Genomic DNA, 113,853 nt, shown 5'->3' with positions numbered 1-113,853 from the left:
TCACTGCTAACTCCGACTTTCAGATCACTAGCAGAATTTTCATTGTTCACATTGTTATCTTGGTCACCAACTGCACCTGAAATAGGAACAGCCGCCAGAACCAAACATAACATACATAGTACTGCATAAGTAGAATTTCGCTTCACACGCTTAATTATACCGCCTCCGTGTCCCATAAAATTCGTTTCATAGGACCCTCTTGGACTACTTTATGATGGAACCTACTTAGCTTATAAAGGTTTCGAAATAATTTTCGAAAAAAGGACCAAAGAGGGCTTCTTTAAACAATTAAGACACACTGACAAGTTATTTATATTAACAATCTCGGATAAGCACCTTCCTTTATTATTTTTAATAAATCAGCTTAATTTAAAGCCTATTTCCCTAAAATAAGGATATCCAATTCAATAATATATTAGTGATTTACGCCCTTATAAGGCATAAAACGGAATTAATCTAACTTTAAATGATTAAAGACCACCAAATCAAGACTTTTTATAAAAAGAAGTTAATATGGATCTTAATCCCATTTAAGAGATTATAAAGCCTTTTTAGACAATAGAGGTCTGATTCTTTTCTATTAATAACATTAAGTCATTAAAACCATTATAATTAATAATTTTTTTTAATCAAAATATTTTGAGTTTGAAGAAATGGTAGGCGTGAAAAAATTCTATGTGGGATAAAATTCCAATTCCAAACATATTTAACAATCATTGAATTGACATCTACACTAAGTAATTGATCCTCAAAAATCCACTTTTTGCCATGTCATATAATAAATCATACACATCATAATTACTTATTATAAATGTCATGTTAATATGTTAAATTAGTTGGTAATTTATTGTAGACTAATGAAAATTCATACTAGGTGGAAGTAGACATGCCACTATCAGATCAAGCTTTAGAATCATTAGAAAAAAAAGGATATCGTTTTGTTGGGACAAAAAGGCATGCTGCTGCTAAAGTATGTCACTGGACCAAAAAAAGCCTTCTGGATGAGGGTGTTTGCTATAAAGAAAAGTTTTATGGTATCAAAAGCCATAGGTGTCTCCAGATGTCACCCAGCATCCCATTCTGCCATCATAAATGCCTGTTCTGTTGGAGAGATGTTTCCATTACCAACACTACTTGGGATGAAGAATTCGATGAACCCGGTGAAATAATCGATGAATGTATACAAGCCCAGCGAAAACTGCTGGTGGGTTATTTTGGCAATCCGCGTGCAAATCAAAAGAAACTGAAAGAAGCCCAGAACCCCACCAATGCGGCCATATCACTGGCCGGTGAACCTTTACTCTACCCTGCCATTGATGAATTACTGGAAGAGTACAAAAAAAGGCATTTCACCACTTTCCTGGTCAGTAATGGTGTGAGTCCTGAAAAATTAGCAAACATGAAGATGGAACCAACACAATTATATCTGTCCCTTGATGCTCCTAATCTTGAGATATATCAAAATATTTGTGATCCACAAATAAAAGATGGATGGGAAAAGTTAAATCAGTCCCTGGAACTTTTGTCCAGTTTCAAATGTAGGACTGTCATCAGGATAACTTGTGTATCTGGATATAATATGAACAACCCTGAAGATTATGCCAAGATCATCAGTGAGAGTAATCCTGATTTTGTGGAGATCAAAGCATACATGTACGTTGGAAGTTCTCGAGAACGATTAAAATTAGACAATATGCCAAAAAATGACGAAGTTTACCGATTTGCCCAATCAATTGCTGTTTTATGTGGGCGGAAGATCGTTGACCACTCCCCTGAGAGCAGGGTGGTTTTACTGGCCTGAATTAATTACCACTAATTTGCTATTACCATGAACTCTATTTAAGACAAAAACTCTGAAGAATTTTCACAACTTCATCATAATACTTCTTATAGGTATCATCTAAAAGTCAGAGAGTGTTATGGAACCTAATCACTTCTTTGAATCATTTTCCCATAAATTTAATTAGGTGTTACTCATAAAAACACTATTAATTAATTTAGAAATCTGTTCCCAACAATAAAATGCTAGAGAAGTGGTAAGATGAAAAGATTGTTACTGGCTTTAATAATAATGGTTGTTGTTTTAAGTCCCATATACAGTGCAAGTACAAATACGGATAATTCTGGTTTTGCAATCACCTACGGGGAGACAACATACAGTAATCCATCATATAAAAATACGGTGCTAAATTATTTTGAATCTCACACCAGTAGAAATGTGAATGAAGCTAATAGTAAAGTGGTTACCGCTGCAGAAGTTAATGAAATCTCCAAGGACATCACCGGCCGGACGTACCCGTCTAGCCAGATATTTTCATGTGCCATGGTAGACTTGAGCTACAGTCAGGGGATCAAAGTTGTTGTGGATAACAGCAAAATTACCGTAGTAACATCGAAAATGTACGCCACTGCCCTGAAATCAACTGGAATAGAAAATGGTTATGTAGTGGTAACTTCACCAGTTAGTGCTACCGGTGAATCAGCATTAACCGGTGTGTTAAAATCATATGAAATTGCTGTTGGTACTCCTATACCTGAAGAAGCCAAACAAGCAGCCACTGAATCATTATACACCGAAAGCCAGATAGCTGACCAAACCGGCCATGACCCTGATAAAATCGCAGAATTGTTTGATCAGGCACAACAGGAAGCAAAAAACCAGAATTTGCAGGACCCCGCCCAAATAAAGGCTATCGTGATTAACATTGCCGCCAACCTGAACATCAATTTGACAGATGCCCAGGCACAACAAATAGCTGATGCTATAGCTAACTCTCAAAAAGCTCAGGATAGTCTTACTGACTTCAAAAATCAACTTGAACTTGCAACACAACAGGCATCCCAATCCCAGGGAATAATCCAACAAATAATAAACTACTTACAGAGCTTTGTAGATTATATAATGAGTTTTATCTAATTTAAAAACACAAAATAAGTTTAATATAATACTATCCAAATTAAGAACATCCTTACAAATCATACCTACAACTGAATACTAAAAAAATATAAGACATGCCTCTGAATTATCAAGATCAGAAATTATTTCCAACCCACATAATATACAAGTGTAAACATTAAAAAAAATGACACCTGCGCAGGAGATCTATCCAAAACATAATACCATTGTGATAACATGTTAATTGCTCAAAATCATCTACAATTCATAATAGAAGTTGCCGCAATAATACAGATGGGTGTTATACTCCTTTTAAACATTATCCCATTTACCCTGAGCATGGTTTTGTTTTTATCCCTTATTCTAACCATGTTCTTGGCAGGACTTTTCAGTGTGGATACTGCCCTCCTCTTCCTGCCCTATGTTTCTCATCAGGAATTCACCCACCCATTTGGTCCGCTGGCAGTTTTTGCATGGACCACCCTTTCAGCATCAGCCAGTCTGTTAAGTGAAGTTGACATCAAATCAACATCTATCACTGCCATTTCGCTAATCCTCTTTGCTGTAATAGCCATTGCAGGAGGTTTGATGCACAGATCATTTTTGATACTATGGTTCCTAGGATGGTTCCTTGCCTACTTTATCACATCCAAAAGCTTCCGTAGAAGCGTGAAAATAACCCGAAAGAGGATATTTACGGCAGTTGGAGCAGTTATTGGTGGTTTCGCCGTTTTGGAATTATTAGCCAAACTTTTTAATGCTGAAGTTCTAAGTCCCATGCTCCGTTTGAGTCGATTAGAGGAATATGCTCTTCCCAGTATTAAAATGGTGATAAAAAACACGACTTTGTGGGGACACGTCCAGGGTTCATGTTATTGGGGGGCAAACTGCCTAGGTGGATCCGACGGATATATCACACTCCCCATGACACTTATAAGTAAACTTACACTACCTTTCCCACTATTTTTCGGAGTTTTAGTTGTTAAAAAAGATATAATTGATTACATGCTCCCTGGAATCTTTGGGATTGCCTTTGACTTCGGATATGGTGGTCTCTTAGCACTGCTTGGTTGGTGTGTCATTGTTATGTGCTGTGGATTTTATGTGCTCCGTAAGTACCGAAGCAAAAGGAGAGTGGGAAGCAGGGTTTATCTTGGAAGAGAAGCTCTTTTAATAGGTGCATTAACTGCTTTCATAGCTCAAACCATTGTCGGACTCTTCTTATTTAACAGAACAATAAACGGAGCTGCTATGGTAACCTACATGTTCTTATCGGCCATGGTAATAGCTCATGTGGTGGTTGTCAAAAAAAGTTTAAGATAGGATGTTGAAATTAATATTATAAACTGGGATGCACATGACAAAAGGATAATAAAAAAAGAGATTATTCCAAACTATTACATATTTCAACTGCTTTTTTAGCTGCGGCCCCCATGGAAGTTTCATAACTAATCCCTGCTGCTTTTAGGATGCGTTGCCCTTCTTGTTCATTGGTACCGGTAAGTCTGATGACCAGGGGTACCTCTCTTTCTGAACCTTTCAAAACAGTGATAACACCGTTTGCAACATCATCCGCCCTTGTAATACCTCCTAAAACGTTTAAAAACACTACTTTAACATTGGGGTTAGAAATAACCAGGTTCAATGCCCTGGCAATGTTGTCCTGTGAGGCTCCTCCCCCAATGTCCAGGAATGTTGCTGGTTTTCCACCGTATAATTTGAGCATGTCCATACCAGTAAGAGTTAAACCAGCACCGTTACCAATGACTGCTATGTTTCCATCCAGTTTCACATAAGCAAATTCATCACGAGGTTCTGTCTGTAGTTGTGCCAGATCCTGGTGACGGTATAAAGAATCATCATCAATATCCAGCTTAGCATCAGCAGCAACCAAACCATCACTGGTTAAAACCAGGGGGTTGATCTCGACAATGTTAGCATCATAATTCTGGAATATTTGATGGAGTTTCCAGATGATCCCACCCACCGATGATATCAACTTAGAGTTAACCCCCATTTTACGAGCTATTTCACGGGCCTGGTATGGTAAAAACTGATCCAGCGGATCTAAATGGTATTTAACAATTTTTTCAGGTGTTTGCCTGGCTACTTCTTCGATATCCACCCCACCAGCCATGCTAGCCATTATAAGGGGTTTTCGGGCGGATCGATCCACTGCCACGCTCATGTAAATCTCATCGTGAATATCCAGCATCGCCTCAACCATAACTTTTTGGACAGTTTCTCCACGGATTTGTGTTCCTAAAAGTTTTTCTGTTAGTTGATAGGCCATTTCAGGGTTTTGAGCAAATTTAATGCCTCCAGCTTTACCTCTTCCCCCAACAAGAACCTGAGATTTTATGACCACTGGTTTACCAATCTTAATAGCGGCTTTTTCTGCTTCTTCAGGAGTTTCAGCCACTATACTTTGGGGGGTGGATATTCCGGCATTGTGGAAGATCTCTTTAGCCTGATATTCATGGATCTTCATTAACTATGCCTCCTCACGGGAAAGTTCTATTCCTGCTTCGAATGCAGAAAGGTTTTTGTCCTCTGTTCCCGGAGGAACACTTGCTGCTATGGCTTTACGGGCAGCTTCTTCAGATATTATTCCAGTAAAGCCGGTTATGGCTCCGATCATTACTATGTTAGCCACGATCCGTAGTCCTACTTTTTCATCGGCAGTGCGGGTGGCAGGAGCATGATGAACTTGAATGTTATGTTCGGTTATAAAGGAACTGATCTCATCCTCCATCACCAAGTCCGGATCTATTATCAGGATCCCTCCTGGTTTAAGCCCTTTCAGGTAGGCAAGGAGGGCTTCGTGAGACATGGCCACGAATATGTCTGGATGTTGTACCTTAGGATAATCTATTTCCTCATCACTGATAACCACTTCAGTTCTGGATGCACCACCCCGTGCTTCCGGCCCATAAGATTGGGTTTGAACTGCCTGTAGACCATCATATAAAGCTGCGGCCTTGCCTATCACAATTCCCGCCAGTATAATCCCCTGACCTCCAAAACCAGCTATTCTAACTTCTTTTCGCATGTTTTAGTCCCCCCCATATGCTGATCTTGTTGATGATGGTTTTCCAGTTGTACATTGGGCTTCTAATAACTGGCAGACCTTTTCTGAGAATTCAGGTTCCTTTTTATTCTGGAATTCTCCCACTATGATCTTTCCTTCCAGTTCTTCTGCCGAAAGTTTGTCTGCTCTTCTTTTAACAATGCTCTCTTCCTTCATCCATTTCAACATTTCAATGGGTGATCGCATTTTGTTCTTACGACCAAAGTAGGTGGGACATTGAGACATTACCTCTATGAATGAGAATCCCTTATTTTTAAGGGCTTTTTTAATGGCGTTGGAAAGTTGTACTGGTTGTGCAGTTGTCCATCTGGCAACATAGGTTGCTCCTGCAGCTTTAACCATTTCAGAAAGTTTAAATGGTCTTTCAAGTGCCCCGTAGGGTGCTGTGGATCCATAACTCCCTTTAGGGCTGGTGGGACTGATCTGACCCCCAGTCATGCCGTAGATACTGTTGTTGATGCATATGACTGTGATGTTGATGTTACGTCTGGCACCGTGGATAAGGTGGTTTCCTCCTATGGCTGCTGCATCACCATCTCCAGTGAATACCACCACTTCATTTTCTGGATTGGCTAGTTTGATACCTGTGGCAAATGATATGGGGCGGCCGTGGGTGGTGTGAAGGGAGTCACATTTCACATATCCTGGTATTCGGGAGGAGCATCCTATCCCTGATACCATCACCACCTTTTCAAAATTCACCCCTGCCATTTCCATACCATTGAAGAATGTGTTCATTACAATACCATTACCGCATCCTGCGCAGAATATATGAGGAAGTCTATCCTTCCTTAAGTACTTCATAAAGCGATTTTCCCTGTTTTCGTCCATCTTCTCCATCTCCATGGGATGAAAATCAATAATATTTGTCTATTGATACTAAATCTCAGTTGATCTAAACAATACTTGGTTTATAGCTTAATTCAATCTTTCTTTGAATTGATCTGTTTCAAGATCTCTTCAGGAAGGTGCATTTCTCCACCTATTTTAGGAGCTAATTCTACTTTTACTTCGGGAAGAACCCTTTGAACCTCATAAAATATCTGTCCAAGGTTCATCTCCACTACAATCACCCGCTGGGCATTACCCACTGCTTTTTGTATCATTTCTTCAGGGAAGGGCCATACCACATCAATTTTGATAAAACCAACCTTCAAACCCTGATCACGAGCTGTTCTTACTGCTTTAAGTGCTGATCTAGATGGAGCACCGTAAGAAATAATTATTATCTCCGCATCTTCCACGTTTTCCGTTTTTATTCTTGATATTTCATTGGTGTGCAGTCTGATCTTGTTACATAAACGTTTAACCAGTTTTGAGTGTGCTTGTGGATTTGATGCATCCGGATATCCCTTTTCATTGTGGGTTAATCCAGTAACGTGTATTTTGTATCCATCCCCTAAAGCAGGCATGGGACTGGTTTCATCCGGCTCGGCACGATAAGGGAGGTATGTATCTGGACCTTCTTCAGGCATGCTTCGCGTTTTTACCTCTACTTTTTCTGGGATGGTGATTTTTTCTCGCATGTGTCCCACGTTTTCATCACTCATTACCATGACTGGTACCCTGTACTTTTCAGCCAGATTAAAGGCTTCCACTGTGAAATCAAAACATTCCTGTACTGATGAGGGAGATAAAGCTATAATTTCATAGTCTCCCTGGGATCCCCAGCGGGCCTGCATCATATCTCCCTGGCTGGCCATGGTGGGCTGTCCTGTGGATGGAGAACCCCTCTGCATGTTCACTATTACCAGGGGTGTTTCTGTCATTACTGCATAGCCTATGTGTTCCTGCATCAGGGAAAACCCTGGCCCTGATGTGGCGGTCATTCCCTTCATACCTGCCCATACTGCCCCTATGACTGCACCCAGGGTAGATATTTCATCTTCCATCTGAACAAATGTTCCTCCTTTCCGGGGAAGGAACACAGCCATGTCTTCAGCGATTTCTGTAGAGGGGGTTATGGGGTAACCAGCAAAAAATCGGCAATTTGCTTTAATTGCCCCTCTGGCACAGGCTTCATTACCTTGTATGAAATAATCTTCACTTGTCATCCTTCTCATCCACTTTCTCATCTACTTTTATTGCCTGATCCGGACACATCAATGCACATAACTGACATTGGGTGCATTTATCCTCATTTTCAGGTACTGGAACATGCACGCCCTTCTTGTTAAGTACTCCAGATTTCTGGTAAACCTTACGCGGGCAAAACTCGGTGCAGATGTTGCAGCCTTTACACAGATTCTCATCAACAGTTATCATGAAATCTACCATTTTTTATATAATTTTTACTGTGATATTTCTATTAATGTCTACGATATTATTAAATAATTGTTATTGAGTAAAATACAATAATAAACCAAAAACGCCCTTGTCAATACTTTTAATGAAGCTTAACACTTTTTTTATGTTTTCAATCTATTTCTTCCACGTACATCAAGGGATAGTGTAGTTCTTCTATGTAGTGCATGCGTACCACAACTTTCACTCCCTCATACTGGGAAACAACTCTAACATCCAACATTTCCCCAGTTAAAGAGAGGTATTGGTATTCATTTTCTTCTTCTTCCATCAGCTGATGGTTAATCTTCACGTTAACAGATTCAATGCAGGGTTGTAACTCTAAAGATTCCTCTATGGCTTTTTCAAGAGAATTGGTACTCTTGGGACTTACTGGAGTTCCCACAAACTGATGAAAAAGGGCACCCATAGTAATGGCACCTTCAAATATGGCTCGTTCCCGTGAGCTGATGTTCTGAAAATATTTTTCATCACTCATAATAATCACTATATTATTTGATTGCCTATAAATTCGATTATTTCTAGTTATAGAAGATTCATTGAAGAAAATTCATTGAACATAATATTTATCCCCTTGTGAAAATTATCATTATTATCCCTGTTAAACGATTTTTAAAATCCAAAACTTAAAAAATCACTTGCACGGGACATGTTTGATTCCAAAGTATCTGGCGGTACGGGGAAAAAATAACCAAGTATCAAAAAGAGAGTCAAAGCCACAACCACCAGGAATATTATGGCCCTATCATCTTTTACAGGATATAAAAAGCTTAAAACAGAACCGATGGCCATGAATGCTATGATAATGTAAATGGCATAATTTTTCTGAGGGTTGACCGCTCTGACATTCTTAATAGGATATATATCCACCTGTTTAGCCTTGATCATCAACCGTTCCTTAGTTGATCCCAGAGGATAACAGGTGATAAGAAATAATACATTACCCTGCTCGACTGATAACCGATAATCTGCAGGTACAATAGTGCTGTTTTCTATAACATATTCAACATAACCAATGCCAGGCCATTCTAAAGTTACATTATCTCCAGGTTTTAGCTGATCAAGTTTGAGAAAGGGAGACCCGTGTAGTGTGCGATGCCCAAATAGAACAACTGTTCCATTACCTGGTTTGGCGGATTCCGGCTCATGGTAAATGCCATAATCAACTGATTTGTTATTTATGGGATCATCTACCCCGACTTCAGGAATTATAATATAGGGAGTGTCTCCAGGTTTTTGATTAATGGTCTGAGTGGCAGAGTAATAATTAACCTCTATCAATGCGTAAAAAGAGATGATCACTATTCCAACTATTATGAAAAAAGTGGATATTTTCATTAGATTCACTGCACCATGTACTGATTCATGACTAGGTTACCTTAGTGTGTAATATGGAAGTTGGAATTCAAAAGTTATTAAATGACTATTATCATGATAACCCAAATCTCACTCATTAACGATGATAATATTTCACCAATATTAATGATGTATTTACTAAATTAATGATGACCATGACTATGGGGATATCATCAATATAAAAATTTCGTAAACCTCTGAAGCCAACTTAATGTACTTGATTTTGTTAACCCACCCCAAATTCATCGGAAGAACTTGGCGTAGACTACACCACCAGCTATTATAATGGCACCAACCACGAAGAGAGCAAATGGAACTCCTGTTTCTGATGTAGTGGGTACAGAAGCATTGGTTGACGCAGCAGCAGTGGTGGGAACATCATAAGATGCTGAACCAGCACTTCCACTATAGCTTGAACTAGATGTTGACGGCCACTGATAAGTGTAGGAGAAATGTTTACTCTGACCAGGGTATAAAAGTACATCCCATGCGGCAGTGTTAGCCCATGGAACCTCTTTATCTATATAGGTTACTTTAGGATTACTGTAAGTAAGTTTTGAGTCAATTGGGACTATTGGTGCTCTTACTATACCTGATACTTTGGGTCTTGTGTAGTCAAAGTTTTTTATCCAGAAGCAGAAATGACCCTTCCAGGAGACAAGATCTAAACTTGGGTTCAGATACTCAATTTCATTAGGAAGGAACCAAGAAGCCTGTAAACCAGGTTCATTTACAAGTGGCCAAAAGGTATTGTTTATTCCAGGTTGTCTTATATAATTCGGATAAGAGGAAGTAGGTGTGGGATATGCTCGTAGTTTGAATGAAACAGTTTTAGTTTCACCAGGTTGTATCTTCCAACCAAGATCATCACTGTCAACATCAGACATATACTTAATCATCTTTAATGCACATGGATTGGTCCACAGTATTTCCCAAGTTATAGCTGAACCAGCACCAGTATCTAATGTCCCAGTATATGTTTGACTTATCTTGAAATATTCCACATGATCATTGTTATTTTTGATTTTGGCAGTGATGGTAGCCTCAAGATAAGTGAACTGTGCTTCTGCACCCTGTTCCTCAATCCATGCTTGTTGATCATCGTAAGATGAATCCCATGAAACTGCTGAAGAACTTAAAGAAAAACTAAATATCACTAGTAATAAGATTAAAGCTGTGAATAATCTGTTGATGTTCATCTTAACCACTATCCAACTTTTTATTACCTGATTCCTTTAGACCATCCCTAATAATGGATGTGAATGGATGTGGATTTGATTTATCCAGATCCATATATGCTTTTTAGTTCTTTCACCATCCATGTTGGAGCATTCTGGGTTGGAACTGTTAGTTGTAAGTTTTGGCTGTTCTGCATCAGGAACAGTGCATTTTCACGTGGAACTTCCAGCACCACCATGTATCTTACATCAAGCTCACCCAAATTAGAGGCTCTTTCGAAGTCGGATAACTTCCAACCATAAGCTTTGAGTAGAGTAGTTACTTGTGATTCATCCCATGTGTTTGAAGCTGCTGCCCTGAGAAGTTGTTCAACATCAGTGCTTGCACTCTGACTTCTACTGTTGGTCATGGTTAAAGTATTAACTGCAATCTCCTGGGATTGTTGCAGATTTGCATCGACAGTTCCACTGTCTTTAGCCCTTAAAATCGCCAGGACAGTGGCTCCACTAATTTTAGGTGTTGCTGTAGACTCAGTTGTAGTTGTCTGGTTGGATGCATTTGATGTTGTTGTACTAGAAGCATTTGTTGTAGTCAGATAAACATCAACACTATCTCCAACATTCACCAACCCTCCAGCTGCTTGCAATCGGGATATGATTATGGGTACTGCAACAGTGTCTGGGGTTTCAATCTTCAGGTTCACTAAAACCGCAGCATCGGCTTCGTTAACTATTTTCTTAGCAGCTGAAGTTTTCATTATCAGGTTTTTTTGTCCGCCAGCATCGTAAGTGATCATGACTCTACCGTAAGGATCTTTTTCAGATGATATCTGTTGAAGTTGATACTCTCTCCATGCAGAAGTTGCTGGGCCTGTCACATCCACCGCCAACACCATTTCGGGTGTTGTTCCACCATCAATCTCAGCTAAAATAGATGTTTTTCTGGGATCCGTTGCAAGAGGTCCTGTAAAGTAAGTATTAACCTCTGAAATCTTGGTTTCCTTAGCCGCAGTCATGGATTCCTGGTAAGGTGCATAAACCAAAAAGTAGTAACCAGCACCAACAAGAACTATGAGAATAATCCCAAAAACAGCTGCACCAACCAGTGTTCTCTGATCATCATCAGAACCTCCACCTCCAAAGCCAGCTCCACCAGTTATACTGCCTAGCGGACCCCTCTTTTTTGGAGGCTGTTTTCTAAGGGGGGGTTTTAAAGTAGGCTTGTCTTTTGATGTAGGGCGCGGTTTTGGGCGCGGTTTTGGCATTGGCCGAGGAGCCTTCCCCCCAGATGGGCGCTTACCCCCATCTTTATCACCATTAACCTTTTCTTTGGATTTTTCGGTTGCCTTGGACACCATACCCTTAAGACGGCCCCCAATGTCCGAGTCCGATTTTTTCCCGTCTTTTCGCAGATCAGGGACATCTTTATCTTTATCCTTCTTTCCTAAGATCTTATCTAACATGTGGACCACTTCTCAAGAAGCCTGCCGTATAATTCCATAAGAGGCACAATTAATACATATAGTATGGTGAAGATGAATAAAAGCTTTGCGGGAAGAAATGCAATTGATGATGAAATGTTGTAGGGCAAAATTGTTCCAATGATTAATATGCTACCACCTGCCATCAATATTATACCCTTAAATTTAGGATACTTAATTGTACTTATCATTAACACCGCAACCACTGTCATGATGATTAGTGCAAGGTCCATTCGGAACATGCCTGAGATGTAGAATGATCCTAGGATCAAGGCAGTGGTAGGTATGGGTAGTCCCACGAATTTATCTCCACCTGAAACATCACTTGAATCTGCAAGTACATTAAACCTGGAGAGTCGTAATATTCCACATATAACTATTAGGAGTGATACTAGTATATTAATGTATTGGATCGAAAACGACTGGCACGCGTAAAACAAAAGCATTCCGGGTGCAACACCAAATGAGATCACATCCGAAAGTGAGTCCATGTTCTTGCCGAAACCATGTTCATCAACTCGTTTAGTTCGACGGGCCACCCAACCATCCACAGAGTCAAAGATCACCGCCAGGAGCATGAACTGGGATGCCAGTATTAAGTTTCCAATGGACAGCATTACCAAAGCCAAGAAACCTGAACAGGCATTAGCCAGGGAAACAAAATCAGGCAGCGCTATATAATGCTTGATATTCATATTTGTACTCCAATACAAATTATAATAATATTTTTAAGTTTTTTTGTGCATGCGGGCGATAACAGTCTCTCCTGCAGTTGGTTTTTCACCCTCAGAAACCATCAATTTTGTGTTTTCATAAGGGATGATTAGATCAACTCTGGAACCAAATCTTATCATTCCAAGACGGTCCCCTGTTTGCACCTGGTCACCTACTTCCACATACTGAACTATGCGTCTGGCCACGAAACCAGCTATCTGTATGACCCCCACTTTTCCATACTCTGAATCTATAACTATTAAATTCTTTTCATTTTCAGTAAGTACATTTCGCATAGCGATCTTAAATTTACCTGGGTAATGTTTGGTCTTCACAATGGTACCAGAAATGGGAGCCCTGTTAACATGAACATCAAAAGGAGACATAAAAGTACTTACCAAAATACCTTTTTTTCCAGGTCTTAATATGTATTCCATCATTGGGTCTTCATAGTGAACTGTTTTCACACAATCGATTTTTCCTTTAAGTACCCTACCATCTGCCGGAGCAATAATCAAACCATTATCAAGAGGAGTAATCCGGTTAGGATCCCTGAAAAACTGCATTAGAAAAGCTATCGCTGAAAATAGTAAAAAAGTTATAATTACATACCCAAAAAGGAAAGGTAAAACCGCTATGGTTAACAATATTCCAACTTTTTTAAAAGTTCCCTTGACAAACATGTGTTATCCCTTTAGAAAAATATAGTTTATTCTTGAATCTGATCTGCCAAAATGGCAAACTTATGAAAATTTATATATTAAAGTTAGTATGTGCATTAATTGTAGTACATGTCCATGATGATAGTAGCTTTATCACTTACTATATATATTTTAGAAATCTAATAGTAGCTCTAATAATCGTGCACTTTAACAACATTAAAAATTTTCCATAAATTCAATAATTCGCATCTTCCCATAATTTACTTTAATTATATATATTATTATGGAAATTAAATTGATATGAACTTTTACTGTACTATATCAAAATAGTTAGAATTCAATTTTAATAAAGTGGTAATTGATGATCGAGGATAAAATAAAAATCTTAAGAAAAGCAGCCGAAGTTTCTACGGTGCAAGATTCAGATTATATATGGTGTGTTATTGCAGGTAATGAGGATATGGTTAATAATGTTGCCTACTCTGCAATAATGGATAAAGAACGGGTTAAAGTACTTTGCAGAGAACACGTAACTACCAGAGAATCATTTGTAACAAAAAAATTTGATTTTATCATGCTTTACGGTGAAACAAGCAAAATAAGAGAGTTAAGCATGATATGTAAAGAAAATGGCGGTGCATACCTAAAAATTGCACCTTATTATGTTAAAGATGAAGCGAATCTACTGTTAACAGTTGGCCCTGAAAATTCCATAAAAAAGTTTATTGGTGACTGTGAAAAAAGTGGCACCCCACTTTCATTCCTAATTGAAGATCAAACTACAGGATTCATTGAAACTGATGTTTATATCACCAACATGTTACCACGCTTTATTAGAAACACCATAGATCCACTATTTAAAATGGCAGATGTAGCATTATCCACAGTTTTATTATCAACAGAAGATGATCAGGTTGCTAAAATTAAGGAACTAGCCAGATCTAACAAGATATTCTTAATCGAATTTAAGAAAATATTAAAGGAGGATTAACTAAAATGTTCAGTTTTTTAGGTAAAAAAGATGAAGTAGAAGATGATAAGAAAAAGGCTTTGTCCCACACTTTGGGTATCGACCTTGGAACCCTTAACACCGTGGTAGCCAAGCCATCAGGTGACAAGTTCGACTTATTTAAGATACCATCAGTAGTAGCTGTTAAAAAAGAAGATCCAGGTTACGTGCTGGCCGTGGGAGAAGAAGCCAAATCCATGTTAGGAAGAACTCCTGAGGACATCATAGCAGTCAGACCACTCAGACAGGGAGTTATTGAAAGTATAGCCCAGGCAGAAGCCCTGCTAATATACTCCATGGACCTTGGTTCAGGAGAAGAAAAAGAACTCATAGACCGCATAGTAGTTGGTATTCCTGGAGATGCTTCTGAAGTGGAAAAAAAAGCTGTTGAAGACATAGGTAAAAAAGCAGGTGCCAATTACGTTTTGGTGATTAGTGAAGGGCTGGCTGCAGCCATCGGAGCAGGACTGCCAATAGCAGAAGCATCCGGTACCATGGTTGTTGATATAGGAGCTGGATCAAGTGATGTGGTGGTTATTTCATTAGGAGGAATAACTGATATTGAAACCATCCGTAGTGGTGGAGACGATATCGATTCTAACATCGTGGAAAAAGTTAAAGAAATCTACAACGTGGAAATAGGAATTCACGAAGCTGAAAAGGCCAAAATTGAAGTAGGAATGGTTCACTCCCAAAGTGACAGTGAAGGCGGTAAAACCATTGTCATTGGTAAATCACTTGAAACCAACAAACCAAAAAAGGTTGAAATAGATTCCAATCTAGTGGCAGATGCTGCTGAACCAATCATTATTAAGTTAGTTAAAGCCTTAGCCCATGTACTAGAAAGAATGTCCCCCGAATTAATTTCCGGTGTCTACAACAAGACTGTGGTAGTAGGAGGAACTTCACAACTTAGAGGACTTAAAGAACGGATCTTTGAGGAAGTCGGTGTGCCTGTAGAGATATCTGACGATCCAATGACCGTGGTGGCCAAAGGAACTGCCATCGTAGCTGCTGAACCTCGGGCACTAGAACCAGAAGTCCGTTTAAAAGCCATGAAATAAATTCATAAACACAATCAATCCCATAAACTAAATCCATTGGAGTAATCAATCAACTCATGAAAATAATGGGAATAGACGAAGCAGGAAGGGGATCTGTTTTAGGACCCCTAGTTGTTTGCGGTGTGGCACTGGAAGAGGAAAGAATTAAATATTTAGAAAGACTTGGTTTAAAAGATTCCAAGAAGGTTTCACCCAAAAGAAGAATAGCCTTATACCGTAAGATAAACAGAATCGCTGAATGTCACACCGTACATATCACTGCCAAAGATATAGACATGCTACGATCAAGGGATGTTAACCTAAACGAGATTGAAAAAATTGCCATCAATCGTATCATCGGCAAATCCAGTCCTTCAACCTGTTTCATCGATTCCATGGATGTCAAACCAGAACGTTTAACTGGTGAACTGGAAGCAATACACCCTGAAGTAAAGGTGGTGGCTGAACACAAAGCAGATGATCGTTACCCCATAGTTTCTGCAGCCTCCATCATTGCCAAGGTAGAACGTGACAGGGCAATTCAGGACATCCGAAAAGAATGTAAAGCAGATATTGGTTCCGGTTATCCCAGTGATCCTAAAACAATTAAATTCCTGAAAACACTTTCTCCAGGAGAACTACCAGATTTTGTACGCAGATCTTGGGCTACCGTTGAAAAAATAATAAAATAATTGTCTAAAAAAATTACATTCCCTTAACATCAATGAAATTTAATAAGAGGATAAGATGATCTACGAATTCTTCGCCAACTCCATCAACACCATAATGGAAATGTTTAAAAGTGGAGGGGTAATCACCTACATCATTACCATAATTGGTATCTATGGTGTATTCTATTCTGTGGAGAAAATTTATTATCTACGTAAGATATCTCAGGTAGGTTTACCCGAAATTATGGGAGAAGTGAACAAAGCAATGGAAAGAGGCGGTTCTTTGGAGGCTTTACGTTCCATTGGACGTTATCAAAACCCCATTTCTAAAATTGTCGCCGAAGCCTTGAAAATTGGTTTTAGAAACAATAGAGAAGTGGAAGATGCGATGGAACGGGTCTTCATTGTCGAAATTAGACATATGACCAAAGGAATGGACACCATCCGAACTATTATCGAAGTTGCCCCTCTTTTAGGATTGATAGGGACTGTTCTTGGAATGTGGTACACTTTCAAAGCACTGGGCGTGAATGCCAGCCCTACCGCCATGGCTGAAGGAATATATGTTGCTCTTATAACTACTATTGCTGGTTTAGCCGTTGCTATCATAATCCTGCCCCTTTACTCTCATATCAACAGTAAAATAGAAGGAGAACTGGATAAAATAGAGATTGCCAAAAAAATGACTAACTGGCGAAGTGCAGAGATGCGCATAAAAACCGATGCAGATATTGAAAAAGCAATCGTAGCTTTAAAAGAATCTAATGGCGTTTTAGAAGTTAAAAAACTGAAAAACGACAAAGATGCAAATATTTGGATTTCAATTAACCCCCACATGCTGGAAAAGAGTATCGGAAATATTATTAAGGAAAAATGTAATGCAGAAGCTAGGATAATTGAAAGCAAACTCAAACAATAAAATAAATAATGAAAATCATTACTTAACTAAAATATATTAATTGATTATTAATTGACTAAATAATTAATCAAACAGAATGATAAAGAGTTTAAGGGGAAAAAACATGGCCATTAATACCCAGAGTTATCGGCGGAAATTACGTAGTAAACAGGCTAGAGTTAATTTAGTCCCTTTAATTGATGTGATTTTTACTATTCTCATATTTTTAATGGTTACCAGCACTTTCCAGGCTGCTTCCGATAATGGGAGTAGTGGGAAACCAGAGGTAACTGATTCCAGTGGCAGCTCAGAATATTATCTTATACCAGTTGCAGGACTTGAAAAAGTAATGGTTGATGGAGTGGACATGTCCAGTTACATTCGTGACAGTGCCATTGCAGTGCACACCAGAGTGATTGATGAAGGAGAGATCATTATTCAACCCAAGAAGGGAACCATTATCATCACCACCCCTGCAGGTATGAGTCCAGAGGATGCTGTCAGTATTCCCCAAAATTAACATCACATACCCTATACTTCCTAAGAACGTTACTAAAGAAGTATTTGCAGTTACTAAAGAATTATTTTACTGAAACTATCGTATTCATTACAAAAAAGGTGATTTAATGTATCTTGGAAGAATGTTAGCAGTTGGAAGTAATAAAACAGGCAATTTTGTTGCTTATCGTGTTTCCAGTCGTTCTTTTCCCAACCGAATTACCCGTACATTCCCTGAAAGAGTGGCTGTAGTTCCTAAGGAAGGACATGAAAAAGATGTTTTTGAAAATCCATACATAGCCTACAACTGCATACAAATAGTAGGGGATGTGGCGGTGGTTTCCAACGGATCACACACTGATGTTATAGCTGAAAAAATCGCATCAGGTATGAGCATCAGAGATTCTATAACACTTTCTCTCCTGACTATGGACTATGAAAAAGATGATTTTAACACCCCCAGAATTGCAGGGGCAACCACTCTTGATGGAGAATCATACATAGGCATCATTACCCATGAAAAAGTTACGGTAGAGAAGGTACCTGCTGGTGAATCATGTTACATTGCTGTTTATGAACATGTTCAACCCGAAACAGTGGAATTTACTGCTAGCAGTGCATCTGAAGCTGCTCAATTCATAATGGACGGAGGAAAATTCGCTGAATTTGCCAATCCTGTTACTTCTGCCGCAGGATTTGGAAAAGAAAAATGGGAATTAGTTTCAATCTAATCCACAAAATAACTAATTCATATTTCAATTTTTTTTAAACCTAGGATCCGGTACAACCATGGAAATTAAAATCATCGGCATAAAAGGTATCCCCCTTATACGAAAGGGAGATGACCTATCAGAACTTATTCTTCATGCATCAAGAAATCATGATATTCTGCTGGATGACGAAGATATCCTGGTCATTGCCGAAACCGCAGTGGCCAAGGCTGAAGGCAACGTAATTCATCTGAAGACTATGGAACCTGGAAAACAAGCCCATCAACTGGCCAAACAGACTGGAAAAGATGTTGAAATTGTTGAAGCCATAATTGATGAATCTAATGAAATCATTAAGGTGGGTCCTGACTTCATTATTTCTGAAACAAAACATGGTTTTGTTTGCGCCAATGCGGGTATTGATGAATCTAATGTGGATGATGGAATGGCAACCCCTATTCCTGTGAATCCAGATTACAGTGCCCAACAGATAAGGGAAAAAATAGAAAAAAAGATTGGGAAAAGAATTGCAGTCATAATATCTGATACTCAGGGAAGGGCATTCCGTGAAGGTGCCATTGGTACCGCCATAGGTATTTCTGGAATGGAACCACTTTGGGATCGTTGCGGTGAACATGATCTATACGGAAGAGAACTTAAAACTACTAGCATAGCAGTGGCTGATGAGTTATCTTCAGCTGCATCCCTGGTAATGGGGCAAGCAGATGAAGGAATGCCTGTAGTCATCATCAGAGGCATCCAATACTTCCAAAAGCTTATAAACGATTCTGCCACGATTAAACCATTGATCAGACCAAAAAAGTATGATGTTTTCCGTGATTGAATTGTTATAGCTGTGATAATGGCTAAATTCTTGGCCAGGATATAAACTTGAATGAAATCTTTAAAAATAAAAAAAAGATTAAAAGATTATTTGCTTGATTATATAATAGTTGTTTAATGAGTTGATCTATATGCCTGTCAATCAGATGGAAACCCAGTTAGAAGCTATAACCACCACAATTGCATATCTTGAAAAGAAGGAATCATGTGATCCTGTTGTGCTGGAAAAATTAAAAATTGAAAGAGATCGTCTGTTGAGAGAACTCAACGTACACCAGATCTGATAATCAATACATCCTGAACTGATAAAATGATAAGCGTCCTTTCTGGTGGAACTGGTACTCCCAAACTCCTGCAAGGCATGGTGCAGGTGATGGATCCGGAAGATATCACGGTAATTGTGAACACTGTTGAAAATGATTACTTTTCTGGAGTTTACGTTGCCCCTGATGTGGATACTGTGATGTACACTCTGGCTGGAATCATCAATGAAGACACCTGGTATGGGGTCAAGAATGATAGTTTTATTACCCATGACCGGTTAAAGGAGATCGGATGTCCAGAAACACTCCGGATTGGGGATCGTGACCGTGCCCTGAAAATACAAAAAACCCTTCTTATGGAGAAGGAACCCCTATCAAAAGCTATAGATATTCAGAGAAAAGAATTAGGTATCAAATCAAGAATAATTCCCATGAGTGACCAGGAATCCCATATAACCATAACTACCGAAGCTGGTGAAATGGAATTTCATGAATTTCTGGTGGAAAATCAGGGAAAGCCAGAAGTGCAGGACATAAGTTACCAGAATGTAGATCCAGCCCCGGGCATAATAGAGTCCATCAAAAATTCAGATATGGTGATTATTGGACCATCAAATCCCATAACATCCATAGGACCAATAATATCAGACAAAAATGTTAGAAAAGCACTTCAAAATGTTTATGTTGCTGCTATCTCCCCAATAGTTGGATATCAACCTGTTAGTGGACCTGCAGCTAAATTCATGGACGCTATGGGTCATGAAATTTCATCTTTAGGAGTTGCCAGTATTTATAAGGATTTTCTGGATAAATTCATAATTGACTTGGAAGATGTGGATTCTCAGGAAGAAATAGAAAAACTAATATCTAAGGTCATGATAACTCAGACCATCATGAGGAACATGACTGATAAAATAAATTTAGCCAGATGTATTTTGGGTGAAAATGTATGATACAAATGACTTTAATCCAGATTGACAACTATGGACCTTGGACCGTTACCCCCGCTCCCAGGGCCGAAGCCGACCTGCAAATCCTGCAGGCAGAGCTATACGCAGACCTGCAAAGGCAATTCGCAGCCAAAGGGGGACTGGTCTTCTTCACCCGCTTTGACAACATGCTAGCGGTGACCAATGGAGTGGATATGGATCACCATCTGCGAATTCAAAAATCCATCAGCAACCGCTACCCCATCACAGTGAGTATGGGTGTGGGAACTGCTGAAACCCCATACGAGGCTCAGAGAAGTGCTACCAGTGCCTTACAGAAATATGGCGGAGCTCAATCAGAAGAACGCAGCGAAATTTTGGCAATTGAAGGCATGGTTAACCCAGATGACAGTTTCGTGCAAATTGCCCATATTGACATAAACGGCATCACCGACTCACTTACCGACATCATCCCGGCATATGATACTTCTTTTATTGTGAACCGAGTTCAACACTTCTTGATGAAAAAATTAATTGAAAAAGGTTCACTGCTCTTTTTCATTGGTGGAGATAACTTCATGTCACCATGTAATGGCATGAACCCCGAGGGAATACTTAAAGTCATTGAGGAAATTGAAGAAGAAATCAACATCGCCCTGAAAGCAGGTGTTGGAAAGGCACCTACCGCGGAAAAGGCAGCTAATCTTGCTGATCTTGCACTGGAAGAAATTAGGGACGGTAACACCTACAACCTGGTTCATGTGATGAAATAATTAGCTTTAAATCCTTGAAAACTTTTAAATTGATTATTAGTTAGCATTGCCACCTAATTAATTGATCAACGTCGGGTTGTATCAATGGATTTAATGCTAGCTATTATATCAAATAATATTGAACTAGATAATACTGAATTATATTTTAAATTGAAATACAAATTGATTGATTTGATTTAATAAGTGGAGTGTATCTACATTGAAGTCCTAGCTCCCATGGCAGGCATTACTGATGGCACATTTTGCCGGGGTCTTCTAACTTACGGGTTTGACATGGTAACCTTAGGAGGTTACAATGTTGATGCAGCCACCATAAATGCCGGACAGAAAATTCTAGCCCGTGGAAGGCCTGAATTCGATGTTGCTGAAGAAGAATTCATTAACCACATCCAAGAACAGACGGTTCTAATTAATGATCAAGATTTCTGGAATGGCATGATCTCAGTTAACCTTCGTTCAATTATGCCTGAACCAATTATAGAAATATCTAAGCTTAAAACTGTGGATGTGGTGGAAATTAATGCTCACTGTCGACAGCCAGAGATAACTGATCTTGGTTGTGGCCAGGAACTGTTAAATAATCCTTCTCATCTAGAAAAATTTGTCAGAGAAGTTACAAAAAAGGCAAAAAGTCAGGTTTCGGTGAAAATAAGAGCCAACGTGCCTGATGTTGACATTTCTAAGATAATAACTGCCATAGAACATGCAAAATCAGATTATGTTCATGTTGATGCCATGAAACCTGGTTTTGACCATGCTGACTATGATCTAATAAAAAAAATCCGCCAGGAAACTTCCCTGTTCATTATAGGCAACAATTCCATCAAAAATCTCGAATCTGCAAGAAAAATGTTGGCTTCTGGAGCTGATGGAATATCAATTGCCAGGGCAGCCATTGGAGGAACATTGTCCTTTGATCTAACCCAAATTTAGCAGTTGATAATTTCAATATAAAATTTTTAATATAAAATCATATAAAATAAAAACTATTGATCAAAAATAATCTAATAACCGTAATGATCAAATAAAAAAGAGATAAAGTTCATCTATGAAGTTAACTCATCAATGTTAGTTATCTGCGGAACAGGTGGTTAAATGTCTTTTATAGAAATAGAAAACGTCACTAAGACTTTTGACGGAGTAGAAGTCCTAAAAAACCTGAATATAACCATAGAGGAAGGAGCCGTCCTGGGTGTCCTGGGAAGAAGTGGCTGTGGAAAATCCGTTCTGCTTAACATGCTTAGGGGTATGAAGGATTATCGTCCCACTGAGGGTCGAATAATTTACAATCTTTCGATTTGCCCTAATTGTTTAAGAGTGGAACCGCCTTCCATGGCAGGAAAAGTTTGCGTATGTGGTGTTAATTTCGAACCTCAGAAAGTAGACTTCTGGAATGCTGATCGTAAACTCTTTGCCGCTGTTAAGCGTCGAATATCAATTATGTTGCAGAGGACTTTCGCTCTGTATGAAGATGATACTGTTATTGATAATGTTATAAAGTCCATCACTGGACACGATGAAGAAGAAAGTACTTATATGGCAATCGACCTGCTGGATATGGCTCAAATGACCCACCGGATCACCCATATTGCCCGTGATCTTTCAGGAGGGGAAAAACAGAGGGTGGTTTTAGCCAGGCAGATTGCCAAGGAACCCATGTTATTTTTAGCTGACGAACCCACCGGTACTCTTGACCCCCAAACCGCGGAATTAATACACCAAGCCCTTATTGAAGGAGTCAAGAACAGGGGAACCACCATGGTCATCACTTCCCACTGGCCAGAAGTTATGCGTCAGATCTCCGATTATGTGATCTGGCTGGAAAAAGGAGAAATAGTGGAAGAAGGGAACCCAGAAAAAGTAGTGAAAAGTTTCCTAGACCAAGTACCTCTCCCTGAAAAGAAAGAGGAATTCAAAACTGGTGGCCCCATCATCAAAATGGAACAAGTTAAAAAACACTATTACTCCATTGAGAGAGGAGTTATTAAAGCCGTGGATGGCATAGACCTCACAGTAGATGAAGGAGAGATATATGGAGTGGTAGGGCTCTCAGGTGCCGGTAAAACTACACTTTCCCGTATTCTTTACGGCCTCACCGATCCCAGTAGTGGTAAAATTGAAGTTAAATTAGGTGATAATTGGATTGATATGACTGAAAAGGGTATTTTTGGCAGAGGTCGAGTTAAACCATATTTAGGAATACTTCACCAGGAATATAGCCTTTATCCCCACAGAAACGTCCTAGGAAACCTTACCGAAGCAATCAGCCTGGAATTGCCCGCAGAATTTGCGAAAATGAAGGCACTTTACGTTCTTCACGCCGTTGGCTTCGATGAAGAATATGCTGAAAAAATTATCAGGAAGTATCCCGATGAACTGAGTGGAGGAGAACGCCACCGGGTTGCCCTGGCCCAGGTGCTCATCAAAGAACCTCGAATTGTTATACTGGATGAACCTACCGGTACCATGGACCCCATTACCAGGGTACAGGTCACTGATTCTATTCACAAAGCCCGGGACGAGTTAAACCAAACTTTCCTCATCATCAGCCATGATATGGACTTTGTGTTAGATGTTTGCGACCGCGCCTCCCTAATGAGAGGTGGAAAAATCCTTAAAACCGGCCTACCTGAAGAAATTGTGGAAGACTTAACCCCCTCAGAAAAAGAGAAAATGTTAAAGGAGGAATAAAATGGCATGGGAAGATGCACCATCACACGTATGTAGAGGGGGAGATAAAAGAGCAATGGCATTTTGTTGTCCACCTGTTAAACCCTGTCCCATTGCATTTGCCCTTGAAGATGCAGGGATCAGTGCTCAGGAGTATGTTGAAATTAAAGAGAATTTTGGAAAAAAAACCCGACTTGGAGAAGGTGAAGGAACCTGTTTTGGCTCCCTGGTCTGGTGTTGTAAACCTTCCAAACCATGTCCACTACGAGATATGGTGTTACGCCGGATTGGAATGAGCACTGATGAATACATGGACTTAAAACACCAGCTATCTGAAGAACTGGTAGGCCATGAACCAGCAGACAACGAAACCAACATAAAAGCCCTTTCTGAGACCTTTAATGTGTCCACTGATGAAGCATCCCAGGTCCTTTCTGAATGCGGTAATGATATTAAAACTGCTATTAAGGTTCTTAGAATGAAAAATCTAGAATTATAGGGCGGAGGCATAGTATGGGATGGACTCCCCTCTACTTAGATATGCAGGATAAAAATGTGCTTGTGGTGGGGTCAGGAGAAGTTGGTGAAAGAAGAGCACGTCGTTTTCTTCAATCAGGCGCCAACGTAGTAATCAGCTCTGGCCATGTTTCAAACCAGCTTGAAGAATTAGGAGCTATCTATAAACCACGCAAAGAACTTTCAAAGTGGGCAGATTGGGCTGACCTGGTGGTGGTGGCCAGTGGCGATACACAACTAAACCAGGAAGTAAGTTCTCTATCCAAGGACAAACTTATAAACAGAGCCGACCATCCTGAAGAGGGAAATTTAATTGTTCCATCATCATTTTTTATTGGAGATGTTCAGTTTTCCATATTCACCCAGGGAAAAAGTCCTCTCATGGCCAAAGAATTAAGAAAACGTATTCAATCAGTAGTTAATAAAAAAGATATTCTTCAACTGGAGTTGCAGCATTTCACCCGTCAGTTACTGAAAGAAAAAGTGGAAGATCAGAAGAAACGTCGTGATTATTTATACCAAATATTAAATGATAAAAAAATAAATGAACTTTTAGATAACGGTAAAGTGGAACAAGCTCAATCCTACATTACTCAAGTTCTGGAAAACCTGCATTAACCTAATTAAAAAAAATCACCCCCAAGAAATATAAATTCCATTAACCTAAATAATATTAATTAGAATAATAATATTAACCCATGTATCCAAGATCTGGAGGATTACAGTATTATGATTCTTAACATCCGAATCGACCATAAAACCGCGGATATTAATAAAATAGAAGAGTCCACCCGGAATATGGATGAAATATTCGCGAATATTCAACACGATCATCAAGTGCAGGAGTATGTTCAGGTAAAAACTTGCAACCGTGCTGAGATTTACATGGTCCTGGATGAAGCCCCCCTACATTATCAGTGGGGAGGATTAGTTGTTGAAAAGGATGAAAAAGCCCTTGAACACGTTTTGAAACTTTCGTGCGGATTGGAATCCATGATCATCGGAGAAGATCAAATACTCGGCCAACTCAAGGATGCTCACAAAGTTAGCGTTAAGAAAGGCCATTGTGGCCCTGTTTTAGATAATGTTTTCACCAAAGCCACACACGTGGGGCAGGTAGTACGTAAAAAGACACAGATTAATCAGGGTTCAGTTTCCATTGGTTCTGCAGCAGTGAATCTCGCTGAATCAGTTCTTGGTGATCTTAAATGTAAAAAAGTGCTGATTATCGGTGCTGGTAAAATGGGGACACTGGTAGCCAAAGCCCTGGTAGAAAAACATCTTAAAGCAATTGTGGTAGCTAACCGAACCTATGATCGTGCGGTTTGCCTGGCTAAAGAACTGGGAGGCGATGCAATCCGTTTTGACCGCCTGGCCAGAGCAATATCAGATGCGGACGTAGTTATAAGTGCAACTGGAGCACCACACGCTATACTCACCCGCGAAAAGGTAAATGTAGCTGTTCCACCTGAAAATCTGGAAAAGATGGTTATGGTGGATATAGCCAATCCTCGAGACATTGAAGAGGACGTTGAAGATTTGGGAGTTAAACTTTATAACATAGATGATTTAAGAGGAATAGCCGATAATAACAAAAAAAAGCGGCAATCTGAGGCTAAAAAAGCTGAAAAAATTGTTGCTGAAGAGTTAGACCTTCTGGAGAAATCCCTTCAACACTTGGAAGTAGAACCTATCATTGCCAATATAAGAAGCCAGGCTGAGATCATCCGATTACGAGAAACAGAGAAAGCTTACCACATGTTGGGAGATATGAATGGTAAGGAGAAGGTTGTAGATCATCTTACCAAAGTAGTGGTGGATCGTGTGTTTTATAACATCATACATAATCTAAAGGAAGCCGCAGAAAATGATGATACAGAGGTTATAAACTCTGCTAAGTACCTTTTTAAAAACAAAACTTAATTATCTGTTGAACTTTTTACTGAAACTGATTTTTTCCATAAATATATTGGATTAGTTTAAATTATCCTCCACATCAATGAGCCCTAATTTAAATTATCTTCCACATCAATCAGCCCTAATAAACGGGCGGTGAATATCGTCAGGAATGGAGCTACAATAACTGTGGAAACAACATCCCCCACAGAAATATTAATATAGGGCAACATATAGGGTAAGGCATGTAGAGTGTCGAAAATGGCCTGTTTAACTATATAAAGAGTTATTATGGTTATAAATGAAATAAAAAGCATGTTTTTCAACTTAACCATTCTAATCTTTCTAAAAATACTGGGAATATCAAACCCTGAAGCTATACTACCCCCATGATGGGCCATGTTTAAAACCGCACCCTGAAACATTACATTAAAAAACAAGAAAAATATTATTCCAATTACTAAATAGCATCCCATGGTCAAAAAACTGAAATCAAGACCAAAAAATAGTTCAAACTCATAAATTCCCATTACAACTAGGATTAACGGTATAACAAAATATATCAATAATATAATGCTCTCTTTGACTCCATGCCAGAACAAATCCCAAGGATGGTGGAAACTAGGTGGTTTATGTGATCCCTTCACTGTTTCCTCCACTATACGAAAACCATAACCCACCTCAACCAGGGATAAAAATATTACCACTGCGAGTATTACAAGATAAGGAAATTCTTCAATAATTGATGGAGTATTTAAATCCACAATATAATCAGTTAAGAATAATATCACACCTAAAAAAAGAACATTACGCCAGTCTGAAGTAGTGTAGAGTATGGCATCTTTAAAAAAAGAATTTATTCCCATTATAACACCTTTAGTGTAATGTGAAACATTTTAAAAAAATATTCACTTTTTTAAAATTAAAAAATTAAGGAATAATCAGGCAAACATGTCCTTCGGTTCATTCTTCTCTTTTTCATGATGTTTTAAGGCATAAAGGAAGTTATCCCAGGTTACAACATCCTGGTCCTCTGATATGGCTTTGTGCAATGCCACTTTCAGCAAACGGTCTTTGATATCTCTGCCTGACATTCCCTTGGATAACGAGACCAGTTTTTTAACATCTGCAGCAACAGGAAGTGGCATGGATTTAACGTACATTTCTAGTATTGCTCTTCTTTCTTCTTCATCAGGGAGAACAAATTCGATTTCCTCTTCGAATCTGCTCCTTAGAGCGTAATCGAGTAATTGAGGATTGTTAGTAGCTCCGATAGTCACTACACCAAGATTAGAGTTGATACCATCCATCTCAGTTAATAGGGCGTTCACCACCTCTGAAACATCCCCTCTAAGGGACTGGTACCGCCGGTCAAGGCCAATTGCATCTATCTCATCAATGAAAATAACTGCCGGGGCACAAGCTGCTGCAGCATCGAACAGATCATGTATCTGACGCGCTCCATCCCCTACATGTTCCCCTATGAGGCTGGTGGCCTTAACCAGGAAAAGAGGGACCTGAAGTTCATTAGATAATGATTTGGCCAACATTGTCTTCCCAGTACCTGGAGTACCATGGAATAAAACGTTTTTGGGTGCCCATTCCTGGAAACTCTCTGGTTCCTGCAGGTAACGGGTTATGATCTTGCACTTGGTCTTGGCTCTTTCCTGACCAATGACATCGGTCATTTTCAGGTTACTTTCAATCTTTTTAACTTCACGAACTTCTTCTACTTCCATAAGAAGTATGGAAGTATTTTTAGTTATTCTAGAGTTGTCTGGATGAGTTTTAATTACTTTAAATGCAAAATCAGGCAGTAACTTCTGGTCAAAAAGGAAAGATCCTTCCTCCACCTTGTAACCTATCCATTGCTCACGGGCATACAACTCAAAAAGTTCGTTGTCGAATATTTCTATTTTAGGATTTTCCACCAGATTGCACAGAAAAGGATATCCAATTGATTGAAGTACAACCATTTTAGCTTCTTTTCCCGTGTCTTCTATACCTGTGGAAGTCTTTTTTTCAGATACTATTGGATCAGGAGTTATGTTGTTCTGTTTCAATATATCACTTGTTATTTTGATAAAGATATTTGCATGTGGGTTAATTTTGAAATAAATAAAACGAATTTTCTATTAAGGATATATGTAATGTAGGCTATTTAAGAGTTTTTTTGTTCAAGACCATTCTCAAGTTCAAATAGCCAATTTATAAATTTGGTTCTTTTCCACGTACAAAAAAATCTGTTGATGTTAAATCATTTATCCTATCCAAACAGTTGTTTTATTGGGCATGATTTTTTTGCATTCCTTTTTTAAGATTTAATGGTTTTTAACTGGTTTTTAAAGTTTTTACATATTCAAGTTTTCCCCCACATTCACATTCATCAGTAAAATCATCTGGAGACTCTCCAGGTTGTAATTCATAGTAACCCCCACACTTTTCACAAATTAAATAACCAGGATTTTCGTGTTTAAGGTCTTTTTGTTTCTCTCTTTGTTTCCTGAATTTATCCTTGAGTTCTTCACTTGAAAGCGTCCTATCTGCAGCTAAATTTTCACTGCTTGGACTCTTTTTAACGCCTGGATTCCGTTTTTCAGCTAGTTTTCTTTTTATTTCATCATTAGAAACCATTAAACCCACCATTAATCTCTTATAATTGAATTAAGTATATTTTAGAAATTAAGGCTATGTGAATATTTATCAATTAATGAATAAAACTTTTTTTTCTTTGGCAGTAACCACAAGTTTTATATATTTTGTTCCATAAGTATAGAACATTCGATAAATATAGAACTATTCGATATTAGTAAAACAATATTTTGGATTTATGGAGGAAATAAAAATGGAAAAAAAAGAAGCATTGGACATGTTCTGCTACCAATGTTCACAAACTGCCCGTGAAACTGGTTGCACCGTTAAAGGAGTATGTGGAAAAGAACCCACCGTAGCCCGGCTACAGGACAACCTTTTATTCGCCATAAAGGGAATAGCCGCCTACCTCTACCATGCACGTGAGTTAGGTTACACTGATGAAGAAGTGGACGCTTTCTTGGAAAGAGGTTTCTACTCCACCTTAACCAACGTGAACTTCGACCCCCAGAAGTTTGTGAATTTGGCTCTGGAAGCAGGACAGATGAACTTAAAAACCATGCAACTACTGAAAAAAGCACACATCGAAACCTATGGTGAACCCATCCCAACCAAAGTACCTGTGGGATCAGTTAAAGGACCAGGAATCGTTGTTACCGGACACAGCCTGAGAACACTGGAAGAACTCCTGAAACAGACTGAAGGTAAAGGGATCAATGTCTACACCCATTCAGAGTTATTACCTGCCCATGGTTACCCCGGACTTAAAAAATACAAACACTTGGTGGGACAACTGGGAGGTCCCTGGTTTGACCAGAAAGCTACCTTCTCCAAATACCCTGTTGCCATACTGGGAACCTCAAACTGTGTACTGCTACCTAAAGATGAATACAAACAGAGGATGTTCACCAGTGGCGTGGCCCAGCTTCCAGGAATTAAACATATAGAAGATTACGATTTCGCCCCAGTAATTGAAAAGGCATTGGAATTACCTGAACTTGAAGATGAACCTCGTGAAACTGTTTTAACCACTGGATTCGGAGCTTCCACAGTATTATCCCTTGCTCCCAAAATTAAAAAACTGGTGGAAGCAGGTAAAATTAAACAGTTCGTCCTGGTGGGTGGATGTGACTCTCCTAAACCACAGGCCCAATATTACACAGAACTGGTTTCCAAACTGCCCCCAGAATCAGTTATCCTGACTTTAGCCTGTGGTAAGTATAGATTCAACGACTTGGACTTGGGAGATATTGAGGGAGTGCCCAGATTAATAGATTTAGGCCAGTGCAACGATGCCATTGTAGCAGTGGACATTGCAATAGCCCTGACTGAACTATTTGGAGTTGAACTCAATGAACTTCCATTAACTCTAGTCTTAAGCTGGATGGAACAAAAAGCTGCAGCCATCCTCTGGAGTTTACTGGCCCTTGACATGAAAGGAATCTACATTGGTCCTATCCTACCAGGCTGGGTTAACCAGGAAATATTGAACATACTGGTTGAAAACTACGATCTCAAACCAATTGGGGATCCAGAAGAAGATATAAGAGCCATAATGGGGTAATATTACCCCAATTTCCCATATTTTTAGATTTTTGTTCTATTTCAGTTGGTGACTGATTCAATATGTGTTGATTAATGGTGTAATGATTGAACATGCACAAATTTGTGAGAGGGTGAAAATGAAAGTGATTGAAATGGAAAAAAGTCCAGTTGCGGATAATCCCCATCAGGTGGATGTCCGGAAATTATATGATACAGAAAATGCCATAGCCGTACATATAACACTCAAACCCAGGTGAATCTCTAAAAAAACATATAACTCCAGTGGATGTATTTTTCTATGTTTTAGAGGGCAAAGGCATAGTTGAGATAGGCGATGAAAAACAAGAAATTACAAAAGACTCACTCATTGACAGCCCAGCTCGCATTCCACATTGTTGGTATAATGAAAGTGATGAAATACTCCGTTTTTTAGTGGTTAAAGTTCCCAGACCAACCACAGAAACTAAATTGTTATAAAAAATGAGGCAAAGAGGATTAAAAATGCCTAAAAAAGATTTTGATGAGGATAAAGCATTCGAACAGGAATTGAAGGGTAAAATGGGATGGAAATGCTCATGTTCCCTGGAAATTGTTGATAAAAAATCATCACTACGAGATGTTACTTGTAAAAAATGTGGGAAAACATTCAAGACTGATCGAGACACAGATATGTGCATCCACTGTGAAAGAGGCCAATGAACAACAACACTCACACTTTAATACATTCAAAAGTTAATTAATTTTAAAACTTCATTAAACATATCCCCCATGAAAAGAATGAAAAAAAAATCAAATGAAAAGGAAACTGAAGTTTCCGATGATGTTCAGATAGAACTTTTCTCCACCCCTAATGGTGTAAAAGCCATTAAAAGCCCGGTTAGGGTTAAAATTTTGTCTATGTTAAGGAAGGGTGATCTCAGCTTTGACGAGATTGTGAAACATTCCGGCCGTGCTAAATCCACTGTTTCCAGCCATCTTAAACTTATGAGCAAAGAAGGTATAATCAGCTCCCGTGTGGATCCTGATGATGCTCGAAAGAAGATTTTTTTTATTCAATCAGAATACATAGGTAAATTACATCGTCAGCAGCTTCAGGAAGACATTTCTGCTTATATCCAGAGGTACATTGCAAGTGAAAATGATCCATTTGAGTTCTTTCGTCTGATATTTCACACTTTAAGAATTTCTCTCTTAAGTCAGGGAGTTGATATAGATCCTATACTCTACGAAGCTGGTTTAAAAGTGGGAAAAGCTTTATATGAAAAGGTTAAGGATCCGGATATGACTAACTTCCTGGGAAACATTGCTGCTTTTTGGGAAACTCACAGTCTTGGTTCTGTGGAAGTTAAAGATCTCCAACCTTTAACCATTGGTGTGCAGGATTGTTTTGAATGCAGTGGACTTCCTTATCTGGGTCGGCCTGCCTGTGCATTTGATAGTGGAATATTGGAATCATTGTTCAGTTCATACAACCAAGAAGAAGTAAAAGTTACTGAAACTGAATGTTATGCCCTGGGAGATAAACAATGTAGTTTTGTGATTGAATAAAATTTAAATAATGATATTCAGTATGTTGTCCGACCGTTAGTAGAAAAAAACGCAAATTCATTGAAATATGATTTATTAAATATTAAAAATTTTGACAACATGAAAAATTACTAATATTCTATGGCCCTAAACCTCACTTTAGCAGCTAACCATCGAATTTCACGGTTTTTAGCCTTTAGATATTCCGTATCCTCATCAAGGAATTTGTTAATAATATTTATTAAAACATTTTCTTCGATGACCTCATTGACTAGTTTTAATAATTCATCTTCCTCCAAATCATTATTAAAATTTTTAACCATGACCGGATCTTCCATTAGCCCACCCACTTAATTAGAACAATATTAATTCCAAGAAGAGATCTTATTTTTTTAATTGAATATACCTTAATAAATATTTATAAACATATTCATCTGTTAGTCTCAGCTAACAGGACATTTTTGCTATCGAAATCTTTTAAAATATAATGTAAAGGTTTATCCAGGTTCAAATAGTTTAAAAACTAGCCCCGCAATCCCATATCAATGAGAAATATTATTCAGTCATTTTATTATTTTACCATATTTTTGTAGGTTTTTTGCATTAAAAGAGCATCCTGCTCAAGTAAAGGAGTTTCACATATGATGGTGGCATTCCAACCACATTCAATCAATGCTTCCAGTAATGGTTCCATAGGTGGTCCGTATTCTTTTTCTGTGAGTATGTGATGTTTTCTTTCACCAGCATCGGTGTATTCAATTCTGGTGAAGTGACAGTGGAGAAATTCATGTTCATGACATCCGCCACCCAATTCTTCCTCTAATTTTGCTAATATTTTATGGTAATCATCAATATCTTTAATAGATCCCCTTCCCCGGGCATGTAGATGTGCAAAGTCAATTGTTGGGGCGAAATGATCAAATGACTGACAGATATCTATAATTTCCTCTAAACTACCCAGTTGTGATCTTTTCCCGGTAGTTTCCGGGGCAAATATGAAATTTTCCATTCTTCTGGAATTTAAATCTTCCATCAAGTTAGTTATCGAATTTTTACACCGTTTAAGTGCATCCTGAGGACTGTATTTAGTGTAAAATCCCGGGTGGAAAACAATACGATACGCTCCTATCCATTCGGCAGCCCGGGCTGATTGAATTAACCTATCAATGGAACGTTTTAAAACATCTTCTTTTTGGGCTGCGAGATTGATATAATATGGGGCATGCATTGAAACCCTAACATCATTTTTTTGAGAATTTTCAGCTAGTTTTAATCCCGATTGTTTCTGAATACGCACACCGTAGGTAGCCTGGTACTCATATGCATCTAATCCCAATTCACGTATATAGTCACAGACATCAACTGTTTGACCTTTAAAGCCTATGGGATTACCTGCAGGGCCGAATCTAATATTTTGTTTCATTTTAATCTTCAATGGTTTATTCAAAAATAATTATCATGAAAAAGGATCCTACTCCATAACATCTTCAAAGGCTGATAATGATGCTACTGCTCCTTCAGCACAGGCTACTACCCACTGTTTAATTCCACCGGTTATGTCACCTGCAGCATAGATATCCGGAATGTTGGTTCGCTGGTATTTATCAGTTACAATGTATTTTGCTTTATCTACTTCAACTCCTGCATCCTGAGCAACTTTACTGAGGGGTTCTTCTCCTACTGCAATGAATACTCCATCAATGGGCAATTCCGATTTTTCATCTGTTTTTCTGTTGTAGAGTAACACACTGCCTACCATCACATCTCCCTTTATCTCTTCTACCACAGAATCCCAGATTACAGGTATTTCCTTTTCTTTTAACTTTTCCTGGAGGTATTTTTCTGCTCTCAACTGGTTTCTGCGGTGTATGATGGTTACATGGCATCCCAGACTTTCTAGATAGATTGCTTCTTGAAGAGCTGCGTTTCCTCCGCCCACTACTACAACATTTTTATTTTGGTATAATGGTCCGTCACAGGTGGCACAATAACAAACTCCACGGCCAATAAAATCAATCTCACCCGGTACTTTCAGTCTTCTGTGACGACTTCCCGTGGATATTATGATGGCCTTGGCATTATATTCCCCTTTAGATGTGGTGACAGAAATACTGGTCGAGTCATTTTTAACAATTTTCTTAACTTCCTCCATGTTCCTCACGGTAACATGTTTTTCTACCTGTTTTCTCATCTTCTCCAGGAGATCCTTCCCAGAAATAGATTCAAATCCAGGATAGTTTTCCATGCTGGGCACCATGTACCCGGAACCTGCTCCAGTCATCATCTCCAGAATGACAGCTTTCATTCCCTGTCTTCCAGCATAGATTCCTGCTGTTAATCCTGCTGGTCCTCCTCCAATAATAATCAGATCATATTCTTCCACAGAGCTTTCCATAGGAAACACCTTCACCCTATCCACTTATTCTCACAATGCAAACATTTATCCCATATATTTCTGTAGTTCTTCCTTCAAAAGTTTATTTACCAGTTTTCCATCGGCTTTTCCCTTAAGTTCCTTCATTATCATTCCCATCAGAGGCCCCATGGCCCCCATGTTTCTTTCTTTGACCATTTTTTCCTGGGAAGATACAATGTCCTGAATAATTTCAGCCACCCTTTCATCAGAAAGCATTATAAGATTCAATTTTTTTGCTGCTTCTTCTGGAGATGATTTTTCCTTTAACACTCCCACTAAAACATCTGATACCGCATCTTTGGAAATTTTACCTGCAGAAAGTAACTGGAATGTTCCAAGAAGATGACTGTCAGTTAAATTACCAACTTCCAAACCTTCTCTTCTGAGTTCTTTAAGAGTGTAAGCCAGTAAAGATGCCACAGTGGTTGGTTCAACCTCACACTTTACCACGATTTTTTCAAACTGACTAACTTTATCCTGACGTACTAGTTGACTGGCCAGATCCTCACTTAACTTATACTCAGCTATGATACGGACCTTTTTTTCTTCAGGTAACTCGGGTAGATTAGCCTTAACATGTTCAAGGTGTTCCTGGGATATTACCTGAACTGGTATGTCGGTTTCCACATACATCCGACTGGCGGTTGGTAGGGGTCGGAGATATTCTGTATTTGCATCTTCCAAAGCCTTCCTGGTCTCTTCAGGCACGCCTTCCATGGCCAGTTTTGCCCGGCTCTGAACTTCTTCCAAGGCATTGTGGGCCTTACCACCATCATCAGCCACCAATATGAAAGCATCATCTTCACCAATCCCCAGAAACTCATTAACCTTTTCCACCTCTTCCTGGGTTATTCCATAAGCTGGCAGCTCATCAGTGTGGAAAATACCTGCCACACCCATCTTTTTAGCATACCCTGCTAGTTCAGTTCCGAACCTACGATTAGGTTGTAATTCTTTACCTATCAATCCTCTGAACCCGGCCAGTTTTATTGATAATACTTTACCACCATTTTTCAGGGCTTTAGCCATTATTTTAGATTTTGTTTCACTTAACAACTCACTTAAGTCATAAATGTCATTTTCAACCTCAGCTTTCCGGTTATGGAGTTCTTCACGTATTTTTAAAAGATTAAGTTGACGTTTAACCTCATTTTCCACCAGTAATGGCATGGAATCCAGATCTTGAACTCCTTTAATCTCCACCCGAGCACCTTCCCTGATGGAAATATTTAAATCTTGACGTATTGTTCCTAAACCACGTTTGACCTTGGTGCTGCGCAGTACCTGGCCAATCTGGTAGGCTACTTCACGAACCTGTTCCGGGAGTTTGATGGAAGGATCAGTGGTTATCTCCAGTAATGGTATTCCTAACCTATCCAGACGGAATCCCATGGTCCCCTTCCTTTGACCCATACGACGTGCAGCATCCTCTTCTAAACAGAGGTTTTCTATTACTACCCTCCCATAGGGAGTGTCCATGTGTCCGTTGGTAGCTACCAATCCGGTTCTCTGAAACCCTCCAGTGTTACTTCCATCAATTACCTGTTTTCGCATGGTGTGGAACTCATCCACCACTTGCATGTTGAGTAATGATGCGATTATGAGACCGATCTCCAGGGCTTCTGGATTTAGAGGGTGTGGAGGTTCATCATCTGCTTCCACCAGACAGGTGTGCTCCGAGTAAGCATCATAAAGGAACGTGAGTTTTCTACGAGATTCTTCAAAAGCAGCCCGGTCAATTTTACCCAGCTCACTTTGAGTAGGCCTTAAATATCTTAAAACTCTGTAATCAGGTTTATTATCTGTTAATTCACATTTACAGGGACAGAAGAGTTTTTTGCTTGTGTTGAGTTGCTGGTGTATTTCCAGACCCATCATCAGGCCCAGTTCTTCGTAATCTGTTTTTTCAACCATGTGTATCACCAATTTTATCTCCTGTTATCTCCCGTAATCTTTTATGAAATATTTTGAGGATGATTTTTCCACCAGTTCACCCTTAAGGTTGGTTTGCATTATTTTTTTAACTTCTTCATGCTCGGTGGTCTGTCCTAGAGTCCATACCAGTTTCACATAAGCTACTTCTGGTAGCATGTCACCCACCGGGATCACACCTGCAGATAAAAGTTTACGACCAGTACTGTATACATTCAGATTAGTCCTACCGTACAGACACTGGGAAGACATGGCTACTGGTATTCCTTCATTGATTGCTCTTTTTATGGGAGGAATGAGATAGTCAGGACAGTGCCCCAATCCAGTTCCCTCTATTACCATGCCTTTATAACCTTTATCTATATGGTAATCAATCAATTCTCCTGAAATTCCAGGATAACTTTTAATGAATGCTACTTTCGGTTCTAATGAGTCATTAACTTCCAGTTGGATCTCCTTTCGTTTGGTGTATGGATAATTTTTATCAATGATCTTCACCTTTCCATCCTTAACCTGGGCCATAGGGAGGGTGTTGATACTGGAGAAAGTGTCCCTGCGGCTGGTGTGCATCTTACGCACCTTGGCGCCCCTGTGCAGATAGGTCTGACTATCATTTTCAGTGGCATGCATGCACACCATAACCTCGGCAATGTCTGATTTGGCAGCAGCTACTGAGCTCATAAGGTTAATGTAGGCATCAGATGATGGTCGGTCCGAACTCCGCTGCGCACCAGTTAAAATTATGGGAACCGGTGTTTGGAGGATGAAACTTAAGGCAGCAGAAGTGTAATGCATGGTATCGGTTCCATGGGCCACTACTACCCCCTCAGCACCTTCGGTTATCTCATCAGCCACTGATCTGGCGGCTTGGATCCAGTAGTCCGGTTTCATGTTCTCGCTTAAGATGTTCATTATGGCCTTTCCTGTGATGTTGGCCTCATCCAGGAGTTCTGGAGTGGCCCTCAACAGGTCATCAGCAGTAAAAGCAGGGTGAACAGCCCCGGTTTTGTAATCGATTATGGAAGCCACAGTCCCTCCTGTGGATATGATGGAGATGTCCATTTTTTCCGGGTCTTCCTTAATATCTAATGGTGGAAGATCGATTTTGGGTTTTTCTCCTTTCTCCAGGAGCTTGGCCTCAGCTTCAACTATGTTCACTCCTATATTGTAACCGTTAGCCAGTTTCAACACCACATGCCACTCATCAGCATCTTCAGCCCGGTCCAATAGCATTCCCTGATATTCTATACCATCTTTTTTTATTGAAATTTGATCCCCAACGGATATTTCCTGTGAATCTAAAAATTTTTTGGCTGTTTTACGATAACTCATAGGATTCCTCTTATTCAGTTGATAATATTAATCGTTATAAGATAAAATTTGATAGCAGTATTTTGACATTTTCAAATGAATCATAATTATATTTCTTTTACAATCCCATTTTAGGTTGGTTCTTTATCTGTTAAAAATTTTATAAAATATGTAACATGTATGTAAGTTCTCCAGTTAAAATCTAATATATTCTAAAAAAGTGAATTCGTTGTATAATAATAAAATAAAAATGAAAAAGGAATATTTTATGAATTACACAGGATAGAACCGACAAAAAAATGAAAAAAACTTATAATAAGAATAAGACTATAAAAAATGGTATTAAACCTCCGTAAAACTAAATTAAGCACCTCTCAATTCCTTTTCAGATCCTTTGATACAGAAAAGATCGTATTTAAGATCTAAATCCTCGAATACATCACAATCCGGACAGATACAATCATCTTCCTCCAGGTTACATTCTGATTTACCCAGGAGGCAGTAGATGCCTTCATATTTTTCCTGGGCGCACTGGTTATACATGGGACAATCCGGACAGATACAATCATCTCCCCATTCATCTAAAAACCTTTTATTGATTTCATCTTCTGATAGGTCTTCTTTTGCAATTTTTCCCATTTTTTCCTCAAATTTGTCCATTTTTAACCCTCCAAATCAAGATTTTTATTACCCTACTCCTTTATTCTACACTGATCTTGATTTTTCAATTACTGATCTTTGAATCCCTTTTGTTTCTGCTGGTTAACATAACAAAAGACATGCCTAATAGCAATCCAAGTGCAGATATAACTGAAAACCATTCCAACAGTGGTTTTGGCAACCAAATAGGTATTATGTTAATGGTAATGAAATACAAATCCACAATAATTACAAAAAATCCGTAGTAAACCAGAGATCTGGGAAATAAAGGATGACTCCACATGAAAATGGTTACCAGAACCAGGAAGATCAGTAAGGTTATGAAAAACAGGGCTGACCACATCCAATGCCAAGGTGGATAGTTTTCAGGGAAAATACCCACCATAATCAGGAATATAGCTGCAATGAAGCCCAATATCTGGGTTGTTATAAGTAATTTATTATCATCTTCTCTTTTCAACCATGATAACGAAACAAAAAAAGGTATAAGGATAAATCCAGCTATAATACAACCAAAATTGAAGAACACTGCCCCTTGAGGATTTAGTTCCATGTTTCCAAGGTCACTCATCCAATTTTCAAGAGGAGTGTATTGTCCAGGAAACATCAAATAGGCAGTAAACAGTAAAATTAGAAAAATAAAAACTGCTAAAATCCCTGTCCAAGCCCATTTATTATTTTTATCAATGAATAACATGATATCCCGTCAGTTTAACTTGAAGCATGTTTTTTCTTTATTACTGAAGAATAACTCACCTCGGGGCATATTATCAAGTGGTTGGATAAAAGTCACCCTGAAGTTACGGATTTAATTGAGGATAAAGATTCATTAACCATCCAATTTTATGTTTAAATCTTTATTTCTACACCCACTGGACAGTGGTCAGACCCCATAACATCGGAAAGAATGTAAGATGACTGAACATTGTCTATGAATTCTTGGTTAACAAAGAAGTAATCCAGTCTCCAGCCCACATTTCGTTCTCTGGCACGGGTACGGTAACTCCACCAGGTGTACTGGTCATTTTCCTGGTTGAACTCACGGAAGGTGTCCACATAACCATGGCTCAGGAAACGATCCATCCATTCCCTTTCAATAGGCAAAAAACCCGAAATTTTCTCATTTTCTTTGGGTCTTGCCAGGTCTATCTCATTATGGGCAGTGTTGACATCCCCACAAACTATGATATTCCTTCCTTCTTCTTTAAGGGCGTCAGCATAGTCCAAAAAGGAGTCATAGAAGTCTAATTTGTACTTTAGTCTTTCCTGGGACATTTTACCATTGGGGAAGTATATGTTGAAGAGTACAAAATCCCCATAATCAGTTATGAGTGTACGACCTTCACTGTCGAATTTGGGAATTCCAAAACCCTGTTTAACATTTTCCGGTTTCATACTGGTGTAGGTGGCCACTCCACTGTATCCTTTGCGTTCTGCTTCAGAAAGGTACAGATGGTAGCCATTAATATTTCTGATGTCTGCTGGGAATTGTTTACGAATGGCTTTGGTTTCTTGAATACATAGTATATCTGGTTTATCCTTACTAAACCAGTCAAGGAATCCTTTACGGTGCACTGCCCTGATTCCATTGACGTTCCAGGATAATATTCTAATTTTCTTCATTTTCCACCTCAAAGTGACATTGACATGATTTTACCTTTATTTTTACCATTATTTTACGAGAAAATTTATTTTATAGTATTTTTATGTTATTTTATCTAATTCTTAGATTAAACAATAACTAATTTATCTTTTAGTCTCCACAAGATTTCTAATCTTCTGCATATCAACTTTCCTCTGGAACAATGGAGTTTTTTTATCATAATACACGCTGAGGTTCTCTTCAAAGGTTCTCTTGTTGCAGTTGGTGTAAAAGATTCCCAGTGGATATTCTCCAGTTTCAATGGCTCTCTGGAAGGCAAGGTTCCTGTTGCTGGGATCATGGTCATCTTCCAGATAGTATGTGTGTTCTTTGAACCAGTTTCTAGTGTTTACCTTATTGAAAGACACACAGGGTTGAAAAATATCAACCAATGAGTATCCTTTATGTTTTATGGCTGCTTTTAAGATTTCAATGGTTTGTTTACGATCTCCACTAAATGCTCTGGCCACAAAGGATGCGTCAAGAGCAATTGCCACCGTTAATGGGTTGAATGGTTCTAAAAATACTCCGTCAACTTGTAAAGGTGTGTTGAAATCTATCTGACTGGTGGGTGATGCCTGTCCCTTGGTTAGGCCGTAAACCATGTTGTTATGCACCAGGTTGGTAAGGTCCGGATTACGTCTGATGGTGTGAATGAAGTGGTTGCCCCCCTCACCGTACATACAACCATCTCCACTCACATCGATAACTGTTAACTCAGGGTTAACTGCTTTTATACCTGTTGCCGGGGATAGAGACCTTCCATGCAGGCCGTTGAACACATTGCCCTTGATGTAGTGAGGTAGTTTTCCTGCCTGTCCTATTCCTGATACAAAAACCAGGTCTTTTGGTGGGATTTCCAGTTCAGCCAGGGCGGTTTTGAGACTGCGCAGGATTGATAAATTACCACATCCCGGACACCATGCCACATCTACCTCTGGCATGTCAAAATCTCTAGGTTTCATTGAGACCCCTCCTTGCCACCGGAAGTATCAAGGTTTTCAATACCCATAAATCTTTTAAGATTCCTTTCCACTTCTTCCACCGAAAATGGCATTCCATTGTACTTTAAAACTTTTTCCTGTATTTCAAAACCAGTTTCAAGTTTTATAAGGTTAGCAAGTTGTCCCTGGGCATTGTTCTCAAATATTATAACATCTTCCGCATTTTCCAGATATTTAACCACTGATCTATGGAATGGATAGGCCTGTTTCATATGGAGGAAACTTATTTTCTTTTCCTTATCACTTTCAAGAATATTTTCTAGGGCCTCTCTGATGGGCCAGTAGGTGGAACCCCATCCCAACACCAGTTCCCTGTAATCATCTGGACCCACAAGTTCAGGGGGAACAGCATCCTCCTTGATTTGTTCAATTTTTTTTAACCTTTTATCAACCATCTGGGTCCTTAAATCCAGGTTTTCAGTGATGTGTCCCTCTTCATCATGCTCATCTGAGTCAACAACCACCAATCCATCGCCATATCCTGGTATTCCCCGTGGAGTGACACCATCATGGGTGATGAGATAGCGCTGATATTCTGGAACGGTTTTAACCAGATAATCTTCATTTTCATCATCTTCCAGTGGGAGGGATGGAATGTTATAATAACAATCTACAAAGTACTGGTCTGATAAAATGAAAACCGGGATCTGGTATTTTTCAGCCAGATTAAATGCTTTTTGAGTTAATGTGAATGCATCTTCCAGTTTTCCTGGTGCAAATATAATTCGGGGAAATTCGCCAGGCCCAGAATAGAGTGCCAGGTTCAGGTCTTCCTGACTGGTTCGGGTGGGAAGTCCTACAGCCGGACCAGGCCTTTGGGCAATGTAAATAACTAGGGGAGTTTCTATCATTCCAGCCAAACCTACGGCTTCACCCATTAGGGCAAATCCACTGCCTGATGTGGCCACAATGCTCCGTGCCCCTGCATAAGATGCTCCCAGAGCCATGTTTATGGCTGCTATCTCATCTTCTGCCTGTTCATATACTATTTCAAATTCATGGGCATTACTGGCCAGGAAATTCTGAAGTGGAGTGGATGGAGTCATGGGATATGAAGACATGAATCTGCAGTTTCCAACCAAACAACCAAATCCCACAGCATCAGTCCCATTCATTAAAAGTTCATCACGAACTTCTGACTGACCAGAGAGCGAAACTTGAATCAACTCTGATTTAGATTCCATTAACTCTCTACCCATCTGGTAACCTGCTTCCCCTGCTTTCAAATCATTTTCCAGTATTTTAGCACCTTTTCGAGTGAACATGTCACTGATAAGCCCGTCAAATATCTCTTTAGGAATGTTCAAGATGCTTGATATAAATCCTGCTGCTATTACATTGGCAAATATGAGTCCTCCGATTTCCTGAGCAGTTTCCATTAGAGGGATCTCAATAAAATTATCAGTATTCTCACCATGTTCCAGGAAAATGAACTCTTCTTTTACATTTTTAAGATGTTCTGGATCACCTATTATTAAAGTATCACCAGATATTCTGTTTTTAAGATGTTTTATGGCTCCAGAGCTAAGTGCTAGTAAAATATCAATCTGGTTAACATATGAAGCAACTCGGTGGGATGATACTCTTATTTCTGTAGAGTTCTGTCCTCCCCTGACCCGTGACATGTATTCTTTGGTGGAAAAAATATGGTAACCACTCTGTTTAATAGCCTGAGCCAGTATCGCTTCCACAGTCTGAATTCCCTGCCCTGCTTCACCACACAAAACCAGGGAAATATCTTCCTTTTCTGATAAAAAAACCATTAATTCACCCCCATCTCACATAATTCTACAGTTATAAGTCCATTCAAACCCCTAAACCATTATATCTCTTTACATAATTTGATCTTAATTTTACTTAAAATTTGAGTTATAAACTTAAGTTTTGGATTAATTAACTAAACTGGTTAAGAGGTAAATGATGGATTGATATTAAAAATGAACATTAAACAATATAGAAAAATTAAAAAATAAGAAAAAAATAATGAAAAGCGGATAAAAATGGAAAAAAAGAGATGAAAAAAGATTTTTTTATGTTTTAAAAGTTTCCCGTGCCCATTTTGCACCGGCTTCCAGTATTTCCAGGTTGGCTGGTACCAGTTTAGGTTTTCTGCGGAAGGTGTGCTCAACTGCCTCGGTGAAAACGTGTTCAGGAAGTCCTGTTAATCCCAATTCCATTATAACCCCTAACATGGCTGTGTTGGCTGCTCTTTTCACACCGTGTTCCTTGGCAATTTTACGAGCAGGTATAGCCAGAGTTCTGAGACCTTCAGGAGATTCAAACTCACCTATACTGCTTTCATAGATGATAATTCCACCTTCCCTAACTTTGGAGGCGAATTTTTCCAGTGAAGGCTGGTTCATTGCCACCAAACCATCGGAGGTTTCCAGGACAGGGGATCCTATGATTTCACCAGAAATAACCACAGTACAGTCTGATGTGCCTCCTCTCTGTTCTGGTCCATAAGATGGATACCAAGATACATGTCGCTGGTCATTACATGCTGCCTGGGCCAGTGTGAGGCCCATGCTTAAAACTCCCTGACCTCCAAATCCTGCAATACGCACTACCTTCCTCTGGAAGGAAGGATCATCCTTTGCCTCCCATGAATTACCTTCCTGGACTTCAAAGATTTCGTTTAATGATTCCTGTGAAAAATCACTGCTTGCCCTGCACAGGGGTTCTGTTTCTTTTCTCTTGTCTCGGAAGTTTTTTAAGGGGAATTCTTTGGTCATTTCATTGTTAACAAAATTTTCAGCTCCCTGAGCATCCATTCTCAGGTTGGTGGGGCAAGGGGAAAGTACTTCAACAAAAGCATAACCTTTACCATCCCTCTGAACTTCCAGGGCTTTTCGAACCGCTATTTTGGCTTTACGGATGTGTTTTGGGTCTGAAACAGAGACACGTTCAATGAATACAGGCGCATCCAGATTGTCCAGTAATTCTGACATGTGCAGAGGGTATCCCATGTAATGAGGGTCTCTACCTGTTGGGCAGGTTACGGTAACTTCTCCCACCAGGGTGGTGGGTGCCATCTGCCCTCCGGTCATTCCATAAACCGTGTTGTTCACAAAGAAAACAGCCATTTTTTCTCCACGGTTGGCAGCCTGGATAGTTTCATTCAGTCCTATGGATGCCAGGTCTCCATCTCCCTGATATAACATTACTACAGCATCTTCTTCTGCACGGGATAGTCCAGTTCCTACTGCTGGTGCTCGGCCGTGTGCGACTTGTACATGTCCACAGTCAAAATAGTAGTATGCAAATACTGCACATCCCACTGGGCTGGTCATAACTGCACGGTCCTGTATTCCCAGATCATCCATGGCCTCACCTATGAGTTTGTGCAGTATCCCATGACCACACCCTGGACAGTAATGAGTGGCAGTGGGAGCACTTCCCCCTTTACGATAATATTTATCCAGCATGGATTCCGGTTTTTTGATGATTTTCTCATCCAGGGTGATCTGTTCCCTCTGTTTATCATCCATGGTGTTTTCTCTAGTCATCAGTTGTCACCTGCCATTTCATGGATCTTGTCTGTGATACTTTTCTGGTCAATGAGGTTTCCCCCCATACGGTTCACCAGTTCCACCGGGCGTTTACAACCTATTGCCAGAGTTATATCCTCTTTCATCTGCCCGTTGCTCATTTCTACTGATAAAAACTGGCAATTTTCATTGGTGGCAATTTCCCGGAGTTTTTCTTCAGGGAATGGGAATAATGTTTTGGGACGGAACAGTCCTGCTTTTATCCCATCCAGGCGGGCCTGGTCCACTGCTGAACGGGCAACACGGCTGCTTATTCCATAGGCCACCAGGATGATCTCAGCATCTTCCATCTGGTATTCCTCGTAATCCACCTCATTCTCCCTGATATCCTGGTATTTATCCTGAATACGATAGTTAAAGTCCTCTAACTGATTAAAATCAAGGAATATGCTGGTTACTAGGTTTTCACGGGTTTCATGGTTGCCTCGGACTGCCCATGATTCATCGTAAACTGGTTTTAGAGTTTCCTGTGGAAATTGTAGGCGTTCCACCATTTGCCCCAGTACTCCATCCGCCAGAACCACTGCTGGGTTACGGTACTTTTCTGCCAGTTGGAATGCTTTTATGGTAAGATCACACATTTCCTGCACTGAGTTGGGAGCCAGGACAATGTTATAATAATTCCCATGGCCTCCTCCCTTCACCACCTGATTGTAATCTCCCTGTTCCGGCCCTATGTTTCCCAAACCAGGTCCTGCTCTCATGATATCCACAATAACACAGGGCAGTTCTGCTCCTGCTAGGAAAGAGAATCCTTCCTGCATAAGACTGATTCCGGGTCCTGAAGAGGCTGTCATGACTCTATGGCCAGCTGCGGCTGCTCCGTAAACCATGTTTATAGAGGCTTCTTCTGATTCTGCCTGCACGAATTTCCTTCCAACTTGCGGGAAGTATAATGAAGCTTCGTGGAGGATTTCCGAAGCTGGTGTAATAGGATAACCGAAGAAACAGTCACAACCAGCGTACATTGCCCCAATTATAACGGCGGTGTTTCCTTTAATTAGCTGGATAGTCATTTTTCTTCCTCCTTATCCCTTTTATCATTTTTAAACTTGTTTTTATGGTTGTTTTGAGATTTTCGTGGTATGTGAACTTCTACAGCCAGGGGTTCAGGACATGTATAATAACAGTCTCCACATCCAGTGCATCCTTTCCCTTTATAAACTACATAATGATAACCACGTTCATTAATGTCTTCACTCATTTCGAGCACGCCTTCACGACAGGCAATTATGCAACGCTCACAGGCCTTGCATTCCAGTTCATTGAAAACTGGATATGGTTCTTTTTTATGGTTGGTCATAATTCATATCATCCTGTAAACTTTCATATCTAATATTAACTTTTCAAATTATCATCTTTTTCAATATAATAGTAATACACTTAAAAATCATGACATTTTCAATGAATGAAAAAGTGCATTTGGTTTATCCTGTTAAGAATGGAAGAGATATTGAAATCCAGATTTTAAACTGTTTCTGCAGCCATATCCGATTTTACTCTTTTTTATCCTTTTCTCGGATTTCTATCCTTCTGATTTTACCACTAATGGTTTTAGGCAGTTCATCCACAAATTCCACCACCCTCGGGTACTTATAAGGAGCAGTGACCTGTTTAACATGGTTTTGAATTTCTTTAGCCAATTCAGGAGATGCTTCATAACCACTTGTTAACACTATGGTGGCTTTTACCACTTGTCCCCTTACTGGATGTGGAACTCCAGTTATGGCACATTCTAATACTGCTGGATGAGATATTACTGCACTTTCTACTTCAAATGGTCCGATACGATATCCTGAACTTTTTATCATGTCATCGTTACGTCCCACGAACCAGAGGTAGCCATCTTCATCTTTCCAAGCGGTGTCTCCAGTGTGGTAAATTCCATCGTGCCAGACAGCCTTTGTTTTCTCTTTTTCCCTGTAATATCCACAGAATAATCCTGGTGGCCTGCCATCATCAGTTTTTATCACGATCTCTCCTTCTTCACCCACATCGCATTCTTTACCTTCTGGAGTCATAATTTGGATGTCATATCCTGGAGAGGGTTTCCCCATGGACCCTGGACGGGGTTTCATCCAGGGGAAGTTGGCAATACAGACCACAATTTCTGTCTGTCCGAATCCTTCCATTAACCTTAGTCCTGTGAATTCGTAAAGTTTATTGTAAACTTCAGGGTTTAGGGGTTCTCCTGCGGTAACTGCATATTTAAGGGTTGAAAAGTCGTACTCTGAGAGATCTTCTTTTATAAGGAAGCGGTAAATGGTAGGGGGTGCACAGAACGTGGTAACTCCATGGTGTGATGATTTTTCCAGCATTTGGGCTGCATCAAACCGTTCATAGTCATACACAAATACTGCGGTGCCTGCAATCCACTGGCCATATATTTGACCCCACATTGCCTTGGCCCAGCCAGTGTCCGCTACAGTGTAGTGCAATCCGTCTTCTACAACATTTTGCCAGTACTTTGCAGTTATTATATGGCCCAGGGGGTAGGTATGCTGGTGCATGACCATCTTGGGCAGGCCAGTGGTCCCTGATGAAAAGTAGATCAAAGCTAAATCTTCATTTTCGGTACCCTCATCACCGGTTAAACGCTGGAATTCAGGGGATGCCTTTTTGATTTCTTTTCGGAAGTTTAACCATCCTTCTCTATCTTCATTGCCCACCATTACCTTCACTAACTCGGTGTTTGCCAATTTTTGGTTGGCCTGGTCAAAGTAATCTGGCACTCCATCTTCAGCTATGCACACCACCATTTTGATACCAGCATTTTTTACACGGTACACGATATCTCTGGTTTTGAGCATGTGAGTGGCAGGGATGGTTATGGCCCCTAATTTGTGCAGGCCCAAAATACAGAACCAGAACTCGTAACGGCTTTTTAAGGTGAGCATAACTTTGTCACCTTTTTTTATCCCGTTTTGGGCAAAAAAATTTGCTGCCCGGTTTGAATATTCTTTCATGTCTTTGAAGGTGAATATTTGGTCCGTATCATCGTTGCACCATACCATGGCAACTTTTTCAGGGTACAGACGAGCGTATTCATCCACCACATCATAGGCAAAGTTGAAGTTTTCAGGTGTTTTTATACGGAAATTATCCTTAAAATCCTGATAAGAGTCAAAATTGGCCTTTGAAACAAATTTTTCAAGTAAAGATGACATTTTATCACCGTTCGTTAAATAAATTTTGATTTTATCCTTATTTTTAGATTTTTATGATTATTATGGAGTTCATAAAAGTTTTTTCCCATAAAAATGAGTTTTACATTACAACGGCCAGGAATTTTGCTGGTTTGTTTTCCAAGGCTTCCATGGCATGTTCATATGATGAATCAAAGAAGATTGAATCTCCTTCTTTGAGTATGATCTCATTGTCGTGAATATAAATTCTAAGCACACCTTCTAGAACGTAGTCGAACTCTTGTCCTGGATGTGAATTGGTGTCTGGTTTTGTATTTCCATTTTTAGGTTCTGCAGTGACTATGAATGGTTCGGCTTTTTTATGTATGAATTTTTCAGCTAGATTTTCGTATTTGTATTGTTTTCTACGCCCTACTTCTACTCCTTTTCCCTTTCGAGTTACGCTAAATATGTGCATCCTGGTTTCTTCTCCAGTTAAAAGTAACCCCATATCCACTTGCAGTTTATGAGCGATTTCATATAGAATACTGGCGGGGATGTCTTTTTTCCCTTCTTCGTATTCCTGGTAAGTTTCTCTGGATATTTCAAGGTGATCTGCCATATCCTGAACTTCCAGGTCCGATAACTTTCGAAGTTCAGTTATTCGCAGCCCAATTTCCTTCATCTTCTCTTTCATAATTAAAACCTCTCATTCAATATGATTGAACATCTTTGGATTAAGCCCTTGGCTAATCAGCCAGGGTTTTAATAAAACTAAATAGGATCATCCATAAGATTATCTAGATCTAATCTCTGATCTAAAGTTACTCTTTTATAATATATTTATGAATTTTCACAACAAATAATTTTTCACAGGGAATAATTTTGTAATGATCATTAATGATAATTTATTTACAATATAAATAAATTTATCGATCCAAAGAAATCTCTCTAAAAAGGTTAAAGGTTAAACTAACATACATTTTATCTGATTAATAAGTAGGGGATTGACATGGAACTTGATATTAAAATGGTTAAATTAGAAGTACCAGAAGATTGCAATCTAATTTTAGGTCAAAGTCACTTTATAAAAACTGTTGAAGACCTCTATGAAGCCATAGTAAATACTGTACCACAGGCAGAGTTCGGACTATCATTTGGAGAGGCTTCAGGAGACTGTAAAGTAAGAACTGCGGGGAACAACGAAGAATTGAAGAACTTAGCCGGGAAAAAAATGTTAGAAATGGCCTGTGGCCACAGTTTCCTAATTTTCCTCCGTAATGCTTTCCCAATTAACCTCACCCAAAGAATTAAAGATGTTCCTGAGGTGGTAAACCTTTTTTGTGCCACGGCCAACCCAGTTCAGGTGTTGATTGTGGAAAGTAAACAGGGAAGAGGGATAATCGGAGTTATCGATGGTTTTAAACCTAGTACTCTGGAGACAGAAGAAGACATAGCCTGGAGACAGAAGTTTCTCCGAGACATTGGATATAAATTATGATTAATTGCCCACATCCAATAATATTTCGTCATCAATCTCCAATCAACGCTTATTTTGATTTTAAAGCACAAATATTTCTTTTTAATGGAAAATTCTACTTTATGTGCTAAATTTTATATTCAATAAAAATCAAATTAATATCCAAATATTAAAACATACCTAAAATAATTGGGGGTTAAAAATGTCAAATATCGTGTTTCACCGAGTTAGTGGCAGTAAAAAGAAAGATAAATCCATGGATGTGGATGATAAATACATATCGCTCCAGAACAGAAGAGAAGGGGCTATGATTGTAAATTTTAAAGGTCCAGAAGAAAAAATAATGGAAATATACCATTTTTTTCGATGCCCTGGAGGATATGGAAACTGTACCTGTGGACATAGATAGTACTGGTGCAGTTGAACATTATTTCCGGGGAATTTCACCAATTAACGATGATAATGATGAAGGATTCCCTATAAAGAAGTTCAGTGTTACTCTTCAACTTAGAAGGGAACTTATTTAAGTTGATTGGCGTGTTTTTCAAATATGGCCGGTATTTCTTCAGGAGATTCAAAGGCAGTGGTACTTTCCATTGTTGCCAATCTTTCCACGTGTTCTGCATCCTCCCTAGTTATGGTTAACTCTAAATCTTTTCCATTAGGAAGTTTAGTGGTAACTATACCCTCTCTAAAGTCTGTGGGCATGATATATAGTGGTGTGTTTGTTTTCTGGCCCATAATGGATGCGTTGGTAAGTAAAGTGTCGGCAATACGAAGAGAAATCTTGGCAACTGTGTTAGATGTTGCTGGAGCAACCAGGAGAAACTCATATTTTCCCAGTTGAATCTGTCCGGCTAGAAAAGGGGCGTTTGAATTTATTTCAGTCCATGTTTTGTCAAATTTCGTCTCTAATGTGTTAGAAAGATTGTAATATTTTAAAACTTGATCTCCCGCCTTGGAAATGAATACACGTATATCGAAAAGTTTATGGTACTCATCCCGCATCTGTTGCATGATTTCCACAGTTTCCACCAGTTTTTCACCGCTTCCAGTAATCCCCCAGGCAATTTTTCTTTTTTTATTCATGATCATAAATCTGTGTAGATATCTATAATTTATTTTTCGCTTGAAATAAGGATTCCAACTAACCCGCCATTAAATCAATATCATCGACAATGAATAAATATTAGAATTAAAGTTAGTATAAAATTAAACACCCCAATTCAAATAATCACAGACAAACTTTTTAAAAGGCAGGATGGTGTTAAAATAGACAAAAATAACGCTACAAACAACAAACTACATAAAAAATCTAACAAAAACTCCCTAAAAACAGGCAAAATCAAAGAAAATGAGAAAACAGAAAAAATTGAAACTTGCTACACTTGTGGTAAGAAGTTTGACATGAACAAAGATGATGGTAGTCGCTACCGTTATGGTGAATTCCCCCTGTGTGCATTCTGTGCAGAGTTTTACGGCTTTTATTTTGACGACCCCGGACAAAAAAAGAGAGAAAAAAAATAGCTCTCCACAAATAATATCAAATTATTTGATTTCAGCAAAAATTCCCACTTTAGTCAGCTATGCTTGAATGTAAAAAATAAAAAAATTAGTTTAATTGAAAATAAATAGAATATGAAAATAAATTGAAAAAAATTAGTTTTCTAAATGCTTTTTAACCAGAGATATACCCCATTCTGCCATTTTTGTGGCATCATTCTTATTTTTAGCTTCAGCAAAGCATCGAAAGATTGGTTCGGTTCCTGATGGACGTATTATAATCCATCCTTCTTTTCGGAAGATTTTGACCCCATCTGTAGTGTCAACCTCATATTCCTGGGTGTCTGCAGCGATTTTATCCATGACATCCTGTTTACGGTCATCAGGACACTCCACCTTCATCTTCACCGACTGGTAGGCTGGGAGTTCTGCCACCAAATGGGAGAGTGGTTTTTTAGTTAAAGCCATGATCTCAACTATTTTTGCAGTTGAAAGGGCTGCATCCCTACCATAAACAAAATCAGGGAAAATTAATCCCCCATTCTCTTCTCCACCAAATAAACCGTCACTTTCCTTCAGTTCCCTTGCTACCAAGAGGTCACCTACCCTGGTTGCCGTTACTTTTCCCCCGAATTCTTCAGCTATGTCATAAATGGCAGTTGATGTGGCCACCGTGGTTACAATAATTCCTCCCTGGTTTTCCTGGAGTAACTGTTTTTCCACCAGGGCGAAGGTTTTATCTCCCATCACAAAGCTTCCCTTCTCATCTATGCAGATGGTTCGGTCTGCATCACCATCATGAGCAATCCCCAAGTCAGCACCGGTGGCTTTCACAGTTTTTATGAGCTCCTGAAGGTTGTCTTCAGTTGGTTCTGGGTTTCTTCCTGGGAAAAATCCATCAGGCTGGCAGTTTAGGGTGGTTACTTCACATCCCAGTTTTCGCAGTATGTATGGCGTGGTGAAACAGGCAGCTCCGCTTCCACAATCCACAATAACCTTCAGTTTTGCCTTTCTTATGGCATCATGATCCACTCGCTGTATCACTTCGTCTATATATTCATCAATTAGACCCTCGTTAGTGGTGACTTCTCCAATTGCATCATAGGAAACCCGTTCAGGGTTTTCTTCAAAGAACATGTCCTCTATCTCCAGTTCCATGTCTTCAGCTATTCCAATTCCATCTTCATCAACGAATTTGATCCCATTGTACTGTGGTGGGTTGTGGGAAGCAGTGATGATCACCCCACCATCATAATAGTTCCTCACTGCGTATTGTACTGCAGGGGTGGGTAGAATTCCCAGATCAACCACATTACATCCTGATGAAAGGAGTCCTGCTACCACTGCATGTTTAATGAGGGGAGTTGATGTACGGGGATCTCCACCTACAGCTACCCATCCTTTCACCAGCGTACCGTAAGCTGCAGCCAATTTTGATGCAAATTCTGGTGTTAATTCTTTATTGGCAATTCTCCTAACCCCAAAGGTTCCGAATAATTTTTTCATAACTACATCACCTAATGTTCTAATCCATTGCACGTTTATGAACTTTTTACGATCTTAAGACCATGTTGATGATCTTAAGATTTTTATGATCTTAAGTTTATTGTATATCCTACTTGTTAATCCTACCAAACCACATTTTTGTATCCTAATCTACTATACCAGTTAGCATGTTTGTATCTAATTGTTTTTTATACGGAATATTTTATAGTCTTGGTTCTGGTATACCAACTCGGAATAGGGAGGGCTTTTCTGATGATGATTCAAAATAAGATAACCCACTCGATCCTTTTTCAGATCTTCCCAAGTGTATTGGAATTTCATGTATTTCTGCCTATCCAGTTCTTTGATTTTTGCTGCCCCGTAACCTCCACCTGCGACTGGTTGTCCTGAAAAAGCTAGGATAACCGGTTCCAGTGCTGAATCATTTGCCATTATCACACTGGTACCATCACCATTGTTTTCAAACCAATGACTCATCTCTATTTGAGAAGGTGAAGGGTAGGGTTTAGAGTTGTCTGCAGCTAAAAACCCAAATAAAACAGCCAAGACAATTATAAACAAAGTCAAAACATTGAAAACCAGCCGATTTTTCTTTTTGAAATAATTTATACCCAGTGATGCTGTTAAAACCATTGGCAAAACTGCAAAATTTAAAATACGATCATTTAATATATTAATTCCAAGTAGATAAATCTGACTCAATGCCAGAAGAGATATTAACCAGATTAAAACAAGTAGATCGCCTTTGTTTCTCCTTTTGATTAAAATATACACCCCCCACAATGCAAATATTAAAGATATTATTCCAAAAAGCCTCGGATAATCAGAAATAGGTGTTATAACAGTGGGGAAATTTGCAATATATCCATAATTCAATAAAAGGGGCGCCCACCATGGAGCAGCGATCAATAAAGCAGATAAAATAAAATACCAGAAATTAGTAAGGTTGTAATCCTTTTCTGCGTTTCTTGAAAGTTTGAGCAGTAGGCTATATGCTGAAACAACCATTATTAGGATAAGCGCAGAAGAAGGATGAGTTAGAAGAGCCATTCCTGCTAATATTCCGGCAGTGACTCCATACTTAACCCCTACACTTTGTAAAGATAAATAGTAACAGCATAGGGATAATGAAAAGAATATCAAAGCAAGTGATTCTGGAATCGGAAGCATGAACCGATGAAAAGCTAGTGACATGATAATTAGAAACCCGGATACGAAACTAACAGACAATCCATATACTCTGTATGCCAGGTAGGTAAATGAAAAAACCACACTAAACGCTAATAAAGGTTGTATCACCCTAGCTGCAAATAAAAAGTCTCCATTAAAGACCTGTCCCAACAAAACAAGTAAAACATGGAACAAAGGAGGATAGTAAATTGGTCTTCCAAAAGGTGCATATGTTACAGCATCCCAAAAGGTGAAGCCTTGGTAAAAATACAGTTTAGCCATGTGAATATGATAATAAACATCCCAGCTAAGTGGGAGCTGATACTTCAAGGTAGGTAAAAGTGCAATACACAGAGCCACAATAGCTGGTGTCAAAACTAAAATTCTATTAATCTTATTTGAATTAATTGAAACATCCATAGTATCATTTTAATATATAAATTCAACCCGATTATCTATATTGATTTTAACTGATTAACATTTGCCCTATTAAACAATTTAAATTTCATAGTGCCCCCTTTTGGATATAAAACTGACTTTAATATATCAAATCTTAGAATTTTAGAACAATTATCTTTTTAATTCCCACTTTCCGTTTAATATTTTATATGCACTATACTGATTTAATACTCTGTTAATTCAAATAAACATTTAAAATAAGCGGTATTTACATCAATTGCACCATCATTTATATTTAATGTGCAGTTCAAATTTATCCATATTAACTATATTTGTGGATAAAGAATTTAAATGAGAACCATAACCATAATTCCCGCTTATAATGAAGAAAAAACCATTGAAGAAGTGGTTAAGAGAGCTAAAAAATACACTGATGTATTGGTGGTTGATGACGGATCCACTGATGAGACCTCATCTTTGGCGAAAAATGTAGGGGCTGAAATTATGAACCATCAGCAAAACCTTGGGAAAGGCGCTGCCATGAAAACAGGGCTCAAATATGCCATTGAAGAAGATTATGATCTGATGGTTTTTTTGGATGGTGATGGTCAACATGACCCCCACTGTATACCACTCCTATTAGAAGGGCTTTATGATACTGACATGATCATTGGCTCCCGTTTCCTTAAAGCTAACCCCCAGAACATACCCCTGCACCGTAAGCTTTCCAATGAAATCACCACCCGACTGATAAGATATGTAACTGGTTACCATATTACCGACAGTCAGTGTGGTTTTAGAGCTATTTCAAAGAAAGCTGCTGGCATTTTTGTTACAATACCCTACAATGATTATGTATACGAGTCAGAAGTCCTATGTAAAGCCTCTCAAAAGAGTCTTACCCTGGATGAAAAGCCTATCAAGTGTATTTATGGTAATGAAAAGTCTTACGTTCGATTCCGGCACGTTATCCATTTTATAATGTTCACTTTACGTCTCTTGCTACGTAAATTTCTCAGGAGGATCCCCACTTGAAAAGACATTATGTTTTCCTGGTGAGTGTCCTGCTACTGGTACTCCTTGTTATCTGGATTGGCCCTCAAAAAATGTGGGATGTTATAAAAACTGCGAATATATGGTTAATACTCCTAGCAGTCTTTATACACCTTTTTGTGGTGTGGATACGTTCTTTAAGATGGGGTTTCATCATTAACCAACCCTGGGAATTTAAGAAGAATTTTATTGTTAAAACCATAGGACTTTTTGCTGGTAACATCACCCCTGTGCGAACAGGGGGCGAGGTTTTAACTGCTGTTGCCGGTAAAAAAATCAATCAAATAACTTTATCCGAGGGTTTATCTGCTGGATTAACAGAAAGGTTCTTCGACGGAGTTATAGTATCATCTTTATTAGTTATATGCGCATTTTTACTTCCCAAAGTAAGATTAATAGCTATTTTAGGAGGTTTAGTATCCTTCGGACTTTTAATAATTGTATATCTGATCAATTGGAGAGAAGACACTAGTTTATGGATTTATAACCGTGTCCACTCCATACTCAGATTCCTGCCCATCTCTGAAGAATTGGTGGAAAACTTTTATCACAAGTTCACCCAGGGATTAAAGGGTATGGTAGAATACACTAAATCATTCAGTAGCTTCACCAACCTATTAATAGTATTTTTATTGAGTGCAGGATCTTGGATTTTTGAATGTGTGCGCCTTTATGTGGTATTCATGGCTTTCGATGTTCAAATTAACTTTGTGGCGATTATCATTATCTTCCTACTGGCCAATATAATAGGAATGGTATCTGCTTTACCGGGAGGCATTGGTTCCATCGAACTATCCCTCACCGGACTTTTCTTACTCTTCGGAGTTCCCAGCATAGTGGGAGGAAGTATTGCAATGGTCGATCGGTTAGCCTCTTTCTGGGTGGTAACCGCCCTGGGACTAATTTTTTCGACCTATTACGCAAGGGACATCCTGGAAGAGATCAAAAGATATGCCATTGGACTGAAAAATCCAGAAAAATGAGATTTTTATCACCGGACAATGAAAATTAAATCATTACTACTGATTACACAAGTACTTTCAGGGAACTGGCATCTTTCAGTATCACCTCCAGACTACCCTTGTATTCTGTAACTGTGCCAACAGCCCTTATACGCTTTTTAGAAAAGTTTTCAATGTTAACACTAGTTTTTTGTATTTCAGACGCTGCACTATCGAAGATTACCAGCTTAATTTTCCCAGTTCCATCCATCAACTCCAAAAAATATGTTTCACCATTCCGGGATTTGCTTACATCTGTCACTAACCCCTCAACTGAAACCTCTTTATCAAGCATGCCGCGATTTATATCCTTAATTTCAACTTTTTGAGGAGTAATATAACCTGCAGATAACATCATCCCCACTAAACCAAAAATAGTAGTAAATAAAGCCAATCTAAATATCTTCTCATCTTCCATAATAACCACAATATTACTAGTATAAATAATACTATTAATATATATTGTATTAACTGATTTGGTCTATATCAGAAAAAAAGGAAAAAATATATTGCCAATTCAGCTTTTCTGAGAGTTTTTAAATATAGATTGAATTCTTTCCAGAGTATCGATTTCATCCAGTCCTCGATCGCTCCTAATCCTTTTAACAACTGGGAAACGTAGAGAATATCCGGTTTCAGATTCAGGACTTTCCACTATCTCACTGAAAGCTATCTCCAGAACTACTGAAGGTTCAATTTTAACTTCTCTCCCTTTTTTACTTATGATAAGAGGTTCTACCATCTCAGAAAGTTCCAGTAGTGTTTGATCATCCAGCCCGGTAGCAGCATAAGCCAGGGTTAGGAGTTGGCCATTTTCATCCTGGAGAGCCATTAAGTAAGAACCAATTAGATGGGCCCGTTTACCCTTTCCGTAGGTTCCACCCACCACTACCAGATCCAGAGTTTCCGGTTCTGCTTTCAGTTTAAGCATTTTTTTACCCCTTATACCTGGCATGTAAGGAGCATGTGGGTCCTTGATCATGATTCCCTCATGACCACCTGTAATGGATGCTTCAAAAAGGTCAGTGGCCATCTCAATTTCCTCAGGAGTAACTTTAACCTGTCTTGAAAGTTCCAATTTGCCAGGGTAAGGTTTAACTATTGATTCTAATATTTTTCTCCTTTTTTTAAGCGGTTCATCCAGAACTGGCCTCTTATAGTAAAGTACGTCAAAGAGATAAAGAGTTAAAGGGACTTTTGAAATCATCTGTTCAACATCATACTTTCTTCTAACTCTTTGCAACATGTACTGGAAAGATATGGGTTTTCCATCACGACTGGCAATTATTTCCCCTTCTACAATGAAATCTTCATGTGGAAGTGATTTTTCAACATAATCAGCAATTTCTGGAAGTGCTTCAGAAACGTTTTCCAGTCTTCGAGTGAAAACATCAATCTTCTCACCATGTCGATGTATTTGGACCCGTATTCCATCATATTTGGTTTCACAAATAGCCCATCCCATTTCCTCCACACTTGTCTTTATTCCTGGGGAAAGTTGAGCCAACATGGGTTTTACGGGTTTTCCCGGTTTTAAGGTTAATTTACGCAACCCCTCTTCTCCTTGCATTCGGGCAACCTCTGCCACCAGACCCATGTCGTTGGTGAGCATGTGGGCCCTTTCAGTTACTTCCTGTGGTATTTTAAAGGCTTGGGAAATTGCATCTCTAATGGTTCCTTCTCCTACTCCCACCCTGAGTTCTTCTAAAACTGTTCTGGTGAGATATTTTGCTTCAGTGGGAGATGCGGAAGATAAAAGCTCCATTAAAAAATCTATTTTTTTGAATTGAGCACGGTTTCCTGAAATAGTTGCCATTTTCATTAGATTTTGATATACCTTCTCTATGGTGATGGGTCGAGAAAACAGGGTCACCTGGCTTTTTTTCTGGTAAAGTTCTTCTGCAGCCAAACCAACATCCCCGGTTTCCCTCATTTGATTCTCCACATCTTCAGGAGAAACTCCAACTGCCATGGAAATGGCTTTCATGAGAAGTTTAGCCCCTATTCCCAGTTCTTCTTCACTCCAAGTAGGGAAAATTCGGCCCATGCAAAGTAAAGTAACTACCGATAAAAGTTCTGGTTCTTCATCCCCAACTTTACCTAAAAAATCGGCCAAAATAGCAGTTTTTTCTAAACGTTTGGTTGTAGAATCCAGATCTTGATAAACTCTTACTAATTCATGGTAAAGCATTGGAATATCACCTTTACAGTCATCCCAGTTTTATAAACATTTTTAAAAGCTTTTTATCCTTAACTTTTTAACACTAAAAATTTACAATCCACCTAATATTAAATTTATTAAATTCGCTTACTTACTAAAACTTACCTACTAAACCTATACAAAAGGAAAAGGATTCAGAATTTGATAGTAGCACTGCAGATTGAAAATATGGAAGTTAAAGTTAAAATAGATAAATGAAAGGAAAATTAGAAATGAAAAGGAAATTTAGTCCTTTTGAAAACTTAATATCCTGATTCAGACCATATAATCTGGAAAGTAGTTCCTTTACCTCTAGACAGGATTACACTACCATTCAACTGATTTACCAGAGTATTCACCAGTTGAAATCCCATTGTTCCACTTTCTTTAAAGTTAATATCATCAGGAATGCCTACCCCATTATCCTTAACTATTAAAACATTGTTTTCCTGATTATCAAGCCCGAATTCCACCAAAACTTCCCCTTTTTTATTTCCAGGGAAAGCGTGTTTTACTGCATTTGTTAACAGTTCATTGATAATAAGCCCACAGGGAATGGCAGCATCAATGTCAAGTATTAAACCTTCGGTATTAGACTTAACTTTAATTCTTTCAGTATCCACATTGTAAGAGCTAGTAATGAGTTCTATTAATTTTTTTATGTACTGAGAAAAATCAATGAGGGCGAAATCATCGGACTGGGAAAACCCATCGTGTATAAACAGCATTGATTTGACTCGATTCTTGTTATCCTTCAGGACTTCGCGATTCCCTTCATCATTCATAAAAACCGATTGAAGTTCCAGTAAACTGGATATGATGTTCATGTAATTCCTAACCCTGCTATTAATCTCACCCAGAAGCATTTCTTTTTCTTCTAAAGATGCAGTAATTTCTGTTTCTGCCTTTTTACGTTCAGTGATGTCCTGAGCTATGATTTGTATGGCATATAATTGGCTATTTTTGTATAATGGTGCAGGATATACTTCCATTAAACGTATTTCTCCTTCTCTTGATGTTAAATGAGATTCAAATGCCCCAATCTCTTCTCCTTCCAGGAATTTTGAAAATAGTTCCTGATAAAATGATGAATCTTGCCCAGTTATTGACTGTAGGTCTGTGAAATACATGCCCACAGTATCCTCCCTAGATAAAGGGCTGAATTTTGCCGCTGCATGGTTAAGATCCATTATTCTCCCATCCAATCCCAAAACGACCACATAATTAGGGAAATATTCGAAAAGATTTCTGTATTTCTCTTCACGTTCCTTAAGAGCTTCTTCAGCAGATTGTTTTTCCATTTTTTCTTTTGCTTCTTTTAACGCCCTTTTTACTGCGTGAGGTAATTTTGTTAGATTATTTTTTAGAACGTAATCAGTTGCTCCTTCTTTAAGCATTTCAACAGCGAAATCTTCGCCTATTTTGCCACTGACAAAAATGAATGGTGTGTTTGGTGAGATTTCTCGGGCAATGTTCATGGCAGTGATACCATCGAACTGTGGTAGTGAATGATCTGCCAGAATTATGCTGGGCTGGAATTCAGCCAGTTCTCTGCGATAATCTTCTTCTTTTTCCACGATCTTAGATTTAAACTGAATATTCTCTCTTTTCAGCTGGGTTTCTATTAATTCAGCGTCCAGTGGCACATCCTCTAATATTAGAACTCTTATATCTTCCACCATAACATCCCACAAAGTATTATTTATTTATTCTGTATGTAAGTGGTATTGATCTATGTCAATTTATACTTAATTTATAATTTCAGCCCATTAACCTTTAAGCTTATTAACCTTTAAATTAACTATTTTGTATTCAAAAAATATTATTAACAGTCATTTTGATATCTTTTTTGAAAAATAAATCTTATTTTCAGGAAAAAATTTCCTAAAATACTTAAAATTTGTTTTAGGGAAGAAACTTTGAGAAAAAATCGTTTTAGTGGAAAAAATAATTGAAATTAAAAAAAATAAAGTAGCAACTAGTAAAAAAAAAAGAGATGCTTCTATTTTCCTCGGACCATTACTTCATCCTGAATCTCACGGACTTCGAACATCACAGGAGTGGCTATTTGAAAGTAATAATCAAATAATCTGTTTCCCCATGAAATAGCTTCTTCACCACGGCTTATTAGAGAAATATTCAGGTCATATGCTCCATCAGTTGAAAACAATCCCAGGGCAATGAAATTATCACCGGTGGTTAATGATATCTTCACTTCCTCATCTATTTTCATTAACTGTAAACTTCCGTCTTTGATCCATTTTTCCAGCTTCTCTTCTCCAGCAGTTTCCACCAGTTTATCAATAATTCCTTCAGTCATTATAAGCTGAACTTTGCCCCCTTTTTCCAGGGTTTCCAGGAAAATTTGAACACTAGATGGATTATATACTGAAGTGAGCTGTTTAAAGTTTTTACTTTTGGCTAAAAATTCTGATAAAACCTCTTGAGGCCTCATAATATTGGTGCTGGTAGATTTTACAATAAATGATTTTTCCAGACATCCAATATCCTTAAACAGTTCCGGAGGGATGCAACTAATATCATGGTTCAAGAACAATCCCTCGCAGAGGTTCAGGGAATAGAAGGAACGCATTACATCAATTAATTTGTTGGCTACAACTTCGCCTGTTTGAGATAGGGAGTAATTTCCTGAGTCCCGGAAAATAAAACTTTTCTGTTCCAATTGGTTCATTCCGTGTAGAATAGTAGATGAACTAAGATGAATTTCCTTACGTAAATCAGCTAAATTCTTAGATCCACTCCTTAAACTAATCAATATCTTTGCCCTTACATCAGAGGCTATAAAAAATTTCATATCATCCTTAACTTGCTCATACAATTCAAACATATAATCCATTTGACTTCCACCTTCTTAGTTGTTTTAGGGGAGTATTTTTTTAAGTTCTTATTCTTGTTTTGTTATTACTTTATTAATATGTAGTGATCTACTTAACCGACACTGTATATGATTGTTGTTGATAATAAATATTTCCATTTTAAAGATTATAAAATGATCTTTACTAAACCAAGAAACCCCTTTTTATGGAGATGGAACAATCCATCCATCATAATCACAGGATAAATATTTAAATACCAATTTAACTTAAAAGAAATAGAAGATACTGATATTTATTACAGTATATCCTTATAAAAATCTTTCAAATCGTTCTTTCCCAACTTTACAGATGGGACATGTTTCAGGGGGATCTTCTCTGGCACATAAATATCCACAAACCCTACACCTCCACACTGGCAGAGGAAGATCAGTTATTGTTCGTTTATGAGAATTTTCATCAAATTTGGTACGTTGTTCTGGTCCGGGTCTTCTTTCAGGTATGGAAGTTAATTCTTTTTCACCACGTGATACTTCACCAGAGATATAAAGTCCACAGTAACATGCTCCAAATTCGTCCAGATCAGGGTCACGATAGTCACATGGACAGATCAGATCTAAGTCTTCCTCTTTAATGCCAGAGGCTAAACGACAAGGGCAAGCACCGTACCCATAACGATTTTTGTTTATAAGGATGCTTTCCACAAGTTCTTTGGTGAATGCTTCGTCAGGATTAAGATGGTAACCAGCAGCTTCTGCTTCCTGCTTCAACTTCTCGTGAAAATGGTTTACTTCTTCTTTTGAAACACCAGACATAGTCATTCCAGATTCTCCCTGATCTTATCTTCATCGAATCCCACAATGCACTCTTTGTTATTTATCACCAGGGTCGGGAAGGACAGTTGTGGATTCCATTTTTTCACTTGTTCAATTATCTCCTGTCTTTCATCACCCTCAAGAAGATCAACATAGATGTAATCATACTCTGCCTCAATTTCCTCCAGAAGCATTCGGGTTTTTTTACACCATCCGCAAGTACTTAAAGCATAAAGAACCACAGGACCCTTTTTTTGACCTTCAACGTGTTGCATTGGCATTTTTATTTTCTCCTTGACAATATCATGTTTTTAATACAATCCAAAGATCATACCTAATTAGTTATCAGTTATTTATTTTCTTAATAAAAAACTGAATTTTTTTTAAGCTTTTCTATTTATGTCAAACATTGTATTTAATTTGAACTGAATTATATCTGCAAAGCAAAGGAATACCATCCTATAACCACTAAAGCCACTTACATGTTATCTCGTACCATCCTAAGGGCACAAAATTCTCCGCACATAGTACACATGTCATTCCGAGCTGTTGGTCTCCTTTCACGACATTTTCTAGGTTTGTCAGGATCAAATGCCAGTTGGTATTGTTTTTCCCAGTCAAATTCTTTTCTTGCTCTGGCCATTTCTAATTCTTTAGTCCAAGCACCTTTATGACCTTTAGCAACATCAGCTGCCTGTGCAGCTATTTTTGAGGCGATTACTCCTTCTTTAACTTCCTGCAATCCTGGTATGGATAGGTGTTCTGCAGGGGTAACGTAACAAAGGAAATCTGCTCCCGCTGTTGCTGCTAATGCCCCACCAATAGCCGAAGTTATATGATCGTATCCTGGTGCCAGATCAGTTACTATAGGTCCCAGTACATAGAATGGTGCTCCTTTGCACACTGTTTTTTGAATCTGCATGTTGGCTTCAACCTGGTTTAGGGGTACATGTCCAGGACCTTCCACCATAACCTGCACTCCCGCATTTTTAGCTCTTTTTACCAGATCTCCCAGGATTATTAGCTCACTTATCTGGGGTATGTCAGAAGCATCAGCCAAACATCCTGGTCTTAGACCATCTCCCAGGGAAATGGTTACATCGTGCTCCCTGGCGATTTCCAGTAGGTAGTCATAATTTTTGTATAATGGATTTTCTTCCTGGTTGTGGAGTATCCAGGCAGCAAGGAAAGCACCACCCCTACTTACCACACCCATTATCCTTTCAGAGTTTTTAACTTTCTGGACAGTATCCAGAGTAATTCCACTGTGGATCGTCATAAAATCAACACCTTCCTTGGCCTGTTCTTCAATAGCCTGGAACATGTCATCTTCTTCCATGTTAACTACTGCACCACGCTTTTTCGCAGCAATGATCCCTGCTTGGTATATGGGTACTGTTCCTAATGGCACATTGGTAGATTTAATAATCCCATTTCGAACTTCTCTGAAATTAGAACCGGTGGAAAGGTCCATAACTGCATCAGCACCATATCGTACTGCTATTTGTGCTTTTTCTATTTCCAACTCCACTTTTTCCAGTTCAGGGGAAGAACCCAAATTGGCGTTGATCTTGGTGCTGAGTCCCCGTCCTATGCCACAGGGTTTGGTGTTCCGGTTTTTATTGGCGGGAATCACCACATGACCTTTAGCAACTCGACGTGTGAGTTTTTGAACGTTTATGCCTTCATTTTCGGCTATTTTTCGCATTTCGTCTGTGGTCTGGCCTTTGCCAGCCTGGTACAACTGAGTCACTTTTTTCACCCTCGTTTTAATATAGTAAGTAGTTGAGAATTAAATATTATGATAAAAAAATTGCATGCCCAAGATATCATGATCCAAGAAGTGTATGTGACCTCCCCTGATGACCTGGTGGCAGCAGCCAAGCTTAAGATGATGCGTTGCAATGTAGGAGGTTTGCCTGTGGTGGATGAAAGCGAGTTGGTTGGAATAATCACTCATCGTGACATTCTCCTAGCTGGTGGGGAAACTCTTGGTCTTAAAGTGGGTGATTTGATGAGTAAAGATCCTGAAGTAGCGGAGAAAAGCACCCCTATCATGAATATCACCAAGATCATGGCAGAAAAAGGTTATCAAAGGATCCCAGTAGTTGAGAATGGGAATTTAGTTGGTCTTATCACTCAGAGTTCTCTTATCCGTGCCCTTGCTGGTTTGCATGATTAGACAGCCCATAGATACACTTTAACTAGGACATTTCTTGGCAAATTTTTGAATTTGGTAATCAATCTGAAATTAGGATTAATCCTTTATGAGTTAATCCTTCCGAAATTAGGTTCCAGGGGGATTTTTCCCTATTTTCCTTAAATAAGAGGATCAGGAATTTTTGCATCTTTTTTCTCTTTCAATCCCCCTATCTTTTCTATCCTCATTTTCAGAAACTTTTCACCATTTTTACTGGTGGCGTAAATAGGTATGGAAGCTCCCACTGAAAAAGTATCTCTTTCTTCTGCAATATTTCTTATATGAATAGAAGCACAGGCAGTTATCACATCAACATGGTCAAAAAGTATCTCTGCATCCTCTCGGGAAATGCCTGTGGTGTGAACTGTAAATATATAGATATTAACATCCTCATGCTGACTTTCTATCTCTTTAATCTTAACTGCATCAGCTGCCGAGGAAATAGTCACCCCGATTTTCTTGTAACCATTATTGATGGCCTTTATTACACCTTGAATTTGATCGATCTTTGCATTTTCTGGGTCAAGTACTGTGTCCTCACCCAAAGTATAAATTATTTCTTCTATGGGGTTGGTGCTGATAATTCCAGAAATTCTGCCGCCGATCCCCTGTACCCGTTCAGGATCTTCAACAATTACTGTGCCACATCCTTCACACACAATAACAGCACATTCAATGATTTTTTCATCTAATAATGTCCCTAAAGTTTCAGATATTCCGAATGATAAGAAATCACCCATTTCCATTTTTCTTTCTTTGGTGCACATGCCAAAGTCCTTAATACGAAACTCCATGTTCTCCTGAATGATCTGGGGGGTGAATTTTTCAATTCCCCTGTATTTTTGAAAGAGAGGACAAAAATCAATCAGTGGTTTTTCAACACTAACCACCTTACCCCCTTTAATAACCACTTTTGACTTCCCTAAAGCCTCCATCACATGTTCATCCAATTATATCACCCCTATGTATACAGAAAAACCATATAATTTTTAATTGATGTAGAGATTTAGAATTTTTAATTGATTTAAAAATTTAGTCCACTAATATAAAATAGAAAACAACCATACATAAATTAGTAGGCACCACCAAAACAAGCCATAGAAAACTTTAAATTATATAAGAATGAACAGCATATAAGCCATGCCGGGGTGGCTCAGCTGGTTAGAGCGCGCGGCTCATAGGGTATTAAGCAAGTGCTCTGACTTTTTCCTGGGATACCGCGAGGTCGCGGGTTCGAATCCCGCCCCCGGCACTTAAATTTTATTTGTTTAAACTTTTATCAAAATAAATCTCTATTTTTCACTGAATTTTCACTATAATCCATCTAATTTTACTATCCATTTAAAAACAAAAAAAATCCAAAAAAATAAACAATAAAATTAGTAAAAAAGGAGAAATAAGCAGAATTAAAAATTAGAAGATACAACTTGATTGGAGATTGGTTGAAATTAACATTAGAAAAAATTGTGGGATAAAAAATAAAACTCCAATATAAGTTTCAATATCACTTATTTCGCTGTTTATCCTCTGAACCTTCAACACAGTAAGAATTGTGTTTCATGTCAAAATTCTTGTGGGCTGGGCACTCCAAACAGTTGCATTCAACAATATTTACATTGCAACTACTTTTTCCCAGAATGCAGAACAAACCTTCTTTATCCTCACCCATACACTGGTTAAAGCTAGGACAACTTCGACATATGCATATTTTTTTCTTTTCCCTGTCGATTAGTGCATTATATTGTTCTTCCGGCATTTGTGACATTTTTTCCATTGCTTTGGTGAATTTGTCCATTCCAATCCCTCCCATCATGTATTCTGCTTTTTTAAATTATATTCCTATACTAAATCAATTGATTAGATTTTTGATTAAACTATGACCTATACATTATTTTATCACATTAAACATATTATGACTTCTTTTAATGTATGACTTCTTTCAATCACGTTAAATGTAATTACTGCTCTTGCAAATACAGACATGAATATACTTTTTTGTCAGGAAAATTGTATGATACGTTTTAATAAATTTTTTTCCCCGTAGATATATATCGTGTTTTGATATATTTAATTAAGATATGTCGTTATTGTATAAAATTTATGGTTTCTGATGAAAAAACATTAAAAATATTGAAAATTAAATCATAAACAAAGAAGCATACCTGTGCTCATAAAAAGCATATCTGTGCTCATAAAATTTAGTGAAAGGTTGTTCGGTGCTCCTATGCCAGGTGAAAACTACGATAAAACTTATTGGGAAATGGTCGACAGACAAAAGGGAATTCTTGATGAAAATCAACAAATAAAAGTTAAAAAATCCCAAATAACCGTCATTGGCTGTGGAGGAATCGGTGGTGCCGTGTTGGAGATGCTGGCCAGAATGGGATTTGGAAAGCTTCGTATAATTGATAAAGATATTTTCGAAATCTCTAACCTTAACCGACAGATCATGAGCAACATCGAAAGCATTGGAAAACCAAAAACCGAAGTTACAAAAAAAGAACTTCAATTAATTAACCCCTCCATTAAGATCGAAGCATTTAATGAAGAATTAAACAATGAAAATGTCCACAAAATATTAGAAGGTAGTGAAATAGTAATAGACGCACTTGACAACCTTTTAACCCGCATCATAGTTAGTCGATACGCCAAAAAGATGAATATTCCATTTATCCATGGTGCAATCCACGGCACAATGGGTCAGGTGACAGTGATCACCTCTGACACCCCATCTTATGAAGAAGTTTTTAAATTACCCTCACAAGGGGAAGATCTGACCGAAAAAATAGCCTCTAATATTATGAAACTTAACAATGAAGTTCCACCCGTAATCAGCCCTGTTCCTAATATTGTTGGTTGTCTCCAAGCTTTTGAGGCCGTGAAAATCATTACTGGAAAGGGACATCCAATAATGGCACCTCATGTCTTGATGTTTGACCTTGCAAAAGAAGAGGCATTTTCAGTGGTACGTTTTTAAATTCAAACTATTGATAACAACGCGAACCCATTAACGGATTAATAAACACGTTAATGGATTCCATATAAAAGGGGTTTATATGAATAAATCAAAAATTTCAGTTGTATTAGGATTATTCATTATAATTTTAATATTAATGACCAGTGGATGCACATTCAACCCGGGTAGTCTTATTAACCAGAAAAGTGTCAAAACTGATGACATCGTCCAGTTTACAGTTAACATAGATGAATCCAATAATAATAACTCCTATCATGTAACTGGACTGGTTGAAAACAAAGTAAGCCAAGAATATCGTTTTGTAAACTTAACTGTAATTGGATACAATAATAATAAAGAAATCGTAACTAAAACTATAATAATGTTGCCCCAAGTCCCTGCACATGATTATGCTACCTATGATGTCTGGTTAAATTCTTCTACTGGAGAAAAAATAATTTCTGTGAATATGAAATTCATAAATGGGACTAAAGTGTAATCACATGGATTGAAACTTGTTGATACTTTAAAGTTATTATTTCATTTAATTTTTCAAAGTTTAACCGTCTCCCCATTATTTTTGAACAATATCCTTATCCTCATCTTAATACCACAAACATTTATATACCAGTAAAAGGAAACATCCTTCCGGTGAAGATCACGGAGGTTACAAATTGCAAGACAAAATTGGAAAAGTGATTGAAAGTATTGAAAAATGCGGTACTAAATTCGTTAGGCTACAATTCGTGGACATAAATGGGACTCCAAAAAATATGGCCATCCCCCTAGTAAAACCAGATGACATAGAAGATATTATAAAAGACGGATTACTATTTGATGGTTCATCTGTTGAAGGATTTGTAAATATCAATGAGAGTGACCTGGTCATAAAACCAGACCCAGACACATTTTCTGCTCTTCCATGGAGACCCGAAGAACAGGGAGTCTGCAGGTTCATCTGTGACATCTACTGGCCCGATGGAAAACCTTTCGAAGGAGACCCACGATACATATTAAAGAAAACCCTGGCAAAAGCCGAAAAAATGGGTTACGAATATAATGTTGGCCCAGAACCAGAATTCTTCATAGTAGATGTTGATGAAGAAGGAAATGTTTACCCTCATGATGAAGGTATATACTTCGATGTAGAACCTGTAGATCAGGGAACTGACATGAGAAGGGAATTGGTCCTGGGACTGGAAGAATTAAACTTCGATGTGGAAGTAAGCCACCACGAAGTAGGACCTGGACAGCATGAAATTGACTTCAAATTCGACCATGCTCTCAAAACTGCAGATGCAGTAATCACATTTAAACAGGCCATCAAAGCCATAGCAGACAAACTTGGCTCCATGGTCACCTTCATGCCTAAACCATTCTTCGGAGTGAATGGTAGTGGAATGCACTGCCACCAGAGCCTATTTAAAGATGGTAAGAATGTGTTCTTTGACCCTGACACCGAAAACCAGTTGTCAGAAGAAGCTTTATACTTCACTGGAGGATTACTCAAACACTCAAAAGCATTAGCTTCCATTGTGGCTCCTTCAGTTAACTCCTACAAACGACTGGTACCAGGATATGAAGCTCCAGTGTACATTGCCTACGGACTCAAAAACAGATCCACCCTGGTCAGAATCCCAGCATCCCGTGGAAACGGTACTCGTGTGGAATTCAGATGCCCAGACCCATCCTGTAACCCCTACCTGGCATTCGCTGCTATGTTAGAAGCAGGTATGGATGGTATCGAAAACAAGATCCACCCTGGAGAACCAACTGAAATCGATGTATTCCAATTAACACCAGAAGAAATGGCACCATTAGGTATAGACACCCTACCATCCAGCCTATGGGAAGCATACCACGCTCTGGAAAAGGATGATGTGGTTAAAGCATCCCTGGGAGACCATGTCTACACCCAGTATATGGATTTAAAAAGGAAAGAATGGGACGACTACCGGATACAAGTATTCCCCTACGAACTGGACAAATACCTCCAGATCTAAACCCCCTTTTCTTTTTTTCTTTATTTTTATATAATCATTTGGATCCTATTACACCTTTTTCATTCCCATTTTAGCCCCAAATTATTTGAAATCAATCTCAAGTTAACTAGAACCAAAATTTTTATACACCAATCATATAATAGGATTAAAATAACTCAAATTCATAAAGGAAACAGATAATACTATAAATATAACACCACTTAAAAATTAGAACCAATGACTGAATATTAATAATTGGGTGAATAAATGCCACAGGAAACTGATCGTAAAATGATGGAGATCCTGAGGATCCTGGCAGACAGAAGCAAAGTCTTAGGTGCAAAAACCATAGCTGAAGAGCTTCGCAAGAAAGGATATGACCTTGGTGAAAGAGCAGTCCGATACCATATGCGTATTCTGGACGAAAAAGGATTTACAGAACGAATAGGATACTCTGGAAGGCGAATAACGCAGGAAGGCGTTAAAGAACTTGGAAAAGGCCTTATTTATGATCAAGTTGATTTCATTTTCTCAAAATTTGAAGACATGATGTACCATACCACCCTCAATCCCAAAACCGGATTAGGAAAGGTAATTGTCAACACATCCACCTTTGATTATGATGAAAAATTAATGAAAATCATTGAAACCAGTTTTAACCATGGAATAGCAGTTAGCCCTTTCATAAAAACCACCGATCCATCTTCATCTGAGAAATATGAAAACCAGATGGAAATGGAAACTATTTGCGGAACCACCATAGATGGGATGTTGCTCAAAGCAGGCATTCCAGTTGTCCCCAGATATGGAGGGCTGGTGGAAATAAAAAATAACGTTCCAAAAAGTTTCACCGAGCTTATTGCCTATAAAAAGACTTCCATGACCCCACTGGAGGCATTCACAGATCAAGAGATGACATCTGTTTTAGGAGTGATAAAGGAAGGTAACGGAAATATTCCTGCTAATTTCCGCCTAATCCCCGCCAATGCCAGAGAAGAATCCATTAAATTATTCGATGACCTCCAAAAAATAGGAGTCTCCGGACTTTTAAAAATTGGTAAACCAGGCGAACCAGTTCTGGGAATTCCAGTAGATACAGATATGGTTGGTATTGCAGTCATAGGCGGCATATCACCATTATGCGCTGCTAAAGAGGCAGGTTATGAGGTTAACATTAGGATGGCTGAGAGCACAGTTGAATTTTCTGAAATGAAATCTGCAGCCACCCCAACTAATCTCTTAAAAAATACAGGGCCAGAAAAAGGTAAAAAAGTCAAATTTTTACTTTCAAAAGCATGGAACCTTATCCATAAGGTTGATTTCGATCCAGAAGGGCATGAAGGGAACGTGATCGTGAATGTGTCTTACCTAAATAAGGAAGACTTTGAAGAAAGTCTGAATATCTTCGATGAAGTTATGAACTCACGTCCCGAGTACTGTACCAGCAGATATTTCCAGATCATTCCTGGAACTGAAGGAAAGAAAGGATTAGCCACAGTTTGCAGCCTAACCATTGATGGAATACTCACCAAACAGGGCATAGCATCGACTCCCCAATACGGAGGAATCCTGGAAACAGAAGGCAAATCTCCCCGATTCATTGAACTAACTGCTTATAATGGTTCATCCCTTGACCCACATGAAATTTATTTATCCAAAGGACTAACATCTGTAGGTGAATCTCTAAAAAATGGTGGAAGAATTCTGGCCAGTATTAAGGAAATCCCCTATGTGGCCCGTCCTGAAGCATTGGATATCTTAGAAGAAGTGAAAGAAGCAGGTTTTTCAATATTAAAAATTGGTAAACCCAGCGAATTAATCTACAATGCCAAAGTAGAACGTTATCACGCAGGAATAGTTGCCCCGGGTGGTTTAAATCCAATAGCAGCAATTAAAGAGGCAGGAATAAACGTGCAAACCAAAGCAGTAGAAACTCTAATGGATATATCCCAGATGGAAGAGTTTTAATAAATCAAAATTTCTTTTTTTTGAATAACTTATTTTTTCTAGTAAGCACCTACTCTTCACTACTAAAATATGATTTGATACCATAATACAAAAAGATGGAATGATCAAATTTAGCAAATCAAAAAATTGCAGATTAATTTAATCAACAAACCGTTTATCTGATTTTTTTTCTTTCGCTTCGTGTTTTTTATCATCAAACCATCCAATGCGCACTTCTTCATCCATACAAGCGTTGAAATGAGGAATGTATGGCTTTATATCTAGGAGAGGCGTTCCATCAAGGATGTCCACGTTAGATATGTGAATAGTATTTCCTTCTACTTTATCTAATTTAACTACTGAAAGTCCAATGGGATTTGGACGTTTAGGTGCTCTTGTAGCAAATATTCCTCTTTTCACAGTGTCCAGAAAAGGTTTTACTATAAGAGAATGTCCATTACATAAGTGCAAATGATAGATTAATATAATATGCGAAAATCCATCTAAATCCTTTAAACCTTTTTCATATTCTTTATTAATTTCTATTTTTCCTTTAACTCCCTCTGCACCAACAGGTTGTATTGGCATTCCATGGAGGTCTTCGTAAGGCGAGTGTATTGTGCCTATGGGCTTGTATTTTATTGAATTCATTATTACACCGTATAATAATCTGCGAAATGTATATCTTTGCTTAAAAAATTATTTTAATTATATAATATATAAAATATGCACACTAAGACAGATGAATGAAGGAGATGATGTGTGATGAAAATAAGTGCCAGGAACACATTAAAGGGAAAAGTAGAAGCTGTTGACACTGGAATGATAATGGCTAAAGTTAAAGTAAAAATTGAGGCCCCCGATGTTATTACTGCCATAATAACCAAGGAAGCAGCCGAAGATTTGGACATTAAAGAAGGAGACACAATTACTGTAATTGTAAAATCCACTGAAGTAATGGTTGGAAAAGAATAAAACCTCAACAATTCTTTTTTTATTTTTTAAAATAACTTAATTTGATTAGTTACTAAATTTACTATCATCTTAATAGATTATCATTTGAATTTTTATTTTGCATTTCCAACGAAAAGTTATATACACTTTTATTTTTGGATTTTAAATAATATTTTTCCATGGACAGATATGAACACAATTCGATATGTTTATATATCCATATCGCATATTTAGATCATCAACTCAATTTATGACGGTGAGAATCATGCCAGTAGTTATAGACTCAGAAAAATGTGGAAAAATCGCAAACTGCCCAGGAGAAGGTTTATGCATCAAACTCTGTGAACAGGGAGCATTAGTAGAGGAAGATGGAGAATTGGTTTTATATCCGGATAAATGTGATGACTGCGACTTATGCATCACTAATTGTCCGAATCAAGCCATATCAAAAGCTTAAATTTTGGAATTCTTGAATTGTGTGTTGGATGGTTTCTAAAAATTAGATAGGGAATGGTATTATGAGCACGGTAGAAAGAGATGGGAATGAAAAACGTTCCCTGGATTACATCCGCGATAAATGCGTTGGCTGTGGAATATGTACAGAAATATGCCCCACAGAATCCTTGAAATTGGGCCCAGTACTGCCAATAGCCAGGGGCCTTGTAGATATGGATTATCTTAACGTCAATGGTAAAAACTGTGTTTTATGCGGTTTATGCGCCTCAAGCTGTCCTTTCGGAGCACTTGAATTTAAAATAAACGATGAAAACATCATAAACCTTGATGCATATCCCAACTGGAGCCATAACGCATCAATTGATGATGAAGAGTGCTTATACTGTAAAGCATGTGAAACTGCATGTCCACAGGATGCCATAACTATCAAAAGAGAACTTCCTGACCGTTCTAAACTAGTGACTGGTGAAATAAATATAGACAAGGATAAATGTATCTACTGCGGAATATGTGAAGAATTGTGTCCACCACATGCCATAAACATGACTGTCAAAGACCAGATGGAACGTGAAATTAAATTAGATGAAAATAAATGTGTTTACTGCCTGGTATGTAAACGTGCCTGTCCTGTTGATGCCATAAAAGCCGTTTGTACTTCCTGTTCATACGGTGACTATCGGCTGAACCCTGAAGACGCTGAAATTAAAGGAAGGTCTATCTTGCAGGAAGATCTGTGTGTGAATTGCGGTTGGTGCCAGGAGATCTGTCCGGTGGATGCAGCGAAAGTCACCAAACCATTCGAAGGTGAAGTTATAATGGACACCACTGAATGTAAGGGTGAATCCTGTCATGCTTGTATGGATGTCTGCCCCTGCAATGCAGCAAGCCTGGTTGATGGCAAATCCGTGATAGAAGAGAAATTCTGCATTCTTTGCGGTGCCTGCAGTAATGTCTGCCCCCAGAACTGTATCACCATTAAACGAGAAAAAATGAACCTGGAAAATGTCAAATCCAAATCCTGGCAAAATAAGTTAGGCGGATTGATTGAAGGGAAATAACTACTATCTTTTCTTTCTTTCAATATTCCTCTTTTTTTGTACTCCTCTTTAATTTATCAATTCTTCCTAAGATAAGTAAATTTTAAGTGGAGTTAATTATTTAAAAATTATTCCCAAAATGTAAAATCTTTCATTTCATTTTTAATTGAAATAATATATTTCTATCTAATTTTAAGCAATTTAAAATAGTTTTCAAATATCGACATGTTTATATATACATATTGATAATAATCTGTATTGTCATGAATTTTATCATGATAATAAAAATTAAAAGGAGGTGAAAATGTGCGAAAACATGTTATACTACTTGCAGTTGCGTTTTTGGTCGCTGTAACCATTATGGGATCAGCTTCAGCTATTGACACAACTAGTGATTCGTATCTGTCCGGTCAGGAGGTTACAGAATCTGCAATGACCGATTCAAACCTAGATTTAGATCAGTCTGACTCTAATTTAGTTATTACCACTGCTGGAAGTGCTACCTTAAATGGTGAAAGTACTGAAGATGGTGCACAGGCTGTGGTTGACACTACAAGTTCTCTTGCATCTGATCAGGCCATCACCCACGGTAGTGGAAATTTGTTGAGTATAAATGAACCCAACGGAGATTTGACATATACTTTTGTGTCACTGGCAACCAACGGGGCATTAAGAGCCAAAACATACACTGTAGCTGGAACTGGTTCATCATATACCATTTCTAATGGCGATAGTGTTTACATAGGTTCAGATATGACCCAAGATCAGTGGAATTATGCTTTATCGCAGTTAGGTGCCAATGCATATAACATTATTGGCATAGCAAACCTTTGGGCAAACGGAGCTCCTGCAGATCTTATGGCAGAGACTTTCACGACCGAAGGAATAAATTCAGGTACCATTGCTAACTACGCCATGACCCATAGCTTTGCACTTACTTATCCCACTGGATCAAACTATGTGATAACCAATGCCGGGGGCCTAGATGACGATGCATTGATGTATGGAACATTTGGATTCAACGAAATTCTCTTCTCTACTAGCAGTGGAACACCTGGTGAAACAGCGTTCATAAACTACAACACGGATAACGATGGAAACCGGTACGGTGTCCTGGCTTTAATGATGGTAAACGATCTGACCAGCCAGTTTGAAGCCGCAACCAGTACATCTGTAGTGGCTGGTACTTTAAGTGAAATCCAGTACAATCTGTATATCTTAAACCTGTTAAAAACCAACCCTGCAGCATTGTTCACAGTGGAAACTCTAAAAACTGTAAATGAGGCCGACATTGGATATCTATGGTATGACGAGGCCCTGGGATATGGTCACGGAATCGACCATGATTACATTGCAGGTTTAAGTGATGCGAGTACTACCTGGAATACTGATGTTATACCAGTAACCGATTATGCCGGCATGTTCGCTTTAGGTCAGCAGGCATTTAATTCCGCATATACTAGTGGATTATTTACTGCCGATGATTTGGCTGCAGGTAACGTGGCTGTGGTCCTAGCTCCATACTATGTCAACCTACTGAACACTTACTCTCTGGTTGGATTCATAGACGGTATAGTAAGTGCCGGTCGGGAAGCTTTAAGTGCAGCAGGCATCACCAACGTTGTTGGTTTTACAATAGACAACATACTGCAGATTAGAAACCCGTGGACCTGGAGCTCCAACATAATGGCACTCTTTGTAAAAGTAGATCCTGCCTCCAGAGAGACGTATGCAGTGAACAGAGACATAGACAGTTTGATCATTAACGGAGTGCGGACCAACACTGTCTATAATGCTTCAACAAATGGTTATTACTTAACCACCAGCGCTATAAGAGATATTAGTCCTTCTCAAATATCTACAGGGGGTTTCTTAGGAGGAAGCTTTGTAATACCTGCAGTTGCCGGTATACAGTATGCATGGGCGGCAAATGCCCCTTACAGTTACATTAGAACCATTGGACGTGTGGGATGTATCTGTTCCACCAAAGAGTATGATCTTTCCAGTTACTTACAGGGGCAGTACCCTCTTGGTGCAAACGAACTCTACACCATTTTAGCGCTCACCGCAGCAAGTGAAACCAATCGTCAGATATCTGGTAGAACCGCAGGTTGGGGTGTTTCCCCATCACAGGGCACCTACTATGCTATGCAGAGCAGTGACTCAACCTATCCCATCATCCTTATCATATGGAATGATGCAACCAACACAGGTAAAGCAATGCTCATCCAGTACGATGAAACTGGCATAAATGCTGCAATGAAAGCTGAAGGATATACTTCTGATACTTCGAATGTATATGCACAGGAAGCAGGTCTTTTCTGGCATTTAGATCAGGTTTGGAATAATGGTCCCGATGCAGGGCTTCTGGCTTCAGCTATAACCGTAGCTAAAACCATTAACATAGATCAGACTTTCCTGAATGATCTTACTGCAGCTGGTGGCGACCCTATTCAGAAAATGTTAACCTATGTAGAGCCTGTAACACCTGTTACACCCGGTACCACAACTCAGGGAACTACTACTCAGGGAACTGCTGGAACTGGATTTGCTGCCATAAGTAGTGCTTTAGGTAATGCGTGGAATGGTTTAACCACTGCCGTAGGTACTGTAAGTACTTCAACTGCAACTAATGAAATAGCCCCAGGGTTACCATTAGAACAGGGCAGTTCTGCATTAACTGGAACTTCCAGTAATTCCGGTTTACCTATCAGTGCTATTTTGGGAGTTATATTCCTGATAATAGCTGCAATACTTGTTTACCTGGGAAGAACCACTATTGTTGCCACTCTAAAAGGATACGGAAGGCCAGGAAAATAATTTTTTTCCCTTTTTTTCTTTTTTTAGATGAAAAAATCTTAATTAAATGCATTTCATGAACAAAAACCCAAATATTTTACATTCATTCAGATCATCACTGAATTAAAATTTTAGGAGGAATAAAATGAATAATTTTGATGTTTTACTGGAAAAAGGCAGAAATTTCCATGGTGAAGTTTGCCCAGGTATTGTTATAGGAACCAGAATTGCCATGGCAGGTATGAAAGAGCTGGGCATGAACCCCGGCGAGAGAAATCGTGATTTGATGGTCTATGTTGAAATAGATCGTTGCATGGCAGATGCAGTTCAAGCTGTTACCGGCATCACCATGGGACATAGAACCCTAAAATACAAGGATTATGGTAAATTTGCCGCTACTTTCCTGGATCTATCAACTGGAAAGGCAGTGAGAGTTTCTGCCGCAGAAAATAAGCGTGAACCACCGAAACCTGGTGAAAAAAATGATAACAACCGGCCAGATATGAAAAAAATGGTAGAAGCCCTTTCCAAAGTTCCAGAAGAAGAACTTCTACTTATCGAGGAAGTTAAAGTCGATATAGGTGAGCATGATATTCCTGGATTCCCTAAATTCAAAACACATTGTGAAGAGTGTGGTGACCGAGTTCTAGACCGACGTGAAGTAATTGTTGATGGACGAACATTATGTAAAGCCTGTGCAGAAGGTTCTTATTATCAGAAAATATAGAGTGAGCAAATGAAACTAGTGAACGACTTAATGGAAGCAGCAAGTGAAAATAACTCCCCTGTAAAGGATGTCAGAGTTGGAGTATCTTGGACTGGGGTTCATGGTAAGTATGGTGGAGTTTCCAAAACATACGGTATCCCTGTGGCCCACGGTAATTACACCAGAGATATGGGCAATTTAACCAATAAAACTACCATGGAACTGGCAGAGTATGTTAAATCTTGGAATCTGGTGGAAGCCAGTATCGGTGTGGCTGCCCTGAATTCCATGATGAAACCCCGTGGAAAGAAGAACATCAACGCCCAGGATCTGATCATAGAGGAAAGTCAAAATAAAAAAGTCATCATGGTAGGTAAGTTCCCCAAGATCGATGAAATAAGATCTGTAGCTAAAGAGTTTTGGGTCTTGGAAGCAGATCCAACCCTTACTAACTCCAAAGAAGGAATCATCACTGAAGCAGCTGCAGAATATGTCTTCCCAGAAAGTGATATCATTGTTATAACCGGTTCCACCCTGATAAATAAAGGATTGGAGCGTTATTTAAACTTAGCCAAACATGAAGATGCTTATACCATCATCATGGGCCCCAGTACTACTATGTGTGATGTACTTTTCGATTATGGTGCTGATATGCTGGCAGGAGTTGAATTACTGGATCCTGAAGCCATTCTACGTAAGATCAGCCAGAGTGGTGGTATGATCAACACCAGAGTCTGCAGAGGCGAAATAGGGTTCAGAGTAATGGAAAGTTAGTAAAGACTCCAATCAGGTTGTTAAAAGGTTATTAAATGATATATGACACCCAATCAATTAATTCCATGTTTAGAGATGGAGCCCATGCACCCATCTATCCCCTGATAGCCAATCAGATCACTGAAAAATTTAAGATAAAAACAGGAACCGCCATTGATGTGGGTGCTGGTCCTGCATCACTTTCAGTAGCCATGGCAAGAATAACCCAGCTTAAAATATATGCAATGGATATATCTCCAGAAATGATTGAGATCGCAGCAGCGTCTGTTAAAAAAGAAGGTCTCACAAACCGGATTAAAATTAGGAAAGGAGATGTACATCAAATGCCATTCCCCGATGAATTTGCTGATCTCATATTCAGTAGAGGATCCATGTTTTTCTGGAAAGATTTACCCACTGCATTCCAAGAAATTTATAGGGTTTTAAAGCCAGGAGGTGCAGGATACATAGGCGGAGGATATGGAAGTGCAGAAGTAGGGAAAAAAATTAAAAAAAAGTTTAAAAATAAAAACAAGAAATTTCATAAAAGTTCACCTAAAATGAATATAGATACTCTTGAAAAAGCGGTGACTAAAGCCAAAATTAATGATTACATATTAACCAATGATGATTCTGGATTGTGGGTTTTATTTAAAAAACAGGACAAATGTATTTTTTAGACAGATTATAATATTTTATTGAAGAAATTAATACAAACAAATTTATCAACATATAAACTGCCAATAATCAAATAATATTCCTCAAAGTGAGTGATTTAGGGAGTGAAAAAATGGACGAAATTATTGCAAAAATAGATGATCCTGAAATATTACCCCAGATTGATAAAGTAGTTCCTTTCCACGGATATTTAAGTACTGGAGCATTTATTGGCCTGCAAATGTTAAAAATAGCCAGTGAATTGCTGGATATAAATGATGATGATCGGATTTTCGTTACTTGTGAAACTCTGAATTGTTTGCCAGATCCATTCCAAATTCTTCATGGATGTACAGTTGGAAACAAAGGGCTTAAAATTTTAGATTACGATAAAATGGCCGTAACCATAAATAAAGGAGCTAAACCTGGCGAAACCAATGTTAAAGGAGTTAGAATCTTTTTAGACCCTGCAAAAACCGCTAAATACCCAGTATTCCATGCATGGTACATGAACGAACGCAAAGTGCCCCACGAAGAGGCTATTTCAGAGCTTATTAAAGCTGGTGATGATGTTTACACTTGGGAATTCGTGGATGTGCAAGTTCCAGTCAAGGCCAAGAAAGATGTGCGCATATGTACAAGTTGTGGAGAGTCGTTCATTAGCAAAGACGGATCAACAGTTTGTAAAGGCTGTTTGGAAAAGTTATAACTCTAAAAACCCTTCAATCTATAAATACATACTGAATGATCTATATCTAGGCAGATAAAATGGACAAACAGATAACTTTAAAAATTCCTGATGAGATGTATCAGGATTTAAGGGAACTTTCGAAGAAAAAAGGTGAAATTCCAATGGGTAAACTTATCAGAAGGGCATTGGATGATTATATTCGGAAAAATAAGTTGAAAGGAGTTTTATGAATATGATTAGAACCATGAAAATTGTCATTAAGCCTTATTTCAATTGATATGCTTTGGGTAATGATGATCTGAATGTATGATTATCAGGCCAAAAAAATTTTTAAATAGGAAAACAGGCCCTTACTCAACAATGATTTAGAATGAAATAAAATTAAAACAAGATATAGTAGCATTCCAACCAATTTATATTATATGGTGTAATTTTTGAGATGTTCTGATCAGATCAATATCTTTTTTAAATAATATGTGAATTTTTTTTATTTACAAAAAGTTTATATACCATAGTACATCAATTAAGTCTATCGGAACTATGTTTCCTTATTCCGATATTGAATTTTGTATAATTTGTCACAAGTTCAAATTAGCAAAAACCACGAAAAATGAATAAAAAAAAGAAATGGGTGAAAATTCAAGTTTTTATGATCTATTACTCATTAAATTCAACAATTTAAAGAATTAAAATATGATAATAGCTAAATTAAACGAAACAGATTGTGAAGGACCCGAATGCGGGAAATGTGCATACGTATGTCCAATAAACATGTTCACAATAAGAAATGATTCAGTTATCCTAACAAACCCTGACTACTGTAAATTTTGCAAAAAATGCTTAGAAGTCTGTCCAAATGCCGCAATCACTGTTCAAAGAGTACAGGGCATTATATGCGATTATTAGATCATGAACTGATTATAATTTATAAATCAGCAAACAACAATGCATCAATAATTAATTCTCCACTGAATCAATAATTCGCTCAATTTTTGTCTATTATTTCAAAAAAAGGATGATCACACTTTAGAAGATAAAATGAAAATTGCAATTGCCTCTAGTGATGGAAAAATAATAGACCAACACTTTGGACAGGCCTGCCACATTTTAATCTACCAAATTGAAAGGGAAGGGCTTAGATTAATTGAACTAAGAGAAAAACACAATGAACCAATATGCAATCATGAATACATGTGTGTGAGAGGATTAGAACTTTTAAAAGATTGTAAAGTACTTTTTTGTAAAAGGATAGGAGATGTACCCAAGAAAAAACTTCATGAACAAGGAATTGAAGTAGTGGAATCAAAAAAGGAAACAATACCCCACGCTGTAGTTCAATACCTGTCTAAAATGACAAATGAAATAAGAATAGATGAAAATCCTCAAAAAAATTAATTTTCATTTCAACCACCCACAAAATAAATGGGGATATTAGATCATATGTCTATTAATTTTAGATATTAAATGTTAATTACCTATTATCAAAAGATTTATATAGAATAATGTTCAATTTGATTTTATCGGAAGTAGGTTGCCTTCTTCCGGTAAATTCTTAAATTCAAAAAATAAAAAACAACCAAGAGAGGTCAAAATGGTAAGAAAAATTGCTATATATGGAAAAGGTGGAATTGGAAAATCTACAACACAGCAAAACACCGCAGCAGCAATGGCTCATTTCTATGATCAAAATGTCATGATTCACGGATGTGACCCCAAAGCAGACAGTACTCGTCTGATACTTGGGGGTAAAATGCAGGTCACCATGATGGATACATTAAGAGAAGAAGGTGAAGAAGCCTGTACTCCTGAAAACGTTGTTGAAGTCGGATACGAAGGAATTAAATGTTGTGAATCTGGTGGTCCCGAACCTGGTGTTGGATGTGCAGGTAGAGGCGTAATCACCGCCATAACCATAATGGAAATGTATGGTGAATACGAAAAAGATTTAGACTTTGTATTCTTCGACGTTTTAGGGGATGTTGTCTGTGGCGGATTTGCAATGCCTGTAAGGGATGGTAAAGCCGAAGAAATCTACATAGTAGCTTCTGGCGAGATGATGGCACTTTATGCTGCAAATAACATCTGTAAAGGTATGGCAAAATATGCTGAACAGAGTGGAGTACGAATTGGAGGAATCATCTGTAACAGCAGAAATGTAGACGGTGAACTAGAACTTATGAAAGAATTCTGCGATAAAATAGGGACTCAATTAATTCACTTTGTTCCTAGAGACAACATAGTTCAAAAAGCAGAGTTTAACAAAAAATCTGTAATTGAATTTGATGATGAATGTAATCAGGCTAACGAATACAAAACACTTGCAGAAAAAATCATTAATAACGAAAATTACGCCATTCCAACTCCAATGACCATGGATGAACTAGAAGATCTGGTTGTAAAATATGGCCTTATAGACTAGGTGGATGTGTAAAAATGAAAATGATAAGAGCCATACTGAGACCAGATAAAGTAGAAGATGTTGTAGATGCCCTATCAGATGCAGGATATGTAGCTTTAACTAAAATGGATGTTATTGGACGTGGAAAACAAAAAGGTATTCAGCTGGATAACATCTACTATGACGAACTACCCAAGGTCATGCTCATGCTGGTGACCCCCTCTGAAGATACCAGCAAAGTGGTGGATATAATAAACGAAAAAGCATTTACCGGAAACTTTGGAGATGGAAAAATCTTCTTAAGCCCTGTAGATGAAGTTTACACTGTCAGAACTCGAAGCAAAGGATTGTGAGGATTCAAATGAAAGAGATACTGGCAATCATCAGACCAAATAAGATTGCACGCACCAAAGAAGTGTTAGATGCCCTGGGATTCCCTTCCATGACTGCTACTGCCGTTTTCGGACGGGGCAAACAGAAGGCAATCATTAGAGAAGTTTCATTCGATATCGAAAACTCTGCACTGTGTGAAGATGAAGGGAGCATGCGTTATATCCCTAAAAGGATGATTTCGCTTGTTGTTCCTGATGAAGACACATCTTTAGTTGTGGAATCAATAATGAAAGTAAACAACACCGGCCAAATAGGTGACGGTAAAATATTTGTCTGCCCTTTAGATGACGCTGTAAGGGTAAGAACAGAAGAAAAAGGAGAAAAAGCAATTTTATAAAATAAATATGAAAGCAAGATTGTAATCCTTAAGATTATACGGAGATTTAAAATGCCTTTCAAACTTTTTGATGTGTCTAAACCTATTCCCGAGAGAAAAGATCATATATATGTAAAACACTGTGAGGATCCTGAAGAGTGTCTTCCGAAATGTAATATAAAAACAATCCCCGGTTCAATGACTGAACGTGGATGTGCATTTGCAGGAGCTAAAGGAGTTATAACTGGAGCTATAAAAGACGTGGCCCATGTAGTGCATTCACCTGTTGGCTGTACAATGTACGGTTATGGGTCAAAAAGATACCCAACAACAACTGACATGCCAGACGGCAGTAAATTCCCTGTAAAAGATTTTAACATCAAATATATTGTTGGTACAGATTTACAGGAATCAGATGTAGTATTTGGTGGAATGAAAAAGCTCCGTCAAGCAGTTCGTGAAACTAACCAAGAATTCCCCTTTGTCAATGCCATATATCTTTACGCAACCTGTACTACTGGGTTAATCGGGGATGATATGGATGCTGTAGCTAAGGAAATGGAAGAAGAGTTAGGCAAACCGGTTATAGCATTTAATGCACCGGGATTTGCCGGTTCAACCCAATCAAAAGGGCACCAGATTGGAAATGACACCCTTTTTGCTAAAATAGTGGGTACAACAGAGCCGCCAGCAACAACACCCTACGACATAAACCTTATTGGGGAATACAACATCGATGGTGACCTATGGTTACTTAAAGAGTACTTTGAAGAAATTGGTATAAACATTATAAGTACCTTCACTGGGGACTGCTGCCACGCGGAATTAGGATGGATGCACAGGGCGAAATTAAGTGTTGTAAGATGTCAAAGATCATCTACATACATAGCAGACATGATTGAGAAAAAATACGGTGTTCCTTACATAAAAACAGACTTTTTCAGCACAAAGTACACTGCAGATAACTTAAGAACGATAGCAAAATTCTTTGGTCTTGAAGATAAAGCAGAGGAAGTAATAGCTAAAAGAATGGCAAAAATAGGGCCTGAACTGGAGTTTTATAAGGAAAAATTAACTGGAAAGAAAGTTTTTATTTTTTCTGGTGGGCCTAAAAGTTATCACCTGTCCATACCTTTACATAATGAGTTAGGACTGGAAACTACTGGTGTATCATCCATGTTCGAGCATGAAGATGGATTTGAAAAGATGAAAAAGAGGGTAAAGGAAGGGGCACTGGTAATAGACGATCCAAATACACTGGAACTTGAAGAACTTGTTGAAGATTACGATATAGATCTAATTCTCGGCGGTGTAAAAGAGAAATATCTGGTTCATAAATTAGGAATACCCTCTCTTTTGGTTCATTCTTATGAGAATGGACCTTACATGGGATTTGAAGGGTTTTTAAACCTTGCAAGAGACATGTACACTGCCATATACAATCCAGTGTGGAACATGCTTGAATTCCAAGAAACTGAAGATCCAGATATGGATGAGGAGGTGGAATAATGAGCGTAAACGTTATGGAAAGAGAAAGGACTGCTATAATTAATCCTTTAAAAACTTGTCAGCCGTTAGGGGCAATGTATGTAGTTACCGGGATTAGAAGAGCAGTTCCATTGGTTCATGGTTCTCAAGGATGTTCTACATTCGTTAGATACTCTTTTTCCCGTCATTTCAGAGAACCTTCAGAAATTGCTGTAACATCCCTTCACGAGGATGCAGCGGTTTTCGGTGGAAGAAGAAATCTTGTTGAAGGTCTTCAAAACGTTGCAACAAGACTTGAACCAAGTTTAATTGGTGTAATTACCACATGTTCAAGTGAAATCATAGGTGACGATGTAATTGGGTTTATTAAAACTGCAAAAGATGAACTAAAGAAAAAAATCGGCGAAAAAAAAACAGAAAAAGTAAAAATAATACCGATAAGTACTCCAAGTTTCGTGGAAACACATCTTAAAGGTTATGATAATGCAGTTAAGGCGTTAGTTGATCATGTAGCTGAACCTTCAGAACCTAATGAAAAAATAAATATAATTCCAGGAATGGTGAATCCAGGGGATATCCGTGAAATAAAACATATGCTAAGACTTATGAATCTGGAAGGTATTCTGCTTACAGATATTTCGGATCCATTTGATTCACCACTTAGACCATCTGCAACCGAATTTAAACCATATTATCCCAAAGGAGGGACTACTGTAGAAGAAATCGTTGATTCTGCAAACAGTTCAGGTACAATATCTTTAACCAAATATGCAGGTTCAGGTGCTTTATCTCTGGAGAAAAAATATAATATACCTGCAGAATTAGGTCCAATTCCAATAGGGGTTAAAAACACTGATCAGTTCCTGAGGAATTTGAAGAAGATCACTGGTCAGGATGTAACAGACGAAATTTTAGATGAAAGAGGTTTACTCATAGATTCTATGGCAGATTTAGCTTCAAGATATCTCTTTGATAAAACAGTTGCTATCTATGGAGACCCTGAAATCACATCAGGAATAGCAAGATTCGTTGGAGAACTTGGCATGGTACCTAAACTCGTCGTTACAGGAGCCAACAACCAGGAATTTGTTAAAGACATGAAAAAAGTAGGCAAAGAAACTGGAGCTGAAATAGACACCATGGTAGGTCAGGATTTAAGGGCAATGGAGGTATATCTTAAGGATAATCCTGTTGACCTGATGATAGGTAGTTCTGATGCAAGACTTATGGCCAAAGAGTATGAAATTCCACTTGTAAGAGTTGGTTTCCCAGTTTATGACCGTGTAGGATACCACAGACACCCTATAGTTGGATACAATGGAGGTATCCATCTTATAGATCTGATAACTAACACAGTACTTGAAAAATACTACGAACCTGAACACTGGAAACTGCAACAGTAAAAAAAAAACGTTCACTCCTCCATTACTCCTATTTAATGGGTTGCAAAATCAACCCATTAAATATTTTTTCCAATTTTTTAATCTAATAAAGATTAGTAATGACCAATAAGAAGTTTTTGACGAGTTTAAAAACATAAATAATGAAAATAATGGAGATAAAGAAATATAAATTGGTTTAATTTCCAAAAAAAGAAATGAAAAATGTTAAAAGCGATAATTTGAGGTATTAGCAATGGAACCGGTAATTGAAACATTTGAATCCCGTAAAAAGCACATGTGCGTGAAAGGAGAAGGCATATCCATACCAGTATGCGATAAAGCCAGCCTACCAGGTACTGTAACTCAGAGAACATGTGTTTTTGGTGGTGCCAGAATTGTTCTGATGCCCATTACAGATTCAATTCATTTGGTACACGGCCCCATAGGATGTGCCGCGTGCACCTGGGATATAAGGGGAAGTAAATCATCTCGAGAAGATCTTTACAAAAAAGGATGTTCCACAGACTTACAGGAAAAAGACATTGTCTTTGGGGGTGAAAAAAAGCTATTTGAAACCGTACTGGAACTTTACAATATATACAAACCCGGAGCCATATTCGTATATGCCACTTGTGTCTCTGGCGTGATTGGTGATGACATAAAAGCTGTTTGTAAAAAAGCAGAAGATTTAACCAGATGTAAAGTCATACCTGTCCAATCTGAAGGATTCCAGAACCATAACAAAACCAAAGGACACTGGATAGGTGGTGATGCTCTCCTGGATTATGTAATTGGAACCAAGGAACCTGAGGAAACCACACCCTTTGACATTAACATAGTGGGAGAATTCAATGTAGCAGGGGATTTATGGGGAATCAAACCATTACTGGAAGAAATGGGTGTTAACATAATCTCAGCTATAAGTGGAGATTCCCATGCAGATGAAATAGCCCAGGCACATCGGGCAAAACTCAACATAGTCCAGTGCCAGAAATCATCCAACTACGTTGCCAGAAAAATGGAAAAAAAGTATGGAATACCATTCATCAAGGTTAATTTCTTCGGTCTGGAGCAAACAACTAACTCACTCCGGGAAATCGCTGATTTTTTTGGTGACCAGGAAATGATTCAACGAACCGAAAAAATAATTGAAAGAGGATTAAAAGGAGTTGAAGACGAAACTCGAGAATATAGAAAAAGATTAGAAGGTAAAACTGTGGCCCTGTATGTTGGGGGTAACAAAGCCTGGTCTCTGGTCCGGGCCTTTGAAGAATTAGGTATGAATGTGATGATGTCTGGAACCAAGAATGGAATTAAAGAAGATTACGAGAGAATCAAGGAAGTAGTACAGGATGGTACCATAATCGTGGATGATGCTAATTCCACAGAATTGGCCAGATTACTTAAAAAATACAGGCCCAACCTGCTCATATCAGGAGCAAAAGAGAAATATATCTCCCTAAAACTGAGTATCCCCTTCTGTGACTTTAATCATGACCGCATATCTGCATTTGCAGGTTTCAAAGGCTTTGTAAGTTTTGCTAAAGAGGTGGATGCTTCGGTTTCCAGTCCGGTCTTTAATTTAGCTTCCAAAACTTTATCCAAAGTTTCAAAAACTCCCAGTAATTTGGGAGGTGATGAAAATGCATCATGATAAAAAATTTGCCGTAGTTAACCCCTCCAAAATGTGCCAGCCCATGGGAGCCTTACAGGCCCTCCTCGGTGTCAAAAACACCATGCCCCTTATACACGGCTCTCAAGGTTGCAGTACTTATATGAGATTCCAGCTCATCAGACACTTCAGAGAACCCATAGAAGTTGCATCAACTTCCATGAACGAAAAAACAGTGATTTACGGGGGAGAATTCAATTTAATGAAGGCCCTGAAAAACATCACTGAAAAACAGTCCCCTGACATGATAATGGTGACATCCAGTTGCCTAACAGAAACCATAGGCGATGACATGGCAGGGATCATAGAAAAATTCAAAGATGCCAACCGGGATAAAGAGCTTCCAGTTATCATCCCAGTTTCAACCCCCAGCTACGTTGAATCCCATGTGGAAGGATATGACCGGACTATAAAAGCATTAGTGGAACATTTAGCTACTCTTTCAGTGCCCAATGGGAAAATAAATATAATCACTGGAAACTTATCCCCTGCAGACTGCAAACAGGTCAAAGACTTATTGTGCCAGCTTAACTGTGATAGTATCATTCTGACTGATACTTCAGAAAATCTAGATGCGCCTTTAACTGAAGAAACCCTGTCTTTATACAGTGAAGGAACATCTATTGATGAAATAGAGGATACTGCCAATTCATTGGGGACAATTTCTCTATCAAAACATACAGACTCAGCAGCCGTATTCCTTGAAAAGAAATTTGGAGTGAAATCCATATCAGGACCATTACCCCTTGGTTTTGAAAACACTGACCAACTCGTGACATCTGTATGTGAATTAGGAGATTTGGAAATCCCTCAATCCGTGGAAAAAGATCGTGGCCGACTTTTAGATGCTATGGTAGATGCACATTCCTACAACTTCCATCGTAAAGTGGCCATCTTTGGTGATCCTGACTTTGTGTCTGGAATAACACGTTTTACTGCTGAGTTAGGGATGATACCATCTGTGGTGTGCACTGGAACCGAAAGTAAAAGATTCATCGAGGATGTGAAACTCATCTCCAAAGAAAAAGGAATTAATCCCCTAGTTTTAGCTGGTGGTGATCTTTTTGATATGCATCAGGCCATTAAAAAAGCAGGTGCAGATATCTTAATCGGTAATGCATATGGTGCCAGCACGGCTAAAGAAGAGAACATCCCACTTTTAAGGGTTGGATTCCCAATATTTGACAGATTAGGTGCTCAGAGGATATCTATGTTAGGATATAATGGTGGTATTGAATTTGTTGATAAAATAACCAATACATTACTGGATTTCTACTATGATGAAGCAGGATATGAGATTGTTGATGAAGAAATTGAAGAAATAGTAGGAGAAGAAGGTGATGAAGGATTTGAAGAAGATTTCATGGCTAAGGAGGAGATTTAATTGAAAATTGCAGTGGCATCCACTGATGGAAAAGTTATTGATTTGCATTTTGGAGATGCAAATCGTTTTTTAATTTATGAAATTAAAGATGGAGAAGGTAAATTCCAGTTAATTAGAGAAAAAACACCAATGGCCCTAAATGAACATAGTGAACGCTGGATATCATCCATTGACCTTATAAATGATTGTAAAGCTGTTCTATGCAGTAAAATTGGAAAAGAACCCACAATTGAACTGAGAAAACTGGGAATAAAACCCGTGCAGCTGGATTGTGAGGTTGAAAAGGGTATTGAAGAATGTTCTAAACATTTGTTAAATTAATAAAAGTGTTGGGGAAAATACCCTTTCAATCCCTGCAATTTTATGAAATAATAAGAAAAAATTCTTAAAATAATAAACGTGATTGATGAATATTTTAATCTAATTTGAAGGTGATTATAAAATGGTTACCATAAAGATTGTTGATGAGAAATGTGATGGAGCTGAATGTGGAGAATGTGTAGAAGTTTGCTCCATGGACATTCTGATGATTGATGGAGAGAAAATAGCAATAAAAAACCCTAATGAATGCAGTTTATGTGAGGTTTGCACTGATGTTTGTCCCAATGAGGCTATTATACTGACTGAATAAAAATCAATTAATTTTTTATTTTTATTAAGCACTTTTAATTTTCATTCCAGTGTAAAGCTATTAAGACCCGATTAAATTTTAAATTAAAATTATAGTACGTAAATCAGTTAAATGACGATCAACCCATAAAATCAAGGCCCCCCCCCCCCCCTTGTAAAAAATATTAAAGAGGTATTCTTTGAGAACCGTTTTTACCACGTGTACCAGGGATTGTCCTGGTGCCTGCAGCATAATTGCCCAAGTTGAGGAAGGAAAAATTGTTAAATTACGTGGAAACCCAAATCATGATATAACAAGTGGTTTTTTATGTAAAAACACTGCCCATTACCTTGAAAATTATTTCTACAGTGATAAAAGAATCCTCCACCCTCTTCTGAAGGTTGATGGAGATTGGAAAAGGATCAGTTGGAATGAAGCTCTGGAAATTGCTGCTTCCCAGATTTCTAAAGTAATTAAGGCCCATGGAAGTCAGAGTATCCTCTATTATCAAGGCTTCGGAGCACGTACCGCTCTTCAATCGATGAACAAACGGTTTTTCAATTTATTGGGAGGGGTAACCACCACTTGTGGGACAGTCTGTGGGGGAATTGGCCATACAGCTATGACCATGGATTTTGGAGAGAAAAAGTCCCATGACCCTCTGGATCATCTCAATAGTGAGGTGATAATTATTTGGGGTAGAAATCCAGCAGTGACAGATGTGCACCTCTGGCGCATCCTGCGAAAAGCAAAAAGAAGTGGTAGTACCCTCATAGTGATAGACCCTGTGAAAACAAAAACTGCAAAATATGCAGATTTTTTCATTCAACCTGCACCAGGAAATGACCATTATTTGGCAATGGCCATTGCGAAAATCATTATGGAAAAGGACTTTGATGGAAAGAACAACCATGTAAATCATGATTTTATAAATAATTATACCTCAAATTTCCATTCATACCAACAGATACTTGATGAATATTCACTGCAAGACTTATCTAGTAAATGTGACGTTAAAATCCCAGTTCTGGAAAAATTAGCATTTATGTATGCTGATGGTAATCCTTCAAGTATTGTTACTGGGTGGGGAGTTCATCGTTACTTGCAGGGACACCTTGCATTTCGTATGATTGATGCTCTTGCTGCTATCACTGGAAATATTGGGGTTTCAGGTGGAGGAGTGAGTCAGGGTTTTGAAGAATATGAATACTTCGATTTTTCTCTAAAGATGGATGAATTGTGCAAACCCCAGCGCCAACTTCCCATGCCCAGAATAGGTGAAACCATCTTATCCACAGATAATCCTCCCATAAAACTCATTTTCATAGCCTCTGGAAACCCGATTAATCTGAACACTAACTCTTTAAGGGTTAAAGAAGGATTTGAAAGTGTGGACTTTGTGGTGATGATTGATCACTTCTTGAATGATACTTCTGATAGTGCAGATCTGTTTTTACCTGCAACCACCTATTTGGAGGAAGAAGACTTGATGGGTAGTTACGGTCATAACTGGGTTTCACCTGTAAATCCTGTAATTCCCCCTAGGGGCGAAACAAAATCTGAATTTGAAATATTTCAGCTTCTTGCAGATAAGTTAGGTTTTGGGGATGAAATGTCTGGAAGTCCTAAAAAATGGTTGATGAAACTGGCTGAACCTATCTTAAATCAGGGTATAATTTACGAGGATCTGTGTAGTGCTCCCCAAAAAATGTGCAGAAACCCGGAAATACCCTTCAGTGATGGGAAATTTGAAACAGAATCAGGGAAATTTGAATTTATTGAAGATTTCTCACCAAACAACACACATTTTGAAAACTATCCTTTAAGGCTGCTTTCCACCATGCACCAAGACTTCGTGGGATCAGTTGTTCCCGAAGATGAACTGGCGGATGGATTTCTGGAAGTACAGATTCATCCAGATAATTTGCAGGATAACGGTTTAAACAATGGAGATAATGCACTTCTTGAATCTCCTGTTGGAAATCTTATGGTTAAGATAAATGCAAATGAAGAGGTCAGAAATGATTATATCCTTACCTATAAAGGAGGATGGTTAAAGTACAATAAATGTGTGAATGTTTTAACCCAAGATGCTATCAGTGAGGTGGGTGAGGGAACTCCCTATTATGACACATGGGTGAGGATAACCCCCTTAAAATAACCATAAATCCTGCTGAGATGTTGAACAAACATATTCGAAAGAAAAGATTTAAACACGGTTTCAAATATTTTAAAGCATTTTGTAATAAAAAAATTAGAAATTTTCTCGAGTGATATTTTTATATGATCATGTCGATAAATAGAATTATCGAGTTCATTATTTAGTTAAGGACTCAGTTTTTATAAATTGGAGGTTTAAAATGGAATCAAAAAACATTGCCATTATAGCCATTGTTGCCATAGTAATTATCGTTGTGGGTTTATATGCAAGTGGAATGTTAACTGGTGCTACTAGCACGTCAGAAAATAAAACTATCACAATCCTGGCTGGTGCTGGAACCATAAAGGCCATGAATGAGTTGAAAACCAATTTTGAGGAAAATAATCCTGGTGTCACTGTTGATATCCGTTACGGTGGAAGTTCAGAGCTTTTCGGTATTCTGGAAACCCAAAAAGATGCTGACCTGTTCATACCTGGAGATATCAAATATGTGAAGGAAGGTATGAACAAAGGTTACATAATAAATGACACTGTCAAAAATGTCACCAAACACATACCAATAATCGCTGTGCAAGAGGGTAACCCTAAAAACATCACTGGTCTCGCAGACCTTGGAAAATCTGATGTTAAAGTGGTTTTAGGCGATCCTCAGGGACCTGCTATTGGATCCACCAGTGAAAAAATACTCAACAAGACCAATCTCACTGACAACGTTACCCCCAACGTGGTTACCTACACCACTACAGTGAATCAGCTTCTCACCTACCTGGTTACTGGTCAGGCTGATGCCACCATAATCTGGGCAGATATGACCACATGGAGTGAAGGTCAGGGTAAAATCACCACTGTTGAGATACCAAAAGACCAGAATATCATTAAAACCATTCCTATCGCAGTCACAGTATACACCCAAGACCAAGACTTGGCCATGAAGTTTGAAGACTACGCTACATCGGATGAAGGTCTGAAAATCTGGGAAAAATGGGGTTTTGAACCTGTAAACCAGAGTTAGGTTTCAAACCTTAAAAAACATTATAAAACGAGAGGAATCCAAGTGAAATCAAAAATGGAGATATCTTTTATCTCCATAGCCATTTTTTTTACCCTTATCCTTTTTTTAGCTGTAGGAAGTCTTTTTATTCTTCCCAGTTTCCAGGGTTTTATTGATGCCATTCTATCCGAGGAAATGATCGAAGCCTTTAAACTAACCATCTACACTGCAGCCATATCATCTGTACTGGTGATGTTGGTGGCCATACCCACTGCCTACTCGCTCAGCCGTTACTCTTTTCCACTGAAAACTCTGATTAAGAGTATTCTGGATTTGCCAATGGCTTTTCCTGAGATAGTTCTAGGACTGGCTCTTTTAATGTTATTTGGTAATAATTTACTTGGTGGTTTTCTGGAAAGGTTCGGTATACAGATTGTTTTCACCGTGACTGGTATAATAATTGCCCAATTCTTTGTAGCATTTCCATTTGCAGTTAGAATATTATATTCAACCTTTAATTATATTGATACTCGTTATGAATTCGTTTCCAGAAGTTTAGGGTACAGTGAATTTGAAACTTTCCGTTCTGTTACTCTTCCCCTCTCGAAAGATGGTATTTTCGCTTCAGGAGTGGTTACCATTGCCCGTTGCATAGGTACTTTTGTTGCCGTTCTTTTCCTGGGTGGTGGAACTTTTATGAAAACTGAAACCCTTCCCATCACTTTATATCTTAATCTTTCCTTTGGAAACGTGGATATGGCCATATCTGCTGGCATTGTTCTGGTGATTATTGCTTTTGTAGCCATTGCAGTTTTAGAAAAATATGGGAAAGAGAAAGCCCTGTAGTTTAAAAAGTAGGAAGATTTCACAGTGAAAATTCAGAGATTAAATAGGAGATGATCAGTCTGTTTTTAAACATTAAAGACTTAAGTGTTGATTTACAAGATTTCCACTTGCAAAACGTTAATTTAAAGGTAAAAGAAGGAGATTATTACGTTTTAATTGGCCCTACCGGATCTGGTAAATCTGTGCTACTGGAAACCATTGCCGGATTCTACAAACCTTATCATGGTCAGATTTTACTGGAAGGAAATGATATTACCCCTCTAAATCCGGAAGATCGTGACATTAGTATAGTATATCAGGATTATGTTCTTTTTCCACATATGGATGTTTTCGAAAACATAGCATATGGTCTTAAGAAAAAAAATAAAGGCGATAAATCATTGTTAGAGTCCCGGGTAAATGAGATGGCTGAAAAACTTAAAATCGACCATCTTCTTAAACGAAATATAAAAACACTCAGTGGTGGAGAGATGCAACGGACTGCTATTGCTCGTTCTCTGATAGTTGAGCCGAAATTGTTGTTGATGGATGAACCCTTCAGTGCGGTGGATGTTAACACCCACGCCTACCTAACGACACTAATTAAAAATGTAATTGAAGAGTATCAAACCACTTGCATTCATGTCACTCATAACTTTAATGATGTCTACAATTTAGCTGAGCAGGTGGCAGTTATGAAGGATGGTAAAATTCTTCAACAGGGCACCCTACATGATGTTTTCTCCAGACCATCAGATGACTTTGTGGCCAACTTTGTGGGAGTGCACAATGTTTTCAAGGGCCAAATAGTAGGCCATGATAAATCACTGTTAAAAATAAGGATTAACCATGATATAATTATCCACAGTTCAGACGCCTTTGAACAGTATTCCTCTGATAAGACAGATGTGATGGTGGCAATAAGGCCAGAAAACATCATATTCTCCAATGAACCATTCATATCATCTGTTAGAAACCAGTTAAAAGGTGTGGTTAAAGACCTGTTTGAAGTGGGACATACTGTCTGGATTGAAGTTCAAGTGGGAGGTGTGACATTCAGAGGAGTTTTAACTCCTAATTCCTGCGAATCACTGGGAATACAAAGAGAAAAAGAAATTTATTTAAGTTTCAAGTCTTTGAATGTGAATTTAATGGAATACCATAATGATGCTTACAGTTCCATTTAATAAATTATTTTTAGTCTCAAGTAAAAAGAATAAATTATAAGTAATGAGTAACCAATTCATTCTAATTCTTCTTCACAGGTGTCAATGACGATCATGGTCTCTTCACCCTCTTTGGGGCAGTGTCTGACCTCAATTAAATCATATTTTATTTTTTCAAGGTCAATATCTACAGTGCTGTGTATAGTATCTCCATCAAGATGAACTGCCACGGTACAACTCTTTCTTCCACCTTTGAGTACGCAGGTTTCCACATTTATGACCTCTCCTGGAGTGAAAACCCGATTGTAAGACATTTCCACTTTATCATAGGGTTTTACGTTCTGTTTGACGTATTCAATAGCTTCTTCACAATCCATAGTCAGGTTTTTTACCATTATAACACCCCAAGGATACATTTATTAATTTTAATTAAACTTCCTCTTTTTAATCTTCCACCACGATGACCTTAGATGCGTCACCCTGAGTATGTATTATTTCAATAAGGTCATCTTTAATGGCATGCATGTTGATTTTCACTGTCTGGTTGATCAGTTCTCCAGTTAGGTGCAAAGTGACCTGAAGAAATTCCTCACCGTGTTCTTCCTCCATTTCGAGTCCTAAGACCTCTCCAGGAGCATAAATACGGTTATAAGAAATTTCGAGAATATCGTGCATTTGGACGTTGTCTTTGAGATATTCTATAGTTTCATCGGGTTTTAGAAATATTTCTTCTTCCATGATAATCACATATCACATTGATATCGCAGTCATGTTTAAAAAAATTTGGGTTTTTTTTGAAAAATTTGAATTTAATTTATTGAAAAAGCCTAAAAATAAAAAAAATGGATAAAACAGAGATTATAGGTATTCTCTGTTTTTCTCTGCGTTGAGGTATAAATTACCTTTACCATTTACGGCTATGTCACCATTGTATTTGATGTATTTTCCAGAGAAGCTTTTGCCATCGATTTCTGGGTCAACAACAATGGAATCGTAGACAAATCCTTCCAGGAGGATTCCCAGTTTTCCTTTGATGAGGATGTTACCGTTTTTCATCTGGCCACCTGGCCAGCGGGTAACGTCACCATCGATCTGGATGAAACCTTTGTTCATGTGGATTCCTGCAAGGATGTCACAGTCTCCTCCAACATAGATTTCTCCACCGGATAGACATTCTCCGAGTTGTTTACCTGCGTTTCCGTGGAGGATAATTTTACCCCCACTCATTCCTCTCCAGTCACCGATATAGGAGCATCCACAGAATTCTCTGGTATTGCCCATGATTTCCAGTTCTCCACCTTCCATTTCACGGCCGGCGTAACTTTCGGCATTACCATTAACGGTAATTTTGCCGCCTTTCATCTCTGCTCCGCAGTGCAGGTCAGCATTTCCGTTTACTATGATCTCTCCGGCTTCCATCTTACTGCCGATATATTTTACTCGGCCGCAGTCTCCTTCAAGGATCATTTTAACTTCTTCAGGACCTTCTGCAGTTCCTTCTACTTCAATATCGAAGTAGTCGGTTAGTGGGAATCTTCGGTTTCCGACTGGTACCTGGTAGTTTTCGAAGTCTGCTTTCTCCCAGGTGAATACTTTATCTGGGATGAGCTCGTCGAACTCTAGGGCTATTTGAGATTTTTTCTTTACTGTTAAAGTTATTGTTTTCACTCTTAATACCCCCTTTATTTGCCTGCCTGGACATCTGTCACAATTGGGTTAGGTGTGAAATGGTCCTGTACCTGATAGTTTTCGAATTTAACCGTGTAATAACGTCGGAATCTTGGCATGACTTCTTCCATTACAGCTTTTTCCTGTTCTTCGAAACCTTGTACATTGGTCCATAGAGTGTGGCTAGGCACGACCTTAACAACTTCTCCATCTTTTACCAGGATCTGACCGTCTTTGATGGTGTACATGGCGTTTCCAAAGGCTTTTTCTATGGCAGCTGGTTCTTTGGATGGATCTATTGTATTGGGATTCAGGTCATAGACAGCTATGTCTGCATTATATCCTGGGGTTAATTCTCCCCTGTCCTGGTATCCGTAGATTTTGGCTGCTGAAGCTCTGGTGATGGTTGCTATTTCATTGAAGTCGTATTCTCTGTCTAGGGTTCCCAGTCCGGTTCGTTTGTATGACCATACCCGTACTTCCAGGTTGTCCATCATTTCCTGTCTGCGTTCTGCGCTCATGAGCCAGGAGATGATTCTGGGGTATCGGATGAATGGCCCAGCGTTAGGGTGGTCAGTGGTCAGGCATACTTGCCAGGGGTCTTTGATTCTCATGAACAGTTCAAGTCCTACACCCCATTGGAAGGATGGAACTGGAGCTCTTCCGGAGTAGATGAATGGAACAATTCCTGATCCTGTTTCCAGTTCGATGTCTTTGTTAGCCCATTTAAGACCATTCAGCTGGTGCAGATCGAATTCCATAGGACCGTCAGCGGTCATGGTGGTGGTTTCATCCAGAGTGATCTGACCTATATCACACGTTACGTGTTTGTTTTTGTTTATGTAATCTGCAACTTCTTTGGCACCTGATTCAACATCTCTCCAGCTGGTTCCAGCATAGGAGTGGAACTGGGCATGAGTGAGGTGTACAGTCTGGTTTCGCAAACCGCTGCTTTTTTCGATGTCTTTAACGCAGTCCAGGGTGTTTACAGTGGTGGGGTAGTTTCCTGGGTGTCCCAGGTCGTTGGGGTGTATGTGTATGGAGTGTGGTAGTCCTAACATTTCGTTGGCCTGTGCAAGAGCCCTAACAACTTCTCTGGCTGTTACGTCAAAGAAGGGTACAGGGTCATCAATTCCGTGTACGTTTCCTCCCCAACCCCATGCTTCAGTTCCGCAGGGGTTTACGATTTTTATTCCGTAACCTTTGGTTATTCTGAGCCAGGAAGCCACGAATGCAGCTATTTCATCGATTTTTCCTTCTTTAGCCCATTGCAATACAAACCAGTTGTTACCAAATAATGGGAGTGGAGCAATATCTATGTTAGGAATGGCCGTTATCTCTTCGTGGGTGTGTTTAGCTTCTAAAGGAGGCATTGCTGCTTCAGTCACTGTTCCGTAACCCATTCGTGAGTACCTGTATCCAGTTGCAGGGCAGCTGGGTATTGAAAATCCTGATTCTGATCGGCAAACATCAGTTTTTGAAGTTACACCTTTTCTTGAGTCTTCTGGTCGGTAAATCCTACCAACTACGAGTTTAGGTCCTGCTACGTGGGCGTGAGGATCAATACCAGCGGGCATGACTATTTTGTCAGTCACATCCAGGACTTTTGCATCGGAGGATACGTTGTCAACGATTTTACCATCCTTGAACATGACGTCCTTCTTTTCACCAGCTATGTTGTTGGCCGGGTCGTAAACTATACCGTTTTTTAGTATATATTCCATGATATCACCTTATTTGCTAGCTACTGCGGCCTCTTCAGCTTTTATTTCTTTAACTCTTTCGTGCAACTCTTTAATGATCCATTCATCGTCTCTGCAGGTTTCAGGTTTGTCTACGGCCTTTTTCATGTAGATAGGTACACCGTCCATTCGGTAGCTGGTACCAGCACATTCTACACCTACGAATGATCCTGGAAGCACCACGTCAGCTATCTCAGTGGATGGTCCCCAGTGCAGATCTATCTGAATAACTGGAATTTCTGCCAGGTGTTTAACTGCTCCTCCAGGGTAATGAGCTCCAGGGTCGGCAGCTATTACCATGAATACGTCACATTCTTTTCGGGTTAACAGATCTATGGTGTTGGTTTCTCCGTTCATGTATCTTGGGTATCCTCGGCAGAAGTCCACACCATAAGGGAATCCCATTTCAAAGGCCATGAAGATGTTGAATCCATTCACATTGAAGTGACCCCTCATTGGAGTTAGCACCCATTTGGTGTACTCGTTGAGGTCAGCTAACATTTCAATGGCCATGTCAATGTTCCTCTGTTTTGAGAGAGTGTGGGTCAGACCAAGACCGAAATATAATGCTCCGAACTGAACATTCTTCATGGCTTCGGCTAATTCCATGATGTCTTCTTTGGGTATACCCGAAACATAGTCCTGATCAATTTTTTTTCCTTTTAAAGCCGCCCTTATAGCGTTGTAGAATCCATAATCACCGTTTTGCTCAAATCCAATCCATATGTCAGACATTTTAGCAGTGTCACTGTATTTTGGATCCATGGTAACCAATGTACGATCGAATCGACCCCTTGGTCTGAACCATCCTCGAGGGAAGGTACTGTATCGGGCAAGGTGTCGGGGGTGGGAGTTCATAGGGTTACTTCCCGTGTAAACAATCATGTCTGCACGGTTTTTGATTTCTCCCAGGGTTGCAATAGGGTATCCTACGTTTTGTACTGCTTGTAAGGATGGTCCGTGACAGATAGTTGCCTGGTTATCAAGGACAGCTCCTACCAGTTCACCTAGTCGAATTCCGTGTTTCATGGTTTCAATGGAGGTTTCACTCCAGCCGTAGAATATTGGTCGGACTGAGCCAGCTATGAGTTCGGCTGCTTTATCTAGGGCGGTGTCCCAATCAACTTCCTGTAGTTCACCATTTTCATCCCTTATCATTGGCACCATAAGCCTTTGGTCCATGTCCTCCATGACTTTGCTGGCGCCGAGTCGACAGGCGTGTCGTACACCAACTACGTGTCCATCTTTTACTAAGAAATCTAAATCGTCACAGTTGCATCCGCAAAATGCACAGGTGCCGTTTTCTACGATTTCATCATAATCAGTTATAGGTGGTTCGTATGCCACTTTAATCGGCCTCCTTATTTCTTTTTGTAGACGGGCATCTCACCGAGTGATTCTAACTCAGGGATGGTTTCTTCATCATCTACATATTTTTTGTAGACTGCTCTCATGAGGTCAGCCATTAATAAAACTTCTTCGTCTGATGTTTCCACTGTGCAGTAGATACCTTTGTAGGTAGGGTCACAGCAGCAGTAGGTTTCTGGACTAGTTATTACGTTGGCCCATGGTCCTTTTGGTATGAATATAGTTCCTTCGTGAGGTGCGTCTCTGGAGTGAACAGCAGATACTATTACTTCTCCCCAATCTGTGGTCACTTTCACGGTGTCCCAATTAGCAACGCCTAACTTCGCCATGTCTTTAGGGTCCATATAAGCGACACCACACACTTTTCTGTATTCATCCTTGAGTGTTGAGCCTCTTTTTTTACATGCACCCTGGTAGATGTCTGAGCCGGTGTTCAGCATCATGTTTAATAGTTTTCGTTCTTTTGCTGCTGGTTCTTCTAATTTAACAACTTTGGGAACGACTGGTTTTTTTATATAAGTCATGTTTTACACCTCATTCCAGCCATATGGCATCTGTAGGGCAGAACATTTGACATGTTCCACATTTCGTGCATTTTTCTGAGCTGAAAAGTTTGATTACTCCGTTTTCTACCATCATAATGACTTCTTCAGTTTTGGATCCGTGTCCACCTGCTACTTCGGGACTGATGGATACATTTACCGGGCAAGCGACAACACAAACTCCGCATCCCAAGCAGTTATCTTGTTCTACTTTTAGTTCCATAATTTATCACCTAAAATTTTAGGTTTTAAGGGATTCCATCTTGTTTTTCCATGATTTGGACTTGGTAGGTGTATAGTCCACATCGGTTCTCTTGACTTCTATGGCCTCTACTGGGCAGACATTTGCACATGCACCACAGTAGATGCAGTATTTTTCGTCTTTGTATACTTTTTCCACGATTTGTCCAGCTTCTTCCGGTTGAGGGAATGATAGAACATCACACGGGCAGATATCAACACATGCTCCACAAGTGGTACATTTATCTTCATCAACGGTTAATTCACCTTTAAATGGTTTTTTAACTTTTGCAGCGTCTACTGGGCAAATTTCTTCACACCATCCACATCGGACACATAGATCATCATCAATGAATGAACTTCCTGTTATTTCCGAATCTGCTGGGTTCAAATCGTATTCTCCATATGAACAGGATCGGCAAGCAGCCATTATGGCATCAACAGGGCATGATTTTTTACAAATCAGACAGTAGACACATTTGTCTTTGTCTATATTGATGTCTGAAGCCACTGTGGGGTCGGCTGATGTTGGTATTTTGCTGTCCATGGTTATGGCATCAGCAGGACACATCTCTTCACAGATACCACAGTTTATACATGTGTCTTTGTCTATTTCGATTTCCCCGGTAACCAGTTTGGCTCGTTCCGGTAGTTCCCTGGCAATGGTTATTGCTTCTCTGGGACATGCAGTTTCACATGCTTTACAGTAAATACATGTTTCGTCGTCGATTTCTGCAGAGGACAGATATTGTGGATAAGCATCCATATCACTTATTGATTCACCGTCGATTGTGAATTCAAGAGCATCTACAGGACATCCGACACTGCACATACCGCACAGGACGCATTTGTTTTCATCAACGCAGATTTTCGATACATCAGCATCGGTTCGGACTATGGCTCCGATATCCCCAAGTTCGATAGCTTCTACTGGGCATACTTTTTCACAGATACCGCAGCCAATGCAGAGTTCATCTTTGAAGGCCAGCTTCCGCTCTTCTTCAGCTGATCTTGTTACATCAAAGTCCAAGGCTTTGACTTCCTTCGTATTAGAAACCATTTTTTACCTCCATATTTCTATTGAGTGGTAAGGAACTAATCCCAGATAGAGACTAATCCCAACAAATCAGGACACCCGCAGCACCAATATGATTTTATAACGAGTTAGTGGGAGTTTATTATAGTTACAACTTTTTTTTTAATTCTTGTTAGTGTTTTCGCGCTTTTTATGGTAAATTTTTCTTAAAAATCTATAGTTGGCACTAAGTGTGTTGATTACACATAAATCATCTGATATATTTATACATTCCTACTAGAACCAAGCCGATATCCATATATAGGGATGTGTGCTAACTACACCCATTCATGGATTTAAACAAAGACTTTGAAGAATTATGCCGAGTAATCAGACGTTTTTTAAGATAAAAAATATTTGAAAACTGTAAACACAGAACTATCAATGGTTGATGCTAAAAAATCATCCTCTTATTCCCTAGTTAAATAAAAATCTTATATCACATCATACCACAAAAAATGATGAAAGTTCAAGAAATGTTCCCACATTCTTACAACAAATGAAAATGTTTCTAACAATAAATCATTAAAATTTTAGATCATAATGATTAATAGATGAAATAACCAAATTATGTTAGGGTGCGTAAATATGGATAGTACAAAAGAGGGACCACAATACCGATTAAAACTGGATGAAAAAATAATATTGCTAAACAAAAAGAAATTCAATCTCCTAAAGTATATAGATGAATGTGGCTCCATAACCCAGGCTTCAAAACACTCCCACATCCCCTATCGCAGCGCCCTTAAATACATTGAAAATCTTGAAAACGACATTAATAAAACCATTGTCTCGACAAAAAGAGGAGGAAAAGGCGGCGGTGGCGGAAGTACATTAACAGATGAAGGTAGGAAAATATTAAGGGAATACCGCAAAGTAGATAGTATTCTTAAGATGCATGCTGATGTTAATGAGATTGAAGGAGAAATAGCAGAAATCGATTCAGAAAATAAAATTGCCAACATTTATTTAAATGGGAATAAAGTCATCCTCCCAGTAAGAGGCAATTTTAACATAGGAGACAAAGTTTTGGCTTTGATAAGTCCCGATGATATATTTGTAATGTTAGAACCACAAGAATCAAGTGTTCGCAACATTTTTGAAGGCAAGATCACCGGCATGGAATTGAAAAACAACTTGGTAAGGTTAACCGTGGAACTAGGCAAAACCAGTCTTTTCGTGGACATTACTGAATATGCCAGAGAACAACTAGATTTAACCCTTGGAAAAAATATTTTTGTAGGATTTAAAGCAGCAGCAGTTGCCATGGTAAAAATATAATGAATATAATAGGATAAACCTAATTTTTTTAGCTAACTAACTCTTTTTATTTTTTCCATATTACCTTACAATTTATCAAGCATAAAAAATCAAAACTGATAAATGTTAACTATGGATCAAAAAATATAGATCCCCATCTTTTAAACTAAACATTCATTCATTCTAATCCAAAAAGGTGCAATCATGAAGATATTAACCGTGGCAGGAACAAAAAACACTGGAAAAACAACTCTAGTCACCATGATAGTTAAGGAACTGGTAAACCGAGGTTATAAAGTAGGTACAATTAAACACACCCATCATGACTTTGATCTGGAAGGTAAAGACACTTGGAAACACCAAAAAGCCGGAGCCGAGATAGTGGTGGGTTCTGGGGAGAGTACCTTCTTCATTACCAATGAACAACTTCCCTTGGAAACAATACTGAAAATAATGGGAAACACCCGAAAACTTGATTACGTTGTGATTGAAGGTTTTAAATTCTCTAATTATCCCAAAATTTCAACCACCCCTGTTAAAGATGATTTTACCATTGCCAACGTCGATGTTTTCAAAATAAAACCAGAAAAAATTGTTTCCCTGGTTGATTTAGTGGAAGAAAGAACCTACGGAGTTATCCCTGGATCGGATTGTGGAGAGTGTGGTTTTGAAAACTGTCTGGAGATGGCTAAAGCCATTGTACAGGGAAAAACATCAGGAAAATCCTGTAAAATGAGGAAATTGATGGAAGTAGAACTCTATATTGGTGATAAAAAGATCCCTCTGAACCCTTTTGTACAGGATTTCATTAAAAAAAGTATAATGGGAATGATTAGTACCCTTAAAACAGATGAAATTGAAGATAATGAAGGAAACCTTCCTCCAGAAAAAATAGAATTATGGATCAGGAATTTTGAAGACTAAAAATGACTTTAAACTTTCATATTCTGAATATTCACGATTTGAATTATAATTAGACTAAATGGTTGACCTGCTATGAATAATTTTAAGACTGACAATTTCCAAAGGCCCATTATTTCCCTGCGCATATCTATAACCAACCGTTGTAACATCCGCTGCTTTTACTGCCACCATGATGGTATTATCCCCCAGGAATATGAGATGACTCCCCAGGAAATAGAAAGAATTTCCATAATATCCAAAAACATTGGAATAAGAAAAATCCGATTATCAGGAGGGGAACCCCTCATAAGAGATGACATTGTTGATATTGTAAGTAAAATATCCTCTCTGGGATTTCAAGATGTTTCTCTAACCACTAACGGCATATTACTGGAGAAATATGCACTTTCACTTAAAAATGTAGGGTTAAATAGGGTTAATGTGAGTTTTGACACTCTGAACCCCCAGACTTACCGTTTCATAACCAAAAGTAACTACATTGACTCAGTGAAAAATGGGATCAAGAAGGCTGTAGAGGTTGGACTGTATCCAGTTAAGGTGAACATGGTGGTTATGAAGGGACTGAACCATGATGAAATATGGGATATGTTCCAGTTCTGCAAAAAGAACGGAGCTATTCTACAGATCATCGAACTTCTAAAAGCTGAAAGTTGTCCTGATTCTGATTTCTTCGATGATTATTACTACGACATTGGTATCATAGAAGAGGAGCTTAACAAAAAAGCCACTGACATCAAAACCCGCCCCTTCATGCAGGATAGGAAGAAATACTTCCTTGAAGGGGGAGAAATAGAAGTGGTCAGACCCATGGACAACACCGAATTCTGCAAAAACTGCACCAGACTCAGGATAACCCCTGATGGGAAGCTTAAACCCTGTTTACTTAGAAATGACAACCTGGTAGATCTGATTGAACCCATGAGGAAGGGGGCTTCTGATGAAACTATGGAAAACCTATTCATAGAAGCAATTAACAACAGAGAACCTTACTATGGTGGCTGTTAATTTTTTAATTAGCCTTTAACTTTAAAAAAATGTTTAAAAAAAGGATGTTGTATCCAATTCATGCAGGATAGTACATCCAATCATGTCTGATATCCAATTCATGTCTGATTCTACTCATTCCTTGCATTTCTCAATTTTAACTGCACAGTACTTGAATTCAGGAGTTTTAGTAACTGGATCGCAGGCTGGGCTGGTTATCAGATTGGTTTTTGTTTCCCGTGAGTGGAATGCCATGAACACCAGACCTGCCGGTGATCTTTCCGTTACTTCCACTTGAGATTTTATTTTCCCCCGGCGAGATATCACCCACACCCAGTCCCCATCTGTTAAACCAATTCTTTTGGCATCTTCAGGGCTCATCTCCACAGGATCGTGATCATAAAGTTCCTTCAATCCTTCTGTGGCACCGGTCATGGTGCTGGTGTGATAATGGAAGATTCTGCGACCTGTAGTAAGAACCAAAGGATATTCTTCATCAGGTAATTCCGCTGGTGGCCGGTAAGTAAGTGGGATGAATTTTGCTTTTCCGTTTTCAGTGGAAAACTCTTTTTCATAGAGGACGGGTGTTCCTTCATGTTTTTCATGGTAACAGGGCCATTGTTTGCTGTCTTCTTCCAGGCAGGAGTAGTACATTCCCCCATATATCGGAGCAAGACTTGCAATTTCAGCGGCAACATCCTCTGAACTTGCATAATCAAAGCCATCTACTCCCATTTTCTGAGCCAGTTTTGAGATTATCTGCCAGTCTGGCTTGGAATCACCCACAGGCCTTATGGACTGCCGCACCCGCTGCACTCTCCGGTCAGCATTGGCAAAAGTACCATCTTTTTCTGCATAAGAAGCTCCTGGCAAGATCAAATCCGCCTTAAGTGCTGTTTCAGTCATGAACAGATCCTGTACAATTAAAAAATCAGTTGCTTCCAGAGCATGGCAGATGTTGGAGCAGTCTGGTTCCGATAAAACCGGGTTCTCACCCATAATATACATAGCCTTCACTTGACCATCTCTGGCGGCTTCCATCATTTCTGGCATCTTCAACCCAGTTTTGGGACTGAGTTTGGAGTTCCATGCTTTTTCAAATTTTTCCTGAACATCAGGATTCTCCACTTTCTGGTAACCAGGATATGAATCAGGTAAACATCCCATATCACATGACCCCTGAACATTGTTCTGTCCCCTGATGGGATTAACCCCAGAGTAGGGTTTACCAAAGTTACCAGTTACCAAAGCCAGGTTTGAAAGGGCAAACACATTATCCGTCCCATGAGAATGTTCAGTTATTCCCAGAGAATAAAATATAGCGGCAGGTTCTGTGGTAGCGTACAAACGTGCTGCTTCCTCGATCTTATCAGGTTTGACCCCGGTTATTTCTTCCACAGTTTCCAGGTCGAATTCTTCCAGAGATTCGGATAGAGCATCAAAATCCTCACACCTTTCCTGAATAAATTCATCATCCAGGAGTTTTTCATCTATAATAACCCGTATCATACCCATTATAAGAGCTACATCTGTTCCAGGATTGTGTTGAATGGTTATGTCTGCATGGCGAGACAGATCTATGTTTCGAGGATCAGCTATGATGATTTTAGCCCCATTTCTAACTGCATCCATTATTCTCATGCTCAAAACGGGGTAACTGTCCGTAGGATTGGTTCCTATGAAAAAAAGGCATTTAGCGTTGGGTATTTCGGTTAAAGAGTTGCTCATGGCTCCGCTTCCAAGACTCCGGGCCAATCCTGCTACGGATGGGGCGTGACATGAACGGGCCGAGTTGTCAACGTTGTTGGTGCCCATGGCCAGTCTGGTGAACTTTTGTAAAACGTAGTTATCCTCGTTGGTGCATCGAGCTGATGATATGGCTGCAAATGAATCATCTTTATACTGGGAAAGTTTTTGGGCTGCAAATTCCATTGCTTCGTCCCATTCACATTCCACGAACTGTCCCTCCTTTTTTATAAGGGGTTTAATCAGTCTGTCTGGATGGTTAATGAATTTGAATCCATATCTGCCCTTTACACATAGGTTTCCCTGGCTTAAGGGATGGTCTCTGTCTCCTCTGACACTTACGATTTTTTCTCCCCTCACACCCAAATATAAGCCACACCCCACCGCACAGTAGGTGCAGGTGGTTTTAACTTCTCTGGTTGGTTTCAAGGTTTCTTTGGGAACCAGGGCCCCCACTGGGCAGGCTTCCACGCATTCTCCGCAGGAGACACAGCTTGATTCCAGGATTGGTCTGTCCATGGGGGTGGTTATTCTGGTTTCGTATCCTCGGAAACCGAAGTCTATGGCACTAACCCCCAGGCGATCCCGGCAGGTTCGGACACATATCCCACAGAGGACACATTTTTTCAAATCCCGTGTAAAAAATGGGTTTGATTCATCAGGAGGAATTTCCAGGAGTGATGGCCTCAGATCACTGATATCATCAAGTTCAATCCCAAAAAAAGATGCTATTTCTTGTAATTTACACTGGTTGTTCTGGGCACAGGTTAAACATTCCACTTCATGGTTGGCAATTAAAAGCCGTGCCACCATCTGCCTGGAATTTTCAACCCGTTTACTGGTGGTGGATATTTCCATTCCCTCCTCCACCTGTGTTTCACAGGATGTGACCAGACGTCCTTCGGCATTTTCAACTAAACATAACCTGCAAGCACCCATGGGCTCCAGATCAGGGTGGTAACATAGATGGGGGATGTAAATACCGTTTCGAGTAGCAGCCTGGAGAATGGTATCTCCCTTCTGGGCTTTTAATTGTAACCCATCCATGGTGAATTTTATTTCATCCATAAAAACGACCTCTAAATCATTGTTAATATCTATAATCTATATTCATATAATCTATATTCAAATCTATATTCAATGCAAATTCGCTTATTTTATTTTAATCTACATTTAAGGGCAAATTCTTTTTTTATATTGTATCACACAATTTAATTGGTTATTACCTGATTAACTCGATTTTTTTTACCGAATTAAACTAATTTAACTGGTTTGTTACAGGATTAAACAATTCATATTATGGGCGGGGATACACGTTTAATTGAATCGTATTTCCCCTGGCATAATTCCATACAGGTACCACATTTGATGCATTTTTCCTGATTTATCACATGTGGCTCTTTTTTTTCTCCAGTTATAGCCTCTGCAGGGCATGATTTGTAACATAATCGACATCCAGTGCATTTTTCAGGCATTATAACGTAGGAAATTAGTTCTTTGCAGTGTCTGGCTGGACAGATCTTGTCGTTAATATGAGCCTCATATTCCGGCATAAAATATCTTAAAGTAGTCAGTACTGGATTAGGAGCCCCCTGACCAAGACCACACAGTGAAGCTGCCTTAATTGCTTCAGCCAGATCTTTTAGAAGATCCAGATCGTCCGATCGGCCTTTTCCCTCAGTTATGTCTGTTAATATGTCTAACATCTGTTTGGTTCCCAGTCTGCAGGGAACACATTTACCGCATGATTCGTTCTGGGTGAATTTCAGGAAATATTGGGCAACGTCCACCATGCAGGAATCTTCATCCATAATGACCATTCCACCAGAACCCATTATGGCCCCTGCCACGTTTAATGAACTGTAATCTATACGAGTGTCCACGAAATCTTTGGGAATACATCCTCCAGAGGGTCCTCCCACCTGAACTGCTTTAAACTTTTTACCACCAGTAACTCCACCACCAATATCGAATATGACTTCTCTGAGAGTTGTTCCCAGTGGAACTTCTATTAATCCAGTGTGGTGAACATCACCCACCAGGGCGAAGGTTTTTGTACCTTTGCTGTCTTCTGATCCAACTTCACTGAATTTTCCCGGGCCCTTCTGCATGATCAGGGCCACCCCAGCCATGGTCTCCACATTGTTGATTACGGTGGGTTTACCCCATAAACCAGAGGTGGTTGGGAATGGCGGCCGAGTACGTGGAGTGCCTCTTTTGCCCTCTATAGATGCAATTAAAGCTGTTTCTTCCCCACAAACAAATGCTCCTGCCCCTTCTTTTATTTTCAAGTTAAAATCAAATCCAGAATCAAGAATGTTCTCCCCGAGAAGCCCGTGTTCCATCATCTGGGAGATGGCATGTTTCAATGTTTTCAATGCCAGGGGATATTCTGCTCTACAATATATGTAACCCTCATGAACCCCGATAGCGTAAGCAGCAATAATTATTCCTTCTAATATTGAGTGGGGATCGCTTTCCAGGAGGGAACGGTTCATAAATGCTCCTGGATCTCCTTCGTCAGCGTTGCAAATGAGGTATTTGGTTTGTGATTCTTCATTTCGGCATAACTCCCATTTCATCCCAGTGGGAAAACCTGCTCCTCCTCTTCCCCTCAACCCTGATTTTTTAACTTTTTCAATTATTTCTTCTGGTTCCATTTGGAGGGCTTCGTTCAATCCACTGTATCCTCCTTTAGCCAAGTAATGATTAATATTGTAGGGGTCAATCAACCCACAGTTACGGAGTATTCGCCTGACCTGTGGTTTTAAAACAGGAAGATCAAACAGGTGTGGGATATTCTCTAGTTTACCTTCACCAGTAGTACCCAGTGCATATTTTGCCAGTGGATCATCTCCATCAATGTATGCGTTCACCAGTTCCCTTGCAATTTTAGGGGTGAGATTTCCATAAAAAATCTGAGGATTGTCTGGTTTGATGATGGTGATGATTGGTTCTGCATAGCAGAGCCCTATACAACCCACTTGAACTATTTTGCAGTCAATATCATTTTTTATGCATTCTTCTTGAATTACAGACCTTATTTCTTCAGCTCCGGCTGAATTACCACAAGTAGCCGAACCAACCAGTACTACGGGTTTTTCACTCTCATAAAGTCCTTTCAATTCTTTTTCGGCTATTTGAACCTGTTTATCGAAATCCATATGTTATTTACTCCTATTTACAGTTAAATTCATTATAATGATGGTTTATCAAATCATTGCCAGTTCAGGCCACTTATTACTTAAAAAAGCCAATGGCCGCCACCAATAATACTGTTATCATTTTTATAGATCTTTCAAGATCCAACTTTAATATATTGAAACGAACTTGTTATTGAAATAGAACTTGTGATAATTTAATCTGATACTTACCTTCTCTAATTATTTATCATTTTATAATATAAAGGAATATTAATAAGAAGAATAACAGCGTTGCTTGGCCTGTTAGTTCATCAACCTTTATAAAATGTATTTTAAAGTTATCTACTATGATTTTAGGTTTTAAGTTAGCAAATATGGTAAAATATATCTGCTTCAACTTATATACTGGTGTATCAGGATTAAGTTTAGGAGGTTGGATATGTCCAAAAAAATGCCCAAACATTACATGAGTATAAAAGAGAAATTTCCAGAATATAGTGACGCACTGAGTAATTTAGGTGAAGCTGTTCGAAATTCAGGGCCTCTTGATGAAAAAACCACCCAACTCATACAATTGGCCGCATCAGCCGCCATCAGATCTGAAGGAGGTGTTCACAGCCACGCAAGAAGGGCTTTTCAAAATGGAGCATCTGAAGAAGAAGTTTATCAAACCGTGCTCTTGCTCACCAGCACCATCGGTTTTCCCAACATAGCAGCAGCCATATCCTGGATAAATGACATTGTAGCCGAGAGGGATTAAAGAATTAATTTGAAACCGACTTCTTGAATGTGCGGTTTTTTTTATGATCTAGATATTTCAGATTATATTATCGTAAGCAGATTAAGCATCATAGATATCTTGGGATCAGAGTATCATTAATGATATAAGATGTTACGAGGTATTCAAATGGGTAAAATGTTTAAGAAAACCATGATTATCAAGGTCAACCACCAGGCTCGCAAGTTGGAAGATCTGGTGGCCCTGGATATGAAAATGGAACTGATGGTTAACGGTGAAAAACTTGGCAAATTTTATCTGAGCCCGGATGACCTTGAAGATTTCACTTTAGGTTATTTGCTGGATGAACGGTACATAAAATCCCAAGATGATGTCAAAAACATTGAAATTGGACCAGAATCCATTCAGGTTCTCCTAAAAAATTATGATAATATCAAAAAAGATGATCTGGCCTGTTATGATGGCTGGTTCCATAGAGACCAAATCTTAACCCCGATAAAATCTGAACTCAAGGTTGAAAGTGAGAAGATTCTCCAGGCATATGATCATCTGATTGAAAAGGCAGAAGTATGGTCCAAAACCGGAGGCACTCATGTAGCTGCCCTGGTGGATAAAAACCATTTCATTGTCAGGGAAGATGTAAGCAGACATGTTGCTGTGGATAAAGTAATTGGTGCTGGTTTAAGGAAAGATTTAGACTTTTCTGTATGTTTCCTGGTTTGTAGTGGTAGGATCCCACCAGATCGCGTGGTTAAACTAGCCAATGTAGGTATACCCATCATGGTAACCAAGGCCGCCCCTACAGTTGAAGGGTTGAAAATTGGTGATGTAGCAGGAATTACCCTGGTAGGCTTTCTGAGAAACGGTAGATTCAATATTTACACCCATCCACACAGGATAATCATTTAAGAGTTTAATTAGTTACTTGGTATTAGTTTACCCAGTTACTTGGTATTAGTTTACCCAGTTACTTGGTATTAGTTTACCCAGTTACTTGGTATTAGTTTACCCAGTTACTAAATATCAAAAGATAAAAAAATAGAATTAAAAAAAAAATAATCCATAAACGTGATTATTTGATTATTTACTCAATTACTGTGTGTCTTGCCTTCATATCCTCTTCTGTTTTTCCCATTTCAACCATTAACTGGGCAATTAAGCTGTCAAGGAATATGAGGGTGGTGACCTCGAATAAAGTCCCTAATGGAGATAAAGACTGATGTTTGCCGTTTATCTGTCGAGTGATGTAATTTTTTTCTGAATCGATCTTAGTACGTCCCTTAATGTGCACCACCAGATCTGCCATTTTCCCCAGAGTAGAGTCTACATAGGAAGTCACTGCAATAATTTTGGTTCTTCTTTTCTGGGCTATTTTAGCTGCACTGATAATACTGAAGGTTTCACCTGAACCAGAAATTGCTAAAAGACAATCCTCCGGACTTAAAGCAGGAGTGGTTGTCTCACCCACCACATACACACTTATTCCCAGGTGCATGAGACGCATTGCAAACGCCCTGGCCACCAGGCCAGAACGTCCTAATCCCATGACGAAAACGTGTTTAGACGATTTTAACATTTTATTCATGTCATCAATGTTCTTTGGGTCGAGTTCTTCTGAAACAGAGCATACATTATCAATTATTTCTTCTATAGCTTGGTTTAAAATCAATTGTTTCACCGTAATCAGCATTATTTCGTGGTGTATATCTATCTGGTTTGATATATATAATCTCCATACTCAATCCGAGTATCAACTGGAAACTTGAATAATCAAACCAATAATTAATAGTATTAAGAAATTTAAAAATCTAAATCGAGTCATATGGAGTTTAATCCAACGTTAAACCTGGAAATAAATGGTGTGAAGTTTACATACCGACTTTTTGATGCTTTGGAAACAATTTCCCAAACATGGTCGCAAAGAGAAGCTGCTAAGAGCCTTGGAATATCCCATGCTGTTTTAAACAGGCGGATTCACGATGCTGAACATAAATTAGGATTTAAATTAGTTTACACCACTGGATCAGGTTCTGGACTCACCCGCCAGGCAATTTCAATCCTTGATAAATATCATCAATATCAAAAGAGGCTGCAGGAAGAAACTATTCCTGTGATCTGTGGTGGACCCATATCATCTGGCCTGCTAGATGTTTTATCATATCATTATGGTTTAAAAACTGTGATTATTAGTACAGATGATTTGAATGCCCTTAAAATGGCTGAAAAAGGCCTGGTCGATGTTTTACTTCTTGATGATCCTGTGCATGCATTCATGCATGATCTGGATTTTACACCAATAGCCCGGGATCACCTGGTACTGGTATCTGGTGCACAAGAACAACCTGAGACTGTGCAAGAATTAGCTGGGAAAGAATTCATTGAAATCCCCCATTCAGCTCAAAGGTTGGCTTGGAACACTTTAGACCGGTTAAGAATTGATTATGAAATTGTTGAAGTGTCCCATTCACCCCAAAATGCCCTGAAAAGGGTTAAAAGTAATGATGATTTGTTTACCTTCCTTAACAGTAGTTTCATATCAGGAATTGTTTCTGGTTCCAATTTACTTGCTGAAGATACCATGCACATAATTAACATGATTATATGGAACTCTAACCCCCAAATGGAGGATTTTTTAGAATTTATCATTGGAAGAGGGCAAAAAATAATCGAACAATTGGGTTTTGAAAGAATTGAATAATTTAAACCTTGGACAATTGGATAAAAATGGATTCGATGCCCAATAACCTTATTAATTCATATAAATCCGTTAATTTTAAATAATCTTAAAATAGAAATATTGGAGGTGATTGTTCTGAGGGAAAAAAGAGATTTATTAACTATTGGACACACAGCACTGGATTACATAATCCAGGTTAACGAGTTTCCCCTGCCCAATTCTTCCACTGCTATTAAAAATATGCGAACTTTCCATGGGGGAGCTGCAGCTAATGTCGCAGTGGTTGCATCATCATTAGGTCTTAAATCATCCCTAGTATCGGCAGTTGGAGGGGATTTTCCTGGATCTGACTACCAAAAAGATTTGGAAAATAAGAAAATTGACATTCAGGACATGATAGTGGTCAAAGAAGATAAAACACCTACTGCATTCGTATTGACTGATAATAACCATGATCAGATCTTTTATTTTTACTGGGGGGCTGCTACCCGATTTAAAGAATCCGAAGTCCCCTATGATGCCATAAAAAATGTACAAGCAGTTCATCTGGCCACTGGTGACCCATCCTTTAACTGGAAATGTGGTAAATTTGCCAGAAAGGAAGGTAAAATTATATCCTTCGATCCAGGGCAGGATCTTCACATGTACTCCCCAAATGATCTGCTTGAGGTTCTGAAAATTTCAGATATTCTGTTTGGGAACCATCATGAGATAGAACGCATTCTGAAAACCATGAAGATGAATGTAGATGAATTAAGGAATTTTGGCCCATCCATTGTGGTTAAAACCAGGGGAAAGGAAGGGAGCACAATATATTCCGGAAAAACCATTAATGTAGATGCTCTGGAACGTGAAACTGTTGATCCTACCGGTGCAGGCGATTCATACCGTGCAGGGTTCCTTAAAACTTACCTTGGAGGAGAATCATTGGAATATTGTGGAAAACTGGCTTCTGCTGTTTCTTCATTTGTGGTAGAAGCAGAAGGATGTCAGACCAACGTTCCCAGTCTTGAAATGGTTCACCAGCGAATGAGTAATAATAAATAAAAAATTTGATTACTTTTTATCATTCTTTTTAAAAATGAAATATGATCTCCATGGGAAAGATCTCATGGGACTAAAACCATATCTATTTTTATGGGGAATATAAAAACAAATTAAGATTAACATAAATCAAGTAGTAATGGACAGATACAATTTAAAAAATCCAAGCTAATTATTTTTACAAGTTGAAGATTACACGGTGATTCTATGACACAAATGGACGATGCAAGAAAAGGGATTATAACCGATGAAATGAAATCCGTTGCTGAAGCGGAAAATGTTGACGTTGAATTCATCCGAAAATCTGTAGCCCAGGGTACCATTGCCATTCCCAGTAACACTGGAAGGGAAGTAAAAGCCGTTGGTATTGGGTCCGGACTCAGGACAAAAGTCAACGCCACTATCGGAACTTCCACAGATATATGCGACTTTGATATGGAAGAAGAAAAGGCCAGGGTTGCCATGGCCAATAATGCTGATACATTGATGGAACTTTCTGTGGGTGGAGACCTGGATGAAATCAGGAGAAGAATTCTGAAAATATCAGACATCCCAGTGGGAAGTGTGCCTGTATACCAGGCTGCCTTCGAAACCATCCGCAAGAAGGGTGCTGCCATTTACATGGACGAAGATGTCATGTTCAAGGCCATAGAAAAGCAGGCCAAAGACGGTATTGACTTCATGGCCATCCACTGCAGTGTTAACATGGAAACCCTAAAACGTCTGAAAAGACAGGGAAGGGAAGGTGGACTGGTGAGCCGTGGAGGGGCTTTAGTATCTGCATGGATGGTGGAAAACGAAACTGAAAACCCCTTATACAAGAATTACGATTATATCCTGGAGATTGCCAAGGAATATGATTTCGTGATGTCCATGGCCAACGCCATGAGGGCAGGAGCCATTGCCGACGCCACCGACCGTGCTGGAGTGCAGGAACTCATTATTCTAGGTGAATTGATTGATCGGGCCCGAGAAGCTGGTGTGCAAACCATAACAGAAGGACCTGGCCACATACCCTTAAATGAAATCCAGGCCAACGTAACCATTCAGAAAAAACTCTGCCGTGGAGCTCCGTTCTACATGTTAGGTCCAATTGTAACTGACATTGCA

117 protein-coding genes and 1 tRNA gene (1 of these 118 cut by a window edge) are annotated in these 113,853 nt (G+C 38.8%); 65 read left to right on the top strand and 53 right to left on the bottom strand.

The window, feature by feature from the left end:
* Positions 1-886 precede the first annotated feature (886 nt).
* The 3 genes from twy1 (at position 887) to J2743_RS02035 (ending at position 4,219) form a co-directional block, all read left to right on the top strand.
* On the top strand, positions 887-1,801 hold the full coding sequence (gene twy1 / locus J2743_RS02045; RefSeq protein ID WP_209624860.1) for a 4-demethylwyosine synthase TYW1: 915 nt from the start codon (positions 887-889) through the stop codon (positions 1,799-1,801).
* A 240-nt stretch (positions 1,802-2,041) separates the two neighbouring features.
* Positions 2,042-2,917: a DUF1002 domain-containing protein gene (locus tag J2743_RS02040; protein ID WP_209624858.1), complete on the top strand. Its 876-nt coding sequence runs from the start codon at positions 2,042-2,044 to the stop codon at positions 2,915-2,917.
* 216 nt (positions 2,918-3,133) lie between these two features.
* Positions 3,134-4,219, top strand: coding sequence for a hypothetical protein (locus tag J2743_RS02035; protein ID WP_209624856.1), 1,086 nt, complete (start codon positions 3,134-3,136; stop codon positions 4,217-4,219).
* Between the two features lie 61 nt (positions 4,220-4,280).
* On the opposite strand, the gene sucC is transcribed toward J2743_RS02035, so the two are convergent.
* From sucC to J2743_RS01980, 11 genes are all read right to left on the bottom strand, one after another.
* A complete protein-coding gene (sucC, locus tag J2743_RS02030; RefSeq protein ID WP_209624854.1) occupies positions 4,281-5,387 on the bottom strand; it encodes an ADP-forming succinate--CoA ligase subunit beta in 1,107 nt (368 codons plus the stop codon).
* Between the two features lie 3 nt (positions 5,388-5,390).
* Positions 5,391-5,948 (bottom strand): 2-oxoacid:ferredoxin oxidoreductase subunit gamma, encoded by a 558-nt coding sequence (locus J2743_RS02025; RefSeq protein ID WP_209624852.1) that lies wholly within the window; start codon positions 5,946-5,948, stop codon positions 5,391-5,393.
* Positions 5,949-5,951: 3 nt separating this feature from the next.
* On the bottom strand, positions 5,952-6,833 hold the full coding sequence (locus J2743_RS02020; protein ID WP_209624850.1) for a 2-oxoacid:ferredoxin oxidoreductase subunit beta: 882 nt from the start codon (positions 6,831-6,833) through the stop codon (positions 5,952-5,954).
* 77 nt (positions 6,834-6,910) lie between these two features.
* Entirely contained in the window at positions 6,911-8,041 is a 1,131-nt protein-coding gene (locus J2743_RS02015; RefSeq protein WP_209624848.1) for a 2-oxoacid:acceptor oxidoreductase subunit alpha, read from the bottom strand.
* The gene (locus J2743_RS02010; RefSeq protein WP_209624846.1) at positions 8,031-8,252 is read right to left on the bottom strand and encodes a 4Fe-4S dicluster domain-containing protein; all 222 of its coding nucleotides are present in this window, start codon (positions 8,250-8,252) and stop codon (positions 8,031-8,033) included. The genes J2743_RS02015 and J2743_RS02010 overlap by 11 nt, the downstream gene beginning before the upstream one ends.
* Positions 8,253-8,403: 151 nt before the next feature.
* Positions 8,404-8,769 carry a dihydroneopterin aldolase family protein gene (locus J2743_RS02005; RefSeq protein WP_245247919.1) on the bottom strand — a complete coding sequence of 122 codons (366 nt, stop codon included), beginning with the start codon at positions 8,767-8,769 and terminating at the stop codon, positions 8,404-8,406.
* A 134-nt stretch (positions 8,770-8,903) separates the two neighbouring features.
* Positions 8,904-9,629, bottom strand: coding sequence for a class E sortase (locus J2743_RS02000; protein WP_209624844.1), 726 nt, complete (start codon positions 9,627-9,629; stop codon positions 8,904-8,906).
* Between the two features lie 260 nt (positions 9,630-9,889).
* The gene (locus J2743_RS01995) at positions 9,890-10,846 is read right to left on the bottom strand and encodes a hypothetical protein (RefSeq protein ID WP_209624842.1); all 957 of its coding nucleotides are present in this window, start codon (positions 10,844-10,846) and stop codon (positions 9,890-9,892) included.
* Between the two features lie 80 nt (positions 10,847-10,926).
* The gene (locus J2743_RS01990) at positions 10,927-12,288 is read right to left on the bottom strand and encodes a DUF515 domain-containing protein (protein WP_209624840.1); all 1,362 of its coding nucleotides are present in this window, start codon (positions 12,286-12,288) and stop codon (positions 10,927-10,929) included.
* A complete protein-coding gene (locus J2743_RS01985; protein ID WP_209624838.1) occupies positions 12,282-13,001 on the bottom strand; it encodes an archaetidylserine synthase in 720 nt (239 codons plus the stop codon). The genes J2743_RS01990 and J2743_RS01985 overlap by 7 nt, the downstream gene beginning before the upstream one ends.
* A gap of 33 nt (positions 13,002-13,034) precedes the next feature.
* Positions 13,035-13,703 carry an archaetidylserine decarboxylase gene (locus J2743_RS01980; protein ID WP_209624836.1) on the bottom strand — a complete coding sequence of 223 codons (669 nt, stop codon included), beginning with the start codon at positions 13,701-13,703 and terminating at the stop codon, positions 13,035-13,037.
* Between the two features lie 340 nt (positions 13,704-14,043).
* Here J2743_RS01980 and J2743_RS01975 point away from each other — a divergent pair, with 340 nt between their 5' ends.
* The 15 genes from J2743_RS01975 (at position 14,044) to hemA (ending at position 26,428) form a co-directional block, all read left to right on the top strand.
* Positions 14,044-14,673 carry a hypothetical protein gene (locus tag J2743_RS01975; RefSeq protein WP_209624834.1) on the top strand — a complete coding sequence of 210 codons (630 nt, stop codon included), beginning with the start codon at positions 14,044-14,046 and terminating at the stop codon, positions 14,671-14,673.
* 5 nt (positions 14,674-14,678) lie between these two features.
* Complete coding sequence (locus tag J2743_RS01970; RefSeq protein ID WP_209624832.1) at positions 14,679-15,755, top strand: rod shape-determining protein; 1,077 nt, start codon at positions 14,679-14,681, stop codon at positions 15,753-15,755.
* A 56-nt stretch (positions 15,756-15,811) separates the two neighbouring features.
* The gene (gene rnhB, locus J2743_RS01965) at positions 15,812-16,426 is read left to right on the top strand and encodes a ribonuclease HII (protein ID WP_209624830.1); all 615 of its coding nucleotides are present in this window, start codon (positions 15,812-15,814) and stop codon (positions 16,424-16,426) included.
* 55 nt (positions 16,427-16,481) lie between these two features.
* A complete protein-coding gene (locus J2743_RS01960) occupies positions 16,482-17,324 on the top strand; it encodes a MotA/TolQ/ExbB proton channel family protein (RefSeq protein ID WP_209624828.1) in 843 nt (280 codons plus the stop codon).
* Between the two features lie 103 nt (positions 17,325-17,427).
* Positions 17,428-17,823, top strand: a complete 396-nt coding sequence (locus tag J2743_RS01955) for an ExbD/TolR family protein (protein WP_209624826.1) — start codon at positions 17,428-17,430, stop codon at positions 17,821-17,823.
* A 106-nt stretch (positions 17,824-17,929) separates the two neighbouring features.
* Positions 17,930-18,532: an IMP cyclohydrolase gene (locus J2743_RS01950; RefSeq protein WP_209624824.1), complete on the top strand. Its 603-nt coding sequence runs from the start codon at positions 17,930-17,932 to the stop codon at positions 18,530-18,532.
* Between the two features lie 58 nt (positions 18,533-18,590).
* On the top strand, positions 18,591-19,355 hold the full coding sequence (locus J2743_RS01945) for a coenzyme F420-0:L-glutamate ligase (RefSeq protein WP_209624822.1): 765 nt from the start codon (positions 18,591-18,593) through the stop codon (positions 19,353-19,355).
* A gap of 130 nt (positions 19,356-19,485) precedes the next feature.
* Positions 19,486-19,638 (top strand): hypothetical protein, encoded by a 153-nt coding sequence (locus tag J2743_RS01940; RefSeq protein WP_209624820.1) that lies wholly within the window; start codon positions 19,486-19,488, stop codon positions 19,636-19,638.
* Positions 19,639-19,664: 26 nt separating this feature from the next.
* Positions 19,665-20,570, top strand: a complete 906-nt coding sequence (cofD, locus tag J2743_RS01935) for a 2-phospho-L-lactate transferase (RefSeq protein ID WP_209624817.1) — start codon at positions 19,665-19,667, stop codon at positions 20,568-20,570.
* A complete protein-coding gene (locus tag J2743_RS01930; protein WP_209624815.1) occupies positions 20,567-21,319 on the top strand; it encodes a GTP cyclohydrolase III in 753 nt (250 codons plus the stop codon). Before cofD ends, J2743_RS01930 begins: the two co-directional genes overlap by 4 nt.
* A 183-nt stretch (positions 21,320-21,502) precedes the next feature.
* On the top strand, positions 21,503-22,252 hold the full coding sequence (locus tag J2743_RS01925) for an MJ0144 family RNA dihydrouridine synthase-like protein (protein WP_342451624.1): 750 nt from the start codon (positions 21,503-21,505) through the stop codon (positions 22,250-22,252).
* A gap of 162 nt (positions 22,253-22,414) precedes the next feature.
* The gene (gene atwA / locus J2743_RS01920) at positions 22,415-24,010 is read left to right on the top strand and encodes a methyl coenzyme M reductase system, component A2 (RefSeq protein ID WP_209624813.1); all 1,596 of its coding nucleotides are present in this window, start codon (positions 22,415-22,417) and stop codon (positions 24,008-24,010) included.
* 1 nt (position 24,011) lies between these two features.
* Positions 24,012-24,488 (top strand): methanogenesis marker 9 domain-containing protein, encoded by a 477-nt coding sequence (locus J2743_RS01915; RefSeq protein WP_209624811.1) that lies wholly within the window; start codon positions 24,012-24,014, stop codon positions 24,486-24,488.
* A gap of 14 nt (positions 24,489-24,502) precedes the next feature.
* On the top strand, positions 24,503-25,123 hold the full coding sequence (locus J2743_RS01910; protein WP_209624810.1) for a precorrin-2 dehydrogenase/sirohydrochlorin ferrochelatase family protein: 621 nt from the start codon (positions 24,503-24,505) through the stop codon (positions 25,121-25,123).
* Positions 25,124-25,234: 111 nt separating this feature from the next.
* Complete coding sequence (gene hemA / locus J2743_RS01905) at positions 25,235-26,428, top strand: glutamyl-tRNA reductase (RefSeq protein WP_209624808.1); 1,194 nt, start codon at positions 25,235-25,237, stop codon at positions 26,426-26,428.
* Positions 26,429-26,511: 83 nt separating this feature from the next.
* Here the strand turns inward: hemA and J2743_RS01900 are convergent, their stop codons facing one another.
* The 3 genes from J2743_RS01900 to J2743_RS01890 form a co-directional block, all read right to left on the bottom strand.
* Complete coding sequence (locus tag J2743_RS01900; protein ID WP_209624806.1) at positions 26,512-27,267, bottom strand: DUF4013 domain-containing protein; 756 nt, start codon at positions 27,265-27,267, stop codon at positions 26,512-26,514.
* 75 nt (positions 27,268-27,342) lie between these two features.
* Positions 27,343-28,464 carry an AAA family ATPase gene (locus tag J2743_RS01895; RefSeq protein WP_209624804.1) on the bottom strand — a complete coding sequence of 374 codons (1,122 nt, stop codon included), beginning with the start codon at positions 28,462-28,464 and terminating at the stop codon, positions 27,343-27,345.
* A 268-nt stretch (positions 28,465-28,732) separates the two neighbouring features.
* Positions 28,733-29,035 carry a protease htpX gene (locus tag J2743_RS01890; RefSeq protein ID WP_209624802.1) on the bottom strand — a complete coding sequence of 101 codons (303 nt, stop codon included), beginning with the start codon at positions 29,033-29,035 and terminating at the stop codon, positions 28,733-28,735.
* 211 nt (positions 29,036-29,246) lie between these two features.
* On the opposite strand from J2743_RS01890, the gene hcp reads away from it, so the two are divergent.
* From hcp to msvR, 4 genes are all read left to right on the top strand, one after another.
* Positions 29,247-30,557: a hydroxylamine reductase gene (gene hcp / locus J2743_RS01885; RefSeq protein WP_245247917.1), complete on the top strand. Its 1,311-nt coding sequence runs from the start codon at positions 29,247-29,249 to the stop codon at positions 30,555-30,557.
* Positions 30,558-30,820: 263 nt separating this feature from the next.
* Positions 30,821-31,015 (top strand): cupin domain-containing protein, encoded by a 195-nt coding sequence (locus J2743_RS12020; RefSeq protein WP_337971849.1) that lies wholly within the window; start codon positions 30,821-30,823, stop codon positions 31,013-31,015.
* 24 nt (positions 31,016-31,039) lie between these two features.
* Entirely contained in the window at positions 31,040-31,237 is a 198-nt protein-coding gene (locus tag J2743_RS01875; RefSeq protein ID WP_209624800.1) for a hypothetical protein, read from the top strand.
* Between the two features lie 78 nt (positions 31,238-31,315).
* The gene (gene msvR, locus J2743_RS01870; protein ID WP_245247915.1) at positions 31,316-32,086 is read left to right on the top strand and encodes a transcriptional factor MsvR; all 771 of its coding nucleotides are present in this window, start codon (positions 31,316-31,318) and stop codon (positions 32,084-32,086) included.
* A 110-nt stretch (positions 32,087-32,196) separates the two neighbouring features.
* Here the strand turns inward: msvR and J2743_RS01865 are convergent, their stop codons facing one another.
* The 15 genes from J2743_RS01865 to J2743_RS01795 form a co-directional block, all read right to left on the bottom strand.
* Positions 32,197-32,403, bottom strand: a complete 207-nt coding sequence (locus J2743_RS01865) for a hypothetical protein (RefSeq protein WP_209624796.1) — start codon at positions 32,401-32,403, stop codon at positions 32,197-32,199.
* A 233-nt stretch (positions 32,404-32,636) separates the two neighbouring features.
* Positions 32,637-33,488 carry a TIM barrel protein gene (locus tag J2743_RS01860; RefSeq protein ID WP_209624794.1) on the bottom strand — a complete coding sequence of 284 codons (852 nt, stop codon included), beginning with the start codon at positions 33,486-33,488 and terminating at the stop codon, positions 32,637-32,639.
* A gap of 48 nt (positions 33,489-33,536) precedes the next feature.
* Positions 33,537-34,448 (bottom strand): thioredoxin-disulfide reductase, encoded by a 912-nt coding sequence (trxB, locus tag J2743_RS01855; RefSeq protein WP_209624897.1) that lies wholly within the window; start codon positions 34,446-34,448, stop codon positions 33,537-33,539.
* A 57-nt stretch (positions 34,449-34,505) separates the two neighbouring features.
* A complete protein-coding gene (gene gatE / locus J2743_RS01850) occupies positions 34,506-36,395 on the bottom strand; it encodes a Glu-tRNA(Gln) amidotransferase subunit GatE (protein ID WP_209624792.1) in 1,890 nt (629 codons plus the stop codon).
* A gap of 24 nt (positions 36,396-36,419) precedes the next feature.
* On the bottom strand, positions 36,420-37,745 hold the full coding sequence (gene gatD / locus J2743_RS01845; protein ID WP_209624790.1) for a Glu-tRNA(Gln) amidotransferase subunit GatD: 1,326 nt from the start codon (positions 37,743-37,745) through the stop codon (positions 36,420-36,422).
* A gap of 342 nt (positions 37,746-38,087) precedes the next feature.
* Complete coding sequence (locus tag J2743_RS01840) at positions 38,088-38,384, bottom strand: DUF2769 domain-containing protein (RefSeq protein WP_209624788.1); 297 nt, start codon at positions 38,382-38,384, stop codon at positions 38,088-38,090.
* 64 nt (positions 38,385-38,448) lie between these two features.
* Positions 38,449-39,081, bottom strand: coding sequence for a DUF998 domain-containing protein (locus tag J2743_RS01835; RefSeq protein ID WP_209624786.1), 633 nt, complete (start codon positions 39,079-39,081; stop codon positions 38,449-38,451).
* 152 nt (positions 39,082-39,233) lie between these two features.
* Positions 39,234-40,007: an exodeoxyribonuclease III gene (locus tag J2743_RS01830; RefSeq protein WP_209624784.1), complete on the bottom strand. Its 774-nt coding sequence runs from the start codon at positions 40,005-40,007 to the stop codon at positions 39,234-39,236.
* Positions 40,008-40,130: 123 nt separating this feature from the next.
* Positions 40,131-40,991, bottom strand: a complete 861-nt coding sequence (locus tag J2743_RS01825; RefSeq protein WP_209624782.1) for a thiamine pyrophosphate-dependent enzyme — start codon at positions 40,989-40,991, stop codon at positions 40,131-40,133.
* Positions 40,988-42,793, bottom strand: coding sequence for a 2-oxoacid:acceptor oxidoreductase subunit alpha (locus J2743_RS01820; protein ID WP_209624780.1), 1,806 nt, complete (start codon positions 42,791-42,793; stop codon positions 40,988-40,990). The genes J2743_RS01825 and J2743_RS01820 overlap by 4 nt, the downstream gene beginning before the upstream one ends.
* A gap of 267 nt (positions 42,794-43,060) precedes the next feature.
* Positions 43,061-44,521, bottom strand: coding sequence for a 2-oxoacid:acceptor oxidoreductase family protein (locus J2743_RS01815; protein ID WP_245247945.1), 1,461 nt, complete (start codon positions 44,519-44,521; stop codon positions 43,061-43,063).
* Between the two features lie 17 nt (positions 44,522-44,538).
* On the bottom strand, positions 44,539-45,597 hold the full coding sequence (locus J2743_RS01810) for a 3-methyl-2-oxobutanoate dehydrogenase subunit VorB (protein WP_209624777.1): 1,059 nt from the start codon (positions 45,595-45,597) through the stop codon (positions 44,539-44,541).
* Complete coding sequence (locus J2743_RS01805; RefSeq protein WP_209624774.1) at positions 45,594-45,884, bottom strand: 4Fe-4S dicluster domain-containing protein; 291 nt, start codon at positions 45,882-45,884, stop codon at positions 45,594-45,596. The genes J2743_RS01810 and J2743_RS01805 overlap by 4 nt, the downstream gene beginning before the upstream one ends.
* A 193-nt stretch (positions 45,885-46,077) precedes the next feature.
* A complete protein-coding gene (locus tag J2743_RS01800; protein ID WP_209624772.1) occupies positions 46,078-47,748 on the bottom strand; it encodes an AMP-binding protein in 1,671 nt (556 codons plus the stop codon).
* A gap of 100 nt (positions 47,749-47,848) precedes the next feature.
* Positions 47,849-48,403 (bottom strand): helix-turn-helix domain-containing protein, encoded by a 555-nt coding sequence (locus J2743_RS01795; protein WP_209624770.1) that lies wholly within the window; start codon positions 48,401-48,403, stop codon positions 47,849-47,851.
* 315 nt (positions 48,404-48,718) lie between these two features.
* Here J2743_RS01795 and J2743_RS01790 point away from each other — a divergent pair, with 315 nt between their 5' ends.
* The 3 genes from J2743_RS01790 (at position 48,719) to J2743_RS12010 (ending at position 49,713) form a co-directional block, all read left to right on the top strand.
* Positions 48,719-49,207 (top strand): adenosine-specific kinase, encoded by a 489-nt coding sequence (locus J2743_RS01790; RefSeq protein ID WP_209624768.1) that lies wholly within the window; start codon positions 48,719-48,721, stop codon positions 49,205-49,207.
* 181 nt (positions 49,208-49,388) lie between these two features.
* Positions 49,389-49,595: a hypothetical protein gene (locus J2743_RS12015; protein ID WP_245247911.1), complete on the top strand. Its 207-nt coding sequence runs from the start codon at positions 49,389-49,391 to the stop codon at positions 49,593-49,595.
* The gene (locus tag J2743_RS12010) at positions 49,567-49,713 is read left to right on the top strand and encodes a hypothetical protein (RefSeq protein ID WP_245247909.1); all 147 of its coding nucleotides are present in this window, start codon (positions 49,567-49,569) and stop codon (positions 49,711-49,713) included. The genes J2743_RS12015 and J2743_RS12010 overlap by 29 nt, the downstream gene beginning before the upstream one ends.
* Here the strand turns inward: J2743_RS12010 and afpA are convergent.
* The 3 genes from afpA to J2743_RS01770 all read right to left on the bottom strand — a co-directional run bounded on the left by afpA (position 49,706) and on the right by J2743_RS01770 (position 53,785).
* On the bottom strand, positions 49,706-50,275 hold the full coding sequence (gene afpA, locus J2743_RS01780) for an archaeoflavoprotein AfpA (RefSeq protein WP_209624766.1): 570 nt from the start codon (positions 50,273-50,275) through the stop codon (positions 49,706-49,708). The two genes, J2743_RS12010 and afpA, sit on opposite strands and share 8 nt — an antisense overlap.
* 570 nt (positions 50,276-50,845) lie before the next feature.
* The gene (gene glmM, locus J2743_RS01775; RefSeq protein WP_209624764.1) at positions 50,846-52,195 is read right to left on the bottom strand and encodes a phosphoglucosamine mutase; all 1,350 of its coding nucleotides are present in this window, start codon (positions 52,193-52,195) and stop codon (positions 50,846-50,848) included.
* 177 nt (positions 52,196-52,372) lie between these two features.
* Positions 52,373-53,785 (bottom strand): glycosyltransferase family 39 protein, encoded by a 1,413-nt coding sequence (locus J2743_RS01770; RefSeq protein ID WP_209624762.1) that lies wholly within the window; start codon positions 53,783-53,785, stop codon positions 52,373-52,375.
* 330 nt (positions 53,786-54,115) lie between these two features.
* On the opposite strand from J2743_RS01770, the gene J2743_RS01765 reads away from it, so the two are divergent.
* The gene (locus J2743_RS01765; protein WP_209624760.1) at positions 54,116-54,799 is read left to right on the top strand and encodes a glycosyltransferase family 2 protein; all 684 of its coding nucleotides are present in this window, start codon (positions 54,116-54,118) and stop codon (positions 54,797-54,799) included.
* Entirely contained in the window at positions 54,796-55,800 is a 1,005-nt protein-coding gene (locus J2743_RS01760) for a UPF0104 family protein (RefSeq protein WP_209624758.1), read from the top strand. Before J2743_RS01765 ends, J2743_RS01760 begins: the two co-directional genes overlap by 4 nt.
* A 43-nt stretch (positions 55,801-55,843) precedes the next feature.
* On the opposite strand, the gene J2743_RS01755 is transcribed toward J2743_RS01760, so the two are convergent.
* From J2743_RS01755 to thiC (J2743_RS01725), 7 genes are all read right to left on the bottom strand, one after another.
* Entirely contained in the window at positions 55,844-56,236 is a 393-nt protein-coding gene (locus J2743_RS01755; protein WP_209624756.1) for an OB-fold nucleic acid binding domain-containing protein, read from the bottom strand.
* Between the two features lie 99 nt (positions 56,237-56,335).
* Complete coding sequence (locus tag J2743_RS01750; RefSeq protein ID WP_209624754.1) at positions 56,336-58,009, bottom strand: ATP-dependent DNA ligase; 1,674 nt, start codon at positions 58,007-58,009, stop codon at positions 56,336-56,338.
* 272 nt (positions 58,010-58,281) lie between these two features.
* Positions 58,282-59,700, bottom strand: a complete 1,419-nt coding sequence (locus J2743_RS01745) for a PAS domain S-box protein (RefSeq protein WP_209624752.1) — start codon at positions 59,698-59,700, stop codon at positions 58,282-58,284.
* 320 nt (positions 59,701-60,020) lie between these two features.
* Positions 60,021-60,875, bottom strand: coding sequence for a helix-turn-helix transcriptional regulator (locus tag J2743_RS01740; protein WP_209624750.1), 855 nt, complete (start codon positions 60,873-60,875; stop codon positions 60,021-60,023).
* Between the two features lie 288 nt (positions 60,876-61,163).
* Positions 61,164-61,673, bottom strand: coding sequence for a ferredoxin-thioredoxin reductase catalytic domain-containing protein (locus J2743_RS01735; protein WP_209624749.1), 510 nt, complete (start codon positions 61,671-61,673; stop codon positions 61,164-61,166).
* On the bottom strand, positions 61,670-61,948 hold the full coding sequence (locus J2743_RS01730; protein WP_209624747.1) for a glutaredoxin family protein: 279 nt from the start codon (positions 61,946-61,948) through the stop codon (positions 61,670-61,672). Before J2743_RS01730 ends, J2743_RS01735 begins: the two co-directional genes overlap by 4 nt.
* Positions 61,949-62,145: 197 nt before the next feature.
* Complete coding sequence (thiC, locus tag J2743_RS01725; protein WP_209624745.1) at positions 62,146-63,420, bottom strand: phosphomethylpyrimidine synthase; 1,275 nt, start codon at positions 63,418-63,420, stop codon at positions 62,146-62,148.
* Between the two features lie 48 nt (positions 63,421-63,468).
* Between thiC (J2743_RS01725) and J2743_RS01720 the strand changes: the two genes are divergently transcribed.
* Positions 63,469-63,849: a CBS domain-containing protein gene (locus tag J2743_RS01720; RefSeq protein WP_209624743.1), complete on the top strand. Its 381-nt coding sequence runs from the start codon at positions 63,469-63,471 to the stop codon at positions 63,847-63,849.
* 137 nt (positions 63,850-63,986) lie between these two features.
* On the opposite strand, the gene J2743_RS01715 is transcribed toward J2743_RS01720, so the two are convergent.
* Positions 63,987-64,817 (bottom strand): methanogenesis marker 8 protein, encoded by an 831-nt coding sequence (locus J2743_RS01715; RefSeq protein WP_209624741.1) that lies wholly within the window; start codon positions 64,815-64,817, stop codon positions 63,987-63,989.
* A 192-nt stretch (positions 64,818-65,009) separates the two neighbouring features.
* On the opposite strand from J2743_RS01715, the gene J2743_RS01710 reads away from it, so the two are divergent.
* Positions 65,010-65,119: transfer RNA gene (locus tag J2743_RS01710), tRNA-Met, on the top strand.
* A 252-nt stretch (positions 65,120-65,371) separates the two neighbouring features.
* On the opposite strand, the gene J2743_RS01705 is transcribed toward J2743_RS01710, so the two are convergent.
* Positions 65,372-65,662, bottom strand: a complete 291-nt coding sequence (locus J2743_RS01705; RefSeq protein WP_209624739.1) for a DUF2769 domain-containing protein — start codon at positions 65,660-65,662, stop codon at positions 65,372-65,374.
* 429 nt (positions 65,663-66,091) lie between these two features.
* On the opposite strand from J2743_RS01705, the gene J2743_RS01700 reads away from it, so the two are divergent.
* The 4 genes from J2743_RS01700 (at position 66,092) to J2743_RS01685 (ending at position 70,773) form a co-directional block, all read left to right on the top strand.
* A complete protein-coding gene (locus tag J2743_RS01700) occupies positions 66,092-66,844 on the top strand; it encodes a HesA/MoeB/ThiF family protein (protein WP_209624737.1) in 753 nt (250 codons plus the stop codon).
* 79 nt (positions 66,845-66,923) lie between these two features.
* The gene (locus tag J2743_RS01695) at positions 66,924-67,322 is read left to right on the top strand and encodes a hypothetical protein (protein ID WP_245247907.1); all 399 of its coding nucleotides are present in this window, start codon (positions 66,924-66,926) and stop codon (positions 67,320-67,322) included.
* 175 nt (positions 67,323-67,497) lie between these two features.
* A complete protein-coding gene (gene glnA / locus J2743_RS01690) occupies positions 67,498-68,826 on the top strand; it encodes a type I glutamate--ammonia ligase (RefSeq protein ID WP_209624735.1) in 1,329 nt (442 codons plus the stop codon).
* 246 nt (positions 68,827-69,072) lie between these two features.
* Positions 69,073-70,773, top strand: a complete 1,701-nt coding sequence (locus J2743_RS01685; protein ID WP_209624733.1) for a DUF128 domain-containing protein — start codon at positions 69,073-69,075, stop codon at positions 70,771-70,773.
* A 138-nt stretch (positions 70,774-70,911) separates the two neighbouring features.
* Here J2743_RS01685 and tsaA read toward each other — a convergent pair whose 3' ends face one another.
* Complete coding sequence (gene tsaA, locus J2743_RS01680) at positions 70,912-71,403, bottom strand: tRNA (N6-threonylcarbamoyladenosine(37)-N6)-methyltransferase TrmO (RefSeq protein ID WP_209624731.1); 492 nt, start codon at positions 71,401-71,403, stop codon at positions 70,912-70,914.
* Positions 71,404-71,517: 114 nt separating this feature from the next.
* On the opposite strand from tsaA, the gene J2743_RS01675 reads away from it, so the two are divergent.
* From J2743_RS01675 to J2743_RS01560, 24 genes are all read left to right on the top strand, one after another.
* Entirely contained in the window at positions 71,518-71,727 is a 210-nt protein-coding gene (locus tag J2743_RS01675) for a TOBE domain-containing protein (RefSeq protein WP_209624895.1), read from the top strand.
* A 244-nt stretch (positions 71,728-71,971) separates the two neighbouring features.
* Entirely contained in the window at positions 71,972-72,163 is a 192-nt protein-coding gene (locus J2743_RS01670) for a 4Fe-4S binding protein (protein WP_209624729.1), read from the top strand.
* Between the two features lie 61 nt (positions 72,164-72,224).
* A complete protein-coding gene (gene fwdF, locus J2743_RS01665; protein ID WP_209624727.1) occupies positions 72,225-73,220 on the top strand; it encodes a tungsten-dependent formylmethanofuran dehydrogenase subunit FwdF in 996 nt (331 codons plus the stop codon).
* A 285-nt stretch (positions 73,221-73,505) separates the two neighbouring features.
* Positions 73,506-76,019: a hypothetical protein gene (locus J2743_RS01660; protein WP_209624725.1), complete on the top strand. Its 2,514-nt coding sequence runs from the start codon at positions 73,506-73,508 to the stop codon at positions 76,017-76,019.
* A 124-nt stretch (positions 76,020-76,143) separates the two neighbouring features.
* Entirely contained in the window at positions 76,144-76,725 is a 582-nt protein-coding gene (locus J2743_RS01655) for an FmdE family protein (protein WP_209624723.1), read from the top strand.
* Between the two features lie 9 nt (positions 76,726-76,734).
* The gene (locus J2743_RS01650; RefSeq protein ID WP_209624721.1) at positions 76,735-77,478 is read left to right on the top strand and encodes a Rossmann-like domain-containing protein; all 744 of its coding nucleotides are present in this window, start codon (positions 76,735-76,737) and stop codon (positions 77,476-77,478) included.
* A 35-nt stretch (positions 77,479-77,513) separates the two neighbouring features.
* Positions 77,514-78,137, top strand: a complete 624-nt coding sequence (locus J2743_RS01645) for a class I SAM-dependent methyltransferase (RefSeq protein WP_209624718.1) — start codon at positions 77,514-77,516, stop codon at positions 78,135-78,137.
* A 110-nt stretch (positions 78,138-78,247) separates the two neighbouring features.
* Complete coding sequence (locus tag J2743_RS01640) at positions 78,248-78,823, top strand: FmdE family protein (protein WP_209624716.1); 576 nt, start codon at positions 78,248-78,250, stop codon at positions 78,821-78,823.
* A 59-nt stretch (positions 78,824-78,882) separates the two neighbouring features.
* Positions 78,883-79,035, top strand: a complete 153-nt coding sequence (locus tag J2743_RS01635; protein ID WP_209624714.1) for a ribbon-helix-helix protein, CopG family — start codon at positions 78,883-78,885, stop codon at positions 79,033-79,035.
* 463 nt (positions 79,036-79,498) lie between these two features.
* Positions 79,499-79,711 (top strand): 4Fe-4S binding protein, encoded by a 213-nt coding sequence (locus tag J2743_RS12215; protein ID WP_209624712.1) that lies wholly within the window; start codon positions 79,499-79,501, stop codon positions 79,709-79,711.
* A gap of 132 nt (positions 79,712-79,843) precedes the next feature.
* Positions 79,844-80,200: a NifB/NifX family molybdenum-iron cluster-binding protein gene (locus tag J2743_RS01625; RefSeq protein WP_209624710.1), complete on the top strand. Its 357-nt coding sequence runs from the start codon at positions 79,844-79,846 to the stop codon at positions 80,198-80,200.
* Between the two features lie 196 nt (positions 80,201-80,396).
* Positions 80,397-81,224 carry a nitrogenase iron protein gene (gene nifH, locus J2743_RS01620; protein ID WP_209624708.1) on the top strand — a complete coding sequence of 276 codons (828 nt, stop codon included), beginning with the start codon at positions 80,397-80,399 and terminating at the stop codon, positions 81,222-81,224.
* Between the two features lie 14 nt (positions 81,225-81,238).
* Positions 81,239-81,556, top strand: a complete 318-nt coding sequence (locus tag J2743_RS01615; protein ID WP_209624707.1) for a P-II family nitrogen regulator — start codon at positions 81,239-81,241, stop codon at positions 81,554-81,556.
* Positions 81,557-81,564: 8 nt separating this feature from the next.
* Positions 81,565-81,933, top strand: coding sequence for a P-II family nitrogen regulator (locus J2743_RS01610; protein WP_209624705.1), 369 nt, complete (start codon positions 81,565-81,567; stop codon positions 81,931-81,933).
* 51 nt (positions 81,934-81,984) lie between these two features.
* Complete coding sequence (locus tag J2743_RS01605) at positions 81,985-83,421, top strand: nitrogenase subunit alpha (RefSeq protein ID WP_209624703.1); 1,437 nt, start codon at positions 81,985-81,987, stop codon at positions 83,419-83,421.
* Complete coding sequence (locus J2743_RS01600; RefSeq protein ID WP_245247905.1) at positions 83,421-84,803, top strand: nitrogenase component 1; 1,383 nt, start codon at positions 83,421-83,423, stop codon at positions 84,801-84,803. Before J2743_RS01605 ends, J2743_RS01600 begins: the two co-directional genes overlap by 1 nt.
* A 232-nt stretch (positions 84,804-85,035) precedes the next feature.
* Positions 85,036-86,436 carry a nitrogenase iron-molybdenum cofactor biosynthesis protein NifE gene (nifE, locus tag J2743_RS01595; RefSeq protein WP_209624701.1) on the top strand — a complete coding sequence of 467 codons (1,401 nt, stop codon included), beginning with the start codon at positions 85,036-85,038 and terminating at the stop codon, positions 86,434-86,436.
* Positions 86,426-87,838, top strand: a complete 1,413-nt coding sequence (locus J2743_RS01590) for a nitrogenase component 1 (protein ID WP_209624699.1) — start codon at positions 86,426-86,428, stop codon at positions 87,836-87,838. Before nifE ends, J2743_RS01590 begins: the two co-directional genes overlap by 11 nt.
* The gene (locus J2743_RS01585; protein ID WP_209624698.1) at positions 87,839-88,159 is read left to right on the top strand and encodes a NifB/NifX family molybdenum-iron cluster-binding protein; all 321 of its coding nucleotides are present in this window, start codon (positions 87,839-87,841) and stop codon (positions 88,157-88,159) included. It abuts the gene before it with no gap.
* A 121-nt stretch (positions 88,160-88,280) separates the two neighbouring features.
* Entirely contained in the window at positions 88,281-88,469 is a 189-nt protein-coding gene (locus J2743_RS01580; protein ID WP_209624697.1) for a 4Fe-4S dicluster domain-containing protein, read from the top strand.
* Between the two features lie 178 nt (positions 88,470-88,647).
* Positions 88,648-90,609, top strand: coding sequence for a molybdopterin-dependent oxidoreductase (locus tag J2743_RS01575; protein ID WP_209624696.1), 1,962 nt, complete (start codon positions 88,648-88,650; stop codon positions 90,607-90,609).
* Between the two features lie 199 nt (positions 90,610-90,808).
* The gene (gene modA / locus J2743_RS01570; protein ID WP_209624695.1) at positions 90,809-91,621 is read left to right on the top strand and encodes a molybdate ABC transporter substrate-binding protein; all 813 of its coding nucleotides are present in this window, start codon (positions 90,809-90,811) and stop codon (positions 91,619-91,621) included.
* A 42-nt stretch (positions 91,622-91,663) separates the two neighbouring features.
* Complete coding sequence (locus J2743_RS01565) at positions 91,664-92,446, top strand: ABC transporter permease (RefSeq protein WP_209624694.1); 783 nt, start codon at positions 91,664-91,666, stop codon at positions 92,444-92,446.
* A gap of 50 nt (positions 92,447-92,496) precedes the next feature.
* Complete coding sequence (locus J2743_RS01560) at positions 92,497-93,612, top strand: ATP-binding cassette domain-containing protein (protein WP_209624693.1); 1,116 nt, start codon at positions 92,497-92,499, stop codon at positions 93,610-93,612.
* A 56-nt stretch (positions 93,613-93,668) separates the two neighbouring features.
* On the opposite strand, the gene J2743_RS01555 is transcribed toward J2743_RS01560, so the two are convergent.
* The 8 genes from J2743_RS01555 to fwdF (J2743_RS01520) all read right to left on the bottom strand — a co-directional run bounded on the left by J2743_RS01555 (position 93,669) and on the right by fwdF (J2743_RS01520) (position 100,211).
* Positions 93,669-93,986 (bottom strand): DUF2097 domain-containing protein, encoded by a 318-nt coding sequence (locus J2743_RS01555; RefSeq protein WP_209624692.1) that lies wholly within the window; start codon positions 93,984-93,986, stop codon positions 93,669-93,671.
* 49 nt (positions 93,987-94,035) lie between these two features.
* The gene (locus J2743_RS01550; protein WP_209624691.1) at positions 94,036-94,329 is read right to left on the bottom strand and encodes a DUF2097 domain-containing protein; all 294 of its coding nucleotides are present in this window, start codon (positions 94,327-94,329) and stop codon (positions 94,036-94,038) included.
* 120 nt (positions 94,330-94,449) lie between these two features.
* Positions 94,450-95,259, bottom strand: coding sequence for a formylmethanofuran dehydrogenase subunit C (locus J2743_RS01545; protein WP_209624690.1), 810 nt, complete (start codon positions 95,257-95,259; stop codon positions 94,450-94,452).
* Between the two features lie 14 nt (positions 95,260-95,273).
* On the bottom strand, positions 95,274-96,986 hold the full coding sequence (locus tag J2743_RS01540) for a formylmethanofuran dehydrogenase subunit A (protein WP_209624893.1): 1,713 nt from the start codon (positions 96,984-96,986) through the stop codon (positions 95,274-95,276).
* Positions 96,987-96,992: 6 nt separating this feature from the next.
* Positions 96,993-98,348, bottom strand: a complete 1,356-nt coding sequence (locus tag J2743_RS01535) for a formylmethanofuran dehydrogenase subunit B (RefSeq protein ID WP_209624689.1) — start codon at positions 98,346-98,348, stop codon at positions 96,993-96,995.
* 14 nt (positions 98,349-98,362) lie between these two features.
* Entirely contained in the window at positions 98,363-98,893 is a 531-nt protein-coding gene (locus J2743_RS01530) for a molybdopterin dinucleotide binding domain-containing protein (RefSeq protein WP_209624688.1), read from the bottom strand.
* 10 nt (positions 98,894-98,903) lie between these two features.
* Entirely contained in the window at positions 98,904-99,134 is a 231-nt protein-coding gene (locus J2743_RS01525; protein WP_209624687.1) for a 4Fe-4S binding protein, read from the bottom strand.
* Positions 99,135-99,152: 18 nt separating this feature from the next.
* A complete protein-coding gene (gene fwdF, locus J2743_RS01520; RefSeq protein ID WP_209624686.1) occupies positions 99,153-100,211 on the bottom strand; it encodes a tungsten-dependent formylmethanofuran dehydrogenase subunit FwdF in 1,059 nt (352 codons plus the stop codon).
* 603 nt (positions 100,212-100,814) lie between these two features.
* On the opposite strand from fwdF (J2743_RS01520), the gene J2743_RS01515 reads away from it, so the two are divergent.
* The 3 genes from J2743_RS01515 to moaA all read left to right on the top strand — a co-directional run bounded on the left by J2743_RS01515 (position 100,815) and on the right by moaA (position 103,415).
* The gene (locus tag J2743_RS01515; RefSeq protein ID WP_209624685.1) at positions 100,815-101,507 is read left to right on the top strand and encodes a TOBE domain-containing protein; all 693 of its coding nucleotides are present in this window, start codon (positions 100,815-100,817) and stop codon (positions 101,505-101,507) included.
* 183 nt (positions 101,508-101,690) lie between these two features.
* Positions 101,691-102,410, top strand: a complete 720-nt coding sequence (gene mobB, locus J2743_RS01510; RefSeq protein WP_209624684.1) for a molybdopterin-guanine dinucleotide biosynthesis protein B — start codon at positions 101,691-101,693, stop codon at positions 102,408-102,410.
* Between the two features lie 72 nt (positions 102,411-102,482).
* A complete protein-coding gene (moaA, locus tag J2743_RS01505; RefSeq protein WP_209624683.1) occupies positions 102,483-103,415 on the top strand; it encodes a GTP 3',8-cyclase MoaA in 933 nt (310 codons plus the stop codon).
* A 114-nt stretch (positions 103,416-103,529) separates the two neighbouring features.
* Here the strand turns inward: moaA and fdhF are convergent, their stop codons facing one another.
* Both fdhF and nuoF read right to left on the bottom strand, forming a co-directional pair.
* Positions 103,530-106,208, bottom strand: a complete 2,679-nt coding sequence (fdhF, locus tag J2743_RS01500) for a formate dehydrogenase subunit alpha (protein WP_209624682.1) — start codon at positions 106,206-106,208, stop codon at positions 103,530-103,532.
* A 224-nt stretch (positions 106,209-106,432) separates the two neighbouring features.
* Positions 106,433-108,304 (bottom strand): NADH-quinone oxidoreductase subunit NuoF, encoded by a 1,872-nt coding sequence (nuoF, locus tag J2743_RS01495; protein ID WP_209624681.1) that lies wholly within the window; start codon positions 108,302-108,304, stop codon positions 106,433-106,435.
* 418 nt (positions 108,305-108,722) lie between these two features.
* Between nuoF and J2743_RS01490 the strand changes: the two genes are divergently transcribed.
* Both J2743_RS01490 and fdhD read left to right on the top strand, forming a co-directional pair.
* Positions 108,723-109,043, top strand: coding sequence for a carboxymuconolactone decarboxylase family protein (locus tag J2743_RS01490; RefSeq protein WP_209624680.1), 321 nt, complete (start codon positions 108,723-108,725; stop codon positions 109,041-109,043).
* Positions 109,044-109,190: 147 nt separating this feature from the next.
* Positions 109,191-109,931, top strand: a complete 741-nt coding sequence (gene fdhD, locus J2743_RS01485) for a formate dehydrogenase accessory sulfurtransferase FdhD (RefSeq protein ID WP_209624679.1) — start codon at positions 109,191-109,193, stop codon at positions 109,929-109,931.
* Between the two features lie 175 nt (positions 109,932-110,106).
* Here the strand turns inward: fdhD and hxlB are convergent, their stop codons facing one another.
* On the bottom strand, positions 110,107-110,712 hold the full coding sequence (gene hxlB, locus J2743_RS01480) for a 6-phospho-3-hexuloisomerase (protein WP_209624678.1): 606 nt from the start codon (positions 110,710-110,712) through the stop codon (positions 110,107-110,109).
* Positions 110,713-110,883: 171 nt separating this feature from the next.
* Here hxlB and J2743_RS01475 point away from each other — a divergent pair, with 171 nt between their 5' ends.
* The 3 genes from J2743_RS01475 to thiC (J2743_RS01465) all read left to right on the top strand — a co-directional run.
* Positions 110,884-111,720, top strand: coding sequence for a LysR family transcriptional regulator (locus J2743_RS01475; protein ID WP_342451623.1), 837 nt, complete (start codon positions 110,884-110,886; stop codon positions 111,718-111,720).
* 114 nt (positions 111,721-111,834) lie between these two features.
* A complete protein-coding gene (locus J2743_RS01470) occupies positions 111,835-112,746 on the top strand; it encodes a carbohydrate kinase family protein (RefSeq protein ID WP_209624892.1) in 912 nt (303 codons plus the stop codon).
* Between the two features lie 204 nt (positions 112,747-112,950).
* Positions 112,951-113,853 carry the 5' portion of a phosphomethylpyrimidine synthase gene (gene thiC / locus J2743_RS01465; RefSeq protein WP_209624676.1) on the top strand. Its footprint extends 396 nt past the window's final position, so only the first 903 of its 1,299 coding nucleotides appear in the window; the start codon lies at positions 112,951-112,953; its stop codon lies off the right edge, out of view.

The sequence above is a fragment of the Methanobacterium petrolearium genome (assembly GCF_017873625.1).
In the GTDB taxonomy this organism is placed as follows: Archaea; Methanobacteriota; Methanobacteria; order Methanobacteriales; family Methanobacteriaceae; genus Methanobacterium; species Methanobacterium petrolearium.
This window is presented reverse-complemented; position numbering and strand designations above follow the sequence as displayed.

Coding starts and splice junctions, on each gene's coding strand:
- J2743_RS01730 (WP_209624747.1), bottom strand. CDS start 61,948: ATGCCAATGCAACACGTTGAAGGTCAAAAAAAGGGTCCTGTGGTTCTT.
- J2743_RS01765 (WP_209624760.1), top strand. CDS start 54,116: ATGAGAACCATAACCATAATTCCCGCTTATAATGAAGAAAAAACCATT.
- J2743_RS01970 (WP_209624832.1), top strand. CDS start 14,679: ATGTTCAGTTTTTTAGGTAAAAAAGATGAAGTAGAAGATGATAAGAAA.
- J2743_RS01810 (WP_209624777.1), bottom strand. CDS start 45,597: ATGACTATCCAGCTAATTAAAGGAAACACCGCCGTTATAATTGGGGCA.
- J2743_RS02020 (WP_209624850.1), bottom strand. CDS start 6,833: ATGGAGATGGAGAAGATGGACGAAAACAGGGAAAATCGCTTTATGAAG.
- J2743_RS01865 (WP_209624796.1), bottom strand. CDS start 32,403: ATGGAAGATCCGGTCATGGTTAAAAATTTTAATAATGATTTGGAGGAA.
- J2743_RS01980 (WP_209624836.1), bottom strand. CDS start 13,703: ATGTTTGTCAAGGGAACTTTTAAAAAAGTTGGAATATTGTTAACCATA.
- J2743_RS01590 (WP_209624699.1), top strand. CDS start 86,426: ATGCATCATGATAAAAAATTTGCCGTAGTTAACCCCTCCAAAATGTGC.
- J2743_RS01990 (WP_209624840.1), bottom strand. CDS start 12,288: ATGTTAGATAAGATCTTAGGAAAGAAGGATAAAGATAAAGATGTCCCT.
- J2743_RS12010 (WP_245247909.1), top strand. CDS start 49,567: ATGGAAACTGTACCTGTGGACATAGATAGTACTGGTGCAGTTGAACAT.
- J2743_RS01675 (WP_209624895.1), top strand. CDS start 71,518: ATGAAAATAAGTGCCAGGAACACATTAAAGGGAAAAGTAGAAGCTGTT.
- J2743_RS01770 (WP_209624762.1), bottom strand. CDS start 53,785: ATGGATGTTTCAATTAATTCAAATAAGATTAATAGAATTTTAGTTTTG.
- afpA (WP_209624766.1), bottom strand. CDS start 50,275: ATGAATAAAAAAAGAAAAATTGCCTGGGGGATTACTGGAAGCGGTGAA.
- J2743_RS01655 (WP_209624723.1), top strand. CDS start 76,144: ATGAATAATTTTGATGTTTTACTGGAAAAAGGCAGAAATTTCCATGGT.
- J2743_RS01830 (WP_209624784.1), bottom strand. CDS start 40,007: ATGAAGAAAATTAGAATATTATCCTGGAACGTCAATGGAATCAGGGCA.
- J2743_RS01705 (WP_209624739.1), bottom strand. CDS start 65,662: ATGGACAAATTCACCAAAGCAATGGAAAAAATGTCACAAATGCCGGAA.
- J2743_RS01915 (WP_209624811.1), top strand. CDS start 24,012: ATGGCATGGGAAGATGCACCATCACACGTATGTAGAGGGGGAGATAAA.
- J2743_RS01695 (WP_245247907.1), top strand. CDS start 66,924: ATGAATAAATCAAAAATTTCAGTTGTATTAGGATTATTCATTATAATT.
- J2743_RS01735 (WP_209624749.1), bottom strand. CDS start 61,673: ATGACTATGTCTGGTGTTTCAAAAGAAGAAGTAAACCATTTTCACGAG.
- J2743_RS01790 (WP_209624768.1), top strand. CDS start 48,719: ATGGAACTTGATATTAAAATGGTTAAATTAGAAGTACCAGAAGATTGC.
- J2743_RS01950 (WP_209624824.1), top strand. CDS start 17,930: ATGTATCTTGGAAGAATGTTAGCAGTTGGAAGTAATAAAACAGGCAAT.
- gatE (WP_209624792.1), bottom strand. CDS start 36,395: ATGGTTGAAAAAACAGATTACGAAGAACTGGGCCTGATGATGGGTCTG.
- rnhB (WP_209624830.1), top strand. CDS start 15,812: ATGAAAATAATGGGAATAGACGAAGCAGGAAGGGGATCTGTTTTAGGA.
- J2743_RS01700 (WP_209624737.1), top strand. CDS start 66,092: ATGCCAGGTGAAAACTACGATAAAACTTATTGGGAAATGGTCGACAGA.
- J2743_RS01820 (WP_209624780.1), bottom strand. CDS start 42,793: ATGGTTTTTTTATCAGAAAAGGAAGATATTTCCCTGGTTTTGTGTGGT.
- J2743_RS01890 (WP_209624802.1), bottom strand. CDS start 29,035: ATGGTTTCTAATGATGAAATAAAAAGAAAACTAGCTGAAAAACGGAAT.
- J2743_RS01805 (WP_209624774.1), bottom strand. CDS start 45,884: ATGACCAACCATAAAAAAGAACCATATCCAGTTTTCAATGAACTGGAA.
- J2743_RS01605 (WP_209624703.1), top strand. CDS start 81,985: ATGCCTTTCAAACTTTTTGATGTGTCTAAACCTATTCCCGAGAGAAAA.
- fdhF (WP_209624682.1), bottom strand. CDS start 106,208: ATGGATGAAATAAAATTCACCATGGATGGGTTACAATTAAAAGCCCAG.
- J2743_RS01615 (WP_209624707.1), top strand. CDS start 81,239: ATGAAAATGATAAGAGCCATACTGAGACCAGATAAAGTAGAAGATGTT.
- J2743_RS01955 (WP_209624826.1), top strand. CDS start 17,428: ATGGCCATTAATACCCAGAGTTATCGGCGGAAATTACGTAGTAAACAG.
- J2743_RS01530 (WP_209624688.1), bottom strand. CDS start 98,893: ATGACTTATATAAAAAAACCAGTCGTTCCCAAAGTTGTTAAATTAGAA.
- J2743_RS01940 (WP_209624820.1), top strand. CDS start 19,486: ATGCCTGTCAATCAGATGGAAACCCAGTTAGAAGCTATAACCACCACA.
- J2743_RS02000 (WP_209624844.1), bottom strand. CDS start 9,629: ATGAAAATATCCACTTTTTTCATAATAGTTGGAATAGTGATCATCTCT.
- J2743_RS01930 (WP_209624815.1), top strand. CDS start 20,567: ATGATACAAATGACTTTAATCCAGATTGACAACTATGGACCTTGGACC.
- J2743_RS01750 (WP_209624754.1), bottom strand. CDS start 58,009: ATGCTTTACCATGAATTAGTAAGAGTTTATCAAGATCTGGATTCTACA.
- fwdF (WP_209624686.1), bottom strand. CDS start 100,211: ATGGTTTCTAATACGAAGGAAGTCAAAGCCTTGGACTTTGATGTAACA.
- J2743_RS01555 (WP_209624692.1), bottom strand. CDS start 93,986: ATGGTAAAAAACCTGACTATGGATTGTGAAGAAGCTATTGAATACGTC.
- J2743_RS01515 (WP_209624685.1), top strand. CDS start 100,815: ATGGATAGTACAAAAGAGGGACCACAATACCGATTAAAACTGGATGAA.
- J2743_RS01995 (WP_209624842.1), bottom strand. CDS start 10,846: ATGAACATCAACAGATTATTCACAGCTTTAATCTTATTACTAGTGATA.
- J2743_RS01685 (WP_209624733.1), top strand. CDS start 69,073: ATGCCACAGGAAACTGATCGTAAAATGATGGAGATCCTGAGGATCCTG.
- J2743_RS01625 (WP_209624710.1), top strand. CDS start 79,844: ATGAAAATTGCAATTGCCTCTAGTGATGGAAAAATAATAGACCAACAC.
- J2743_RS01645 (WP_209624718.1), top strand. CDS start 77,514: ATGATATATGACACCCAATCAATTAATTCCATGTTTAGAGATGGAGCC.
- J2743_RS01835 (WP_209624786.1), bottom strand. CDS start 39,081: ATGTTATTCATTGATAAAAATAATAAATGGGCTTGGACAGGGATTTTA.
- J2743_RS01755 (WP_209624756.1), bottom strand. CDS start 56,236: ATGGAAGATGAGAAGATATTTAGATTGGCTTTATTTACTACTATTTTT.
- J2743_RS02040 (WP_209624858.1), top strand. CDS start 2,042: ATGAAAAGATTGTTACTGGCTTTAATAATAATGGTTGTTGTTTTAAGT.
- J2743_RS01960 (WP_209624828.1), top strand. CDS start 16,482: ATGATCTACGAATTCTTCGCCAACTCCATCAACACCATAATGGAAATG.
- J2743_RS01800 (WP_209624772.1), bottom strand. CDS start 47,748: ATGTCATCTTTACTTGAAAAATTTGTTTCAAAGGCCAATTTTGACTCT.
- J2743_RS02005 (WP_245247919.1), bottom strand. CDS start 8,769: ATGAGTGATGAAAAATATTTTCAGAACATCAGCTCACGGGAACGAGCC.
- J2743_RS01745 (WP_209624752.1), bottom strand. CDS start 59,700: ATGGTGGAAGATATAAGAGTTCTAATATTAGAGGATGTGCCACTGGAC.
- twy1 (WP_209624860.1), top strand. CDS start 887: ATGCCACTATCAGATCAAGCTTTAGAATCATTAGAAAAAAAAGGATAT.
- J2743_RS01610 (WP_209624705.1), top strand. CDS start 81,565: ATGAAAGAGATACTGGCAATCATCAGACCAAATAAGATTGCACGCACC.
- fwdF (WP_209624727.1), top strand. CDS start 72,225: ATGAGCACGGTAGAAAGAGATGGGAATGAAAAACGTTCCCTGGATTAC.
- hxlB (WP_209624678.1), bottom strand. CDS start 110,712: ATGCTGATTACGGTGAAACAATTGATTTTAAACCAAGCTATAGAAGAA.
- J2743_RS01910 (WP_209624810.1), top strand. CDS start 24,503: ATGGGATGGACTCCCCTCTACTTAGATATGCAGGATAAAAATGTGCTT.
- J2743_RS02010 (WP_209624846.1), bottom strand. CDS start 8,252: ATGATAACTGTTGATGAGAATCTGTGTAAAGGCTGCAACATCTGCACC.
- J2743_RS01640 (WP_209624716.1), top strand. CDS start 78,248: ATGGACGAAATTATTGCAAAAATAGATGATCCTGAAATATTACCCCAG.
- cofD (WP_209624817.1), top strand. CDS start 19,665: ATGATAAGCGTCCTTTCTGGTGGAACTGGTACTCCCAAACTCCTGCAA.
- nifH (WP_209624708.1), top strand. CDS start 80,397: ATGGTAAGAAAAATTGCTATATATGGAAAAGGTGGAATTGGAAAATCT.
- J2743_RS01550 (WP_209624691.1), bottom strand. CDS start 94,329: ATGGAAGAAGAAATATTTCTAAAACCCGATGAAACTATAGAATATCTC.
- J2743_RS01525 (WP_209624687.1), bottom strand. CDS start 99,134: ATGGAACTAAAAGTAGAACAAGATAACTGCTTGGGATGCGGAGTTTGT.
- J2743_RS01975 (WP_209624834.1), top strand. CDS start 14,044: ATGATCGAGGATAAAATAAAAATCTTAAGAAAAGCAGCCGAAGTTTCT.
- J2743_RS01490 (WP_209624680.1), top strand. CDS start 108,723: ATGTCCAAAAAAATGCCCAAACATTACATGAGTATAAAAGAGAAATTT.
- J2743_RS01635 (WP_209624714.1), top strand. CDS start 78,883: ATGGACAAACAGATAACTTTAAAAATTCCTGATGAGATGTATCAGGAT.
- J2743_RS01825 (WP_209624782.1), bottom strand. CDS start 40,991: ATGAAACCTAGAGATTTTGACATGCCAGAGGTAGATGTGGCATGGTGT.
- J2743_RS01670 (WP_209624729.1), top strand. CDS start 71,972: ATGCCAGTAGTTATAGACTCAGAAAAATGTGGAAAAATCGCAAACTGC.
- J2743_RS01580 (WP_209624697.1), top strand. CDS start 88,281: ATGGTTACCATAAAGATTGTTGATGAGAAATGTGATGGAGCTGAATGT.
- J2743_RS01740 (WP_209624750.1), bottom strand. CDS start 60,875: ATGGATTATATGTTTGAATTGTATGAGCAAGTTAAGGATGATATGAAA.
- J2743_RS01560 (WP_209624693.1), top strand. CDS start 92,497: ATGATCAGTCTGTTTTTAAACATTAAAGACTTAAGTGTTGATTTACAA.
- J2743_RS02015 (WP_209624848.1), bottom strand. CDS start 8,041: ATGACAAGTGAAGATTATTTCATACAAGGTAATGAAGCCTGTGCCAGA.
- hcp (WP_245247917.1), top strand. CDS start 29,247: ATGGAAAAAAAAGAAGCATTGGACATGTTCTGCTACCAATGTTCACAA.
- mobB (WP_209624684.1), top strand. CDS start 101,691: ATGAAGATATTAACCGTGGCAGGAACAAAAAACACTGGAAAAACAACT.
- J2743_RS12015 (WP_245247911.1), top strand. CDS start 49,389: ATGTCAAATATCGTGTTTCACCGAGTTAGTGGCAGTAAAAAGAAAGAT.
- J2743_RS12215 (WP_209624712.1), top strand. CDS start 79,499: ATGATAATAGCTAAATTAAACGAAACAGATTGTGAAGGACCCGAATGC.
- J2743_RS01900 (WP_209624806.1), bottom strand. CDS start 27,267: ATGGGAATAAATTCTTTTTTTAAAGATGCCATACTCTACACTACTTCA.
- J2743_RS01860 (WP_209624794.1), bottom strand. CDS start 33,488: ATGAAACAAAATATTAGATTCGGCCCTGCAGGTAATCCCATAGGCTTT.
- modA (WP_209624695.1), top strand. CDS start 90,809: ATGGAATCAAAAAACATTGCCATTATAGCCATTGTTGCCATAGTAATT.
- moaA (WP_209624683.1), top strand. CDS start 102,483: ATGAATAATTTTAAGACTGACAATTTCCAAAGGCCCATTATTTCCCTG.
- tsaA (WP_209624731.1), bottom strand. CDS start 71,403: ATGAATTCAATAAAATACAAGCCCATAGGCACAATACACTCGCCTTAC.
- J2743_RS01985 (WP_209624838.1), bottom strand. CDS start 13,001: ATGAATATCAAGCATTATATAGCGCTGCCTGATTTTGTTTCCCTGGCT.
- atwA (WP_209624813.1), top strand. CDS start 22,415: ATGTCTTTTATAGAAATAGAAAACGTCACTAAGACTTTTGACGGAGTA.
- J2743_RS01600 (WP_245247905.1), top strand. CDS start 83,421: ATGAGCGTAAACGTTATGGAAAGAGAAAGGACTGCTATAATTAATCCT.
- sucC (WP_209624854.1), bottom strand. CDS start 5,387: ATGAAGATCCATGAATATCAGGCTAAAGAGATCTTCCACAATGCCGGA.
- msvR (WP_245247915.1), top strand. CDS start 31,316: ATGAAAAAAAAATCAAATGAAAAGGAAACTGAAGTTTCCGATGATGTT.
- nifE (WP_209624701.1), top strand. CDS start 85,036: ATGGAACCGGTAATTGAAACATTTGAATCCCGTAAAAAGCACATGTGC.
- J2743_RS01720 (WP_209624743.1), top strand. CDS start 63,469: ATGATAAAAAAATTGCATGCCCAAGATATCATGATCCAAGAAGTGTAT.
- gatD (WP_209624790.1), bottom strand. CDS start 37,745: ATGAGTTATCGTAAAACAGCCAAAAAATTTTTAGATTCACAGGAAATA.
- J2743_RS01840 (WP_209624788.1), bottom strand. CDS start 38,384: ATGGACAAATTTGAGGAAAAAATGGGAAAAATTGCAAAAGAAGACCTA.
- J2743_RS01945 (WP_209624822.1), top strand. CDS start 18,591: ATGGAAATTAAAATCATCGGCATAAAAGGTATCCCCCTTATACGAAAG.
- fdhD (WP_209624679.1), top strand. CDS start 109,191: ATGGGTAAAATGTTTAAGAAAACCATGATTATCAAGGTCAACCACCAG.
- glmM (WP_209624764.1), bottom strand. CDS start 52,195: ATGAAAAAATTATTCGGAACCTTTGGGGTTAGGAGAATTGCCAATAAA.
- nuoF (WP_209624681.1), bottom strand. CDS start 108,304: ATGGATTTCGATAAACAGGTTCAAATAGCCGAAAAAGAATTGAAAGGA.
- J2743_RS01650 (WP_209624721.1), top strand. CDS start 76,735: ATGAAACTAGTGAACGACTTAATGGAAGCAGCAAGTGAAAATAACTCC.
- J2743_RS02035 (WP_209624856.1), top strand. CDS start 3,134: ATGTTAATTGCTCAAAATCATCTACAATTCATAATAGAAGTTGCCGCA.
- hemA (WP_209624808.1), top strand. CDS start 25,235: ATGATTCTTAACATCCGAATCGACCATAAAACCGCGGATATTAATAAA.
- J2743_RS01815 (WP_245247945.1), bottom strand. CDS start 44,521: ATGGATGATAAACAGAGGGAACAGATCACCCTGGATGAGAAAATCATC.
- J2743_RS01795 (WP_209624770.1), bottom strand. CDS start 48,403: ATGAAAGAGAAGATGAAGGAAATTGGGCTGCGAATAACTGAACTTCGA.
- J2743_RS02025 (WP_209624852.1), bottom strand. CDS start 5,948: ATGCGAAAAGAAGTTAGAATAGCTGGTTTTGGAGGTCAGGGGATTATA.
- J2743_RS01875 (WP_209624800.1), top strand. CDS start 31,040: ATGCCTAAAAAAGATTTTGATGAGGATAAAGCATTCGAACAGGAATTG.